General features: G+C 68.5%; 73 protein-coding genes, 2 tRNA genes and 1 riboswitch (1 of these 76 only partly in view). Of the genes, 32 read left to right on the forward strand and 43 right to left on the reverse strand.

The genetic code is table 11. The features are described from left to right. Positions 1–243, forward strand: partial view of a pseudouridine-5'-phosphate glycosidase gene (locus tag PARJ55_RS0101675; protein WP_028711406.1) — the end only. Its footprint begins 672 nt before the window's first position; 243 of the gene's 915 nt are visible here — the last part of the coding sequence; its start codon lies off the left edge, out of view; its stop codon occupies positions 241–243. On the opposite strand, the gene PARJ55_RS0101680 is transcribed toward PARJ55_RS0101675, so the two are convergent. The 5 genes from PARJ55_RS0101680 to PARJ55_RS0101700 form a co-directional block, all read right to left on the reverse strand. Continuing rightward, the gene (locus PARJ55_RS0101680; RefSeq protein WP_028711407.1) at positions 240–1,295 is read right to left on the reverse strand and encodes a patatin-like phospholipase family protein; all 1,056 of its coding nucleotides are present in this window, start codon (positions 1,293–1,295) and stop codon (positions 240–242) included. The two genes, PARJ55_RS0101675 and PARJ55_RS0101680, sit on opposite strands and share 4 nt — an antisense overlap. Positions 1,296–1,472: 177 nt before the next feature. Further along, positions 1,473–2,600, reverse strand: coding sequence for a peptide chain release factor 2 (prfB, locus tag PARJ55_RS0101685; protein ID WP_028711408.1), 1,128 nt, complete (start codon positions 2,598–2,600; stop codon positions 1,473–1,475). A 77-nt stretch (positions 2,601–2,677) separates the two neighbouring features. After that, the gene (locus PARJ55_RS0101690; protein WP_028711409.1) at positions 2,678–5,215 is read right to left on the reverse strand and encodes a penicillin-binding protein 1A; all 2,538 of its coding nucleotides are present in this window, start codon (positions 5,213–5,215) and stop codon (positions 2,678–2,680) included. Between the two features lie 70 nt (positions 5,216–5,285). Continuing rightward, on the reverse strand, positions 5,286–6,521 hold the full coding sequence (locus PARJ55_RS0101695) for an N-acetylmuramoyl-L-alanine amidase (protein ID WP_028711410.1): 1,236 nt from the start codon (positions 6,519–6,521) through the stop codon (positions 5,286–5,288). After that, positions 6,518–7,654 (reverse strand): pyridoxal phosphate-dependent aminotransferase, encoded by a 1,137-nt coding sequence (locus tag PARJ55_RS0101700; protein ID WP_028711411.1) that lies wholly within the window; start codon positions 7,652–7,654, stop codon positions 6,518–6,520. The genes PARJ55_RS0101695 and PARJ55_RS0101700 overlap by 4 nt, the downstream gene beginning before the upstream one ends. A 135-nt stretch (positions 7,655–7,789) precedes the next feature. Between PARJ55_RS0101700 and PARJ55_RS0101705 the strand changes: the two genes are divergently transcribed. After that, entirely contained in the window at positions 7,790–8,542 is a 753-nt protein-coding gene (locus PARJ55_RS0101705; protein WP_028711412.1) for a DsbA family protein, read from the forward strand. An 89-nt stretch (positions 8,543–8,631) separates the two neighbouring features. Here PARJ55_RS0101705 and ispG read toward each other — a convergent pair whose 3' ends face one another. The 3 genes from ispG to hemA form a co-directional block, all read right to left on the reverse strand. After that, entirely contained in the window at positions 8,632–9,756 is a 1,125-nt protein-coding gene (gene ispG, locus PARJ55_RS0101710) for a flavodoxin-dependent (E)-4-hydroxy-3-methylbut-2-enyl-diphosphate synthase (RefSeq protein ID WP_028711413.1), read from the reverse strand. A gap of 130 nt (positions 9,757–9,886) precedes the next feature. Continuing rightward, positions 9,887–11,107, reverse strand: a complete 1,221-nt coding sequence (locus PARJ55_RS0101715) for a helix-turn-helix domain-containing protein (RefSeq protein WP_028711414.1) — start codon at positions 11,105–11,107, stop codon at positions 9,887–9,889. Positions 11,108–11,216: 109 nt separating this feature from the next. After that, on the reverse strand, positions 11,217–12,446 hold the full coding sequence (gene hemA / locus PARJ55_RS0101720) for a 5-aminolevulinate synthase (protein WP_028711415.1): 1,230 nt from the start codon (positions 12,444–12,446) through the stop codon (positions 11,217–11,219). A 170-nt stretch (positions 12,447–12,616) separates the two neighbouring features. On the opposite strand from hemA, the gene PARJ55_RS0101725 reads away from it, so the two are divergent. Beyond that, on the forward strand, positions 12,617–14,002 hold the full coding sequence (locus tag PARJ55_RS0101725) for a M20/M25/M40 family metallo-hydrolase (protein WP_028711416.1): 1,386 nt from the start codon (positions 12,617–12,619) through the stop codon (positions 14,000–14,002). Between the two features lie 339 nt (positions 14,003–14,341). Here the strand turns inward: PARJ55_RS0101725 and PARJ55_RS0101730 are convergent, their stop codons facing one another. From PARJ55_RS0101730 to PARJ55_RS0101750, 5 genes are all read right to left on the reverse strand, one after another. After that, positions 14,342–14,851: a CarD family transcriptional regulator gene (locus PARJ55_RS0101730; protein WP_028711417.1), complete on the reverse strand. Its 510-nt coding sequence runs from the start codon at positions 14,849–14,851 to the stop codon at positions 14,342–14,344. A gap of 457 nt (positions 14,852–15,308) precedes the next feature. Continuing rightward, a complete protein-coding gene (fdxA, locus tag PARJ55_RS0101735; RefSeq protein ID WP_028711418.1) occupies positions 15,309–15,647 on the reverse strand; it encodes a ferredoxin FdxA in 339 nt (112 codons plus the stop codon). 162 nt (positions 15,648–15,809) lie between these two features. Next, a complete protein-coding gene (locus PARJ55_RS0101740) occupies positions 15,810–16,079 on the reverse strand; it encodes an RNA-binding S4 domain-containing protein (protein ID WP_028711419.1) in 270 nt (89 codons plus the stop codon). After that, a complete protein-coding gene (locus PARJ55_RS0101745) occupies positions 16,076–18,994 on the reverse strand; it encodes a helicase-related protein (RefSeq protein WP_028711420.1) in 2,919 nt (972 codons plus the stop codon). The genes PARJ55_RS0101740 and PARJ55_RS0101745 overlap by 4 nt, the downstream gene beginning before the upstream one ends. Then, positions 18,994–19,725 carry a tetratricopeptide repeat protein gene (locus PARJ55_RS0101750; protein WP_028711421.1) on the reverse strand — a complete coding sequence of 244 codons (732 nt, stop codon included), beginning with the start codon at positions 19,723–19,725 and terminating at the stop codon, positions 18,994–18,996. The genes PARJ55_RS0101745 and PARJ55_RS0101750 overlap by 1 nt, the downstream gene beginning before the upstream one ends. Before the next feature lie 49 nt (positions 19,726–19,774). On the opposite strand from PARJ55_RS0101750, the gene PARJ55_RS0101755 reads away from it, so the two are divergent. The 5 genes from PARJ55_RS0101755 (at position 19,775) to PARJ55_RS0101775 (ending at position 25,063) form a co-directional block, all read left to right on the forward strand. Beyond that, positions 19,775–20,059 carry an SCP2 sterol-binding domain-containing protein gene (locus PARJ55_RS0101755; RefSeq protein ID WP_028711422.1) on the forward strand — a complete coding sequence of 95 codons (285 nt, stop codon included), beginning with the start codon at positions 19,775–19,777 and terminating at the stop codon, positions 20,057–20,059. 3 nt (positions 20,060–20,062) lie between these two features. Next, the gene (locus tag PARJ55_RS0101760) at positions 20,063–21,007 is read left to right on the forward strand and encodes an alpha/beta hydrolase (RefSeq protein WP_028711423.1); all 945 of its coding nucleotides are present in this window, start codon (positions 20,063–20,065) and stop codon (positions 21,005–21,007) included. A gap of 89 nt (positions 21,008–21,096) precedes the next feature. Continuing rightward, positions 21,097–22,947 (forward strand): M3 family oligoendopeptidase, encoded by a 1,851-nt coding sequence (locus PARJ55_RS0101765; RefSeq protein WP_232215649.1) that lies wholly within the window; start codon positions 21,097–21,099, stop codon positions 22,945–22,947. A gap of 237 nt (positions 22,948–23,184) precedes the next feature. Next, the gene (locus tag PARJ55_RS0101770) at positions 23,185–24,366 is read left to right on the forward strand and encodes a dipeptidase (protein ID WP_028711425.1); all 1,182 of its coding nucleotides are present in this window, start codon (positions 23,185–23,187) and stop codon (positions 24,364–24,366) included. 37 nt (positions 24,367–24,403) lie between these two features. Continuing rightward, entirely contained in the window at positions 24,404–25,063 is a 660-nt protein-coding gene (locus PARJ55_RS0101775; RefSeq protein ID WP_028711426.1) for a glutathione S-transferase family protein, read from the forward strand. A 30-nt stretch (positions 25,064–25,093) separates the two neighbouring features. Here PARJ55_RS0101775 and ppk2 read toward each other — a convergent pair whose 3' ends face one another. Next, positions 25,094–26,113, reverse strand: a complete 1,020-nt coding sequence (ppk2, locus tag PARJ55_RS0101780) for a polyphosphate kinase 2 (protein WP_028711427.1) — start codon at positions 26,111–26,113, stop codon at positions 25,094–25,096. Between the two features lie 217 nt (positions 26,114–26,330). Here ppk2 and parE point away from each other — a divergent pair, with 217 nt between their 5' ends. Both parE and PARJ55_RS0101790 read left to right on the forward strand, forming a co-directional pair. Beyond that, a complete protein-coding gene (gene parE / locus PARJ55_RS0101785) occupies positions 26,331–28,301 on the forward strand; it encodes a DNA topoisomerase IV subunit B (RefSeq protein ID WP_028711428.1) in 1,971 nt (656 codons plus the stop codon). After that, positions 28,298–28,633 (forward strand): YnfA family protein, encoded by a 336-nt coding sequence (locus PARJ55_RS0101790; RefSeq protein WP_028711429.1) that lies wholly within the window; start codon positions 28,298–28,300, stop codon positions 28,631–28,633. The genes parE and PARJ55_RS0101790 overlap by 4 nt, the downstream gene beginning before the upstream one ends. 62 nt (positions 28,634–28,695) lie before the next feature. Here PARJ55_RS0101790 and PARJ55_RS0101795 read toward each other — a convergent pair whose 3' ends face one another. The 12 genes from PARJ55_RS0101795 to ccoN all read right to left on the reverse strand — a co-directional run bounded on the left by PARJ55_RS0101795 (position 28,696) and on the right by ccoN (position 40,304). Next, the gene (locus tag PARJ55_RS0101795) at positions 28,696–29,478 is read right to left on the reverse strand and encodes an inositol monophosphatase family protein (protein WP_028711430.1); all 783 of its coding nucleotides are present in this window, start codon (positions 29,476–29,478) and stop codon (positions 28,696–28,698) included. 66 nt (positions 29,479–29,544) lie between these two features. Then, positions 29,545–30,042 carry a phosphatase PAP2 family protein gene (locus tag PARJ55_RS0101800; protein WP_028711431.1) on the reverse strand — a complete coding sequence of 166 codons (498 nt, stop codon included), beginning with the start codon at positions 30,040–30,042 and terminating at the stop codon, positions 29,545–29,547. A gap of 41 nt (positions 30,043–30,083) precedes the next feature. Then, positions 30,084–30,746 (reverse strand): ABC transporter ATP-binding protein, encoded by a 663-nt coding sequence (locus tag PARJ55_RS0101805; RefSeq protein ID WP_028711432.1) that lies wholly within the window; start codon positions 30,744–30,746, stop codon positions 30,084–30,086. Next, a complete protein-coding gene (locus PARJ55_RS0101810; protein WP_028711433.1) occupies positions 30,739–32,040 on the reverse strand; it encodes an ABC transporter permease in 1,302 nt (433 codons plus the stop codon). Before PARJ55_RS0101810 ends, PARJ55_RS0101805 begins: the two co-directional genes overlap by 8 nt. 97 nt (positions 32,041–32,137) lie before the next feature. Beyond that, positions 32,138–32,296 carry a cbb3-type cytochrome oxidase assembly protein CcoS gene (ccoS, locus tag PARJ55_RS0101815; protein ID WP_028711434.1) on the reverse strand — a complete coding sequence of 53 codons (159 nt, stop codon included), beginning with the start codon at positions 32,294–32,296 and terminating at the stop codon, positions 32,138–32,140. A gap of 10 nt (positions 32,297–32,306) precedes the next feature. Next, the gene (locus PARJ55_RS0101820) at positions 32,307–34,505 is read right to left on the reverse strand and encodes a heavy metal translocating P-type ATPase (protein ID WP_036697419.1); all 2,199 of its coding nucleotides are present in this window, start codon (positions 34,503–34,505) and stop codon (positions 32,307–32,309) included. Position 34,506: 1 nt separating this feature from the next. Then, the gene (locus PARJ55_RS0101825) at positions 34,507–34,971 is read right to left on the reverse strand and encodes a FixH family protein (protein ID WP_028711436.1); all 465 of its coding nucleotides are present in this window, start codon (positions 34,969–34,971) and stop codon (positions 34,507–34,509) included. Beyond that, complete coding sequence (gene ccoG, locus PARJ55_RS0101830; protein WP_028711437.1) at positions 34,971–36,428, reverse strand: cytochrome c oxidase accessory protein CcoG; 1,458 nt, start codon at positions 36,426–36,428, stop codon at positions 34,971–34,973. Before ccoG ends, PARJ55_RS0101825 begins: the two co-directional genes overlap by 1 nt. Positions 36,429–36,703: 275 nt before the next feature. Next, on the reverse strand, positions 36,704–37,753 hold the full coding sequence (gene ccoP, locus PARJ55_RS0101835) for a cytochrome-c oxidase, cbb3-type subunit III (RefSeq protein WP_198019301.1): 1,050 nt from the start codon (positions 37,751–37,753) through the stop codon (positions 36,704–36,706). Next, positions 37,753–37,941, reverse strand: coding sequence for a CcoQ/FixQ family Cbb3-type cytochrome c oxidase assembly chaperone (locus PARJ55_RS0101840; RefSeq protein ID WP_028711439.1), 189 nt, complete (start codon positions 37,939–37,941; stop codon positions 37,753–37,755). The genes ccoP and PARJ55_RS0101840 overlap by 1 nt, the downstream gene beginning before the upstream one ends. A gap of 8 nt (positions 37,942–37,949) precedes the next feature. After that, positions 37,950–38,675 carry a cytochrome-c oxidase, cbb3-type subunit II gene (ccoO, locus tag PARJ55_RS0101845; RefSeq protein ID WP_028711440.1) on the reverse strand — a complete coding sequence of 242 codons (726 nt, stop codon included), beginning with the start codon at positions 38,673–38,675 and terminating at the stop codon, positions 37,950–37,952. A 9-nt stretch (positions 38,676–38,684) separates the two neighbouring features. After that, complete coding sequence (ccoN, locus tag PARJ55_RS0101850) at positions 38,685–40,304, reverse strand: cytochrome-c oxidase, cbb3-type subunit I (protein ID WP_028711441.1); 1,620 nt, start codon at positions 40,302–40,304, stop codon at positions 38,685–38,687. Positions 40,305–40,554: 250 nt separating this feature from the next. Here ccoN and PARJ55_RS0101855 point away from each other — a divergent pair, with 250 nt between their 5' ends. Continuing rightward, positions 40,555–41,388, forward strand: a complete 834-nt coding sequence (locus PARJ55_RS0101855; protein ID WP_028711442.1) for a universal stress protein — start codon at positions 40,555–40,557, stop codon at positions 41,386–41,388. A 64-nt stretch (positions 41,389–41,452) separates the two neighbouring features. On the opposite strand, the gene fnrL is transcribed toward PARJ55_RS0101855, so the two are convergent. Further along, positions 41,453–42,202 carry a transcriptional regulator FnrL gene (fnrL, locus tag PARJ55_RS0101860; RefSeq protein ID WP_028711443.1) on the reverse strand — a complete coding sequence of 250 codons (750 nt, stop codon included), beginning with the start codon at positions 42,200–42,202 and terminating at the stop codon, positions 41,453–41,455. Between the two features lie 48 nt (positions 42,203–42,250). Here fnrL and hemN point away from each other — a divergent pair, with 48 nt between their 5' ends. After that, entirely contained in the window at positions 42,251–43,606 is a 1,356-nt protein-coding gene (hemN, locus tag PARJ55_RS0101865; protein WP_028711444.1) for an oxygen-independent coproporphyrinogen III oxidase, read from the forward strand. 2 nt (positions 43,607–43,608) lie between these two features. On the opposite strand, the gene PARJ55_RS0101870 is transcribed toward hemN, so the two are convergent. The 3 genes from PARJ55_RS0101870 to PARJ55_RS0101880 form a co-directional block, all read right to left on the reverse strand. Then, a complete protein-coding gene (locus tag PARJ55_RS0101870) occupies positions 43,609–44,541 on the reverse strand; it encodes a cation diffusion facilitator family transporter (protein WP_028711445.1) in 933 nt (310 codons plus the stop codon). 71 nt (positions 44,542–44,612) lie between these two features. After that, entirely contained in the window at positions 44,613–47,435 is a 2,823-nt protein-coding gene (gene polA / locus PARJ55_RS0101875; protein WP_028711446.1) for a DNA polymerase I, read from the reverse strand. 151 nt (positions 47,436–47,586) lie between these two features. Further along, a complete protein-coding gene (locus PARJ55_RS0101880; RefSeq protein WP_028711447.1) occupies positions 47,587–47,775 on the reverse strand; it encodes a zinc-finger domain-containing protein in 189 nt (62 codons plus the stop codon). Positions 47,776–47,844: 69 nt separating this feature from the next. On the opposite strand from PARJ55_RS0101880, the gene PARJ55_RS0101885 reads away from it, so the two are divergent. After that, the gene (locus PARJ55_RS0101885; protein ID WP_028711448.1) at positions 47,845–48,804 is read left to right on the forward strand and encodes an ABC transporter ATP-binding protein; all 960 of its coding nucleotides are present in this window, start codon (positions 47,845–47,847) and stop codon (positions 48,802–48,804) included. Here PARJ55_RS0101885 and PARJ55_RS0101890 read toward each other — a convergent pair. Together PARJ55_RS0101890 and PARJ55_RS0101895 are read right to left on the reverse strand one after the other, a co-directional pair. Next, positions 48,792–49,166: a histidine triad nucleotide-binding protein gene (locus tag PARJ55_RS0101890; RefSeq protein ID WP_028711449.1), complete on the reverse strand. Its 375-nt coding sequence runs from the start codon at positions 49,164–49,166 to the stop codon at positions 48,792–48,794. The two genes, PARJ55_RS0101885 and PARJ55_RS0101890, sit on opposite strands and share 13 nt — an antisense overlap. 13 nt (positions 49,167–49,179) lie before the next feature. Then, on the reverse strand, positions 49,180–50,757 hold the full coding sequence (locus PARJ55_RS0101895; RefSeq protein WP_028711450.1) for a DUF5928 domain-containing protein: 1,578 nt from the start codon (positions 50,755–50,757) through the stop codon (positions 49,180–49,182). Between the two features lie 158 nt (positions 50,758–50,915). Between PARJ55_RS0101895 and PARJ55_RS0101900 the strand changes: the two genes are divergently transcribed. The 4 genes from PARJ55_RS0101900 to PARJ55_RS0101915 all read left to right on the forward strand — a co-directional run bounded on the left by PARJ55_RS0101900 (position 50,916) and on the right by PARJ55_RS0101915 (position 54,333). Then, complete coding sequence (locus PARJ55_RS0101900) at positions 50,916–51,734, forward strand: sulfotransferase family protein (protein ID WP_028711451.1); 819 nt, start codon at positions 50,916–50,918, stop codon at positions 51,732–51,734. Positions 51,735–52,025: 291 nt separating this feature from the next. After that, positions 52,026–52,232, forward strand: coding sequence for a 50S ribosomal protein L32 (rpmF, locus tag PARJ55_RS0101905; protein ID WP_011748153.1), 207 nt, complete (start codon positions 52,026–52,028; stop codon positions 52,230–52,232). 17 nt (positions 52,233–52,249) lie between these two features. Next, the gene (plsX, locus tag PARJ55_RS0101910) at positions 52,250–53,362 is read left to right on the forward strand and encodes a phosphate acyltransferase PlsX (RefSeq protein ID WP_028711452.1); all 1,113 of its coding nucleotides are present in this window, start codon (positions 52,250–52,252) and stop codon (positions 53,360–53,362) included. Then, positions 53,362–54,333, forward strand: coding sequence for a beta-ketoacyl-ACP synthase III (locus PARJ55_RS0101915; protein WP_036697414.1), 972 nt, complete (start codon positions 53,362–53,364; stop codon positions 54,331–54,333). The genes plsX and PARJ55_RS0101915 overlap by 1 nt, the downstream gene beginning before the upstream one ends. Positions 54,334–54,337: 4 nt before the next feature. Here PARJ55_RS0101915 and PARJ55_RS0101920 read toward each other — a convergent pair whose 3' ends face one another. Then, positions 54,338–54,613, reverse strand: coding sequence for a DksA/TraR family C4-type zinc finger protein (locus PARJ55_RS0101920; protein WP_028711454.1), 276 nt, complete (start codon positions 54,611–54,613; stop codon positions 54,338–54,340). Between the two features lie 211 nt (positions 54,614–54,824). On the opposite strand from PARJ55_RS0101920, the gene ihfA reads away from it, so the two are divergent. The 4 genes from ihfA (at position 54,825) to PARJ55_RS0101940 (ending at position 57,059) form a co-directional block, all read left to right on the forward strand. Further along, positions 54,825–55,133 carry an integration host factor subunit alpha gene (ihfA, locus tag PARJ55_RS0101925; protein WP_028711455.1) on the forward strand — a complete coding sequence of 103 codons (309 nt, stop codon included), beginning with the start codon at positions 54,825–54,827 and terminating at the stop codon, positions 55,131–55,133. Then, complete coding sequence (locus PARJ55_RS0101930) at positions 55,133–55,729, forward strand: MerR family transcriptional regulator (protein WP_028711456.1); 597 nt, start codon at positions 55,133–55,135, stop codon at positions 55,727–55,729. Before ihfA ends, PARJ55_RS0101930 begins: the two co-directional genes overlap by 1 nt. Positions 55,730–55,853: 124 nt before the next feature. Next, positions 55,854–55,931, forward strand: a tRNA-Pro gene (locus tag PARJ55_RS0101935). Positions 55,932–55,991: 60 nt separating this feature from the next. Beyond that, complete coding sequence (locus tag PARJ55_RS0101940) at positions 55,992–57,059, forward strand: 2'-deoxycytidine 5'-triphosphate deaminase (RefSeq protein WP_028711457.1); 1,068 nt, start codon at positions 55,992–55,994, stop codon at positions 57,057–57,059. 83 nt (positions 57,060–57,142) lie between these two features. On the opposite strand, the gene PARJ55_RS0101945 is transcribed toward PARJ55_RS0101940, so the two are convergent. The 6 genes from PARJ55_RS0101945 to argS form a co-directional block, all read right to left on the reverse strand. Beyond that, positions 57,143–57,331 (reverse strand): hypothetical protein, encoded by a 189-nt coding sequence (locus PARJ55_RS0101945; protein WP_230376184.1) that lies wholly within the window; start codon positions 57,329–57,331, stop codon positions 57,143–57,145. A 24-nt stretch (positions 57,332–57,355) separates the two neighbouring features. Continuing rightward, complete coding sequence (scpB, locus tag PARJ55_RS0101950) at positions 57,356–58,018, reverse strand: SMC-Scp complex subunit ScpB (protein ID WP_028711459.1); 663 nt, start codon at positions 58,016–58,018, stop codon at positions 57,356–57,358. Further along, positions 58,015–58,854, reverse strand: a complete 840-nt coding sequence (locus PARJ55_RS0101955) for a ScpA family protein (protein WP_084637755.1) — start codon at positions 58,852–58,854, stop codon at positions 58,015–58,017. Before PARJ55_RS0101955 ends, scpB begins: the two co-directional genes overlap by 4 nt. A gap of 60 nt (positions 58,855–58,914) precedes the next feature. Then, positions 58,915–59,901 (reverse strand): beta-N-acetylhexosaminidase, encoded by a 987-nt coding sequence (gene nagZ, locus PARJ55_RS0101960; RefSeq protein WP_028711461.1) that lies wholly within the window; start codon positions 59,899–59,901, stop codon positions 58,915–58,917. Between the two features lie 9 nt (positions 59,902–59,910). After that, positions 59,911–61,059 (reverse strand): SPOR domain-containing protein, encoded by a 1,149-nt coding sequence (locus PARJ55_RS0101965; RefSeq protein ID WP_028711462.1) that lies wholly within the window; start codon positions 61,057–61,059, stop codon positions 59,911–59,913. A 69-nt stretch (positions 61,060–61,128) separates the two neighbouring features. Further along, positions 61,129–62,874: an arginine--tRNA ligase gene (gene argS, locus PARJ55_RS0101970; protein WP_028711463.1), complete on the reverse strand. Its 1,746-nt coding sequence runs from the start codon at positions 62,872–62,874 to the stop codon at positions 61,129–61,131. 280 nt (positions 62,875–63,154) lie between these two features. On the opposite strand from argS, the gene PARJ55_RS0101975 reads away from it, so the two are divergent. From PARJ55_RS0101975 to metK, 3 genes are all read left to right on the forward strand, one after another. Beyond that, entirely contained in the window at positions 63,155–65,260 is a 2,106-nt protein-coding gene (locus PARJ55_RS0101975) for a DEAD/DEAH box helicase (RefSeq protein WP_028711464.1), read from the forward strand. A gap of 9 nt (positions 65,261–65,269) precedes the next feature. Further along, positions 65,270–66,835, forward strand: coding sequence for an apolipoprotein N-acyltransferase (lnt, locus tag PARJ55_RS21365; protein ID WP_051416120.1), 1,566 nt, complete (start codon positions 65,270–65,272; stop codon positions 66,833–66,835). 32 nt (positions 66,836–66,867) lie between these two features. Then, a riboswitch (SAM-SAH riboswitch) is annotated at positions 66,868–66,915 on the forward strand. Between the two features lie 5 nt (positions 66,916–66,920). Then, on the forward strand, positions 66,921–68,087 hold the full coding sequence (metK, locus tag PARJ55_RS0101985; protein ID WP_028711465.1) for a methionine adenosyltransferase: 1,167 nt from the start codon (positions 66,921–66,923) through the stop codon (positions 68,085–68,087). A gap of 166 nt (positions 68,088–68,253) precedes the next feature. On the opposite strand, the gene PARJ55_RS0101990 is transcribed toward metK, so the two are convergent. Beyond that, positions 68,254–68,880, reverse strand: a complete 627-nt coding sequence (locus PARJ55_RS0101990) for a J domain-containing protein (protein WP_028711466.1) — start codon at positions 68,878–68,880, stop codon at positions 68,254–68,256. A 69-nt stretch (positions 68,881–68,949) separates the two neighbouring features. Here PARJ55_RS0101990 and PARJ55_RS0101995 point away from each other — a divergent pair, with 69 nt between their 5' ends. The 7 genes from PARJ55_RS0101995 (at position 68,950) to PARJ55_RS0102025 (ending at position 77,946) form a co-directional block, all read left to right on the forward strand. Further along, positions 68,950–69,201, forward strand: coding sequence for a BolA family transcriptional regulator (locus PARJ55_RS0101995; protein ID WP_028711467.1), 252 nt, complete (start codon positions 68,950–68,952; stop codon positions 69,199–69,201). 81 nt (positions 69,202–69,282) lie between these two features. Continuing rightward, on the forward strand, positions 69,283–70,248 hold the full coding sequence (gene glpX, locus PARJ55_RS0102000; RefSeq protein WP_028711468.1) for a class II fructose-bisphosphatase: 966 nt from the start codon (positions 69,283–69,285) through the stop codon (positions 70,246–70,248). Between the two features lie 49 nt (positions 70,249–70,297). Next, the gene (gene recJ, locus PARJ55_RS0102005; RefSeq protein ID WP_028711469.1) at positions 70,298–72,052 is read left to right on the forward strand and encodes a single-stranded-DNA-specific exonuclease RecJ; all 1,755 of its coding nucleotides are present in this window, start codon (positions 70,298–70,300) and stop codon (positions 72,050–72,052) included. 122 nt (positions 72,053–72,174) lie between these two features. Further along, a tRNA-Glu gene (locus PARJ55_RS0102010) sits at positions 72,175–72,249 on the forward strand. Positions 72,250–72,609: 360 nt separating this feature from the next. Beyond that, positions 72,610–73,287 carry a hypothetical protein gene (locus PARJ55_RS0102015; RefSeq protein WP_028711470.1) on the forward strand — a complete coding sequence of 226 codons (678 nt, stop codon included), beginning with the start codon at positions 72,610–72,612 and terminating at the stop codon, positions 73,285–73,287. Next, positions 73,193–74,713 (forward strand): DNA polymerase Y family protein, encoded by a 1,521-nt coding sequence (locus tag PARJ55_RS0102020; RefSeq protein ID WP_028711471.1) that lies wholly within the window; start codon positions 73,193–73,195, stop codon positions 74,711–74,713. The genes PARJ55_RS0102015 and PARJ55_RS0102020 overlap by 95 nt, the downstream gene beginning before the upstream one ends. Next, positions 74,713–77,946 (forward strand): error-prone DNA polymerase, encoded by a 3,234-nt coding sequence (locus PARJ55_RS0102025; protein WP_028711472.1) that lies wholly within the window; start codon positions 74,713–74,715, stop codon positions 77,944–77,946. The genes PARJ55_RS0102020 and PARJ55_RS0102025 overlap by 1 nt, the downstream gene beginning before the upstream one ends. 346 nt (positions 77,947–78,292) lie before the next feature. Here PARJ55_RS0102025 and rpmG read toward each other — a convergent pair whose 3' ends face one another. The 3 genes from rpmG to PARJ55_RS0102040 form a co-directional block, all read right to left on the reverse strand. Further along, the gene (gene rpmG, locus PARJ55_RS0102030) at positions 78,293–78,460 is read right to left on the reverse strand and encodes a 50S ribosomal protein L33 (RefSeq protein ID WP_011750518.1); all 168 of its coding nucleotides are present in this window, start codon (positions 78,458–78,460) and stop codon (positions 78,293–78,295) included. Positions 78,461–78,892: 432 nt separating this feature from the next. After that, a complete protein-coding gene (locus tag PARJ55_RS0102035; RefSeq protein ID WP_028711473.1) occupies positions 78,893–80,488 on the reverse strand; it encodes a peptide chain release factor 3 in 1,596 nt (531 codons plus the stop codon). A 65-nt stretch (positions 80,489–80,553) separates the two neighbouring features. Then, positions 80,554–81,303, reverse strand: a complete 750-nt coding sequence (locus tag PARJ55_RS0102040; RefSeq protein WP_028711474.1) for an NAD kinase — start codon at positions 81,301–81,303, stop codon at positions 80,554–80,556. 143 nt (positions 81,304–81,446) lie between these two features. Between PARJ55_RS0102040 and glyA the strand changes: the two genes are divergently transcribed. Continuing rightward, positions 81,447–82,730: a serine hydroxymethyltransferase gene (gene glyA, locus PARJ55_RS0102045; protein ID WP_028711475.1), complete on the forward strand. Its 1,284-nt coding sequence runs from the start codon at positions 81,447–81,449 to the stop codon at positions 82,728–82,730. Positions 82,731–82,847 lie beyond the last annotated feature (117 nt).

Here is an 82,847-nt window from a genome sequence, read left to right on the forward strand (position 1 = left end):
GGCCAGCTGGTGGTGAACCCGATCCCGCCAGAGGCCGAGATCCCGCGCGCCGAGATGATCCCCATCGTCGAGCAGGCGCTGTCCGAGGCCGAGGCGCAGCGCATCGCCGCCAAGGCGGTCACGCCCTTCCTGCTGCAGCGCATCTTCGACCTGACCCGGGGCCGCTCGCTCGACGCCAATATCGCGCTGGTGCTGAACAACGCCCGGCTGGCCGCGCGCATCGCCGCGGCCATCACCCGCTAGCGGCGGCCGAACAGCTGCGCCAGGTCGTAGGAATCGCGCTCGCCGATATTGCCGGCATCGCGTTCCAGGAACCGGTCGGCCGCCTCGACCCCGGCATCGTGCATGCGCTGCAACAGGCCGGGATTCGGGATCAGCTTAGTGCTGGCGCTCAGCGAGTTCATCAACTCCTCGTCCATGATCGCATGCAGCAGCACGTTCTTCATCGGCCGGCCGGTCAGCCGGTCCTCGGCATGCAGCCGCTTGACGAAATTGATCGCCCGCAGCTCGGCCAGAAGTGCGGCGTTGAAGCTGATCTCGTTCACCCGGTCCTGGATCGCGGCCGGGGTCTTGGGGATCGCGTCGCGCAGCATCGGGTTGATGTTCACGATGACGATGTCGCGCGGCAGGTCGCCGCGATACAGCGGGAACAGCGCCGGATTGCCGGAATAGCCGCCGTCCCAATAGGCCTCGCGCCGGCCGGTCAGCGGATCGTCGATCTCGACGGCGCGGAACAGCTCGGGCAGGCAGGCCGAGGCCAGGATGGTGTCCACCGTCACCTCGGCGCCGCCGAAGACCCGCACCAGCCCGGTGCGCACATTGGTCGCGGTGACGAAAAAGGCCGGCCCTTCCTCGCGGCCCAGCCGGGGATGCGGCATCTCGCGCAGGATGGCGGCCAGCGGGTTGGTGTAGAACGGCCCCGAATCATAGGGGCTGAACACCCGCGTCAGCGAACCAAGCCAGGCCACGGGCGAGAAAAGCTCGGTCAGCCGCTGCCAGGCGCGCGGCGCAGGAAACATGGAATGCAGCCAGCGCACCACGGAATTGTCGCTGACCTGCCCGACCTGCGACCAGATATAGGCCAGGTTCTGCCGCGCCGCCTCGCGCCCGCGCCGGCCCGGCCCGCAGGACAGGCCGGCCGCCAGAGCCGCGCCGTTCAGCGCCCCGGCCGAGGTGCCGCTGATGCCGCGGATCTCGATCGCGGGCTCGTCCAGCAGCCGGTCCAGCACGCCCCAGGCGAACGCGCCATGCGCGCCGCCGCCCTGAAGCGCCAGGTTGATCCGCTTCACGTCCATGCCCACCCCGCATTTCGCACTCGCAGCATACAATGCCGCGACGCAGCATCCAACCGCAGCGTTCCCGCGCCGGCGAAAAGGTGCATGGGCGCCACAGTCGCGGCCCGCCCCGCGATGCGCAAGCCTGGGCTCACCGTTTCCCAAATACTCGTGCGGCCGCGCAACAGGCGCGGCGGATCAGTCCTCGGCCTGCGCCTCGGCCCGCGACTTGCCCGCGACATCCAGCGCCAGCGTCGCGGCCATGAAGGCATCCAGATCGCCGTCCAGCACCCCTTGCGTGTCCGAGGTCTCGTGCCCGGTCCGCAGGTCCTTCACCATCTGATAAGGATGCAGCACGTATGAGCGGATCTGGTTGCCCCAGCCCGCCTCGCCCTTGGCCTCGTGCTGGGCGTTGATCGCGGCATTGCGCTTGTCCAGCTCCAGCTGATACAGCCGCGCCTTCAGCGCCGCCATGGCGTTCGCGCGGTTCTGGTGCTGCGACTTCTCGGAGCTCGTCACCACGATCCCGGTCGGCAGGTGGGTGATGCGCACCGCCGAATCGGTGGTGTTGACATGCTGCCCGCCGGCGCCCGAGGAGCGGTAGGTGTCGATCCGGATCTCGTTGTCGGGGATGGTGATCTCGATATTGTCGTCCACCACCGGATAGACCCAGACCGAGGAAAACGAGGTGTGCCGCCGCGCCGCCGAATCATAGGGCGAGATGCGCACCAGCCGATGCACGCCCGATTCCGACTTCAGCCAGCCATAGGCGTTGGGGCCGGAGATCTTGTAGGCGGCGGAACGGATGCCCGCCTCCTCGCCCGGCGTCTCGGAAAGCAGCTCGACATCATAGCCCTTCTTCTCGGCCCAGCGGACATACATGCGCGCCAGCATGCTGGCCCAGTCGGCGCTTTCCGTGCCGCCGGCGCCGGCATTGATCTCCAGGAAGGTGTCGTTGCCGTCGGCCTCGCCGTTCAGCAGCGCCTCCAGCTCCTTCTGCGCGGCCAGTTCGGCCAGCGATTTCAGCGAGGTCTCGGCCTCGGCGACGATCTCGGCATCGTCCTCGGCCTCGCCCAGCTCGATCAGTTCGGCATTGTCCTTCAGCTCGGTCTCGATCCGGCGATAGGTCTCGACCGCATCCGACAGCATCTGCCGGTCGCGCATCAGCTTCTGGGCCCGGGCCGGGTCGGACCAGATGTCGCCCGCCTCGATCATGGCGTTCAGCTCTTCCAGCCGGTGCGGCGCGGTCTCCCAGTCCATGCGCTGGCCGAGCAGTTTCAGCGATTTGCGGATCGCCTCGATGGTGGCTTGGGTTTCGGCGCGCATGGGCACTCTCTGGGTTCGGATTTCGGATCAGGGCAAGACAGATAACGCGGGCGGCGGGCGGCGGCAAGCGCCGGCCCTCAATACAGCCCGCCCGAGGACAGGGTGCCGAAATCGGCCTTCTTCGGGATCACTCTCTTCTTGCCGGTCGAGGTGGTCACCGCCTGCCCGCCGTCGCGGCCCTGGGTGAACAGCGGCAGCGTGCCCGGATCGGCCCGGCCGAAGCCGCCGTCGACCAGCGCGATGCCGGTCAGCGACTGGCCGTCGCGGAAATATTCGGCGATGACATTGTCGCCCTTGGCGTCGGGGCCGAGGATCGCGCCGGTGAAGCGGTCGATGTTGACGAAATGCCCGCCCGGCGGAACCTTGAACTCGGTGCCGCCGAATTCCTTCACCGCCTCCTGCATGAACTCGTTGAAGACCGGCACGCAAAGCGTGCCGCCATAGGCGTTGGACCCCAGCGTGCGCGGCTGGTCATAGCCCAGATAGCAGCCGGCGACGAGGTTCGAGGTGAAGCCGATGAACCAGACATCCTTGGCGTCGTTGGTGGTGCCGGTCTTGCCGGCCACCGGCACCGGCAGGTTCACCCCGCGCCCCGAGCCGCGCTTGACCACGCCCTCGAGCATCGAGGTCAGCTGATAGGCGGTGATCGCATCCATCACCCGCTCGCGGTTGGAACGGATCTCGGGCGCGGCGCCGGCGGGCAGGGTCGGCTGGCCGCAGGTCACGCAGTCGCGGCGGTCGTGGCGATAGATGGTGCGGCCGCGGCGGTCCTGCACGCGGTCGACCAGCGTGGGTTCCACCCGCTCGCCGCCATTGGCGAACATGGCATAGGCGGCGACCATCTTGAACAGCGTCGTCTCCTGCGCACCCAGGGAATTGGCCAGGAAATGGCCGAGATTGTCGTAGACCCCGAATTTCTCGGCATAGGACGCGACGGTATCCATGCCGATATCGCGGGCGATGCGGATGGTCATCAGGTTGCGCGACTGCTCGATCCCGGTGCGCATCGGCGTGGGGCCGTAGAATTTGCCGCTGGCGTTCTTGGGGGTCCACAGGCCCTGCGGCGTGTTCACGGTGATCGGCTCGTCCACCACGATGGTGGCCGGGTTGAAGCCGGAATCCAGCGCCGCCGCATAGACGAAGGGCTTGAAGCTGGAGCCGGGCTGGCGCTGCGCCTGGGTCGCGCGGTTGAAGACCGAGCTTTGATAGGAAAATCCGCCCTGCATGGCGATGACCCGGCCGGTATTCACGTCCATGGCCATGAAGCCGCCCTGCACCTCGGGCACCTGGCGCAGGGTCCAGCGGATGAAGCTGCCGTCGCTGTCGCTGGTCATGCGGCGCACCAGCACCACCTCGCCGACCTCCAGCAGGTCCGAGGCCACCTTGGCCTTGGGCGCCAGCGTGCCGTCGGCGCGGCGCTTCCTGGCCCATTGCACGTCCTTGGCGGGAATGGTCGCGGTGCCCTCCTGATCCTCGATGCCGATGATGGCGTCGCTGCCTTCCAGGGACAGCACCACGGCCGGGAACCAGCCCTCGATGTCGCGCGGCACGCGGGTCTCGGCCAGCGCGGCGCGCCAGTCCTGCTCGCTGCCGAGCCGCTCGGCCGGGATCGAGACGCGGGTGCCGCGCCAGACGCCGCGGCCGCGGTCGTATTTCTCCAGCGCCTGCTGCAGGGCGCGCGCGGCGACCTTCTGCAGCCTGGGGTCGACGGTGGCGCGGATCGCCAGGCCGCCGCCGAAGAATTCCTCCTCGCCGAACTGCGCCGAAAGCTGGCGGCGGATCTCGTCGGTGAAATAGTCGCGCGCCGGCAGCTGCTGCTGGAAGGCGGGGAAATCGCCGTTCTGCACCGAGCGCAGCGGCAATTGCGATTCCGCCTCGTAGGTCGCCTGGTCGATATAGCCGTTCTGCCACATCTCGCGCAGGACGTAGTTGCGCCGCTCGGTCACCCGCTCCTTGGCGCGGACGGGGTGATAGCGGCCCGGCGCCTGCGGCATCGCGGCCAGCGTCGCGGCCTCATGCGGGGCAAGCTCGGTCAGGGGCTTGTTGAAATAGGTCTGCGCGGCGGCGGCGACGCCGAAACTGTTCTGCCCCAGAAAGATCTCGTTCAGGTAAAGTTCGAGGATCTGGTCCTTGGACAGGGTCGATTCCAGCCGGGTGGCCAGGATCAGCTCCTTGATCTTGCGCTCGACGCTGCGGTCGCTGGAGAGCAGGAAGTTCTTCATCACCTGCTGGGTGATGGTCGAGGCGCCGCGCACGTTCTCGCCCCGGGTGCGGACCGCCTGCACCAGCGCGCCCATCATGCCGCGCGGATCGAAACCGTGGTGATGGTAGAAATTCTTGTCCTCGGCGCTGATGAAAGCCTCCTTGACCAGCGGCGGGATGTCGTCGATCGGCACGAAGATGCGGCGCTCCTCGGCGAATTCGTCGATCAGCCGCCCCTCGCCGGAATAGACCCGGCTGATGGTCTTGGGCGCATATTGCGCCAGCTGCTCATGGCTCGGCAGGTCGCGCGAATACATCCAGAACACCGCCCCGACGGTCAGGGCGATGAAGAAGACGGCGGTCACGAACCAGGAAAAGATCGCACCGATGAAGGACAGAAGGAAGCGCAGCAATGGGCAAGCCTCTGGGGATAACCTGCGTCTCTATAGACAGCGGGGCCGGTCCCGTCAAAGCAACCTTGCGCTACTTTCGCGACAGCGCGGCGCGGGCGGCGTCATCCTGCGCCCAGAGGCCGATCGCCTGGGCCAAGGCCTGCGCGGTGCGCGCGCGCCAGTCCGGGTCGAAGAGGTTCGCCCTGTCGCCCGCATCAGTCAGGAAGCCCAGCTCGATCAGCACCGAGGGGATGTCGGGCGATTTCAGCACCGAGAAGGCCGCGCCGCGCACCGGGGTGCGATGCATGCCGACGCCCGCGCGATTGAGCTCGGAAACCGCAAACTTGGCGAAGGCTTCCGAGCGCGGATGCGTCTCGGTCCGCGCCAGGTCCATCAGCACGTCGGCCAGCTGGTCGTCGGTGCCCGCCAGGTCCAGCCCGGCCAGCAGGTCGGCGCGGTCGTGGCGCATCGCCAGCTCGCGCGTGGCGCGGTCGTCGGCCTGCGGGTTCCAGACATAGATCGACAGCCCCGCCGCCTCGCCCGCCGGCAGCGCATCGGCATGCAGCGAGATGAACAGGTCGGCCTGCGCCGCGCGGGCGATGGTCATGCGCCGCTCCAGCGGGACGAAGCTGTCATCCTCGCGGGTGGGGACGACCTCGAAACCGGCGCGGGTCAGGATCTCGGCCAGTTCGCGGGCAAAGCCCAGCATCAGCGCCGCCTCGTAGATGGCGCCGACCTGGGCGCCGGGATCGTGGCCGCCATGGCCGGGGTCGAGGGCGACGCGCAACGGCCGCTTGGCGGTGCGGCGCGGCGGCAGCGGCGTCACCTCGGCCGGGCTGGGCAGGTCCCAGAGCGCCGAAAGCGCATTGCCGCGGGTGACGAAGGCCTGGGGCTTCACCGGCTCGATGCGCAGCTTGACCAGCGCGCCCCGGGCGCCGCCCTCGGCCGGGCTTTGCACGGCGGTGCGCAGCGCATAGGGGCCGGGCAGTTCCATCACCAGCCGCGACCAGCCGGGCCGGAACCGGCCCCAGCGCAGCGCCGGCACCAGCTCGCGGCCGGGCAGGTCCTCGGCGCTGGTGCCGGAAAAGTCGATCTCGCGGAAATCGACCACCAGGCGCGGCGGGCCGTCGAGGAAATAGACCCGGTAGGGCACCGGCTGGCTGATGGTCAGCCGCAGTTCCATCGGCCGCGGCTTGCCGCGGTCGCGGCCCTCGGCCACCAGCGAGGAGCCCGCCAGATCGACCGTCGCCAGGGCCGAGCGCGTGCCGTCATCGGCCAGCGCCGGCAGCGCCAGCCAGACCAGCAGCAGGGCCCAGAGCCATCTCATCGCGCCGCCATGAAGGCTGCCAGCCGCTCCAGCCCCTCGGCGATCTCGGCCGTCCCCGCAGCATAGCTGAAGCGCAGGGTGCGGGCGCCGCGATGCGGGTCGAAGTCCAGGCCCGGCGTGACGGCGACACCCGCCTTTTCAAGGATTTCCGCGGCGAAGCTCAGGCTGTCCCCGGTCAGGTCGGACACATCGGCATAGATGTAGAAGGCGCCTTCCGGCGGAGCGATGCGCGAGAAGCCGATCTGCGGCAGGCGCTCCAGCATCAGCCGGCGATTTTGCGCGTAGACGGCCAGGTTCGCCTCGGCCTCCTCCACGCAATCCAGCGCGGCCAGCGCCGCGACCTGGCTGGCATGGGGCGGGCAGATGAACATGTTCTGCGCGATGCGCTCGACGGTGCGGATCATGCTGTCCGGCACCACCATCCAGCCGACGCGCCAGCCGGTCATGCTGAAATATTTCGAGAAGCTGTTGATGACGAAAACCTCATCCGTCACCTCCAGCGCCGAATGGAAGCCGGCGCCATAGTCGAGCCCGTGATAGATCTCGTCCGAGATCACGCTCATGCCCAGTTCCGCCGCCCGCGCGGTCAGCCCCGCCAGTTCCTCGCGCCGCAGCACGGTGCCCGAGGGGTTGCCGGGCGAGGCGAGGATCAGCCCCTGCGCATCCGCCGGCAGGTCCTGCGGCCGCGGCTGGTAGCGGTCCTCGGCCCGGGTCGGGATGCCGACGGGTTCCAGCGACATGGCGCGCAGGATCTGGCGATAGCTGGGATAGCCCGGCTCGCCCAAGGCCACCCGCTCGCCCGCGTCGAACAGCGCCGAGAAGGCCAGGATGAAGGCGCCCGAGGAGCCCGGCGTCACCACCACGCGGCTCGGGTCGAGGTCGAGCCCATACCAGCGCCGGTAAAGCCCGGCGATGCCGGCGCGCAGCTCGGGCAGGCCAAGCGCGACCGTATAGCCCAGCGGCCGGTCCAGCGCGGCGGCCAGCGCCCGGCGCGCGCCCTCGGGGGCCGGGGTCGAGGGCTGGCCGACCTCCATATGGATGATGCGGCGGCCCCCGGCCTCGGCCTTGCGGGCGGCCTCCATGACATCCATGACGATGAAGGGATCGACCTGCCCGCGGCGGGATTGTCTCATGTCTGCCTGCCTCATGGTTTTGGCCGGGTATCGGACCTGCGGGCGGCCCGGTCAAGCCCGCGTGAGACCGGGGCGGATCGCTTGCAACACCGTCCCGGACAGGCCAAGTTGCCGGCAACTGGAAAGGATCCTCGGATGAAAGCCCTTTTGACCGCCGCGCTGCTGACGGCGACCGCCCTGCCCTCTTTCGCCTTTGATCCGGCGAACATGACCGAGGCCGAAAAGGCCGCCTTCGGCGAAGCGGTGCGCGATTACCTGATGGCCAATCCCGACGTGCTGATCGAGTCGATCAACGTGCTGGAAGAGCGCCGCGCCGCCGACGAGGCGAAGAACGACCAGCTGCTGGTCGAGAACAACAGGGAGGCGATCTTCGACGACGGCCACAGCTGGATCGGCGGCAACCCCGAGGGCGACGTGACCGTGGTCGAGTTCATCGACTACCGCTGCGGGGTGTGCAAGCGGGTGAATCCGGAGCTGGAAAAGCTGATCTCGGCCGATGGCAACATCCGCTGGATCCTGAAGGAATTCCCGATCCTGACCCAGGAAAGCGACATGGCCGCGCGTTTCGCCATCGCGGTGCAGCAGGAAGCCGGGCCCGAGGCCTACAAGAAGGCGCATGACGCGCTGATGGAATCGCGCGGACCGGTCAATCTGGAAAGCCTGACCGCGCTGGCCGGCGATCTGGGCGTGGACGGCAAGGCGGTGCTGAACCGGATGAACACCGAGGAGGTCTCGGCCGTGTTGCGCAAGAACCACCAGCTGGCCGAGCAGATGCGGATCATGGGCACGCCGACCTTCATCATCGGCGGCGAGATGCTGCGCGGCGTGCCGGCCGAGGGGCTGGAAGGCGCCATCGCCCGGGCGCGTGCGGCCGAGGCCGAGGGCTGAACCGGCGCCGCCGACGCGGGCTGCGCGGGCGGCAGGAGTATTTGGAAAACGGTGAATGGCAGAGGGCGGCGCCTCGACCGCCCTTTCGCCTATTCGGCGGCGGCGGCTTGCGCGGCCTCGAGTTCGGCGGCGCGTTTCTCGACCAGCTCGACGATGTGATCGACCATCTGGTCGTTGGTCATCTTGTGGTCCTGCCTGCCGGCCAGATAGACCATGCCGGAGCCCGCACCGCCGCCGGTGAAGCCGATATCGGTCATCAGCGCCTCGCCCGGGCCGTTCACCACGCAGCCGATGATCGACAGGCTCATCGGGGTCTTGATGTGTTCGAGGCGCTTTTCCAGGATCTCGACCGTCCGGATCACGTCGAAGCCCTGCCGCGCGCAGCTGGGGCAAGAGATGATCTGCACGCCGCGGGTGCGCAGGCCCAGCGATTTCAGGATTTCGAAGCCGACCTTGACCTCCTCGACCGGATCGGCGGACAGGCTGACGCGGATCGTGTCGCCGATGCCCATCCACAAGAGGTTGCCGAGGCCGATGGCGGATTTCACCGTGCCGGACATCAGCCCGCCCGCCTCGGTGATGCCCAGGTGGATCGGCGCGTCGGTCGCCTCGGCCAGTTGCTGATAGGCGGCGGCGGCGAGGAAGACGTCGCTGGCCTTCACGCTGATCTTGAATTCGTGGAAGTCGTTGTCCTGCAGGATCCTGATGTGGTCGAGGCCGGATTCCACCATCGCATCCGGGCAGGGCTCGCCGTATTTCTCCAGCAGGTGCCGTTCCAGGCTGCCGGCATTCACGCCGATGCGGATCGAGCAGCCATGGTCGCGGGCGGCCTTGATGACCTCGCGCACCCGGGCGGCATCGCCGATATTGCCGGGGTTGATGCGCAGGCAGGCGGCGCCGGCCTCGGCGGCCTCGATGGCGCGCTTGTAGTGGAAATGGATGTCGGCCACGATCGGCACCGGGCTTTCGCGGCAGATCTCGCGCAGCGCCCGGGTCGAGGCCTGATCGGGGGTCGAGACGCGCACGATATCGGCGCCCACGTCGGCGGCACGCAGGATCTGGTCCAGCGTCGCCTTGACGTCGCTGGTATCCGTATTGGTCATGGTCTGCACGCTGATCGGCGCATCGCCCCCCACCGGCACCGCGCCGACCATGATCTGGCGCGACTTGCGCCGGTCGATATTGCGCCAGGGGCGGATCGGATTATGCGACATGGCTGGAGCCTTTTCCTGCGCCAGAGGCGGATTCACCCGTGAGAAATAGGCCGATGCGGGCCTGCGGGCAAGCCGTGCGGTCCCGGCGGGGCGCCTGCTATCGCATCCGTGACCGGCGCGCGGGCGCAGATCACTCCTGCACGGGGGACTGTTCCGGCTGGCCGGCAGAGGCCAGCGCGACCATCTCGGCCAGCTGCGGGTCCTTGGCGAGGTCGGCAAAGGCGAATTTCGCCGTCAGCGCATTGGGCGAAAGCTCGACATTCTTGACCACCTTGGCGCCCGGCGCGGCCGGGCCGTAGGTGCGGCCGTTCACCGCGAAATAGATCGCGCCGGAATTGCCCGCACGCAGCACCGGCGGCGCCTCGAGCTTGGGCAGGGCGAAACGCTCGCCCGCATCCATGGTCTTTTCCAGCAGCACCGTGCCATCGGCCGAGGTCACCCGCACCCAGGCCGGCCGGGCGGCGAGGATCTCGACTTCCGGCGCGTCGGGGGCCACGGTGCGCACCGCGGCCTGCTCGGCCGGCATCTGCGGCCCGTAGACCCGGTCCTGGGCCAAGGCGGTCCGGTTCGCGGGCTCGGTGCTTTCGGGCTGCATGGCCGGCGCGTTCAGCCCGGGATCGATGGCGGCGATGGGACCGTCGCGGGCGATCAGCACCGGCACCTCCAGCGCCTGCGGGCGATAGGTGCGGTCCAGCCCCTCGGGACGCGGCAGGTTGACCTGGGCCGATTCGACCGTCTCGGGTTCGGCCGCCTCCTGCACCGGGTCGAGTGCTGCGATCACGCCGGGGGCCTGGTCGCCGGGGGTCAGGTTGACCTTCTGCACCTCTTGCAGCACGGCCCAGCCGCCATAGCCCAGACCGCAGGCCAGCGCGACCATGACCAGAAGCGAGCCGATGGCGCGCGGCTCGATGGAGCTCCAGAGGCTTTCCTGCCTGGGCAGGAAGATCGGATGCGGGTTGGCCAGCGCCTCGGCCGGGTCGGCGGGCCGGCGCTGCGGCTTGGGCCCGGCGGCGGCAGGCGCCATGCCATGCGTGGGCTGAAAGCCCGATTCCTGGCAGAAGCGGCGGAAGGTCCAGTCGGCATCCATGCCCAGATAGCGCGCATAGGAGCGCACATAGCCGGCGATGAAACTGGGCGTGTCGAAGGCCGAGATGTCGCAATTCTCAATGGCGGCGACATAGGAGGCGCGAATGCGCAACTCGCGCTGGACATCCAGCAGCGACTTGCCCAGCGTGGCCCGTTCGCCCCGCATCAGGTCGCCGAGACGAATATCAGGATCGTCGAAACCGGGCGGCAATGCCGCCGGTTCCTCATGGCCATGCGACGGGGGATTCCCCCTTAGCCCGATCATCGCGCCTGCCCCATTCTCTGCTGCTCGTCCTCCCCGAATCGGAAGACTCTCACAACTTGATTAAAGCAAGGTTATCACGGGCGCGAGAGGTCTTCACCCCGAAACCGCGTCAGGCGGCCGAAGTTGAACGGTTCAGTTTGCACTGCGACCACAGATTGTCCATAGCCCGCACCAGATGGTCGATCTGCTTGGGGTCATGCACCGGCGAGGGCGTGAAGCGCAGCCGCTCGGTGCCGCGCGGCACGGTGGGGAAGTTGATCGGCTGCACGTAGATGCCGAAATCGGCCAGCAGCATGTCGGACAGCGCCTTGCAATGCACCGGGTGGCCGACATGCACCGGCACGATATGGCTGCCATGGTCCATGATCGGCATGCCGAGGCCGCGCAGGCGCATCTTGAGGATGCGGGCGTTCAGCTGCTGGCGGTCGCGCAGCAGCTGCCCCTCGGCCGTCTTCAGGAAGGCGATCGAGGCCGCCGCGCCCGCCGCCACCGCCGGCGGCAGCGAGGTGGTGAAGATGAAGCCCGGCGCATAGGAGCGGATCGCGTCCACCATCTTGGCCGAGGCGGCGATATAGCCGCCGAACACGCCGAAGGCCTTGCCCAGCGTGCCGTTGAAGATGTCGATGCGGTGGCTCAGCCCGTCGCGCTCGGCCACGCCGCCGCCGCGCGGGCCATACATGCCGACGGCATGGACCTCGTCCAGATAGGTGAGGGCGTTGAACTCGTCCGCGAGGTCGCAGATCGCGGCGATGGGACCGAAATCGCCATCCATGGAATAGATCGACTCGAAGGCGATCAGTTTCGGCGCCTCGGGATCGTCTGCCTCCAGCAGCTCGCGCAGATGCGCCACGTCATTGTGGCGGAAGATGCGCTTGGCGCCGTCGAAACGCTTGATGCCCTCGATCATCGAGGCGTGGTTCAGCGCGTCGGAATAGATGATCAGCCCGGGAAACAGCTTGCGCAGGGTCGAGAGCGTCGCGTCATTGGCGATATAGGCGCTGGAAAAGACCAGCGAGGCCTCTTTCTGGTGCAGGTCGGCCAGTTCCGCCTCGAGCCGCTTGTGATAGACCGTCGTGCCCGAGATGTTGCGCGTGCCGCCGGAACCCGCCCCGGTGGCATCCAGCGCCTCGTGCATCGCCGCCAGCACCACCGGATGCTGGCCCATGCCCAGGTAATCGTTGCCGCACCAGACGGTGATCTCGGTCTCGGTGCCGTCCGGCCGCGTCCAGACCGCCTGCGGATAGGCCCCCTTGCGGCGTTCGATGTCGATGAAGGTCCGGTAGCGGCCCTCCTCGTGCAACTTGCCGATGGCCTGGTCGAGGGCGGCTGAGTAGTCCATGACAGATCCCTTGCCTTGCTTGAACTTGCTTGCTTGGGGGATCATGCTCCGATCCCGCGGGTCGTGACTTGATACGTGTCAATTCAAGGAAAATATAGCGCAAAAATGTCGCACTGGGACCAAGATCGCAGACAATTTTCTCCGAGAAAACCAATCAGGAAAGGCAGAGAATGAAGGACAATTCCAGAATCGACGAAGTGCTTTCAACGCTGGATGAGGAATTGCCCCGGGCGCTTGACCGGCTGGCCGAGTTCCTCCGCATCCCCTCGATCTCGACCGATCCGGCCTATGCGGGCGAGGTGCGGCGGGCGGCGGAATGGCTTTGCGCCGAGCTGGCCGCGCTGGGTTTCGACGCCTCGGTCCGCGACACGCCCGGCCATCCGATGGTCGTCGCCCATTCGCCCCGGGGCGACCGGCGGCCGCTGCTGTTCTACGGCCATTATGACGTGCAGCCGGTCGATCCGCTGGAGCTGTGGGAGCGCCCGCCCTTCGAGCCGCAGATCGAGGACACGCCGCAGGGCAAGGTGATCCGCGGCCGCGGCGCCTCGGACGACAAGGGCCAGCTGATGACCTTCGTCGAGGCGTTCCGGGCCTGGAAGGCGGTGCATGGCAGCCTGCCCTCGGACCTGGTGCTGCTGTTCGAGGGCGAGGAGGAATCCGGTTCGCCCAGCCTGCGCCCCTTCCTGCGCGAAAACGCCGAAGAGCTGCGCGCCGGCATCGCCATGATCTGCGACACCGGGCTTTACGCCGACGGCCGCCCCGCCATCACCACCCAGCTGCGCGGCCTCTATGGCGACGAGATCGTGGTGCGGGCGGCCGACCGCGACCTGCATTCGGGCAGTTTCGGCGGGCTGGCGGCGAACCCGATCCAGGTGCTGGTCAATGCGCTGGCGACGGTCAAGGATGCCAGCGGCCGCGTCACCCTGCCCGGCTTCTACGACGGCGTCGAGGAGCTTTCGGACGAGCTGCGCGCCGATTGGGCGGCGCTCGGCTTCGATGCGGGCGAGTTCCTGTCGCGGGTCGGGCTGAAGCATCCGGTCGGCGAAGCGGGCCGCACCGGGCTTGAGATGATCTGGAACCGCCCCACTTTCGAGATCAACGGCATCAGCGGCGGCTATACCGGCGAGGGCTTCAAGACCGTCCTGCCCGCCGAGGCCCGCGCCAAGGTCAGCTTCCGCCTGACCGGCGCGCAGGACCCCGAACGCATTCGCGAGAGTTTTCGCGCCCATGTCCGCGCCGCCTTGCCCGCCGATTGCACGGTGGCCTTCCACGGCCATGGCGCCAGCCCGGCCAGCCGCATGGACATCTCGGACCCGGCCTTCGCGGCGGCCAAGGCGGCGCTGACGCAGGAATGGGGCCGCGAGGCGGCCTATATCGGCGCCGGCGGCTCGATCCCCATCGCCGGCGATTTCAAGGAGATCCTGGGCATGGATTCCATGCTGATCGGCTTTGCCCGCGACGACGACCGCATCCATTCGCCGAACGAGAAATACGACCTGCAGAGCTTTGCCAAGGGCGCGCGCAGCTGGGCGCGCATCCTCGCGGCCTTGGCCTGAACCCGGCGGCGCAGGCATCCCGGCCCCAAGGGCCGCAGGATGCTTTGCGGGGTGCGCCCCAGCGCATCCTGCCCGCCCCGATGCGGCCGCGTTGTTCATGTCGGCAGCACCGGCAAAGGCGCGCATCCTCGCTGCGCGCTGCTGCGGCCCCAGGCCGCCCGAACCGGACGCGCCGAACGGCCTCCGATCCGGCCCGCGCCCCCTCGGACCGAGGCTGGCCAGCCCGGCGCGGCGGCTTGGTCGGGCTTATCAGGCAAGGCAGGCATATCGCGGCCTGCAAGTCTCCGGGCCAAGAAAAAGGGCGCCCGAAGGCGCCCCGTGCCGGCTTGGGCAAGGCGGTCAGGCCGCGCGGGCGGTCAGCACGGTCTCGACCCTTTTCTGGGCGCCGGCCTCGTCCATGCCGCTGACCGCGGCGACCTCGCGGGTCAGGCGGTCCAGCGCCGCCTCGTAGAGCTGGCGCTCGGAATAGGACTGCTCGCGCTGGTCGTCGTTGCGATGCAGGTCGCGCACCACCTCGGCGATCGACATCAGGTCGCCCGAATTGATCTTTTGCTCATATTCCTGGGCGCGGCGCGACCACATGGCGCGCTTGACCCGGGCCTTGCCCTTCAGCGTGTCCAGGGCGCGTTCGACCAGGTCGGGGGTCGAAAGGCCGCGCATGCCGATCTCGGCGGCGCGGGCGGTCGGCACGCGCAGGGTCATCTTGTCCTTTTCAAAGGAAATCACGAACATTTCGAGCCGCAGCCCGGCGACCTCCTGCTCTTCGATCGAAACGATGCGACCCACGCCATGGGTCGGATACACCACGAAATCATCGGGGCGGAATTCGGTCTTCTTGGCTTTCGACATTGGGCTTCCTTCGCAGCGGCGCCGCTACACGGCACAAAAACCCCCAAGGCGGGGCGAATCCCCCCTTACGGGTCAATATTGTTGTTCTTGCACTTCTGACCGGGCAGGCGATCAGGACAGGCAGCAACGCCGGACGGGCCACAGGAAGCAGCCCGACCGGCGCGAGATGGCTGCACCATAGCATAAAAATCGCGCCGGTTCAAAGGTTCGCTGCAAAGCGGCACCGGTCCTGCCTGAAGAGAAATAATCGTTGAAAAACAGCCACTCGGCAACCCGTTCCCCGGCAGAACCGGTGCGTGACCCTAGGCGAATCACCTGCGCCCCGTCACAGTTCCGGCTTACCGGCTCCGGCCTTTTCTCGCCAGCGCAGCACCAGACAAAAGCAGCTTATGATGCGCGATCAGCACAGTCGTTAGCTTTTCGAACGAACGGCCGCAAACCAACGGGACCGCCGGTCTCAATCGCCCTCGCCCGGGGCTTCCGAGAAGTATTTCTCAAGCTTGCCGGGCTGGCCGTCCATCTCCTGATAGCCGGGCATCGGGTCCTTCTTGCGGGTGATCACCGGCCAGGACTCGGCATATTTGCGGTTGAACTCGACCCATTTCTCCATGTCGGGTTCGGTATCGGGGCGAATCGCATCGGCCGGGCATTCCGGTTCGCAGACGCCGCAATCGATGCATTCATCGGGATGGATGACCAGCGTGTTCTCGCCTTCATAGAAACAGTCCACGGGACACACCTCGACGCAGTCGGTGTATTTGCACATGATGCAGTTTTCGGTGACGACATAGGTCATGGCGCGATATTCCTGTTTCCTGATCGGCTAGTTACGCCCGCCGCCGCCATCATTCAAGGCCGCCGCGGGCGAAAAGACGGCGATGCGTCCCGCGCCGGGCCGGCCCGGGACGGCGTTCCGCCGCCGGGGCGCGGCGCGGAACCGGGTTCCCCCGCGACGGGGCTAGAGCTCCTCGTAAAGCGTGGCCGCCTCGCTGGCGGGGCCGCGCCGCTCGCCCAGCAGCAGCACGCGCAGCACCCGCACCCGGCCATAGGCCGAGACGGTGACGGTATCGCCGCCCCGCAGCGCCTGCGCCGGCTTGCTGCAGGGCTGGCCGTTCACCCGGATTCCCCCGGCGCCGATGGCATCGGCGGCCAGGGTGCGGGTCTTGAACAGCCGCGCGTGATGCAGCCAGCGGTCGAGCCGGATGGCGCCGGCGCCTTCGACGCTCACGTCTTGTTCTTGAGCGCGGCGAGAATGGCGAAGGGGCTGTCCGGATCGGCCTGTTTCTCGGCACGCGGCGGGCGGGCCTCGAAGCTCTTGGGACCGTCATGGCGCGGCTTGCCCTTGGGCTTGCCCTTCGGGCCACGCTCGGGCCGGTCGCCCCGTTCGCCGCGCGGCTTGCCCTCGAAGGGCTTGCCCTCGCGGCGGTTCTCCTGACCCGCCTCGCGCTCGCGGCGCGGGCCGCGCTCGCCCTGCGGACGCGGCTGGCCCTGGCCCTGGCCCTGACGATCGCCCCGTTCGGGACGGCGCTGGCCGCCGCGCGGACGCGGCGCCCAGGTGAAGGTGTAGAACACCTCCATCTCGGGCGCGGGCGCTTCCTCGGCCTGCTCCCCGGCCTCGGCCGCCGCCTCGGCCTCGGCGGCCTTGCGGGCGGCCTGCTCGGCCTCCCATTTGGCGCGGGTCTCGGCGGCGAGCACGCTTTCCTCCTCGGTCAGCGGATGCTCGTGATCGGCCTCTTCCGGCGCCGGCTCGGCGGCGGGCGCGGCCTCGGCGCGGGCCTTGGGCCGCTCGCCCCGCTCGGCGCGATAGCCCAGCCCCTGCATCAGGCCCGAGAACTGCTCCAGCGTCATGCCGGTGATCGACAGCATGTCCGCCGTCGCCTCGAAGCCGCCGCGGCTGTCCTGGGTGCGCAGCATGTCGGCCAGCCGCTCCAGCATGTCGATGCGGATCGCCCGCTCGCCCGCCGGGTGATAGCCCGAGAGCGTGTAATAGCCCTTGGGCACATCCGGCAGGTTCGGGATCGTCACCAGACCGGGAGGCGGGCTTTCGGGGAACTCCGACAGGCCCTGGTCCAGGCCCCAGAGCACCAGCCGCAGCCGGGTCGGCGCCGGCTTCAGCAGCGCCGGCTGGAAGATGGTGAACTGGCCGAAGCGCACGCCATGCTTGCGCAACAGGCCGCGCGCCTCCTGGTCCAGCTCCTTGACCTCGGCGGCAACGCCCTCGCGGGGCAGGACGCCCAGCGACTCGACCAGGCGGAAGGCGAAGCCGCGCGCCAGGCCACCCAGCGTCTCGTCGTTCTTCAGCGCCAGCAGCGGCTCGAACAGGGTGGCGACCTTGCGGTCGATGAAATGCTGCAGCCGCCGGCGCACCTTTTCGGCGATCTCGGGACCGGCCTCCTCGTCGACGAAGGGCTCGACGCCGGGCTTCAGCGCCTCGGCGCCCTTGACCAGCTTGCCCACCGCCGAGCTGCCCCACATCAGGCCGCCCTGTTCGGTGAAGTCCAGCTCGGTATCCGGCGCGTTGTAGAAGCGGTCGGCGCGCAGATGGAACTCGGGGCGCAGCGCCTCATAGGCAGCGCGGCTCAGCATGCGCGCCTCGTCCCCGGTTGCGCTCGGATCGGCGTGGAAGCGGAAGCCCTCCAGACGGCCGGCGAACTCGCCCTCGACCGTCACTTCGCCCTTGTCATTCACCTCGGCCAAAAGGCTCTCCTTCTGCTTGAGCCGGCGCAGCAGCACGGATGTGCGCCGGTCCACGAATCTTTGCGTCAGAGCCGCGTGCAACGCGTCCGACAACCGATCTTCTACCGCGCGCGTCTCGGCACGCCAATGACTTTCGTCCGAAACCCAGCCGGAACGCTGGGCAACATAGGTCCATGTCCGTATATATGCCAATCGTTTCGACAATGTGTCGATGTCGCCCTGAATCCGGTCGATGCGCCGGATCTGCCCTTCCAGCCAGTCGCCGGGCACGCCGCCCTCGCGCAGGAAGCCGAAGATCCGTGCCAGCAGCGTCGCATGCTCGACCGGAGAGATGGCGCGGAAATCCGGGATGCGGCAGACGTCCCAGAGCAGCCGCACGTCGCGGGGGTGCGACACCCTGTCGCGGATCTCGGGCATGGCGGACAGCGCCTTGAGCGCGCGAATATCGTCCGCCTCGCGCCCGCGCGCCAGCCATTCCGATTGCGGCTGCGTCTCGAGGCTTTGCAGCAGGCGCTCGACCGTGCCGAATTCCAGCGCCGCATTGCGCCACATCAGCCGGCTGATGGGCTGGAAGCGGTGGGTCTCGATGGCCTCGATCAGCCCCTCCTCCAGCGGGCCGGCATCGCCGGTGACCCCGAAGGTGCCCGGTTCGGTATGCCGTCCGGCGCGGCCGGCGATCTGGCCCAGCTCGTGCGGGAACAGCGGGCGATAGCGACGGCCGTCGAATTTCTCGGTGGCGGAAAAGGCGACGTGGCGGATGTCGAGGTTCAGCCCCATGCCGATGGCGTCGGTGGCGACCAGGTAATCCACCTCGCCCTGCTGATACATGGCGACCTGGGCGTTGCGGGTCCGGGGCGACAGCGCCCCCATCACCACGGCGCAGCCGCCCTTCTGGCGGCGGATCAACTCGGCCGTGGCATAGACCTCCTCGACCGAGAAGCAGACGATGGCCGAGCGCGGCGGCATCCGGCTGATCTTCTTCGAGCCGGCCCAGCCGAGCGCCGAGAACCGCTCGCGCCGCATGAACTGCGCCTGCGGCACCAGGGCGGCGATGGCCGGGCGCATGGTGTCGCTGCCCAGCAGCAGCGTTTCGTGCAGGCCCCGCATGTTCAGCAGCCGGTCGGTGAAGACGTGGCCGCGCTCGGGATCGGCGCAAAGCTGGATCTCGTCGATGGCGACGAAATCGGCGCCGACCTCGGGCATGGCCTCGGTGGTGGCGACCCAGTATTGCACGCGTTCGGGGACGATGCGCTCCTCGCCCGTCACCAGCGCCACCACCGAGGGGCCGCGCGCCTTGACGATGCGGTCATAGACCTCGCGCGCCAGCAGGCGCAGCGGCAGGCCGATGACCCCCGTGCGATGCGCCAGCATCCGGTCGATGGCGTAATGCGTCTTGCCGGTATTGGTCGGGCCGAGGACGGCCGTGACCCGCGATCTGTCGTTCATCAGGCGTCCATGCCCTGCAGTTTCTGTTCAAGGCGCAGCACGGCGTCCTGCGCATCCTGTTGATGGGGATGGATCTCCAGGCTCCGGCGAAAGGCCTCCAGCGCGTCGCGGTCGTCGCCCAGCTCTTCCAGAATCGTGCCAAGCTGGGTCAGCGCGCCGAAATGGCGCGGCTCCAGCCGCAGCACCTCGCCCAGATCGGCCAGGGCCGGGCCGAAATCGCCATCCAGGTAAAAGGCGATCGAGCGCAGATACCAGCCGGCCGCGAAATCCGGCGCGTGATCGGTCAGCGCCGTCAGGTGGCCGATGGCGGTGGCGGTGTCGCCCGCATCCAGCGCCGCCTCGCCGCGCTTGTAAAGCAGGTCCATCGCCGCCGATCCCGAGCGCGACCAGATGCGCAGGATGTCGGTCTCGGCCCGGGCCCAGGTCTCGCCGCCCGGCTGGGCCAGCTCGGCAAACAGCAGGTCCAGATCCTCGCGCTCGCGCAGCCGCGCCTCGGCCGTGGGCTCCGAAGGGGCGGCGGGTTCGGACAGCGGGCTTTCCGGTGCCGGATCGCCCTCATTTTCAGGAGAATTTTCTTGCGGCCCCTCGTCCTGAACAGGTATCGCTTGGGGGACCTGCGCCAGGGGCGCGGCCTGCCCCGGCTGCGCGCCGGCGAAGCCGGTCAGCCCCAGCAGAAGCGCTGCCGCAACGGCACGATGGAAATGGGGGACTGGCAAAAGCATATTCACCATGTAACTTTCCCCATCGTCTAATTCCAGACACGAGAACAGGAGATCGAGAATGAGCAAAGTGGTCGAGGCCGCCGTGGCCGCGCTGGACGAAAAGGCCAAGGGCTTCGACGGCACCGCCAAATTCGTCATCGAGGGCGAGGGCTCGGTCTATATCGACGCCGAGGGCGCCCGCGCCGGCGATGACGAGGCCGAGGTGACCCTGACCGCCAGCCGCGAAACCTTCGAGGGCCTGCTTTCGGGCGACGTGAACCCCACCACCGCCTTCATGACCGGCAAGCTGCGGGTGGACGGCTCGATGGGCACGGCGATGAAGCTCGGGGCGCTGCTCTCGTAAGCGATGAAGCCCGCACCCTTCAACACGCTGCCCGGCGACCCCATCCCCACGGCCCGCGCCTTCTGGCTGCGGGCCGAGGACGGGGTGCGGCTGCGCGCGGCGCATTGGGCGGCGGGGGGCGCCTCGGGGACGGTGCTGCTGTTCCCAGGCCGCACCGAATACCTGGAAAAATACGGCGAGGTCGCGGCGGACCTGAACGCCGTCGGGCTGGACGTGCTGGCGCTGGACTGGCGCGGGCAGGGCATGTCCGACCGGCTGCAGGCCAATGTCCGGCCCGGCCATATCGGCAGCTTCGCCGATTACCAGCGCGACGTGGTCGAGCTGGTGGTCGCGGCGCAGGAACTGGACCTGCCCCGGCCCTGGCATCTGCTGGCGCATTCCATGGGCGGCACCATCGGCCTTGCCGCGCTCGAAGCCGGGCTGCCGGTGCAAAGCGCGGTCTTCTCGGCCCCGATGTGGGGCATCAACCTGCGCCGCGTGCCCGAGGCGGCGGCAATGGCCCTTGCCGCCACCCTGTGCCGCCTTGGCCGGGGCGGGCATCCCGCCCCCGGTTCGGGGGGCGAGGAAAGCTTCGTGCTGCTGGACCCGTTCCACGACAACCTGCTGACCCATGACGGCCGGCGCTGGGGCCGGCTGGTGGCCGAGGCCGCGACCTGGCCCGACATCTCGGTCGGGGGCGCCAGCAACGACTGGCTGCGCGCCGCCTTGCTGGAATGCCGCCGCCTCGCCGCCCTGCCCGCCGCGGCCCTGCCGGCGCTGATCGCGCTCGGCGACTGCGAAAGGATCGTCTCGCCCCGGGCCATCCGCAGCCGCGCCGCAGCCTGGCCCGGCGCCAGGCTGCTGGAACTGTCCGATTGCCGGCACGAGCCGATGATGGAGCGCGACCCCGTCCGCAGCCGCTTCATCGAGGCCGCGATCGCCCATTTCGCCGCTTCCGCCGCGGCCTGAAGCGGGGCGGCGCGGGCAATTCCGCCTATCGAACGGGTTGCAGCCCGGCCGTTCAGAGGTCACATCTTGACCATATGAAAGGACCGACCATGACGATTTCCGCCCGCCGCCCCCTGGACCGCATCCTGCCGCGCGACGAGAACGCCCTGCCCGTCGCAGCCGAAACCCCCGATCTGGGCGCGCTGCCGGAATGGGACCTGAGCGATCTTTACCCCACCCCCGATTCGCCCGCGCTGACCCGCGATCTCGAAGCGGTGGAGCAGGCCTGCTGCAGCTTCGCCCGCGATTACGAAGGCAAGCTGGCCTCGCTGGACCCCGGCAAGATGCTGGACTGCATCGAACGCTACCAGCAGATCGACATCCTGGCCGGGCGGATCATGTCCTATGCCGGGCTGCGCTACTACCAGAACACCACCGACGCGGCGCGCGCAAAGCAGATGGGCGACCTGCAGGACCGCATCACGGTCGCCACCACCAAGCTCGTGTTCTTCAGCCTGGAATTCAACCGCATCCCGGACGCGCGCTATGACGAGGTCTTCGCCGCCCCGAACGGCCCGGCGCGCTACAAGCCGGTCTTCGACCGCATGCGCGCCATGCGCCCCTACCAGCTCTCGAACGAGCTGGAACGATTCCTGCACGACAATTCCGTGGTCGGCGCCGCTGCCTGGAACCGGCTCTTCGACGAGACCACGGCGGGCCTGACCTTCGACGTGGCGGGCGAGGAACTGGGGCTGGAGGCCACGCTGAACCTGCTGACCGACCACGACCGCGGCCGGCGCGAGGCCGGCGCCCGCGCCCTGGCCGAGGTCTTCGGCCGGAACGTCAAGCTCTTCTCCCGCATCCACAACACGCTGGCCAAGGAAAAGGCCATCGAGGACAAGTGGCGCAAGATGCCGACGCCGCAGACCGCGCGCCACCTGTCGAACCATGTCGAGCCCGAAGTGGTCGAGGCGCTGCGCGACGCCGTCACCGCCGCCTATCCGCGCCTGTCGCATCGCTACTACCGGCTCAAGGCCCGCTGGCTCGGCCTCGACAAGCTGCAGATCTGGGATCGCAACGCGCCGCTGCCCAGTGAAAGCCCCCGCCTGATCCCCTGGACCGAGGCGCAGGCGACCGTGCTGGACGCCTATGCCGGCTTCTCGCCGAAACTGGCGGAACTGGCGCAGCCCTTCTTCGACAAGGGCTGGATCGACGCGGCGGTGAAGCCCGGAAAGGCGCCGGGCGCCTTCGCCCATCCGACCGTGACGACGGTGCATCCCTATGTGCTGCTGAACTACCTGGGCAAGCCGCGCGACGTGATGACGCTGGCGCATGAACTGGGCCATGGCGTGCACCAGCGGCTGGCAGCGGCGCAGGGCGAATTGCTGGCCGCGACGCCGCTGACCCTGGCCGAGACTGCCTCGGTCTTCGGCGAGATGCTGACCTTCCGCGCCCTGCTGGCGAGGACCGCCGACAAGGCGCTGCGCAAGGCGCTGCTTGCCGGCAAGGTCGAGGACATGATCAACACGGTGGTGCGCCAGATCGCCTTCTACGACTTCGAATGCAAGCTGCACGCCGCCCGCGCCAGGGGCGAGCTGACGCCGGACGACATCAATGCGCTCTGGATGTCGGTGCAGGCGGAATCGCTGGGCGACGCCTTCGAGTTCATGCCGGGCTACGAGACCTTCTGGACCTATGTGCCGCATTTCGTGCATTCGCCCTTCTACGTCTATGCCTATGCCTTCGGCGACGGGCTGGTGAACGCGCTCTATGCCGCCTACGAGGACGGGCTGCACGACTTCCAGGCGAAATATTTCGACCTGCTGGCGGCGGGCGGCTCGCGCCATCACAAGGAGCTGCTGGCACCCTTCGGCCTCGATGCTTCCGATCCGGCCTTCTGGGACAAGGGCCTGTCCATGATCGAAGGCTTCATCGACGAGCTCGAGGCCATGGAGGGCTGATCCGTCGCGGCCGGGGGCGCTTCGCCCCCCGGACCCCCCGAGGATATTTATGCAAGGAAGAAGCCGGGAAGCCGGGTTTTGCTTCTTTCTTGTCCAAATATCCCGGGGAATCCCGAAGGGATGGGGCGGAGCCCCTCTTCCTCCGAGAGCATCGAGGAATTGCGTTTGCGACAGTTTTCCGTCGCCTGAAACGCGCGACCGGCCTATCCTGCCGGCAAACAGGGAAAAGGGAACGGCATGATCCGCATGATCCGTCGCATCATCCTGGGCCTTCTGGGACTGGCGGTGCTGGCCGCCATCGCGGTGGCGATCTGGGGACCGGGTTTCGTCGAGCGCCGCCTGAATCCGGTGACTATGCCGGCCGGGGGCTGGCCCGTCTCGACCCAGGCGGAGGCGCTGCACCAGCGGCTGGTGATCGGCGACTGGCATTCCGACGCGCTGCTGTGGGATCGCGACCTGCTCAAGCGCGCCGACCGCGGTCATACCGACATCCCGCGGCTGGTCCAGGGCAATGTCGCGCTGCAGGTCTTCACCACCGTGACCAAAAGCCCGCGCGGCCAGAATTACAGCAGGAACTCCGCCGAAGCGCCGGACAACATCACGCCGCTCTTCATCGGCCAACTGCGCCCGCTGCCCAGCTGGTTCAGCCTGAAGGAGCGTGCGCTGGTCCAGGCCGCCGCCTTGCGCCGGGCCGCCGAACGAGCGCCGGAACAGCTGATGCTGATCCGCTCGGCCGAGGATCTGCAGACCCTGCTCGAGGCGCGGCAGAACGGCGCCAAGACCCTGGGCGCCCTGCTGGGGACCGAGGGCGGCCACCCGCTCGAGGGCAATATCGCCAATTTGCAGGTGCTTTACGGCGCCGGCTTCCGCCTGCTGGGACTGACGCATTTCTTCGACAACGAGCTCGGGGGCAGCCTGCATGGCGAAGGCGGCAGCGGCTCGGGGCTGACGCCCTTCGGCCGGCAGGTGGTCGAAGAGATGATGGCCAAGCGCATGATCATCGACCTGGCCCATGCCAGCCCGGAAGTGGTGCGCGACGTGCTGGCCATTCCGGGCACGCAGCCCATCCTGTCGCATACCGGCGTCCATGGCCATTGCCCCAGCCCGCGCAACCTGGAGGACGCGCTGCTGAAGGCCATCGCCGAAAAGGGCGGGCTGATCGGCATCGGCTATTGGGCCGACGTGGTCTGCGGCAAGACCCCGGCCGACATTGCCGGCGCCATCCAGGCCGCCATCGCGCTGGTGGGCGAGGATCACGTCTCGCTGGGCTCGGATTACGACGGCTCGGTCGATGCGCCCTTCGACGCCGCGCATCTGACCGCGCTGACCCAGGCGCTGCTGGATGCGGGGCTGAGCGACCAGCAGATCGCCAAGGTCATGGGCGGCAATATGATGCGCTATCTTGCCCAGGTGCTCTGAACGCGCCTAAGCTCGCGCCGGAACCAGGAGAGAGCCCATGCTGACCGTCTATGGCGTCACCCGCTCGCGCGCCTCGCGCATCATCTGGCTGTGCCACGAGCTCGGCATTCCCTTCAAGCAGGTCCCGGTGATCCAGGCCTATCGCCTGGCCGAACCCGATGCGCCGGACGCGCCCCTGAACACCCGTTCCGAGAGCTTCCTGAAGCTTTCGCCCGCCGGCGCCGTCCCGGTAATCCAGGACGGCGACCTGGTGCTGTCGGAATCGCTGGCCTGCACGCTGCATCTGGCGCGGAAATACGGCCAGCCCTTCGGCCCGGCCGATGCCGTCGAGGACGCGCTGATGCTGCAATGGAGCTTCTACGCCTGCACCACCGTCGAGCCGGATGCGCTGGCCATCCTGTTCAACCACGGCAAGGGTCAGGCGCAATCCGGCACGGCCCAGGCGACGGTCGCCAATGCGGCCGAACGGCTGGTCCGGCCGCTGAGCGTGCTCGAGGACCACCTTGCCCGCCACGGCCATATGGTCGGCGGCCGCTTCACCGTGGCCGACCTCAACCTGGCCGAGATCCTGCGCTATGCCCAGGGTCATGGCGCGCTGATGGAGCAATTCCCCGCCGTCTCCGCATGGCTGACCGATTGCCAGGCCCGCCCGGCCTTTCGCAAGATGTGGCAGGAGCGGCTGGCCGAGCCCGAGTGACCCGGCTTCCGGTCCCGGGCCCGCCGTTCCCTAGCCCAAGGGCGGCGCGGATCGCCGCCGGTCGGGATGCAGGGACGTGCCGAGGATATGCTCGGCCGAGTGGATCACATGGCTGGCATGGCCGACGATCAGCGGATCGGGCGCCGCCGCGATGGCCGGATCCTTGTCGGGATAATCCAGCGTCGACAGGAAATGCCGCATGCAGTTCAGCCGCGCGCGTTTCTTGTCGTTCGACTTGACGATGGTCCAGGGCGCGTCGGCGGTGTCGGTATAGAAGAACATCGCCTCCTTCGCCTCGGTGTAGTCGTCCCATTTGTCCAGCGAGGCCAGGTCGATGGGCGACAGCTTCCAGCGCTTCAGCGGGTCGGTCTCGCGCGCCTTGAAACGGGCGCGCTGCTCGTCGCGGGTGACCGAGAACCAGTATTTGTAAAGCCGGATGCCCGAGCGGACCAGCATGCGCTCGAACTCCGGCGCCTGACGCATGAATTCCAGGTAATCGACCGGCGAGCAGAAGCCCATCACCCGCTCGACCCCGGCGCGGTTGTACCAGCTGCGGTCGTAGAACACCATTTCGCCGGCTGTCGGCAGGTGCTGGATGTAGCGCTGGAAGAACCATTGCCCGCGCTCGACCTCCGAGGGCTTGTTCAGCGCCACCACCCGGGCGAAACGCGGGTTCAGATGCTCCATGAAGCGCTTGATCGTGCCGCCCTTGCCGGCGGCGTCACGCCCCTCGAAGAGGATGACGAATTTCTGCCCCGTCTCCTGCGCCCAGATCTGCACCTTCAGCAGTTCCGCCTGCAGCCGGGCCTTTTCCCGCTCATAGGCGACGCGCCCCATGCGGCGCGGATAGGGATAGCGTCCGGTCTCGAAAGCCAGCCGGATCGCGTCCGGGTCAAGGCTGGGAAAGCTTTTCGGCCCGCCGCTGCCGGGCCCGTCCGGCAAGACAAAAGGCGGGGCGGCGGATTGCTCTGCCTTCCCCGCCTCAGCCACAGAAGACTCGCTACCCGCCGATGTGACCAGGGTTCCGCTCAAGATCGGGTCACGGTCCATATCCCTCGCTCCCTGTGCCATTTCCAGACATTGAAAGCTTGCCACAGGATTCGGGTCTCGGCCTTGATCCGCATCAAGATCGTCAGGAATTTTGCACAAATTGTTCATATTCTCACGCCACCCCTTGCGGTGCACCGCCGCCGATCCACTTTCCCTTGCCCCCGCCCCGTCGGGCATGAGATAACCGCGCCCCAGAAGAACAAGACGAGCAGGTGTCATGGCCGACGATCTCTTCCCCGCCGCGGATAAGGCTTCCGAAAGCTATTCGGCCTCCTCGATCGAGGTGCTCGAAGGGCTGGAGCCGGTCCGCAAGCGTCCGGGCATGTATATCGGCGGCACCGACGAACGCGCGCTGCATCACCTGGTGGCCGAAATCCTCGACAACTCGATGGACGAGGCGGTGGCCGGCCACGCCACCCGCATCGAGGTCGAGCTGCTGGCCGATTACTCGGTCATCATCCGCGACAACGGCCGCGGCATCCCCATCGACCCGCATCCGAAATTCCCCGGCAAATCGGCGCTGGAGGTGATCCTGTGCACGCTGCATGCCGGCGGCAAGTTCTCGGGCGACGCCTATCAGACCTCGGGCGGCTTGCACGGCGTCGGCGCCTCGGTGGTCAATGCGCTGTCGGACAGCATGGTGGTGCAGGTCGCCCGCAACCGCGAGCTTTACGAGCAGCGTTTCTCGCGCGGGCTGCCGCTTGGCCCGGTCGAGAAGGTCGGCGCCGCCCCGAACCGGCGCGGCACCACCGTCACCTTCCATGCCGACGAGCAGATCTTCGGCCATCACCGCTTCAAGCCGGCGCGGCTGCTGCGCATGGTCAAGTCCAAGGCCTATCTGTTCTCGGGCGTCGAGATCCGCTGGAAATCCGAGATCGACGACGGCGAGACGCCGCTGGAGGCCAGCTTCCACTTTCCCGGCGGCCTGGCAGACTACCTGACCGAGGTTCTGGGCAATGCCTCGACCTATGCCGACCGGCCCTTTGCCGGCAGCGTCGATTTCAAGGAAAAGTTCAACACGCCCGGCAAGGTGGACTGGGCGATCAACTGGACGCCGTCGCGCGACGGCTTCATCCAGTCCTATTGCAACACCGTGCCCACGCCCGAGGGCGGCACGCATGAGGCCGGCTTCTGGTCGGCGATCCTGCGCGGCATCCGCGCCTATGGCGAGCGGGTCAGCAACAAGAAGGCGGCGCAGATCACCCGCGACGACCTGCTGGCGGGCGGCTGCGCGCTGGTCTCCTGCTTCATCCGCGAGCCGGAGTTCGTCGGCCAGACCAAGGACCGGCTGGCCACCACCGAGGCGGCCCGGCTGGTCGAGGGCGCGGTGCGCGACCATTTCGACAACTGGCTGGCGGCGGATACGAAATCGGCCGGCGCCATCCTGGATTTCCTGGTGCTGCGGGCCGAGGAACGGCTGCGCCGCCGGCAGGAAAAGGAAACCGCCCGCAAGTCGGCGACCAAAAAGCTGCGCCTGCCCGGCAAGCTGGTCGATTGCTCGGCCACCAATCGCGAGGGCACCGAGCTTTTCATCGTCGAGGGCGATTCGGCGGGCGGCAGCGCCAAGATGGCGCGCGAGCGCACCACCCAGGCGCTGCTGCCCCTGCGCGGCAAGATCCTGAACGTGCTGGGCGCGGCCTCCTCCAAGCTCGGGTCCAATCAGGAAATCTCGGATCTCTGCCAGGCGCTTGGCGTCGGCATGGGCTCGAAATTCAACATCGACGATCTGCGCTATGACAAGATCATCATCATGACCGATGCGGATGTCGACGGCGCCCATATCGCCAGCCTGCTGATGACCTTCTTCTTCACCCAGATGCGGCCGCTGATCGACAAGGGGCATCTGTATCTGGCCTGCCCGCCGCTCTACCGGCTGACGCAAGGCGCCCATCGCGTCTATGTCGCCGACGATGCCGAGAAGGAGGCGATGCTTGCCAAGGGCCTGGGCGGCAAGGGCAAGATCGACGTGCAGCGTTTCAAGGGCCTAGGCGAGATGGATGCCAAGGACCTGAAGGACACGACGATGAACCCCAGGACGCGGAAGCTGATCCGCGTCTCGATCGACGAGGAGGAAGGCGGCGAGACCGGCGATCTGGTCGAGCGGCTGATGGGCAAGAAGCCCGAGCTGCGCTTCCAGTTCATCCAGGAGAATGCCCAGTTCGCCGATACCGAGGAACTGGACGTGTGATCCTGGCCGCCCCGATTGCGGTCTATGTCCTGGCGGCGCTGGCCGAGATCGCCGGCTGCTTCGCCTTCTGGGCCTGGCTGCGGCTGGGGAAATCGCCGCTCTGGCTGGTGCCGGGAATGCTGTCGCTGGCCGCCTTCGCCTTTCTGCTGACGCGGGTCGATACCGATTTCGCCGGCCGCGCCTATGCGGCCTATGGCGGCATCTACGTCGTCGCCTCGCTTGGCTGGCTCTGGCTGACCGAGGGCCAGGTGCCGACGCGCTGGGATCTGCTTGGCGGCGCGCTCTGCGTGCTGGGGGCGATGGTGATCCTGGCAGGCCCCCGCGCGGCGTAGGGGATCGTTCGAGCAGGAAGGTCGGGATCGCCTTGTCGGGCTATGCGGGACGAAGCGGACGGTCAGCCATTCGGCAAGAGCCGATCCAAAACCTTTGCATGGAGTTCGGGGGAGGCACTGGCGACGATGGCTCCACTCGAAGCGAATGACAGTGACCGTCCCTTCCAGTCGGTAATCTTGCCTCCGGCTTCCTGCACCACGGGGCACAGGGCGCAAATGTCGTAGGCGTCCAGATCATCGCCGTTGAGGCAAATGTCGATGAGTCCTCTGGCAAGCGCACCATATGCGGGAGCGCCGCCGTCAAAGACCCTCACCCGCCCCGCCGAGCGGAAATTCTGGTATCCTGCGGCGCTCTCGCCCCGGAAGCTGTCAGGGTTGGCAAGGCTGACCACGGCCTCCGCCATGTTGCGGCGCATGCTGCTGCGGACAGTCCGGCCGGCGAATGTGGTGCCTTTCCCCTCCGCCGCCACGTAACGCGCGTCCGGCATCGGCAAGTCGATGATACCCAGAACCGGCAGACCGTCCCGGCACAGGCTTATCAGCGATGCGAAGTTCAACAGCCCCGTCCCGAACTGGCGTGTTCCGTCGATCGGATCGAGCACCCAGGTGAAGGCGCTGCTTCCTGTGTCGGAACCGTATTCCTCGCCCAGAATGCCGTGCGAAGGGAATTGCCGTTTGATCCGCTCTCGCCATAGAGCCTCGATGGACAGGTCGGCCTGCGTCAGTGACGAGCCATCGGCTTTGTAGGTCACGGCAAGGTCACCGCCCCATGCTTTGGCAGAAATCTGCGCCCCGAGCTCTGCGAGGTTCAGCGCCGCTTGCATAAGATGTTCGAGGTCAGACATCGCGCCTCCCTGGATCAAGGGACGACATAGCTGTCGGATGGTAACGGCCGAATGACGGCTAAGGCCTCAAAACCGCATCCCGACCGAGAAGCTCGCTCCGTCGGTTCCGATCCCGAAGCTCGCCGCGCCGAATCTGATCCCGATCAGCGCCCCGGTCCAGACCTGCGCGGGCGTATGCTCGCCCGCATGGACGCGGCTCCAGCCGGTCATCCCCGCCGCGCCATAGGCCAGCGCCCCGGCCCCGGGCCGGTCGTCGAAGCATTTCCCGGCCAGGTCCGCGGCGCCGAAGAAGGCCGCCGCCGTATGGCCCGAGGGGAAACCCTTGCCCCCGCCCGAGGGCCGGCGCGAGACCGGCGCACCGTCGAAGAATTCCTTCATCCCCCAGACCAGCGCCGCCTGCAGCACACCGCGGACGGCGAAATCCTCAAGCCGGCCCTGATCCGCCGCGCAGACTGCAGCCGCCAGCGGCAGGCCGTATTTCATCGCCGTGCCGAATTGCTCGAACGGGTCCGCCGAGGCCGGAGCCGCCAGCGAACAGGCGCAGATCGCCGCCATCACCCGCATCGGCGCCCCCTTTGCCAAGCACATCCGGCGTCCCGCATGGCTCAGCTGCCCAGCCGGATCACCCGGTCCATGCGCCCGGCCAGTTCCATGTTATGCGTGGCGATCAGCGCCGCAAGACCGGTTTCGCGCACCAGCGCCATCAGCACGTCGAAGACCTTGTCCGAGGTCGCGGGGTCCAGGTTCCCCGTCGGCTCGTCCGCCAGAAGCAGCGAGGGCTGGTTCGCCAACGCCCGGCAGAAGGCCACCCGCTGCTGCTCGCCCCCGGACAGCTGCGCCGGCCGGTGATCCCCGCGATGCGACAGCCCGACCCGGCCCAGCAGGTCCAGCGCCCGCGCCCGCGCCGCGCCCCGGGCGATGCCGTTGGCCAGTTGCGGCAGGACGATATTCTCCGCGGCCGAGAATTCCGGCAGCAGGTGGTGGAACTGATAGACGAAACCCAGCTGTTCGCGCCGCGCCTCGGTCCGCGCCCGGTCGCTTTGCCCGGCCATGTCGCGGCCATTGATCGCCACCCGCCCCGCATCGGGCATGTCCAGCAGGCCGGCAATATGCAGCAGCGTGGACTTGCCGGCGCCCGAGGGGGCGACCAGCGCCACCACCTCGCCCCGGCCGACGCGCAGCGACAGCCGGTCCAGAACCGGCACCGGCGCGGGACCCCCGATGCCGTAAGTCTTGGAAATCCCTTCCAGAACCAGGACGTCATTCATAGCGCAGCGCCTCGACCGGATTCATGCGCGCGGCGCGGCGCGCGGGAAAGATGGTGACGATGAAGGACAGGGCCAGCGACAGGGCCGCCGCGCGGAAGATGTCCCAGGCCCGCAGATCGGCGGTGAGCTGGTAGATGCCGCGCACCTCGGGCTGCCAGGCATTGCCGCCGGTCAGGGCGTTCAGCGCCGCCATGATATGGTCGACGTTCAGCGACAGCGCCACGCCCAGCACCACGCCGGCGAGGGTGCCGATCACCCCGGTAAAGGCGCCGCAAAGGAAGAAGACCCGCAGCACCGCGCCCTCGGTCAGGCCCATGGTGCGCAGGATGCCGATGTCGCGGCCCTTGTTCTTGACCAGCATGATCAGCCCCGAGGTGATGTTCATCGAGGCGATCAGCACCAGGATCGACAGGATGACGAACATCACGTCATCCTCCATGTCGAGCGCCGCCAGGAACGAGCCCGAGGCGTCGCGCCAGGTCCAGACCTGCCCGCGCTCGCCCGCCGCCTGCAAAAGCGGCAGGGTCCAGTCGTCGACCCGCTCGGGATCGGCGACGAAGACCCCGATCTCGTCGGCGACGCCCTCGCGGTTGAAGAAGGTCTGCGCCTCGGCCATGGGCATGTAGATGCGCGCCTTGTCCACGTCGTAGCGCCCGGCCGAGAAGATATAGACCACCTCATAGGCCTCGATGCGCGGGGTGGTGCCGAAGGCGGTCCTGGCACCCTCGGGCGCGACCAGTTGCAGCCGGTCGCCAACCCCGATGCCCAGATCGCGCGCCATGCCGACGCCGATGGCGATGCCCTTGTCGAAATCCTCGGGATCGCCGGCAGCGCGTTCCGGGTCGGCGATGCCCGGCATGGATTTCAGCGCCTCCAGCGTGATGCCGTAGACGTCGCCCACCCCCATGGCATCGCCCTGCCGCGCCATGACCTGCGCGCGAACCGCCGGAACCGCGCGGGTCACGCCGGGGATCTGCGCGATCTTCGCGGCCAGCGCCTCGTAATCCTCGATCCGGCCGGGGGTGACATAGGTCTCTTCGGTCAGTTCGTTATAGATCTGCGTGGGCGCGTAATAGACCGTGCTATGGGCGTTGGCGCCCAGGATGGTATCGACGAAATCGGCGCGAAAGCCGGCGCGCACGGCCAGGGTGGTGATCAGCGCCATGACGCCCAGGGTGATGCCGATCAGGCTGATCCAGGTCATCACGCTGACCCCGCCCTCGGCGCGGCGGGCGCGCAGATAGCGCCAGGCGATCAGGAATTCGTAACGCGAAAACGGGGCGGGACTGGCCATCGCTCACCTGTCTGTTGGCTCGCGCCTGATTGGCCTTTCGGCGGTGACAATGCAAGCCAACAAGGCCGTGACCGCGGACCCAGGCCGCAGCCCGGCATCACGGTTTCGGATGATCGTCCCATTCCGGGCTGAGGATCCGTTCGGCATCGCCCTTGGGATCGTCGTATTGCCGGCCGCGCAGCGACCAGATGAAGGCCAGGAGGCCAAGCCCGCCAAGCCCCAGCGAGACCGGAATGAGAAGGCCGAGGATTTCCATCTTCCCCCCTTTACCGCAGCCGCAGCGCGTTCAGCGTCACGCTGATCGAGCTCAGCGACATGGCCAGCGCCGCCATCAGGGGCGTGGCGAAGCCCGCGATGGCGATGGGCACCGCGACGATGTTGTAGATCAGCGAGATGGCGAAATTCTCCTTGATGCGGGCACGGGCGCTTCGCGCCAGTTCCAGCGCCTCGGCAACCGGGGCCAGGTCGCTGCCCATCAGCACCATATCCGAGGCCGTCCGCGCCGCATCCAGTGCCGAGGCGGGCGAGATCGAGACATGCGCCTCGGTCAGCGCGGCGGTGTCGTTGAGCCCGTCGCCGACCATCAGCGGATGCAGCCCCTCCTGCCGCAGCCGGCGCAGGGTCTCGGCCTTTTCGACCGGGGTGACGCCGGCCCGCCATTCCGCGATGCCGAGCCGCCGCGCCAGATCCTCGACCACCGGCGCGGCATCGCCCGACAGCAGCATCACCCGGCGGCCTGAGCCCAGCAGCCGCGCCACGCAGGTCTCGGCCCCTGGCCGCAGCCGGTCCGAGAACTCCAGCCGGATCGGCGCCCCCTGCCCGAGCGACAGCCAGCTTGCCGAAAGCGTCGCGTCGCCATGCTCGGCCCCCAGCCAGTCGGCACGGCCCAGCCGCACCTCGCGCCCCTGCCACAGGCCGGAAATGCCATAGCCCGGCACCTCGCGCAGGTCGGCCAGCGCGGCGGGCTCGGTGCCGGCATCGACCAGCGCCTGCGCCAGAGCCTGCGACAAGGGATGCCCCGAACCCTGCGCCAGGGCCAGCGCCACGGGCCGGGCCTCCGCCGGGATCGGGTCCAGCAAGACCAACTGCGGCACGCCCAGCGTCAGGGTGCCGGTCTTGTCGAAGACCACGGCATCGACCTCGGCCAGACGCTCCAGCGCGGTGCCGTCCTTGATCAGCATGCCGCGCCGGAACAGTCGGCCCGAGGCCGCGGTGATCACCGCCGGCACCGCCAGACCCAGCGCGCAGGGACAGGTGATGATCAGCACCGCCGCCGCCACGTTCACCGCCAGCCGCAGGTCATGCGTGGTCAGATACCAGCCAAGGAAGCTGCAGAAGGCCAGAAGATGCACCAGCGGCGAATAAAGCCGCGAGGCGCGGTCGGCCAGCCCGGTGTAATGCCCGCGCGCCGATTCCGCCGCCGCCACCAGCGCCGTCAGCCGCGCCAGCGAACTGTCGCGCCCGGCCGCCGTCACCCGCATGACCAGCGGTCCGGTCAGGTTCGCCTCGCCCGCCGAAAGCGCGAAGCCGGGGCCGGCGGGAACCGGAATGCTCTCGCCGGTCAGGAGCGAGCGGTCGATCTCGCTGCTGCCTTCGGCGATCTCGCCATCGGCGGGGATGCGGGCGCCGGGGCGGATGCGGATCAGATCGCCGGGGCGCAGCTCGGCCACCGGCACCGGCTCGTCGCCGGCCGGGGTGATGCGGAAGGCGCGCGGCACCTCCAGCGCGGTCAGCTCCTCGGCGGCGGAACGGGCGACGGCGCGGGTGCGATAGTCGAGATAGCGCCCGATCAGCAGGAAGAAGCACAGCATCACCGCCGCGTCGAAATAGGCGTGATGGCCGGAATGCAGCGTCTCGTAGACCGAGATGGCGCTGGCCAGGATCAGCGCCAGCGAGATCGGCACGTCCATCCCCAGCCGGCCATGCCGCAGCGCCCGCCAGGCGCTGGAAAAGAAGGGCTGGCCAGCAAAGGCCACGGTCGGCAGGGCGATGGCACCGGAAATCCAGTGGAACATGTCGCGCGTCGCGTCCTCGGCCCCCGACCAGACGGCAACCGACAGGATCATGATGTTCATCATCGCAAAGCCCGACACGCCGATGCGCATCAGGATGTCGCGGCCCTGGCGGTCGGCGGCGCTGGCCGACAGCGCCGCGGGGTCGAGCTCATGCGCCTCGTAGCCGATGCTCTCGACCACGGGGATCAGCTCCTCGGCGGTCAGGCCGGGCGCATCCACGGTCACGCGGCGCAGCGTCAGGTTGACCCGCGCATCCCTGACGCCGGGATGGCGGTTCAGCACCCGCTCGACATCGGTGATGCAGGTCGCGCAATGAATGGTGGGCAGTGACAGGATGACCTCGTCCTGCCCGCCCCGGGCTCCGGCGATGCGCTGCGCGAGCGGTGCGGCATCGCAGGCCGGGCAGGCCGAGAGCCGGGCGTCGTGGTCGTGCAGCGCGGCGTCCGACATCTCAGTTCACCCGGCTGCCGTGGTAATGGTCGATGCGCTGGCGGAAGACCGTGCCGTCCGGCGCGGTGGCGGTCAGGTGGATGTTCCACAGCCCCGGCGCCAGTTCCAGCGGCGCGTGGAACAGCCCGCCCTGATAGGTGAATTGCGGGCGCTGGTCGTCGCGCAGATGGGTCGGGCGGCCGACCGTCACCTCGAGCGTGCTGACCGGGGCCGGGTTGCCCTGTCCGTCGCGGATCGCCAGCACCAGTTCGCGCCCGTCGTAATCCGGCGTCACCGTCCAGTTCAGCGCCGCCTGCGCATTGCGTTCCCGGTCGAAATTCTGCGAGGCGACATAGCTGTTCTTGACCTCGAGTCCCGGGAAGGTGCCGACCGCCTTGAACGCCATGAACAGGTTCACCGCGATGATGGTGCCGAAGGCGGCAAGGGTGATCATCAGCACATGGCGGCCGGTCAGTTCGCGGGGCATCATTCGCTCCTTCCATGGAAGACGGTGCCGATCCGGGATCGCACCCCATCGGTGGCATCCTCGACCCAAAGCGTCAACTCGCTCTGTCCACTCTCGGCCAGCGCCGAGCCCTTTTCGGCGGTCACATAGAGGCGCTGGGTATGTGTGCTGTCGGCGGGGACGCTGACCCCGGCGCCCGGCAGGCCCTCCAGCACCAGACCGACGCCCTGCGGCACCGCGCCGTCGGGGCCGGTGACCGAGACGGTGAAGTCGCGCGCATCCCCCTGCTTGTTGCGCAGCCGCAGCGCATAGGTGTTGCGGATCGCGCCGTCGGCCATGGTGACGTAAAGCGGGTTGCGGACCGGCGTCACGTTCAGGTCGAAGGGCGAGCGCAGGAACAGCGCCACCAGCAGCGCCACGCCGATCCCGGCCCAGAGGGTGAAATACAGCACCGTGCGCGGCCGCAGGATGTGCTTGATCAGCGGCTTGGGCGCGGCGCCGGCGCGCTCGGCCGTCTCGTCCTTCAGCGCCATGTAGTCGATCAGCCCGCGCGGCTTGCCGATCTTGTCCATCACGTCGTCGCAGGCATCGATGCAAAGCGCGCAGGTGATGCATTCCATCTGCTGGCCGTCGCGGATGTCGATGCCCATCGGGCAGACGTTGACGCAGGCCATGCAGTCGATGCAGTCGCCCTTGGCGCCGCCGTCGGATTTCGTCGCCTCGCCCTTGTGCAGCTTGCCGCGCGGCTCGCCCCGCCAGTCGCGATAGGCAACGGTCAGCGTGTCCTCGTCCATCATCGCGGCCTGGATGCGCGGCCAGGGACAGGCATAGATGCAGATCTGCTCGCGCGCGAAGCCGCCGAAGACGAAGGTGGTCGCGGTCAGGATGGCCATGGTGGTATAGGCGACCGGATGGGCCTGGCCGGTGAGCAGGTTGCCCAGCAGCGTCGGCGCATCGGTGAAATAGAAGATCCAGGCGCCGCCGGTCGCCAGCGCGATCACCAGCCAGATCGCCCATTTCGCCAGCCGCAGCCGCAGCTTCCTGGCATCCCAGGGTGCGTTCCACAGCCGCAACCGGGCGTTGCGGTCGCCCTCGACCCAGCGCTCGGTCAGGATGAACAGGTCGGTCCAGACCGTCTGCGGGCAGGCATAGCCGCACCAGACCCGCCCCAGGGCCGAGGTGAACAGGAACAGCCCCAGCCCCGCCATGACCAGCAGGCCGGCGACGAAATAGAATTCGTGCGGCCAGATCTCGATCCAGAAGAAATAGAAGCGGCGATTGGCCAGATCGACCAGAACCGCCTGATCGGGCATGCCGGGGCCGCGGTCCCAGCGAAACCAGGGCGTGACGTAATAGATCGCCAGGGTCACCGCCATGATGACCCATTTCAGGTTGCGAAACCAACCCTGGACGCGCCGCGGAAAGATCGGCTCGCGGGCGGCATAGAGATGTGGCGGGTCGATGTCGGAATTCGACATGATTGGCTCCTGTTCGCGTGGCTCGGGTATAGAGCCTCGCCGCGACGGCGCATTGATCTGCGTCAAGCACGGGCAGGCTGGCTTATAGCCGGGGCGAAAAAGCCGGGGCATGGGCCGCATTGTCGCATCCCGCCGGAAAAAAGCGGGCGCGCCGCTTGCAGGGGACGCAGGGCCTGGCGTTTCATATGAACACCGGCCCCCCTTGGAAACGCGCGAACAGGACGGGGGGCCGGTGCCTCCGGGGCCGGTTGCCCGGCCGCGGATCTCGGGATCTGTTATTCGCCACCGCCAAGGCTGTGGACGTAGGAGGCGACGGCGCGGATATCCGCCTCGGACAGGCGGTCCGACCAGGCCGGCATCACGCCGAAGGGGCCGGAATGCACGATCCGGGTGATTGTCTCCGGGTCCGAGCCGTAGAGCCAGACCGCATCGGTCAGGTCGGGCGCACCCTGGCTGCGGTCGCCGGTGCCGTCCTCGGCATGGCAGGCCGAGCAGTTGTCGGCATAGACCGCCGCCCCCTCGGCCGCGAGCCGCGCGTCATGCGGCAGGCCGCCCAGTTCCAGCACATGGTTCACGACCTGGCGGATCTGGATATTGTCCAGAAGCTGGTCGGCGCCGAAGCGCGGCATCTCCGAATAGCGGGTATCCTCGTCCTTGGGATCGCGGATGCCGTGCAGGACCGTGGTATGGATCTCGTCCAGCGAGCCGCCCCAGAGCCAGTCGTTGTCCAGCAGCGAGGGATAGCCCGCGGCCCCGCCCGCGCCCGAGCCGTGACATTGCGCGCACCAGGTGCGGAAGATCGCGGCGCCGGCATTGGCGGTATAGTTCGCCAGCTCCGGATCGGCGGCGATCTCGTCCAGCGGCGTCTCGACCAGCCGGGCCTGGATCGGGGCGTTGGCCTCGTTGAAGCGCTGGATCTCGGCCGCGACGTCGGAACGGTAGCTCTGGCCCAGGATGCCCTGCGTCGCGCCGTTCACCAGCGGAATGGCCGGATAGGCGATGATATAGGCCAGCCCCCAGACGATGGTGGCGTAGAAGGTCCAGAGCCACCAGCGCGGCAGCGGGTTGTCGTATTCCTCGATCCCGTCCCAGCTGTGGCCGGTCGAGGGCACCTCGACCACCCGCCGCCCGCCCTTGCGGTCGCGCACCACGCGGGTGCTGCCGGGCCGGGGCGTGACCGGCGGATGCAGCGGCTGGCCGCCCGGCCCCTCGGGCGGATCGGCCAGGATCCTGGCCTTGTGGGCCTCGTCCGCGGCCTGGCGTTCCAGCTCGATCCGGTTGTCGGGGTTCTGCGGGCTGGTGTGCTCGTCGTCGGTATCGGCCATCACTCGACCTCCTTCTCGCCCGCCGGGGCGGGATTCGTCTCGTTGCGGAAGATGCTTTCCGCCGCGTCTCGGTGCAGCGGGCGCGAGCCTGGCCTGAAGGCGAAGACGATCGTCCCCAGGAAGAACAGCACCAGCAGCAGCAGCACCCAGCTGTCGGCCAGTTCGCGCAGGAAGGAATAGCTGTCCATGGCTGGCCTCAGCGGTTCGGGTCCGGCTCGAAGGTCGAGAAATCGACCATCGTGCCCAGCACCTGCAGATAGGCGATCAGGGCGTCCATTTCGGACACGCCGGGGCGGCGGTCGAAATTGCGCTGCTGCGCGCCCGGATAGCGTTCCTCAAGCCCCGAGGCGTCCGCATCCGGGTCGGCCTGGGCGCGGAAGTCGCTGGCGGCGGCGGCGATCATCTCGTCGCTATAGGGCACGCCGACCCGGGCATCGGTCCGCAACCGCTGGCCCATGTTCGAGGGGTTGATCTGCCGGTCCAGCAGGAAGCCGTATTTCGGCATGATCGATTCCGGCACCACCGCCTGCGGATTCACCAGATGGTCGAGATGCCATTCGTCCGAATAGCGGCCGCCGACCCGGGCCAGGTCCGGCCCCGTGCGCTTCGATCCCCATTGGAACGGATGGTCGTACATCGACTCGGCCGCCAGGCTGTAATGGCCATAGCGTTCCACCTCGTCGCGCATCGGCCGGATCATCTGGCTGTGGCAGACATAGCAGCCCTCGCGCACATAGATGTCGCGACCCTTCAGCTCCAAGGGCGTATAGGGCCGCATGCCCTCGACCTTCTCGATGGTGTTCTGCAGGTAGAACAGGGGCGCGATCTCGACGATGCCGCCGATGGTCACGACGAGGAAGGAAAAGACCAGCAGCAGCGTGGCGTTCTTTTCCAGGACCTTGTGCTTTTCAAGAATGGCCATGATCCGCCCTCACTCTGCCGGGACCGCAACGGTGAGCGGTTGGGCCTTGGGTTGCCGGGCAACGGTGGCCCAGAGGTTGTAGCACATGATCAGCGCACCGCCGAGATAGAGCACGCCGCCCAGCGCCCGCACCACGTTCATCGGGAATTTCGCGGCCACCGTGTCGGCGAAGGCGTTGACCAGGAAACCCTGAGCATCGACCTCGCGCCACATCAGCCCCTCCATGATGCCCGAGACCCACATCGAGGCCGCGTAGAGCACCAGGCCGATGGTGGCGAGCCAGAAGTGCCAGCTGACCAGCCCCGTCGAATAAAGCCGCTCACGCCCCCAAAGACGCGGCACCAGGTAGTAGAGCGCGCCGAAGGTGATCATGCCGTTCCAGCCCAGCGCGCCGGAATGCACGTGGCCGATGGTCCAGTCGGTGTAATGGCTCAGCGAGTTCACCGCCTTGATCGACATCATCGGCCCCTCGAAGGTCGCCATGCCGTAGAAGCCGACGGCCACCACCATCATGCGGATGATCGGATCGGTGCGCAGCTTGTCCCAGGCGCCCGACAGAGTCATCAGCCCGTTGATCATGCCGCCCCAGCTGGGCATCCATAGGATGATCGAGAACACCATGCCCAGCGTCGAGGCCCAGTCGGGCAGCGCGGTATAGTGCAGGTGGTGCGGGCCGGCCCAGATATAGAGGAAGATCAGCGCCCAGAAATGGATGATGGACAGCTTGTAGCTGTAGACCGGACGCTCGGCCTGCTTGGGAATGAAGTAATACATCATGCCCAGGAAACCGGCGGTCAGGAAGAAGCCCACGGCGTTGTGGCCATACCACCATTGCGTCATGGCGTCCTGCACGCCCGAGAAGAGCTGCACCGATTTCGAGCCGAAGGGGCTGACCGGGATCGCCAGGTTGTTGACGACATGCAGCATGGCGATGGTGACGATGAAGGACAGGTAGAACCAGTTCGCCACATAGATATGCGGCTCTTTCCGCTTCAGGATGGTGCCCAGGAACACGGCCAGATAGACGACCCAGACCACGGTCAGCCACCAGTCCACATACCATTCGGGTTCCGCGTATTCCTTGGACTGGGTGGCGCCCAGAATGTAGCCGGTCGCCGCGAGCACGATGAAGAGCTGGTAGCCCCAGAACACGAACCAGGCCGCATTGCCGCCCCAGAGCCGCGCCGCCGAGGTGCGCTGCACCACATAGAACGAGGTCGCGATCAGCGCGTTGCCGCCGAAGGCGAAGATCACCGCCGAGGTATGCAGCGGCCGGAGCTTGCCGAAATTGGTGTAGCCCATGGTCAGGTCGCTGAGGTTCAGCGCCGGAAAGGCCAGCTGGAAGGCGATGACCACGCCGACCAGGAAACCCACCACGCCCCAGAAGGCGGTGGCGACGACCCCGGCCCGGACCACGCCGTCCATGTATTCGGTCTCGGGATGCGGGTCGAGCGCGGGCTGCCCGTTCCCCATCTGGCGCAGCACCCGCATGAACATGAACCCCGCCGCCAGCATGACGATCAGGGCGTTCACCAGATAGGCGGGATCATCGGGCCGCGCATAATTGGCGCCGATTGCGGCCAGAACCGCGATCGTGCCAAGCGCGATCAGCTTGATGGTGTCCAACATGAATTTCTGTCCTTCATCCTGCGCCGAAAGGCGGCCGAATCGCAGCGGAATGCGATGCGGGACACGGCTTCGACAGGTCCCTCTATAGCCGCACGGTTTCGTGAGACTTTGATCTGCGTCAATCAGCTTGCACGGAACAGGTGTAAAATTCCCAAATATCCGGACAGGATGTCGCGGCCGGCGCCGGCGGGCGATTGCGATTCTGCCGGATGCCGAGCAAACTCGTGCCACACCCCGAAAGGAGAGGCCCATGGGCTACAAGACGATCCTGACCGTTCTGACCGATCCCGGCCAGCAGAAGCAGCTTGACTCGGCCATCGCCATGACCCGGCGCGAGGATGCGCATCTGGACGTGTTCTGCATGGGCGTCGACCATACCCAAAGCGGCTATTACTACGCGGGCGCCTCGGCCTATGTGTTCCAGGAATCAATCGACAAGGCCATGGCCGCGGCCAGCGAGCTCGAGGAGGGCATCCGCGCCCGGCTTTCCGCCGAGGATGTCCGCTGGTCGGTCGATTCCGCCGTGGCGCAGGTCGGCGGGCTTTCGACGCTGGTCGGCATGAGGGCGCGCTATTCCGATCTGGTGGTGCTGAACCGGCCCTATGGCGAGAACGCGCCCGCCGATGCCGAGGCCGTGACCGAGGCGGCGCTGTTCGAGGGTTCGGCCCCGGTGCTGATCGTGCCGGACGCGCTGAAAGAGCCTTTCGGCAAAAAGATCATGATCGCCTGGAACCAATCGAACGAGGCCCTGGCGGCGGTGCGCCGCGCCCTGCCGCTGCTGATCGCCGCCGAAAGCGTCGAGATCACCGTGATCGACCCCTCGCCCAGCGGTCCCGAACGCTCTGACCCGGGCGGCGCCCTGTGCCAGATGCTGACCCGCCACGGGGTCAAGGCCGAGATCTCGGTTCTGGCCCGCACCCTGCCGCTGATCAGCGACATCCTGAACCGCCGCGCCACCGAGATCGGCGCCGACATGCTGGTGATGGGCGCCTATGGCCATTCCCGCTTCCGCGAGGCGATCCTGGGCGGCGCGACCCGCAGCATGCTGGAAAAGGCGCAGGTGCCGGTGCTGATGGCGCGCTGACCGCCGCCGCAACAAGAAGGCCCCCGGGGATCGCGCCCGGGGGTTCCGCATTCGGCGCCGCCGCCTAGCTCAGCGGCCCGCCATCCGAATCGTCGCCGCTTTCCGTGACCAGCCGTCCGAAGGCGGGCACGATCACCCGTCGCTTGCCATCAAGCTCGATCACCCCTTCGCGCTTCAGCGCGCTCACCTGGCGGCTGACGGTCTCCAGCGTCAGGCCCAGGTAATCGGCCATCGCCTCGCGGGTCAGCGGCAGTTCCACGGTGATGCGCCCCGCGGGACGGCGCTTGATCAGCGCGGCCTCGCGCCGGGCCAGGATCACCAGCAGCGAGGCGATCTTCTCGCGCGCCGATTTCCGGCCCAGCAGCAGCAGCCAGTCGCGGGCGGCGTCAAGCTCGTCCAGCGTCATCTCCAGCAGGCGGCTGGCGATGCGGGGATTGTCGATCAGCAGCTTCTCGAAGGGTTTGCGCCGGAAACAGCACAGCACCAGATCGCTGGTCGCGGTGACCGTATAGGCCGCGATCTCGCGCCCGGGGCGGCCCAGAAAGTCGCTGGGCAGCAGCAGGCCGACCATCTGCGTGCGCCCGTCTTCGAGCTGCTGGGTCAGCCCGGCCATGCCGGCGACGACCGAGCCCACGAAATCCATCCGGTCGCCGGCCCAGACCACGACCTGTCCCGCCTCGTAGCGGCGATAGAATTTCATGCTTTCCAGTTCGGTCAGCTCATCGCCTTCGCAATGCGCACAGACCGCCCGATAGCGAATCGGACAAATTTCGCAGGGCTGCTGCGTCGCACAGATGGCGGCGTCTTGTGGCATTTGATTTGGGTCAAGGTCCTGGCGCGGGTTCCGGGCATATATAGCAGCATGGAACAGCAATCGCAACTTGAGCGGCTGGGACTGTTTGACGCGCGCGTGCCGCGCTATACCAGCTATCCCACCGCCCCGCATTTCACCACCGCCGTGGGCGAGCCGGTCTTTCGCGACTGGATCGCCGCGATTCCGGCCGGCGCCTCGATCTCCCTGTATATGCACGTGCCCTTCTGCCGGCGGCTGTGCTGGTTCTGCGCCTGCCGCACCCAGGGCACGCAGTCGGACGAGCCGGTGCGCGCCTATGCCCAGGCCCTGCTGGCCGAGCTTGACATGCTGAAATCGGCGCTGGCGCCCGGCGTCAGATTGTCGCGGCTGCATTGGGGCGGCGGCACGCCGACGCTGATGCCGGCCGAGATGATGCGGCGGGTCGCCGGTGCCGTACTGGACAGCTTCCCGCTGGCCGAGGGCGCGGAATTCTCGGTCGAGATCGACCCGAACGAGATCGACGAGGCGCGCATGGACGCCTTGGCCGAGGCCGGGCTGACCCGCGCCTCGATCGGCGTGCAGGATTTCGACCCCGAGATCCAGAAGGTCATCGGCCGCGAGCAAAGCTTCGAGGTGACGAAACGCGCCGTGGACATGATCCGCGACCGCGGCATCGCCAGCCTGAACGCCGACATCCTCTACGGCCTGCCGCATCAGGACCCGCGCCGCATCGCCGAATCGGTGCAAAAGCTCCTGGCGCTGTCGCCCGACCGCGTGGCGCTTTACGGCTATGCGCATGTGCCCTGGATGGCCAAGCGGCAGGTGATGATCCCCTCGGAAACCCTGCCGGACCCGCATGGCCGGCTGCGCCTGTTCGAGACCGCGCGCGAGCTGTTCCTGGCCGACGGCTATGACGAGATCGGCATCGATCATTTCGCCCGCCCCGGCGACGGGCTTGCCCGCGCGCAAAAGGCCGGGCTGCTGCGCCGCAACTTCCAGGGCTATACCGACGACCGGGCCGAGGTGCTGGTGGGGCTGGGCGCCTCGTCGATCTCGCGCTTCCCGCAGGGCTATGCGCAGAACGCCCCGGCCACCGGCGCGCATCTGGGCAAGATCCGCGACGGCCGCTTCTCGACCACGCGCGGCCATGCCTTCACCGCCGAGGACCGCTGGCGCTCGCGGATGATCGAGGCGCTGATGTGCGATTTCGAGATCCGGGCCGAGGAATTCATCCGCGACCACGGCTTCGATGCCGAGAGCCTCGACCGGGTCCTCGCCCCGGTCGCCGCGCATTTCGGCGAAATGGTCGAAGCCGATGCCGCCGGCCTGCGCATCACGCCCAAGGGCCGGCCGCTGACCCGGATGATCGCGCGGATGTTCGACGGCTACGACATGGCGGCCTCGGGCCATTCCGCCGCGATCTGACGCTAGTGGCGATGGCCTGCATGGTCGTCGCCGCAGGCCTCGCCTGCGCGCTCGGTCTCGATGGTGGCATGGTCGATGCCGAAATCCCGCCGCAGCAGGGCCTTGACCCGGCGCACCGCCAGGACCGGATCGGCGCCCTCGCGCATGACCAGATGCGCCGACAGCGCCGTGCGCCGCTCGTCGATCTGCCACAGGTGCAGGTGATGCGCGCCGGCCACGCCCTCGACGCCGGCCATGGCGCCGGCCAGCGCCGCGTGATCCACCCCGGCGGGGGCCGCCAGCATCAGCATGCGCATCACCGGCCCGATCTCCCGGCCGATATGCCACAGGATCACCGCCGAGATCAGCAGCGTCAGCACCGGATCGGCGAGATTCCATCCGAAGGCCCAGATCAGCGCCCCGCCCAGGATCACCGCGACCGAAACCGCGGCATCGGCGAGGTTGTGCAGGAAGGCGGCGCGGATGTTCACGCTTTCCTTCGAGGCGCGCCAGACCAGCGCCGCGGTCGCCATGTCCACCAGCAGCGCAAAGCCCGCCAGCGCCATGACCAGCCCGCCCGCGACCTGCGGCGGCTCGATCAGCCGGCCCAGCGCCTCGATCCCCAGCCAGACCGAGACCGCGATCAGCGCGATGTAGTTGACGAAGGCCGCGACGATCTCGGCCCGGCCCCAGCCATAGCTCATGTCGGGGCTAGCGGGCCGCCGCGCCAGCCGCCGGGCGCCGAAAGCCAGCACCAAGGCCAGCGCATCCGAGAGATTATGCACCCCGTCCGCGATCAGCGCCGTGGAATCCGCGACATAGCCGCCGATGATCTGCGCCCCGGTCAGCGCCAGGTTGACCACCACCGCGACCAGGATGGTGCCGTCACCCGCCCCGCCCGGCAGATGCGCATGGCCGTGCCCGCCGTCATGCGAATGCGAATGCGAATGGCCCATCCCGTTCCCTCGCCGGCTTCTTCGTTCCCCAAATACCCATGCGGCCGCGCAACTCGCGCGACCGCCAGCCCTCAATGCGCCTCGGCCCAGTTCAGCCCCTGCCCGGCATCGACGATCAGCGGCACGTCCAGCCGGATCGCGGGATCGGCCGCGCCCTGCATGACGCCGCGCGCCACCTCGATCAGCTCGGGCACCGCGCCCTCCTCGACCTCGAAGACCAGCTCGTCATGCACCTGCAGCAGCATCCTGGCCGGCAGATGCGCGATCGCCTCCGGCATGCGGATCATTGCCCGGCGGATGATGTCGGCCGCCGCGCCCTGAATCGGAGCGTTGATTGCGGCGCGCCGCGCGCCCCCGGCCGCCGGTCCCGACTGGTTGATGCCCGGCGTCATGATGCGCCGCCCGAACAGCGTGCGCACGAAACCGTCCTGCTTCGCGCCGGCGACGGTGCGGTCCATATAGGCGCGGATCTCGGGGAAACGCTCGAAATAGGTGTCGATGAAGCTCTGCGCCTCGGCGCGCGGAATGCGCAGGTTGCGCGCCAGGCCAAAGCCCGAGATGCCGTAGATCACCCCGAAATTGATCGCCTTGGCGCGGCGGCGGATCATCGGGTCCATGCCCTCGACCGGCACGCCGAACATCTGGCTCGCCGTCATGGCATGGATGTCGATGCCGTCGCGGAAGGCCTGCTTCAACGCCGGGATCTGCGCCACATGCGCCAGGATCCGCAGCTCGATCTGGCTGTAATCGAGGCTCACCAGCCGCATCCCCGGCGCGGCGACGAAGGCCTCGCGGATGCGCCGGCCTTCGTCGGTCCTGACCGGGATGTTCTGCAGGTTCGGATCGGTCGAGGCCAGCCGCCCGGTCTGTGCGCCCGCGATGGAATAGCAGGTGTGCACGCGCCCGGTCTCGGGGTTCACATGCAGGGGCAGCGCATCGGTATAGGTCGATTTCAGCTTCGAGATCGCCCGCCAGTCCAGCACCCGGGCGGGCAGTTCGTGGCCCTCGGCGGCCAGGTCCTCCAGCACCTCGGCGCCGGTGGAAAAGGCGCCGGTCTTGCCCTGCTTGCCGCCGGCCAGGCCCATGCGCTGGAACAGGATCTCGCCCAGCTGCTTGGGGCTGCCGACGTTGAAGGGACCGCCGGCCAGTTCGTGGATCTCGGCCTCCAGCCCAGCCATCTTCTGCGCAAAGGCGTTGGACATGCGCTTGAGATGCTCGGAATCGATGCGGATGCCGGCCATCTCCATATCGGCCAGCACGCCGATCATCGGCCGCTCCAGCCGCTCATAGGCGGTGGTCACATGGTTCGGCGCCAGCCTCGGGCGCAGGTAATGCCAGAGCCGCCAGGTCACCTCGGCATCCTCGGCGGCATATTCGCTGGCCTTGTCGATCGCAACCTGCGAGAAGTTGATCTGCGCCTTGCCCGAGCCGATCAGGTCCTTGATCGGCAGGCAGCGATGGCCCAGATACAGGTCCGCCAGCTCGTCCATGCCGTGGTTATGCGCCCCGGCATTCAGCGCATAGGACAGCAGCATGGTGTCGTCCAAGGGCGCCATGCGGATGCCGTGGCGGGCCAGCACCTTCCAGTCATACTTGATGTTCTGGCCGATCTTCAGCACCGAGGGATCCTCCAGCACCGGCTTGAGCATCGCCAGCGCGCGCTCCAGATCCATCTGCCCCTCGGCCCGCGCACCCGAGCCGAAGAGGTCGGCGGCGCCGTCGACATGGCCCAGCGGCAGATAGGCCGCCCGCCCCGGCCCGGTGCACAGCGAGACACCCACCAACTCGGCCTGCATCTCGTCCAGCCCGGTGGTCTCGGTGTCGATGGCGACCACGCCGGTCTCGGCGATCTCGGCCAGCCACGCGGCCAGCACTGCCTCGTCGCGGATGGTGACGTAAAGGCCGCGGTCGATGGCCGGCAGCGCGGCGGCGGGCACGGCCGGCTCGGCATCGGCCGCGGCGGCCGCGGGCGCCGCCACCTCGGCCAGGGTCGGCGCCTCGGTCCCGAACCGTTCGGCCACGCGCTTGGTCAGGGTGCGCAGCTCCATCCGGGTCAGGAATTCCAGCAGCGCCTCGGGATCGGGCTCGCGGATCTCCAGGCTCTCCAGGCTGAAATCCAGCGCCATGCGGCAATCCAGCTCGACCAGCCGCTTCGAGATGCGGATCTGCTCGGCATGGTCGATCAGGGTCTGGCGGCGCTTGGGCTGCCGGATCTCCTCCGCCCGCGCCAGCAGGCTTTCCAGATCGCCATATTCCTGGATCAGCTGCGCGGCGGTCTTGATGCCGATCCCCGGCGCGCCCGGCACGTTGTCGATGGAATCGCCGGCCAGGGCCTGCACGTCCACCACCCGCTCGGGCCCGACGCCGAATTTCTCGCGCACCTCGTCCGGGCCGATGGGCTTGCCCTTGATCGGGTCCATCATCTCGACCCCGCCGCCGACCAGCTGCATCAGGTCCTTGTCGCTGCTAATGATCGTCACCCGCCCGCCGGCATCCCGCGCCTGGCAGGCGAGGCTTGCGATGATGTCGTCGGCCTCGAAGCCCTCGGTCTCGATGCAGGCGATGTTGAAGGCGCGCGTCGCCTCGCGGGTCAGGGGGAATTGCGGCCGCAGATCCTCGGGCGGCTCGGGCCGGTTGGCCTTGTAGAGCGGATAGATATCGTTGCGGAACGTCCGCGCCGAATGGTCGAAGATCACCGCCGCATGGGTCGGCTGGTCCGAACCCTTGCCGTCCTGCAGATACTTCCAGACCATGTTGCAAAACCCGGCCACCGCGCCGATGGGCAGCCCGTCCGAGCGCCGGGTCAAGGGCGGCAACGCATGATAGGCGCGAAAGATGAAGGCCGAGCCGTCGATCAGATGCAGGTGATGGCCCTTGCCGAATCCGTCCGTCATCTGCGCCTCATCCTTCTGCCAGCGTCCAAGGCCCCTTACTGCCACGAAGCGCCGACCGGGCCAAGACCGCCCCCGCCTTCACTGTTTCACAAATACCCCCGCCGGAGGCGCGGCAACCGCACCACCCCAACCAGGCCGCCATGGCGCGCGATCAGTGATCGTCGTGCGCGTGTTCGCGGTCGATGACGAAGCGCTTGTCGCAATAGCCGCATTCGACCCAGCCGGTATCCTGCGGAATGGCCAGCCAGACGCGCGGATGGCCCAGTCCCCGCGCCTCGTCGCCGTCGCAGGCGACCTTCCACGAGGTGACGGTCTGGATCTCGGGGGCCGGGATGGTCATGGCGGTTCCTTGAGCTTTGACGACAAACGCGGTTAAACCGGCGGCGATCATAATGAACGCGAAGAGCCGATGCCAGCCCCCGCAAGCAGTCCGAACGCCATCGAAATCAGAGGTCTGACCAAGACCTATGCCGCCGCCGGCAAGGCGCCGGCGAAACATGCGCTGAAGGGGCTGGACCTGGCGATTCCCGCCGGCTCGATCTTCGGCCTGCTGGGCCCGAACGGCGCCGGCAAGTCCACCACGATCAACATCCTGGCCGGGCTGGTGCGCAAGACCGCGGGCCGGGTGACGATCTGGGGCTTCGACCAGGACGTGAACCCGCGCCAGTCCCGCGCCGCCATCGGCGTCATGCCGCAGGAGCTGAACATCGACCCGTTCCTGACCCCGCGCGCCAGCCTCGAGGTGCAGGCCGGCCTCTACGGCGTGCCGAAGCGCGAGCGCTGGACCGACGGGCTGCTGGAGCTGGTCGGGCTGACGGATCAGGCGGAAAGCTATTCGCGCCACCTCTCGGGCGGCATGAAGCGGCGGCTCTTGCTGGCCAAGGCGCTGGTGCACCGGCCGCAGATCCTCGTGCTGGACGAACCGACGGCGGGCGTCGACATCCAGCTGCGCGAGATGCTGTGGCGCAACGTGCGGCGGCTGAACGACCAGGGCATGACCATCATCCTGACCACGCATTACCTGGAAGAGGCCGAAGAGATGTGCGACCGCATCGCCATCATCGACCACGGCGCGCTGATCCTGTGCGAGAATACCGCCGCCCTGCTCGGCCGGGCCGATTCCAAGACGCTGGTGGTCGATACCGGCGAAGGCCGCGCCCTGCCCGCCCTGCCCGAAGGCGTGCGGGCCGAGCGGCGCGGCGACGGCCGGCTCGCCCTCAGCTACGCGCCCTCGCGCATCCCGGCGGACCGGCTGATCGACGCGCTGCGCGAAGCCGGGCTGGCGATCCGCGACGTCGCGGTCGAGGCGCCGGACCTCGAGGATGTCTTCGTCCAGCTGACCTCGCGCCCCGCGCCTCAGCCCGGCTGAACCATGCGGCCCATCGGGCGGCCGCCCAGGATGTGCATGTGGAAATGCGGCACCTCCTGCACGCCGTCCGGCCCGGCATTGGTGATGGCGCGGAAGCCCCGGCCGCCGTCCAGCGCCACGCCCAGCTCGCGGGTCACTTTCGCCACGGCGCGGTGGAAATCCACGATCTCGGCTTCCGAGGCGTTCGCGGCGAAATCGTCATAGCTGACATAGGCGCCCTTGGGGATCGCCAGCACATGCACCGGCGCCTGCGGCCGGATGTCGCGAAAGACCAGCGTATGCTCGGTCTCCAGCACGGTATCATTGGGGATCTCGCCGCGCAGGATGCGGGCGAAGATGTTGCTGTCGTCATAGGCGGGCATGGCGGTTCTCTCCTCAATCGTCGAACAGGTATTCGGTCCGGGCCAGCGCCAGCGCGGCCGTGGCCGGCACGTCCAGGAAACGCGCCAGCTGCGCGGCGTTCTCCTCGGGCGGGCGCCAGGGGGCGATGGCGTGGAAACCGGCGAAATCCATGTCGCGCAGCCGCTCGGCCTCGTGCTCCAGGTCGGCGCGCACCGTCGGCAGCAGCCGCTCGATCACCTCGGGCGCGGTCTCGGCCCCGGCCAGGCCCACCCGGGCGATATGGCCGCGCAGATAATCGTCGTCGAAACGCGAATCGATCAGCAGCAGCCGGGTGTCGGCCTTGTCCGAGGTCAGGTCCTGGATCAGATGCAGCGCCGAAGGGTCCAGGCACAGCACCAGCCGGTTCGATTCGAAATGCTCGAACAGCAGCCGGATCAGCGCCCGCCGATGCCGGTCGCGCTTCTCGATGGTGGTCTCGACCCCACCCAGATCGGGCAGATGCGCCCGATGCTCGTTGAAGACGAAATCCACCGCCGGGATCGGGGTCTGCGTCCGGATCGCCGCGGTCAGGCGCTTGGCGACATGCCATTTCTTGGCCACCACCAGCAGCAGCGTATTGGCCCGGCCCAGGCTGCCCTCGGCCTCCCAGAACCGCTGGCCGAAGCGCCGCCCGACCCGGCCCCGGGCGGTCAGGAAGCGAAAGAGCCCGGTCGCCTCGTTCGAGATCGGGAAATGCACCCCGCGCGCCGCCCAAAGCGCGCCCAGCCGCTCGCGCAGCCGGATCGCCTCGGGGCTGATCTTGCGCGCGAACAGATAGTCCTGCCCGACCAGAAGGTCGTAATGGTCGTTATAGAAGGTGACCGGCATCCCGTAATCGGTGAAGATCAGATAGGTCAGCGTGCGGGCCCGGATTTCCTTCCGCGGCACGACATGCGGCACGATGGTCTGGAAGAAGGTCTCGTCGGGGATCCAGGTGGTCGAGAAAAACCGCAGCACGTCCGGGCGGGTGGCGCAGAAATCCAGCACCTTCTCGACCGTCTGGCGGCGCAGGCACCACCATTGCGACCCGATCATCACCTGGATGTCGGCGGGCACCGGCCGGGTCAGGCCCAGGCGCTTCTGCAGGTCGTAGCTGGCATAGAACAGCCATTTCCGCGTCCGCTCGTTGAACCAGTGCCGGTAGATCAGCCGCTCTTCCTTGAAGCCGGTCTTGATCCAGTCCGATTCGAAGAAGTCGAAATTCTCGATATAGTCGCAATCCTCGGCGTCCAGGAAGGCATGGGCATATTCCGCCGACTTGATCGGCATGCAGTCGCCCGACAGCATGTAGAAATGCGTGGCCTGCGGAAAGGCGACGACGGCGGCGCGCACCGCCTCCAGCGTGGCGCCGACCAGCGACCATTCGCCCCAGCCGCATTTCCAGCGCCGCTGCGCGAAGGCGACCGAGGGGTTGTCGGCCAGGGCCGCGCGGATCAGCTCGAAATCCCGGGGCTTGGCGCGGCCGTCGAAATGGATCGACACGTAATCGCCCGAGGCCGTCAGCCGGCGTGCCTGCGCCACCACGCCCTTGGGATCCTTGTGGCAGAGCAGAATGAAGGCAATCCGTGCCATCGATACAGCCATCCCCTCCGGTTCGCGCCGGCGCATGCTCCACAGCAGGTTGAATCTCTGCCGCTGATTTGCTTTGTGTCCTTACCGATTTTGGCCGCAGGGGCAACCCGGCCGAGCCCGCCCCGGCCGGCGCAGTTTTTTTGAAGGGAATGAGAGTTATGGGTTTTCCAGGAACCTGGATGACGGAAAGCGAAAGCATGGTCTATCGCGTCGTCCCGAAATGCGCCTGTTCCTCGATCGGGCAGATCATGTTCTATTCCGACCATGGCCGCTATTTCGACGGCGACATCCACGATTCCACCAGCGGGCTGCACAAATGGAACCAGCCCGAAAGCCAGCAGCTCATCGAAAGCAACGTCAAGGCACACAAGGCGCTGACCTTCACCTGCGTCAGGAATCCCTATGCGCGCATCCTGTCCTCGTTCTTCGACAAGATCGCCGGCATCCAGAGGAACGGCAAGCGTTACCGCGGCAATCTCGTGCCGCAGCTGATGCAGCGCTACGGCGTCGACGTGGGCAGCCCGGAGAACGGCTTCGAATTCGACCAGGTCGCCAGCTTCCGCCGCTTCCTGCTGTTTGCGCGCGACACCATCCGCTGGCGCCGGCCGATGGAGCCGGACATCCACTGGTCGGCCATGTCCGGCCATATCTCGACCTTCATCGTGAACGGCGGCCGCTACGACCAGATCTTCTTCACCGAGAAGTTCAACGAGGGCATGCAGAAGGTGCTGGATGCCGCGCCGACCCCGGTCAGGCTCGACGTCAACGACGTGCCCAAGTTCAACGAATCCGAAGGCCACGGCCCCAAGCGCGCCCACAAGGTCAGCGATTATTTCGACGACCTGTCGCGGCATCTGGTCTGGGAAATCTACAAGAAGGATTTCCAGCTCTTCAAATACGACTTCGACGACCCCGACAACAAGCTGCCGAAGAACGAGATCGACCTCGACGAGGTCCATGCCAAGCTCGGCCGCTGAACCCGCCGCGCCCCCCGGCGCCCGGCTTCTTTCTTGCCCAAATATCCCCGCCGGAGGCAGCGGCGCGCATGCGCCGCTTCTCTTGCAGATTCCCCTTGCGAAATGCAGAAATCCCGCTATTTTGCCGCCTTCATTCGACCGGCGGGGGAATCCCGGACCGCGGCCCCCGCTCTGCGACCCGTTTTCGCGTCTTGCGGCCAACGCTCCAGTGGCCTATGCCCGCCCCAGACACGAACACCGAATCCGGGGCCGCCCAGCCGGGTTGCCCCCCGAACCACTTGAGGTTGAGACATGGCCGTCCCTCAGAACCGAGTTACCCGCTCCCGCCGCAACATGCGCCGTTCGCATGATGCGCTCGTCGCCGGCAACCCGAACGAATGCTCGAACTGCGGCGAGCTGAAGCGCCCGCATCACGTCTGCCCCTCCTGCGGCCATTATGCCGACCGCGAGGTCGTGGCGCAGGCCAATGAGGTCGATCTGGACGAAGACGCGGCCTGAGCGGACCGACCGCGGATATGGCTTCGGCAGATTCCAGCACTCTGCCTCGCGCCCCTGGCGACGGGGGCGGCGTGGTGATCTCGGTCGACGCGATGGGCGGCGACCGGGGTCCGGCGACGGTGGTCGCCGGCATGGCCGAAAGCGCCGGGAAGAATCCCGATATCCGTTTCATCGTCCACGGCCCGCAGGCCGAGCTGCAGCGGCTGATCGGCCGCCGCGGCGATCTGCTGCAGCGTTGCGACATCCGCGACGCGGCCGGCGTCGTGACCATGGACGACAAGCCCAGCCAGGTGCTGCGCAAGGGCGAGGGCACCTCGATGTGGTCAGCCCTCGAATCGGTGCGCCAGGGCGAGGCGACCGCCGCCGTGTCCTGCGGCAATACCGGCGCGCTGATGGCGCTCTCGATGCTGCGGCTGCGCAAGCTGCCCGGCGTGAACCGCCCCGCCATCGCCTGCCTCTGGCCGTCGCGCAATCCGCAGGGCTTCAACGTCATGCTGGATGTGGGCGCCGATATCCGCGCCGATGCGCAGGACCTGCTGACCTATGCGCTGATGGGCGCCTCCTATGCCCGCAACGGCTTCGGGCTGGAGCGGCCGCGCGTCGGCCTGCTGAACGTCGGCACCGAGGAACACAAGGGCCGGCCCGAGCTCAAGCAGGCCCATGAACTCATCCCCACCACGGCGCAGGCGGCGAATTTCGACTATGTCGGCTTCGTCGAGGGCGGCGACCTGCCCTCGGCCCGCGTCGATGTGATCGTAACCGACGGCTTCACCGGCAATGTCGCGCTGAAGACCGGCGAGGGCACGGCGAAGCTGGTGGGCGAACTGCTGAAGGAAGCCTTCGGCAAGTCGGTGATGTCGAAATTCGCGGCGCTTCTGGCCATGGGCTCGCTCAAGCGGCTGCAAAAGCGCATCGACCCGCGCCGCGTCAATGGCGGCGTCTTCCTGGGACTGAACGGGACGGTGGTGAAATCGCACGGCTCGGCCGATGCGACCGGTGTCTCGGCGGCGATCAAGCTGGCCTTCCGGCTGGCGCAATCCGGCTTCCAGGACCGGCTGGCGGCGCGCGTGGCGCAATCCGTCGCGGCGGCCAGCCAAATCAACGGCAGCAAGGAAAGCGAGGCGTCCTGATGCGGCGTGCGATCGTCCGGGGAACCGGCCATTACCTGCCCGAACGCGTGGTCGAGAACAGCTGGTTCGAGGACAAGCTGGACACCAGCGACGAATGGATCCGCGCCCGCACCGGCATCGAGCGGCGCCATTTCGCCGCCGAGGACCAGGGCACCAGTGACCTGGCCATCCGGGCGGCGCAGGCGGCGCTGGCCGATGCGGGCATCGAGGCCGGGCAGGTCGATGCGGTGATCGTGGCGACCTCGACCCCCGACCTGACCTTCCCCTCGGTCGCGACCATGGTGCAGGCGGGCCTGGGCATGCGCGGCGGCTTCGCCTATGACCTGCAGGCGGTCTGCGCCGGCTTCGTCTATGCGCTGGCCAATGCCGATGCGATGATCCGTTCGGGCTTGGCCGAGCGCGTGCTGGTCATCGGCGCCGAGACCTTCAGCCGCATCATGGACTGGAGCGACCGCGGCACCTGCGTGCTTTTCGGCGACGGCGCCGGCGCCGTGCTGCTGGAAGCGGCCGAGGGCGCCGGCACCTCGCAGGACCGCGGCATTCTCGCCACCGACCTGAACAGCGACGGGCAGTATCGCGACCTGCTCTATGTCGATGGCGGCGTCGCCTCGACCGGCACGGCCGGGCATCTGCGCATGCAGGGCAACCTGGTGTTCCGCCACGCGGTCGAGAAGCTGGCCGACACCGCGCATCGCGCGCTGGACAAGGCCGGGCTGACCGCCGAGCAGGTGGGCTGGCTGGTGCCGCACCAGGCCAATCTGCGCATCATCGAGGCCACGGCCAAGCGCATGCATCTGCCGATGGAAAAGGTGGTGCTGACGGTCGCCGACCATGGCAACACCTCGGCGGCCTCGATCCCGCTGGCGCTTTCCGTGGCCAATGCCGAAGGCCGCTTCCAGCCCGGCGACGTGCTGGTGGCCGAGGCGATCGGCGGCGGCCTCGCCTGGGGTTCCGTCGTCCTGCGCTGGTAAGCCGTTATTTCAGCTGCGAATCCTTCGACCCGCGCCGATTGATCCCTCCGGCCGGCCGCCAGGCCCTGTCGCGGCCGGACTGGCAGTCGACGCAAAGCCGCACGCCCGGAATCGCCTGCCGCCGGGCCTCGGGAATCGGCTCGTCGCATTCCTCGCAGAAGTCTGCGCTTTCCCGCGCGCCGGCCTGCGCATTGCGCAGCCGCATGCGCTCGATGGCCTCCTGCGTCGAGACCTCGATCTGTTCGTTCACCGCGTCGTCGCGCGCCCAGCCGCCAGCCATATCCTTCCGGTCCCGCCTGTCCTTCGTCCTCAAGATAGGCGCGCATTGCCGCATTTCCAAGCGGGCTGCGGGGCTGCTTGCGCGGGGTCTTGCCGGTAAGGCGCGAATAATGCGGGACAAAATCGGCCGTTGAGGGAACGGAATCGGGTCGGGGTTGTTGACTCGGCGCCGTAAAGAAATCATCCTTCGCAGCATTCGAGAGGTTTCCGAGATGAGCGACTCTACCCTGACCCGCATGGACCTGGCCGAGGCCGTGTTCCGTGAGGTGGGTCTGTCCCGCCACGAATCGGCCCAGCTTGTCGAAAGCGTGCTTGGCCATATCTCGGACGCGCTGGTGCGCGGCGAGCAGGTCAAGATATCGTCTTTCGGCACGTTTTCGATCCGCGACAAGAACGAGCGCATCGGCCGCAATCCCAAGACCGGGGAAGAGGTACCGATCACGCCCCGCCGGGTGCTGTCCTTCCGGCCGTCGCATCTGATGAAGGATCGCGTGGCGGCAGGGAACAGGCGCAAGGGCTGATGAGCAAGTCCCCCGACGCCTTCAGATCCATCGGAGAGGTCTCGCGCCTCGTGGGCGTCGCGCCGCATGTGCTGCGCTATTGGGAATCGCAATTCACGCAGCTCGCGCCGGTGAAACGCGCCGACGGGCGCCGCTATTACCGGCCTGACGATGTCCGGCTGGCGGCGGGTCTGTGCCAGGTCCTGCGCGAGGAAGGGCTCAGCATCCGCGGCGCAAAGCGGCTGATCGCCGCCGACCGGGGCACCGCCCTGCGCGAGATCGGCGCCGCCCGCCTGGGCGAGACCCTGGGCGATGCCGCCCCGTCCCAGCGCCCGGCCCCGGCCGTGCGCCTGGCCCCGCCCCGCGCGGCCGAACCCCCTGCCCCGGCTTCGCCCCCTGCGCCGCAGCGGCCCGCCAGACAGCCTTCCCCCCCGCCATCCGCACCGGAATCGCTGCCGCTTTTCGCCGCCCTCGTCCCGGCGGCCGGTCCCGCGCCCGACGACTGGCTGGGCCGGCTCGCCTCCACCGCGCTGGCGCTGCGCCTGCATGAGCTGCAAGGCAAGTCTCTGCCCGAAGGGGCGAAAACCCTGCGCGACGCGCTGTCGGCCCCCCGCTGACCCGCATGACCGGCCGCCCAGCAGCCGCAAGCGGCGGCCCGACCACCGCAATCGAAATTCCTGCCGAAATTTCCGTGCTTCGCCCCTTGTGCTGGCGGCCCGCTTCGCTCTATATGCCCCTCGTCGGGCCGTGGCGCAGCCTGGTTAGCGCGTCCGTCTGGGGGGCGGAAGGCCGCGAGTTCGAATCTCGCCGGCCCGACCATTCCGAAAACGCCCATCCCCGTCCAGGGGTGGGCGTTTCCTTTTGCCGAAAGGGTTTCGCGTGAACGGTGTGCTTCCCGATTCGTCCCTGCGCCAGCTGATCGCCAGCGGCGCGATCTCGGCGGACCAGCCGATCCTGCCCGAACAGGTCCAGCCCGCCAGCCTCGACCTGCGGCTGGGGGCGACCGCCTGGCGGTTGCGCGCCTCGTTCCTGGCCGGGCGCGGCCGCAAGGTCAGCGACCGGCTCAAGGATTTCGAGATGCACCGCATGGACCTCACCGAGGGCGCGGTGCTGGAAAAGGGCTGCGTCTATCTGGTCCCGCTGATGGAGCGGCTGTCGCTGCCCGCCAGCCTCGACGCGGTCGCCAACGCCAAAAGCTCGACCGGGCGGCTCGACCTGCTGACGCGGCTGGTCACCGACGAGGGCACCGAATTCGACCGCCTGCCCGAGGGCTATGACGGCCCGATCTATGCCGAGATCTGCCCGCGCAGCTTCTCGGTTCTGGTGCGGCCCGGCATGCGGCTGAACCAGCTGCGGCTGCGGCAAGGCCAGGCGGTGCTGACGGATGCCGAGCTGCGCGACCTGCATGCCGCCGAGCCCCTGGTCACCGGCGAGGCGCTGATCGACGACGGCCTGGGCTTCTCGGTCGATCTGCGCCCCGCGGCGGGGGATCTGGTCGGCTACCGCGCCCGGCCGCATAGCGGCGTCATCGACCTCGACCGCATCGGCGCCTATCAGGCCCGCGACTTCTGGGACGCGCTGCGCACCACGGACGGGCAACTGATCCTCGACCCCGGCGCCTTCTATATCCTGGTCAGCCGCGAATCGGTGGCGATCCCGCCCGATTACGCCGCCGAGATGGCGCCCTACCTGGCCATGGTGGGCGAATTCCGGGTGCATTACGCCGGCTTCTTCGACCCCGGCTTCGGCCATGGCGCGGCGGGACAAGGCGCGCGCGGCGTGCTCGAGGTGCGCTGCCACGAGGCGCCCTTCGCGCTGGAACATGGCCAGGTCGTCGGCCGGCTGGTCTATGAGCGCATGGCCGCCCGCCCCGACCGGCTCTATGGCAGCGGCATCGCCTCGAACTACCAGGGCCAGGGTCTGAAGCTCGCCAAGCAATTCGCCTAGCGCCGCGCCCCCGGACCGGCCTTCTTTCTTGCCCAAATATCCCGGGGGAGTCGCGCGCCAGCGCGACGGGGGCAGAGCCCCCTTTACCGCATCCGCCGGGTGATGCGCGCCGCCTGGCGGGCACGCTTCGCCGCCTCGCGCGCAGCCTTGTCGCGGCTTTTCTGCTGCGGGTTCCGCGGCGCGCCGGGCTTTGGCGCAGTCGCCCGCCGGATGCCCCAGTTCAGCAGCCGCCGGGCGACCATGCGGGTCAGCATATTGATGAACTGGTTCATGTTCATTGCGTTACGTCCCGATCTTCATTCGTCTTCGAACAGATCCTCGGCCATGGCTGCGCTCTCCTCGCCGTCCTCGTCGCGGAACAGGCCCGGCGCCATCTCCTCGCCGGTCGGACGCGATTCCAGCAGGCCCGCCGCCCGCAGCTCCGCCAGGCCCGGCAGGTCGCGGGCGCTTTCCAGGCCGAAATGGTCCAGGAAGGTCTCGGTCACCACGAAGGTCACCGGCCGGCCGGGGGTCTGGCGGCGACGGCCCACACGGACCCAGTCCAGCTCGATCAGCTGGTCCAGCGTGCCGCGGCTGACGGCGACGCCGCGGATCTCCTCGATCTCGGCGCGGGTGACGGGCTGGTGATAGGCGATGATCGCCAGCGTCTCGGTCGCGGCGCGCGACAGGCGGCGGCTTTCCACCACGCTTTCCTGCATCAGGAAGCCCAGATCGGCGGCGGTGCGAAACGCCCAGGCATCGCCGACCCGCGCCAGCTGCACCCCCCGCCCTTCGTAGCGGGCGCGCAGGGCCTGCAGCGCCTCGGCCACGTCGCAGCCAGCCGGCAGGCGCGCGGCGATCTCGCGCTGGCTCATCGGCGCGGCCGAGGCGAACAGGACGGCCTCGATCATGCGCTCCTGCTCGGCCAGCGGCGGCGGCGGGAAACGCTGCGGGTCGGCGGCGGTCTTGTCCTGGCTCATTGCGGGCGCCTGCGGATGGTGATCGGGGCGAAGGTGCCGGCCTGGGCGATCTCGACCGCGCCCTGCCGCGCCAGTTCCAGCGTGGCGGCGAAGGTCGCAGCGGTGGCCGAGCGGCGACGCTGCGGATCGGTCTCCCAGCCGTCGGGCAGGAAGGTGGAAAGCGCGGTCCAGTCGCCGGCGAAGCCGATCAGCCCGCGCACCCGGTCCAGCGCCTGTTCCATGGTAAAGACGTCGCGGCGGTCGAAGGCATAGGGCCGGAACTCGTCGCGGGTGCGCAGCCGGGCATAGGCGCGCATCAGGTCGATCAGCCCGGCCTGCCAGGCGACCTGGCGCTGGCGGGCCACGGTTTCCGGCGCGCCGCGCGCAAAGCGGTCCTGCCCCAGCCGGTTGCGGGCCATCAGCCGCGCCGCCGCCTCGCGCATGGCGTTCAGCCGTTCCAGCTGGAAGGCCAGATGCGCCGCCAGCTCTTCGGCGGAGGGCCCTTCAGCCTCGGGATCCGGCGGCAGCAGCAGGCGTGATTTCAGATAGGCGAGCCAGGCCGCCATGACCAGGTAATCCGCCGCCAGCTCGATGCGCAGCGCCCGCGCCTCCTCGACGAAGGCCAGATACTGGTCGGCAAGCTCCAGCACCGAGATCTGCATCAGGTCGACCTTCTGCGTGCGCGACAGCGTCAAGAGCAGGTCCAGCGGCCCCTCGAAGCCCGAGACGTCGACGACCAGCACCTCCTCGGCGCGGCGCTCGGCCGCCGGCTGCGGCGCCAGCCCCGGCAGATGCGGCGCCGGCCCGGTATCGGGAAGCGGGTCGGGCACGGGGGTCAGATAGGGCACCTTGGTCATGACGCTTCCGGGCAGATGGGTCTGCGCAGAATCCGCCAATGCCCGGGCTTAGTCAACCGATCAGGCCGCCAGCCCGCCAAGCGCCGCCAGTTCGGCCCGCAGCGCGGCGGTGTCCCCGGCCAGGGGCGCGCGGCGCAGGGCCAGCGCCGCCTCGGCCCGCAGGGCGGCGCGGGGGGACATGCTCCCGGCCGCGGCGACGATCTCCTCCATCTGCGCCGGCGTTTCGTTGCAGGACAGCACCAGGTCGCAGCCGGCGGCGATGGTGGCGGCGGCGCGTTCGGCCGGGCTGCCCGACAGCGCCTGCATGCCGATATCGTCCGACATCAGCAGCCCGTCAAAGCCGATCTCGCGCCGGATCAGGTCGATCACCGCGGCCGAGGCGGTCGCGGGCGCATCGTCGATGGCGGTAAAGCGGATATGCGCGGTCATCGCCATCGGCAGGTCGGCCAGCGCCCGGAACGGGGCGAAATCCGTGGCGCGCAGCTCGTCCAGCCCAGCCTCGACCACCGGCAGGTCCTTGTGGCTGTCCACCCGCGCCCGGCCATGGCCCGGCATGTGCTTGACCACCGGCAGCACCCCGGCGGCCAGCATCGCCTGGGCGGCGGCGCGGCCCAGGCGGATCACCGTATCGGCATCCGGGCCGAGGCAGCGGTTCCGCAGGAAGGGATGGGTGTCGTCGCGGGCGATGTCGAGCACGGGGGCGCAATCCGCGTCGATGCCCACGGCGCGCAATTCCTGCGCCAGCAGGTGATGGTGCAGCCAGATCGCCCGCTCGCCGCGCCCAGCCTGATCCAGCGGCGCCGGCCAGTCGGTCCAGTGCGGCGCGCGCATGCGCTGCACGCGCCCCCCCTCCTGATCGATCAGCACCGGGGCGTCGCGGCCCACCGTCTCGCGCAGCGCGTCGGTCAGCCGGCGCAGGCGGTCCGGCGTGTCGACATTGCGCGCGAACAGGATGAAGCCCCAGGGATCGGCGGCGCGGAAAAAATCGCGCTCGGCCCGGCTCAGGTCCGGGCCGGCGATGCCGCCGAGGATGGTGGCGCCGGTCATCTCAGCGGCTCATTTCGCCGCGGCGGGAATGCAGTCCACGCCCTCGGCGATCAGCGCCGCGCAGAAGCGCCGCGCCTCGTCGCGCGAGGCGAAGCCCGAGGCGCGCAGCCGCCAGAAGGTGCGGCCATTGGCCTTGTGCTCCTGCACCACCATGCCCTTGCCGGCGAAAAGCGCGCCGAACTTGCCCGAGACGCGGTTCCATTCGCCCTTGGCCAGCGCATCGCTGTCAAAGGCGCCGATCTGCACCAGCGGCGCGCCCGAGGCGACCTGGGCCGGGGCCTGGGGGGCGGCGGGCGCCGGGGCATCGGGCGCCGCGGCCGGGCGGCTTTCGGCGGCAGCCGGGGTCGGCGCCGGCGCCGGGGCGGCGGCATTGCTGGCGGCCACGCGGCGCGGACGCGGCGCGGGGCGCGGCGATTTCGCGATGGCGCCGGGGGCCGGGGCGGCGCCCGCCTCGGCCAGCGCCGTGGTGATGGCGATGTCGCGGGTCTCGTTGCCTGCCAGATCGGTCACCATCTCGTTCACCGGCGCATCGACCGCCGGGGCATCCGAGATCACCGCATTCTCGACCGCGTCGGGTTCGACGAGAGTCTCGCCGTCGGGTCGGGCGATGACGCGCGCGGTTTCCTCGATCAACGGCAGCTCGACCGGGTGCGAGGGCTCCTGCGCGGTGGCGCCCAGCTCGCCCATGGGCACGTCCTGCCCGTCCAGGGGCGTCGCCGGCGGCGCGATGGCCACGCGGTCCACCCGGGCGGGCTCGGCGCCGGCGGCGACCGAGTTCACCGCAAGGCCGGTCCGCTCGGTCAGCTCGCCGCCCGGATTGTCGGGCGCGGTGCGGGCCTCGCCCTCGATGGCGCGAATCACCGGCACGCCCGAGACGTCGCGCACCACCAGCTTGAAGCCCCAGACCGCCAGGATCACGATCAGCCCGACCGAGATCAGCGCGCCCAGGTAATGCGTCAGCCGCGACAGCCGCCCCAGAAGCGAGGGCGATTCGGCCAGGGGCCCGGCATGGGCGTCATAGGCGTGACCGTCCCAGCCGTCCTCTTGCCAATCGTCCTGATAGCCCTGATGGCCCTGGCCATGGGGATAGTCATGCGACAGCCTGCCCGGCTGCGACCCGTCAAACCCGCCCGAAGAGCGGAAATCCACTACCGTCATTCCTGCCTGCCTGCCGGTTGTCCCGACGCTGCTCGTTTATCTGCTCGTCCCCCGGCAGGGCGCCGTTTTTCAGCGCATTTCTTTGGCCGGAGTCACCCCCAAGATACCAAGACCGGCCGAAATGACAACGCCGACGGACCGCGCCAGCGCGATTTTCGCCGCCGTGGCCGCAGCATCGCCCTCTTGCAGGAAGCGCAGGGCGGCTTCGTCATTGCCGCGGTTCCACAGCGAATGCAGCTCGGAGGCGATGTCATACAGGAAAAACGCGATCCGGTGCGGCTCATGCGCGCGGGCGGCGATTTCGACGGTGCGTGGCCATTCTGCAACTTTCCGGGCCAGCTCCAGCTGGGCGGGATGCGAAAGCCGGGCCAGATCCGCCCCGGCCAGCGCCGCATCCGAGATATCGACGCCCATCCCGGCGGCCTTGTTCAGCACCGAGTTCACCCGGGCGCTTGCGTATTGCACATACCAGACCGGATTGTCCTTGGACTGCTCCAGAACCTTGTCGAAATCGAAATCCAGCGCCGCGTCGTTCTTGCGCGTCAGCATGTGGAAGCGGGTGACGTCGGCCCCCGCCTGCTCGACCACGTCGCGCAGGGTGACGAAGGTGCCGGCGCGCTTGGACATCTTGAAGGGCTCGCCGTTCTTGAACAGCTTGACCAGCTGGATCAGCTTGACGTCCAGCGGCACGCGGCCGTTCGACAGCGCCTTCACCGCCGCGGTCATGCGCTTGACATAGCCGCCATGGTCGGCGCCGAACACGTCGATCAGCGCGTCGAAGCCGCGCTCGATCTTGTCCCAGTGATAGGCGATGTCCGGCGCGAAATAGGTCCAGGACCCGTCCGATTTCTTCACCGGCCGGTCCACGTCGTCGCCATGCGCGGTGGACCGGAACAGCGTCTGCTCGCGCGGCTCCCAATCCTCGGGGGTCTTGCCCTTGGGCGGCTCCAGCACGCCTTCATAGATCAGGTCCTGCTGCCGCAGCCGCTCGATCGCCGCCTCGATCCGGCCGGTGCCGTAAAGCGCCTTCTCGCTGGAAAACACGTCCATGTGGACGTTGAGCAGCGCCAGATCCGCGCGGATCATGTCCATCATCGCCTCGGTGGCGAAGGCGCGCACCTCGGCAAGCCATTCCTCCTCGGGCTTGTCCAGCAGGCTGGTGCCGTATTTCGCCTTCAGCGCCTCGCCCACCGGGATCAGGTAGTCGCCGGGATAAAGCCCCTCGCGGATCTCGGGCTCCAGCCCGTTGGCCTCGCGATAGCGTTCATAGGCGGACCGGGCCAGCACATCGACCTGCGCGCCGCCGTCGTTGATATAGTATTCGCGCGTGACCTCGTGGCCCGAGAAATCCAGCAGCGCCGCCAGCGCATCGCCGAAGACCGCGCCGCGGGTGTGGCCGACATGCATCGGCCCGGTCGGATTGGCGCTGACGAATTCGACGTTGATCCGCTGGCCCTTGCCCATCTCCGAGCGGCCGTAATCCGCGCCCTCGGTCAGCGCGGCGCGCAGCACGCCCTGCCATTCGCCGGGGGCCAGGCGCAGGTTCAGGAAGCCCGGCCCCGCCACCTCGGCCGAGACGATGCGCGGATCGGCGGCAAGGCGGGCGGCCAGCACCTCGGCGATGTCGCGCGGCTTTTTCCCGGCAGGCTTGGCCAGCACCATGGCGGCGTTGGTGGCCATGTCGCCATGCGCGGCGTCTCGCGGCGGCTCGACCGTCACGTTCGCGGTGTCGAGGCCGGGGGGCAGCTCGCCGGCCTGCTCCATCTGCGCCAGCGCATCGAGGACCAGCGCGCGGATATCCGAAAAGAGGTTCATGGCTTCCATCCGTAAGATCGCGCCGGGATAGCGCCTGCCCAAGGGGGCCGTCAACCGCGCCGCGACCGCCGGCAAGCCGCCCCCGCGGCACGAAAACTCTGCATCAGATTGACGCAGACCGGGTTTTCGGCTAGGCCCGCGCTGTCTGCATCCGGCAGACAAGGCGAGGGGCGTGCGGAAATTGCGTCCCGACCCGCCGCGAAGCCCCGGTTTCCGGGACGGGCGGCGATGGACGCAAGCACGGCGCGGGTTGGTCCGCGCATTGATACGAAAGCCCTGAATGACCAAGTTTTCCGATCTGAAGCTGGACCCCAAGGTTCTGAAAGCCATCGCCGAGGCGGGGTATGAAACCCCGACCCCGATCCAGGCCGGGGCGATTCCCCCGGCGCTGGAAGGGCGCGACGTGCTGGGCATCGCCCAGACCGGCACCGGCAAGACCGCCAGCTTCACCCTGCCGATGATCACGCTCTTGGGCCGCGGCCGCGCCCGCGCCCGGATGCCGCGTTCGCTGGTCCTTTGCCCGACCCGCGAACTGGCCGCCCAGGTGGCCGAGAACTTCGACATCTACGCCAAGCACACCCGCCTGACCAAGGCGCTGCTGATCGGCGGCGTCAGCTTCGGCGAACAGGACAAGCTGATCGACCGCGGCGTGGACGTGCTGATCGCGACGCCCGGCCGGCTTCTGGACCATTTCGAGCGCGGCAAGCTCCTGCTGACCGGCGTGCAGATCATGGTGGTGGACGAGGCCGACCGGATGCTCGACATGGGCTTCATCCCCGATATCGAGCGCATCTTCCAGCTGACCCCCTTCACCCGGCAGACGCTGTTCTTCAGCGCCACCATGGCGCCCGAGATCGAGCGCATCACCGACACCTTCCTGCATGCGCCCGAGCGCATCGAGGTCGCCCGCCAGGCCACCGCCAGCGAGACCATCACCCAGAAGCTGGTCGAGATCACCCCGACCCGCCGCGACCAGACCGCCAAGCAGAAGCGCGAATTGCTGCGCGCCCTGATTCGGGCCGAGGGCGAGGGGCTGAAGAACGCCATCATCTTCTGCAACCGCAAGACCGAGGTGGACATCGTCGCCAAGTCGCTCAAGGCGCATGGCTTCGACGCCGCGCCGATCCATGGCGACCTGGACCAGCGCCACCGCATGGCGACGCTGGACGGCTTCCGCGAAGGCACGCTGCGCTTCCTCATCGCCTCGGACGTGGCGGCGCGCGGGCTCGACATCCCGGCGGTCAGCCATGTCATCAACTTCGACCTGCCCAGCCATGCCGAGGATTACGTCCACCGCATCGGCCGCACCGGCCGCGCCGGACGCCAGGGCACCGCGATCTCGATCGCCACGCCCGCGGACGAGAAATATCTCGGCGCCATCGAAGCACTGGTCAAGCAAAGCCTGCCGCGCGCGGCGCTGCCCGAGGGATTCGCGCTTTCCTCGGCCGCCCAGGACGCGCCCCGCCCGGCGCGCGAGGGCGGCCGCCGCGAACGCGGCCGCGACCGGGATCGCCGCGGCCGCCGCGACGACAGCGAGCAGCGCGGCCATGCCCCGGAACCCCGCGCCGAGGCAAAGCCGGTGGAAGCCGCCGAGCGCCGGCAGGAACGCCCGGCGCGCGAAGAACGCCGCGAGGATCGGCGCGAACGCCATGGCGAGCGCGGCCATGACCGTCACGACCGGCGCGAGGAGCGCCGCGGCGAGCGCCATCCGGTGATGGGCATGGGCGACCATGTGCCGGAATTCCTGACCCGCACCTTCCGCCCCGGCTTCACCGAGCCCGCCGAGGGGAACGCTGAACCGGCCGATCTGCGGCCCGCACCCGAACCGGCTGCCGAAGCCCCGGCCGCGGCAGCGCCCGTGGGGGAAAGCCCGGTTTCGGAAACGCCCGCCACGGCAAGCCCGGTTCCGGAAACCCCTGTCGCCGAAAGCCCGGCGGCGGAAACGCCCGCCGCGGTGGAAAAGCCCAAGCGCTCGCGCAGCCGCAAGGCCAAGCCGGCCCCCGAAGCCGTGACCGAAGCCCCGGCCCCGGCCGAGCCGCAGGCGCCGGCCGAACCGGAGGCAAGCACCGCAGCCGAGGCACCGGCCGAAACGCCCGAGCCCGCCGCCGCGGCCAAGCCCGCCCGCAAGCGCAAGCCGCGTGCCCCCAAGGCAGAGACGGCCGAAGCCGTGCCCGCCGAGCCCGTGGAACCCGCAGCAGCCGAAGCACCGGCCGACACCGAGCCGGCCGCGAAACCGGCCCGCAAGCCGGCGAAGAAACCGGCCAAGCCCCGCGCGCCGCGCAAGCCCAAGGCCGCCGACCAAGCCGAAGCCGCGCCGGCCGAGTCCGGCGATGCGACCCAGCCCGAGGCTGCCGGCAGCCCGGACGACGGCACCGCCGAGGCCTGAGCCGGCCGCATGGTCTCGCCGGTCTTTCCAGGACCAACGCGAAAACTATCGCGGGCGTCATCGCAGCGGCGGCGCCCATCCTGGGCCGCCCTCGCGCTCGATCTCGCGCTGGGGACCCTGGCGGCCCTGGGACAGGCGCCCTGGAACCTGTGGTTCCTGACGGTTCTGGCGCTCGCCGCGCTTTGCTGGCAGATCGGCCGCGCCGGACATGCGCGCGCCGCCGCCTGGCATGGTTTCGCGGCGGGGCTGGGCCATTTCGCCCTGGCCATGTGCTGGATCGTCGAACCGTTCTTCGTCGAGCCCGAGATCTATGGCTGGATGGCCCCCTTCGCGCTGTTCTTCATGGCGGCAGGGGGCGCGCTGTTCTGGACGGTTCCCGCCTGGCTCGCCGCGCGCCTCGCCCCGGGTTTTCCCCGGCAAGGGCTGGTCTTTGCCGCGTTGATGGTGTTTTCCGACTGGCTGCGCGGCTGGATCTTCACCGGCCTGCCCTGGGCGCTGACCGGCCATGTCTGGATCGACACACCGGCCGGCCAACTCGCCGCGACGCTTGGCTCGATCGGCCTCTCGGGGCTGACCATGCTGGCAGCGGCGCTGCCGCTGGCCTTCTGGCGGGGTGGACCCGACCACCTGCGCGCCGCGCTGCCCGGGGCACTGCTGGCCGCCCTGGCCATCGCCGCGACCTGGAGCGGCGGCATGGCGCGCCTGGCCCGGCCGCTGCCCGCCGACAGCGCCCTGCATCTGCGCCTGATCCAGCCCAATGCCGTCCAGGCGCTGAAATGGGATCCCTACTGGTCCGAGGTGTTCTTCCGCAGGCTGCTCGACCTTTCCGCCATCCGCGATTCCGGCCGGCCCGCCCCCGATGCGGTGATCTGGCCGGAAACCGCGGTGAACTTCCTGCTCGAGCAATCCGGCACCGCCCCGCAGGACATCGCCGGCTTCGTCGGCGCGCCGGTCATCCTCGGCATCCAGCGCGTCGAGGGCGAGCGTTATTTCAACAGCCTGACCACGTTCTCGGACCGGGGCATCGGGCCGGTCTATGACAAGTTCCACCTCGTCCCCTTCGGCGAATACACGCCCTGGGGCGATGTCATGGCCCGCTTCGGCATCCGCGCCTTTGCCGCCCAGCACGGTTTCGGCTATTCCGCCGGGCCGGGGCCTCAGGTCATCACCCTACCCGGCCTGCCGCCCCTGCAGCCGCTGATCTGCTACGAGGCGGTGTTCCCGCAGCATCTGGTCACCGGCGCCGACCGCCCGGCCTGGCTGCTGCAGGTCACCAACGACGCCTGGTTCGGCCAGCTTTCCGGTCCCTGGCAGCACCTGGCGCAGGCGCGGCTGCGCGCCATCGAATCGGGCCTGCCGCTGCTGCGGGCCGCGAATACCGGCGTCTCGGCGGTGATCGACGCGCGCGGGCAGCTGCGCGCCACGCTGGGCCTGAACCTGGCCGGCCGCATCGACGCCGCCCTGCCCGGCGCCCTGCCGCCCACCCCCTGGTCGCGCTGGCGCGACTGGCCGGCGCTCGGCCTTGCCGCGATCGGGCTGCTGCTTGCGGCACGGCGCCGCAATCTCCGAGGTTGACGGCAACCGGCGCCTCCACTAACGCTTCGGCCTGACCGTCACAACGGCTTCCTGGCGTGGCGGCGTCATTCAACGGAGCATCTTCATGGCCAGACAGGACTATGTGTTCACCTCGGAATCCGTCTCCGAGGGTCACCCCGACAAATTGTGCGACCAGATCTCGGACGCGGTGCTGGACGCGCTTCTGGCCGAGGACCCGGCCGCCCGCGTCGCCTGCGAGGCCTTCGCGACCACCGGCACGGTCGTCATCGGCGGCGAGATCGGGCTGAGCGACAAGAAGAAGCTCGGCGAATACATGGGCCGCATCGCCGAGATCGCCCGCAACACCATCCGGGACATCGGCTACGAGCAGGAAAAGTTCCACTGGAACACCTGCCACGTCCACAACTACCTGCACGAGCAATCCGCCCATATCAGCCAGGGCGTCGACCGCGACGGCGCCGGCGACCAGGGCATCATGTTCGGCTATGCCGTGGACGAGACGCCGGAGCTGATGCCGGCGCCGATCCAATATGCCCATGCCATCCTGCGCCGCCTGGCCGAGGTCCGGAAATCCGGCGCCGAGCCGATGCTCGGGCCCGATGCGAAATCCCAGCTGAGCCTGCGCTACGAGAACGGCAGGCCGGTCGAGATCACCAGCCTGGTGCTGTCGCACCAGCACAAGGACGAGACGCAGAGTTCGGACGACATCCGCGCCATCGTCGAGCCCTATATCCGCGAGGTGCTGCCCGCGGAATGGCTGACCGGGAACACCGAATGGTGGGTGAACCCCACCGGCACCTTCGTGATCGGCGGACCCGACGGCGACGCCGGGCTGACCGGGCGCAAGATCATCGTCGACACCTATGGCGGCGCAGCGCCGCATGGCGGCGGCGCGTTTTCCGGCAAGGACCCGACCAAGGTCGACCGCTCGGCCGCCTATGCGGCACGCTACCTGGCCAAGAACGTCGTCGCGGCCGGGCTGGCGAAGCGCTGCGTGATCCAGCTTTCCTACGCCATCGGCGTGGCGAAGCCCCTGTCCATCTATGCCGACACCTTCGGCACCAGCGAAATCCCCGAGACCGAGATCGAGCGCGCGATCTCCCGCGCCATGGACCTGACGCCGCGCGGCATCCGCGAACATCTGGACCTGTGCCGGCCGATCTATCGCCGCACCGCCGCCTATGGCCATTTCGGCCGCGCCCCGGAAGCGGATGGCGGTTTCTCCTGGGAAAGGACCGATCTCGCCGAAGCGATCAAGCGCGAGCTTTGAGGGAGTGAGGGGGCTTTGCCCCCGCGCGTTCCGCGCTCCCCCAGGATATTTGGACAAGAAAGAACCACAAGGGGACCGGGGACGGCCCTTCTTTCTTGGAAAAATATCCTGCGGGGGAAGCCCGTCGGGCTTGCACGACGGGCGCGGGGCGCAAAGCCCCCGTTCTTCAGTCCTTGAAGCTGCGGCTGTCCTTGATCTGGTCCCAGGCCCAGACCACCTCCTGCAGGCGCTCTTCGTCCGAGCGGTCGCCGCCGTTCATGTCGGGATGCAGGTCCTTGACCAGCGACTTGTACTGCTTGCGGATCTCGGCCCGCGTCCAGGTCTCCTTGGCCTCGAGGATCTCCAGCGCCCGGCGTTCGGTCGGCGGCAGCTTCCGGGCGGTGCGGTTGCGCAGCTCGGGATTGGTGCCGTTCGCGCCCAGGATCTCCAGCGGGTCGTCGATGCCGTGGCGCGCCCATTTCTGTTCCTGCGCCGCCCGGCCAAAGGGCTTGGTCGGCCGTTCCCAGACCGTGGCATTGTCCAGGAATTCCTGGAACTCGGCCTCGGACTGGCCCTGGAAATAGTTCCAGTTCAGGTTGTATTCGCGCACGTGCTCCTTGCAGAACCAGTAGTATTCGTCCAGCGCCCGCGGCGATTTCGGCGCGCGATACTGGCCGGGCTGGTTGCAGCCCTCCTTGTCGCACCGCCGCGTCGAGGTTTCGAAGGCGCCGGACATGCCGCGCCGGCCCTTGGCGCGGCGCTTCTTGTCCGCGGCAGCGGAAATGTCGAATCCGAACGGGTCGCTGTTGCTCATCTGCCTGCCTTGTCCTGAACGGGACAGGCAGTTTAGGCTATTTCGCGGGACATGAAAGGGGGCAAGCGCATGATTGCCGACGAGATGCGTGAAAGACTGGCCGAACTGCAGCCCTCGCGGCTGGAGATCATCGACGAAAGCGAAAGCCATCGCGGCCATGGCGGCTGGCGCGAGGGCGGCGAGACGCATTTCCGCATCCGCATGGCCAGCGCCCGCTTTGCGGGGCTGGGCCATGTCGCGCGGCATCGGCTGGTGCATGCCGCCTTGGGCGACATCGTGCCGCGCATCCATGCGCTGGCGCTGGAACTGGCGGAAAACTGACTCGTTAGCGCACGCAGGCTTGCCCGTTTCCGGCGCCGGGCGTAGAAGCCCGGAAAGGCAGAAAGCACAAGGAATTTCCGCATGACCTCGCCCAAGGATTTCAACGATCGCATGCTGTCGCTCGGCCTGGCCCGCGTCAGCGAGGCCGCCGCCCATGCCTCGGCGCGGCTGATCGGCCGCGGCGACGAGAAGGCGGCCGACCAGGCCGCCGTCAACGCGATGCGCGAGCAGCTGAACCTGCTGGACATCAAGGGCGTCGTCGTCATCGGCGAGGGCGAGCGGGACGAGGCGCCGATGCTCTATATCGGCGAGGAGGTGGGCACCGGCGCAGGGCCCGAGGTGGATATCGCGCTGGACCCGCTGGAGGGCACCACGCTGACCGCCAAGGACATGCCGAACGCGCTGACCGTGATCGCCATGGCGCCGCGCGGCACGCTGCTGCACGCGCCCGACGTCTACATGGAAAAGCTCGCCATCGGGCCGGGCTATCCCAAGGACGTGGTCAGCCTGGACATGACGCCCTCGGAACGGGTGCGGGCACTGGCCAAGGCCGGCGGCGTCAAGGACAGCGACATCACCGTCTGCATCCTCGAGCGCCCGCGCCATGAGGATCTGATCGCCGAGGTCCGCTCGACCGGCGCGGCCATCCGCCTGATCACCGACGGCGACGTGGCCGGGGTGATCCATTGCGCCGAGGCCGAGCTGACCGGCATCGACATGTATATGGGCTCGGGCGGCGCGCCCGAGGGGGTTCTGGCCGCCTCGGCGCTGAAATGCATGGGCGGGCAGATGTGGGGCAAGCTGCTGTTCCGCAACGACGACGAGAAGGGCCGCGCCGCCAAGGCCGGCATCACCGACCTGGACCGGGTCTATTCGCGCGACGAACTGGTCACCGCCGACGTGATCTTTGCCGCGACCGGGGTGACCAACGGCTCGATCGTGGCCGGCGTCNAGNGCGAGCCGCATTATCTGCAGACCGAGACCATCCTGATGCGTTCCAAGACCGGCTCGGTGCGGCGCATGATCTATCGCAACCCGGTCAAGTAAGCGGGCCGACAGGCTTGAACAGCGGGCGGTCATGGGGGATGAAGCCCGCATGACCGCCTTTCTTTCCGTCACCGCCTCGCTGACCGGCCGCCTGTGGCGCGGTCCCGACGCCGCCCTGGAACGCGCCGCCGAGGCGCTGGCCCAGGACAGCCGCCTGCCGCTGCCCGTCAGCCGGGTGCTGGCCGCCCGCGGCGTGCCCGCGCATGAAACGCCGCTTTATCTCGATCCCAAGCTGCGCGACCTGCTGCCCGATCCCTCGCGCCTGCGCGACATGGACAAGGCCGCCGAGCGGCTGGTCGCCGCGGTGCTGGCCGGCCAGCGCATCGCCATCTTTGCCGATTACGACGTGGATGGCGGCGCCTCGGCCGCGCTGCTGCTGGACTGGCTGCGCCGGCAGGGCCGCGACGCGACGCTTTATATCCCCGACCGCATCGACGAAGGTTACGGCCCGAACGCCCCGGCCATCGCGGCGCTGTCGCAGGATCACGACCTGATCGTCTGCGTCGATTGCGGCACGCTCAGCCATGAGGCGCTGGCGGCCGCGACCTGCGACGTGATCGTGCTGGACCACCACCAAGGGGCCGAGACCCTGCCCCCGGTGCTGGCGGTGGTGAACCCGAATCGCGCCGACGAGGATGGCAGCCTCGGCCATCTCTGCGCCGCCGGCGTGGTCTTCCTGACGTTGGTGCGCTGCAACAGCCTGCTGCGCCAGGGCGGCCATGCGCAGCCCGACCTGATCCCGCTGCTCGACCTGGTGGCGCTGGCGACGATCGCGGATGTGGCGCCGCTGGTGGGGGTGAACCGCGCCTTCGTGCGCCAGGGGCTGCTGATCATGGCGCGGCGCGAGCGCCCCGGGCTGGTGGCGCTGTCGGACGTGGCGCGGCTCGATTCGGCGCCGAATGCCTTTCACCTGGGCTTCCTTTTGGGGCCGCGCATCAATGCCGGCGGCCGCGTGGGCAAGGCGGATCTGGGGGCGCTGTGCCTGTCCTGCACCGACGGCCGGCAGGCCGAGCGGCTGGCGGCCGAACTGGACGCGCTGAACCGCGACCGCCGCGCCATCGAGGCCGCCGTGCGCGACGAGGCGCTGGCCCAGGTCGAGGCGCGCGCCCAAGCTGCGGGCGATGCCGGCTGCGTGGCCTGGGCGGCCGGCGAGGGCTGGCATCCCGGCGTCGTGGGCATCGTCGCCGCGCGGATGAAGGAGGCGACCGGCCTGCCCTCGGTGGTGATCGGGGTCGAGGGCGGCATCGGCAAGGGCTCGGCCCGCTCGGTGCCCGGCGTCGATCTGGGCCGCGCCATCCAGCGCCTGGCCGCCGAGGGGCTGCTGCTGAAGGGCGGCGGGCACGCCATGGCGGCCGGCCTCTCCGTCGCAGAGGCGAAGATCCCCGAGGCCATGGCGCGGCTGTCGCAATTGCTCTCGCGCGAGATGGCCGAGCGCCCGGGCATGGGCGAGCTGCGCATATCCGGCCTCTTGGACCCCGCCGGCGCCACGGTCGAGCTGATGCAGATGCTGGAACGCGCCGGCCCCTTCGGCCAGGCCGCGCCGGCGCCGCGATTCGCCTTTGCCGAGCAGCTGATCGACAGCGCCGGGACGATGGGCGACAGCCATCTGCGCCTGCGCTTCCGCAGCCCCGGCAGCCCGGTGCTGGAGGCGGTGGCCTGGAGCGCGATGAACGGCCCGCTGGGCCCGGCGCTGCTGGGCGCCAAGGGGCGGCGCTTCCATCTGGCGGGCAAGCTGGAGCTTACGCAATGGGGCGGACGAGAGCGCGTGCGGCTGCGTCTGGACGATGCCGCGCCGGTCGGCTGAAGCGGCGGGCACTGCCGGAAAAAACTTTGTGCCGGGATGATTTTTCCGCTTGCAGCCCTGCAGCAGAGAACCTAAATACCGCCCCACGCCGCAGGGCACCGCGCCTTGCGGATGCAGAAAGTGGCCCGTTCGTCTATCGGTTAGGACGTCAGGTTTTCAACCTGAAAAGAGGGGTTCGACTCCCCTACGGGCTGCCACTTCCCTTCTGCCCCGCTGCTCCCCCTCGATCAGGATCGGCCCCCGCATCGCCCGCCTCGTAGGAAGCGGCGCAGCGCATGGGCTTTCGGACCGTCGCCAGCAGGTCTGATCGGCAGCCACCCACATCATCGCTGCGGCCATGATGAAGCCTGTGAAGGTTCTGCGCTCGTCGCTTCGCCGCCATCCGGAACTCCGCGGCCCAGGACGGCGCCCCATGCGGTTCATCCCGGCCCGTCCGCCTCCTCTTCGGCGCGCTCCTGCGGCGCAATCGTCCCGGGCCATTCGTGCCGCGAAGCCGCCGCGATTGACGAATCCCTGGCGGCGGAATAAGAACAAACAAGGAACAAAACGACTGAACCATGTCCGCTCGCCCTTTCCCTTTCGGGGTGGCGCCTTTCGGACGGGCGCCAGTCCCCGCGGCGCCGCAACCGACCGCGCCGACCCTGTCCGAAGCTTTCGACACCCGGCCCCTGACGGGTGCCGCGGCCGGATTCGTGCTGGCCGCCCTGCCGCCGGGGCTGGTGCTCTGGGCGCAGGACCGGCTGAGCCGGGCCGAGTTCGGCGCCCCCTTCCTGCCCGGCATGGGGCGGGATCTGCTGCGGCTGGACCTGACGCGTCCCGCCGATGTGCTGGCGGCGCTGGAGGACGGGCTGCAAGGCCGCGCCCTGGCCGCCGTGGTGGGCGAGATCCATGGCACCGCTGCGGCGCTGAGCTTCACCGCCAGCCGCCGCCTGGCGCTGCGGGCCGAGGCGGCGGGCCTGCCCTGCTGGCTGATCCGCCATGCCGCGCCGCCCGAACCCAGCGCGGCGCGGATGCGCTGGCGGCTGACGCCGCTGCTCTCGCTTCCCCATCCCGACGATCCGCAGGCGCCGGGCGATCCGCGCTGGCTGGCCGAGCTGTTCCGGGCGCGCGGCCGGCCGCCCTCGACCTGGGTGGCGCGCCATGACCGGGCGGCGGATCGTCTCGATTTCTCTGCCCCGCCTGGCGATCGAGAGCTGGCTGAGCCGCGCCGCGCACCGGGGCGACGGCTGGCCTGAGGAGATCCCGCTGGCGCTGGCCGCGCCCGGTCCGCACGGGCCCGTCATCCATGCCGCGAACCGTGCCGCCGAACGGGCCGGGGCCCGCATCGGCGCCCGCGCCGTGGACAGCCGCGCCATCTGTCCCGCCCTGCGCATCGAACCGGCCGAGCCCGACCGCGACGCCGCCCGGCTGGCGCGGCTGGCCTTCTGGGCGCGGCGCTGGGGTCCCTTCAGCACGCCCGACGGCGAAGACGGCATCATCCTCGACACCACCGGCACCGCGCATCTGTTCGGCGGCGAGGCGGCGCTGCTGGCCGAGATCCAGGCCGGATTCGCCCGGGCCGGGCTGACCGCGCGGCTGGCGCTGGCGCCGACGCGCGGCGCGGCCTGGGCGCTGGCCCGTTTCGGACCCGAGCGCGCGATCTGCGCCGATCCGCTGCCCGCGCTGGCGCCGCTGCCGGTGGCCGGGCTGCGGCTGTCGGGGGAAACCCTGCTGCTCTTGCGCCGGCTGGGGCTCAAGACCATCGGCGACCTCGCAGGGCTGCCGCGCCTGTCGCTGATGCGCCGCTTTGCCCGGGCCGAACCGCAGGACAATCCGCTGATCCGCCTCGACCAGGCGCTGGGGCGCGCGGCCGAGCCGCTGGATGCGCCCGAGCCCGCACCCGAATACGCCGCCGAGGTCCGGCTGGCCGACCCGGTGATGGACCCCTCGGACTGGCTGCCCGGATTGCTGGCCGATCTTTGCGCGCAGATGGCGGCGGCGGATCGCGGCTGCCGGCGGCTGTGCCTGTCGGTGTTTCGCGTCGATGGCGAGCGGCGCGACATCCGCGTCGCCATGGCCGCGCCCACGCGCGACCCCGGCCACCTGCTGCGCCTGTTCGACGGCCGGCTCGGGCGGCTGGACCCCGGCTATGGCTTCGACCTGATCCGCCTCGCGGCCGAGGCGGTCGAGCCCTTGGCCCAGGCCCAGCCCGGCCTGGACGGCGCCGCGCCCGCAGGGCTGGCACTGGCGCGGCTGGTGGACCGGCTGGCAGCGCGCTTCGGCGCGGCGGCAATCAGCCGGCCGCTGCCGCGGGAAAGCCATATCCCCGAACGCGCCGAGACACCCGGCCCGCCGCTGGCCACCACCCCCGCCCCGGTCGCGCGCCCCGACCGGCCGATCCGCCTGCTCAACCCGCCCGAGGAGATCCGCGTGCTCTACGCCATTCCCGAAGGCCCGCCGGCGCAATTCGTCTGGCGCCGCCAGACCCTGCGCGTCGCCCGCCATGCCGGGCCCGAACGCATCGCCCCGGAATGGTGGCACGACCGCCCCGGCACCCGGCTGCGCGACTATTTCCGCATCGAGGACGACAGCGGCCTGCGCCTGTGGATCTATCGCGAGGGGCTGGTCCATGACGGCCGCGGCGGCGCGCCGCGCTGGTTCCTGCACGGGATCTTCGCCTGATGCCCGACCATCATGCCCGCCCCGAGATCCCGCTGCCCCCGGTCGAGCACCCGAACCCGCCCGCGGATTACGTCGAGCTGGCGGTGACCAGCGCCTTCAGCTTCCTGCACGGCGCCTCGCATCCGCGCGAACTGGCGCTGGCGGCGCATCTGATGGGGTATGACGCACTGGGGATCGCCGACCTGAACAGCCTGGCCGGGGTGGTGCGGCTGCATGCCGCGGCCAGGAAACTGCAGCTGCGCCCGGTGATCGGGGCGCGGATCGTGCTGGCGGACGGCACCGCCTTCCTGGCCTATCCGACCGACCGCGCCGCCTATGGCCGGCTCGCCTCGCTCATCACCAAGGGCCGGCGGCACGATCTGGACGGGAACTGGCAGAAGAAGGGGCGCTGCGACCTGAGCCTGGACGATCTGGCCGCCCATGCCGAAGGCATGCGGCTGGTCTGGCTGCCGGGCGACGACCTTGCACCCCTGCCCCGTCTGGCCCGCCGCCTGCCGCAGCTGTCGCATGTCGCGGCAAGCTGGCTTTATCGCGGCGACGACCGGGCGCGGATCAATCGCCTCGACCGGGCGGCGCGGGCGGCAGGGCTGGCCATCGTCGCGGTGAACGACGTGCATTACCATGCCCCCGATCGCCGGCCGCTTCAGGACGTGATGACCTGCATCCGCGCGGGCACCACCGTCGCCCGGGCCGGGCTGCTGCTGGCGCAGAATGCCGAGCGTCACCTGAAGCCGCCGGCCGAGATGGCGCGCCTGTTCGCCGACTGGCCCCATGCCATCCGCGCCACGCGCGAGATCGCCGACAGCTGCCGCTTCTCGCTGGACGAGCTGCAATACGAATATCCGCGCGAAAGCGTGCCGCCCGGGCTGACCCCGCAGCAGCATCTGGAAAACCTGACCTGGCAGGGCGCGGACTGGCGCTATCCCTCGGGCGTGCCCGAGAAGGTCCGCGCCACCCTGGTCAAGGAACTGGCGCTGATCCGCCGGAAGGAGATCGCGCAATATTTCCTGACCATCCACGACATCGTCCGCTATGCCGAAGACCAGGGCATCCTGAACCAGGGCCGCGGCTCGGCGGCGAATTCGGCGGTCTGCTACGTCCTCGGCATCACTCCGGTCGATCCCGCCAAGCATGAACTGCTGTTCGAGCGATTCATCAGCGAAAACCGCAAGGAGCCGCCCGATATCGACGTGGATTTCGAGCATGAGCGGCGCGAGGAGGTCATCCAGCACATCTATGACGCATATGGCCGCGACCGCGCCGGGCTCTGCGCCACGGTGATCCACTACCGCCCGCGCAGCGCCATCCGCGAGGTCGGCAAGGTCATGGGCCTGTCCGAGGACGTGACCTCGGCGCTGGCCGACACGGTCTGGGGCAGCTGGGGCAAGGACATGTCGGCCGCCTCGACCGATCAGGCCGGGCTCGACCTGGGCGACCCGCTGCTGCGGCGCACGGTCAGGCTGGCCGAGGAGATGATCGGCATGCCGCGCCACCTGTCGCAGCATGTCGGCGGCTTCGTGCTGACCGAGGGGCCGCTGTCGGAAACCGTGCCCATCGGCAATGCCGCCATGCCGGAACGCAGCTTCATCGAATGGGACAAGGACGACATCGACGAATTGCGCATCCTCAAGGTCGATGTGCTGGCGCTGGGGATGCTGACCTGCATCCGCAAATGCTTCGAGCTGGTCCGGGTCCATTACGGCAAGGCGCTGACGCTGTCGGATTTCGACCGGGACGACCCGGAAACCTATGAGATGCTGAAAAAAGGCGACAGCATCGGCACCTTCCAGGTCGAAAGCCGGGCGCAGATGGCCATGCTGCCGCGCCTGCAGCCCCAGGAGTTCTACGACCTGGTGATCCAGGTGGCCATCGTCCGCCCCGGCCCGATCCAAGGCAACATGGTCCACCCCTATCTGCGTCGCCGGGCGGGGTTAGAAAAACCCGATTATTCCGGCCCGAAAAATGGAGACCCGGACGAGTTGAGGAATATCCTGAAACGCACCCTGGGCGTGCCGATCTTTCAGGAACAGGCGATGAAGATCGCCATGGTCGCCGCGCAATTCACCCCGGGCGAGGTGGACGATCTGCGCAAGGCCATGGCCACCTTCCGCTCACGCGGGACGATCGGGCAGTTGCAGGACCGGATGGTCGGCCGCATGGTCGAACGCGGCTACGACCGCGACTTCGCCGAGCGGTGCTTCAACCAGATCAAGGGGTTCGGCGATTACGGTTTCCCCGAAAGCCATGCGGCGGCCTTCGCGCATCTGGCCTATGTCTCGGCCTGGCTGAAATGCCATCACCCGGCCGCCTTCGCCGCGGCGCTGCTGAACAGCCAGCCGATGGGCTTCTACGCGCCCGCCCAGATCGTGCGCGACGCGCGCGACCACGACGTCACCGTGCTGCCGGCCGATGTGAACATCAGCGAATGGGACAACACGCTTGAACCCTGCGACGGCGCCTTCGCGCTGCGCCTCGGCCTGCGCCAGATCGACGGGCTGTCCAAGGCGCTGGCCGAACGCATCAAGGCGGCGCGGGATACGCCCTATACCGATCTGGCCGATCTCAAGGCCCGCGCCGCGCTCGATGCCCGGGCGATCCGGCTGATCGCGGCCGCCGATGCGCTGCGCTCGATGGGGCTCGACCGGCGGGCGGGGCTGTGGCAGGCGCGCGCCCTGCGCGACGCGCCGGACCTGCCGCTGTTCGGGCGCCGGGACGAAGGGGCCGAGCCCGCCGTCGCCCTGCCCGCCATGCCGCTTTGCGAGCATGTCACCACCGATTACCAGACCCTGCGGCTGTCGCTGAAGGCCCATCCCATGGCCTTCCTGCGCCGCAGCCTGACGGAACAGGGCTACGTCTCGGCGGGGGACCTCGCCGCCCTGCCGAACCGCGGCCGCCTGCGCATGGCCGGCATCGTGCTGGTGCGCCAGCGCCCCGGCAGCGCCAACGGCACCTGTTTCGTCACGCTGGAGGACGAGACCGGCGTGGCCAATCTGGTGATCTGGGAAAAGACCTTCGCGCAGTTCCGCAAGGTGGTGATGACTGCCCGCTTGCTGGAGGTGCATGGCCAGCTCCAGCGCGCCGATGGCGTGACCCATATCGTCGCGCATTGGCTGGGCGACCGTTCCGACGCATTGCTGCGCCTGGCCGGAGAGGCGCCGGCCGCGCTGCCCCAACCCCGCCCCAGCCATCCGCGCCAGATGCGCATCCTGCCGAAATCGCGGGATTTCCATTAGCGGCCAATCCGTGGAGACGGGGACCGCTGCTGCACGGCCCCCGCGGCCCTTCCCCGCTGCAAGAGCAGCAACGCAAGGATGCCGGGCCGCCCGCAACTGCCGGCATGAACCGGAGTCCAAGCGCCAGGCTCGCCCGCAGCTGGGCGCATCGCAAACGCCATCCCAACGCCCGGCCCCTGCCACAACCTCCCGCCCCAAAGCGGAGAGTTCTTTCTTGTTCAAATATCCCCGCCGGAGGCCACAGCCCCCCGCGCAAATGGCCGCAGCGGAAGCAAGTCCAGGGCATATGCGGAAACCGCGCCCCTTGCGGGACGCGGTTCCAAAGCTCTTCCGTCAGGGGCAGATCTTACTTGATCTTGCCTTCCTTGTATTCGACATGCTTGCGCACCACCGGGTCGTATTTGTTGACCGTCATCTTTTCGGTCATCGTGCGGGCGTTTTTCTTGGTGACATAGAAATGCCCGGTCCCGGCCGTCGAGTTCAGACGGATCTTGATCGTCGTCGGCTTCGCCATCAGTTTCGCTCCTGCTGCGGGGCAAAACGCGTGGCGCGGACCCCGTGGAATTCTCTTGAAGCCCGCCTTTTAGCGGCAGAACGGACGGAGTCAACCGGGAATCGCCCGGAAATCGGCGGCTTCGCGGCGAAAATGCCCCGGCCCGGAGGGGCCACGCGACGAAGGGCCAGGCATCCCGTCACAGGCCGCAGCAGGCATCTGCCCGGACCGCCGCGGGGATCGGGATCGCCGCCGCCCCGGGCCAGTGACTGTCCCGGCAACTGGACCCAATGTCCGGGCGCGACGTCACCCCGCATTCCCGATGCGGGGCAGAGCCACGGCCTTTCCCGGACAGGCCGGGATCGCGCTATGCCGCGTGCCGGGACCGGCCGCGACCGGGTCGGGCTATCGGTTCGCAGATCCTCGCGCCAGCCGTGCCGGGCCAGGAAGCTTTCACACCATCATTTCCTTGGTCGCGGTCAGCTTCAGGTCGGGGTGGTCGCGGCTCACCCGGTCGATGTCCCATTGCAGGCGCGTGAGATAGACCAGATCGCCGTCATGGTCCTGCGCCATGTGGCCCTTGTTGGCATTGGCGAAGGCATCGACCTTGTCCTTGGCCCCCGAGACCCAGCGCGCGCTGGTGAATTGCGAGGATTCGAAGCGCACCGGCAGGCCGTATTCCAGCTCGATGCGGCTGGCCAGCACCTCGAATTGCAGCGCCCCCACCACGCCGACGATGAAGCCCGAGCCGATCATCGGCTTGAACACCTTGGCCGCGCCCTCCTCGGCGAATTGCATCAGCGCCTTTTCCAGGTGCTTGGCCTTCATCGGATCGCCGGCGCGCACGGTCTGCAACAGTTCCGGCGCAAAACTGGGGATGCCGGTGAAGCGCAGCGCCTCGCCCTCGGTCAGGGCGTCGCCGATGCGCAGCTGGCCGTGGTTCGGGATGCCGATGATGTCGCCCGCCCAGGCCTCTTCCGCCAGTTCGCGGTCGGCGGCCAGGAACAGCACCGGGTTCGATACCGCCATCGGTTTCTTGGATCGCACGTGCAGAAGCTTCATCCCGCGCTCGAAATGCCCCGAGGCGAGGCGCACGAAGGCCACCCGGTCGCGATGCTTGGGATCCATGTTGGCCTGCACCTTGAAGACGAAGCCGGTCACCGGCTTTTCCTCGGGGGCGATCTGGCGCTCGGCGGCGTTCTGCGGCTGCGGCTGGGGGCCGAATTCGCCGATGCCGGTCATCAGCTCCTTGACGCCGAAGCTGTTGATGGCCGAGCCGAACCAGATCGGCGTCATGTGCCCTTCCAGGAAGGACTTGCGGTCGAAGGCGGGCAGCAGTTCGCGCGCCATCTCCAGCTCCTCGCGCAGCTTCTCCAGCAGCTCGGCGGGAACGTGATCGGCCAGCTTCGGATCGTCCAGGCCGGAAATCTGGATCGACTCGGCCACCTTGTTGCGATCGGCGCGGTCCATGATCTCCAGCCGGTCGTTGAGCAGGTCATAGGCGCCGATGAAGTCGCGGCCCATGCCGATCGGCCAGCTGACCGGCGACACGTCGATGGCCAGGTTCTCCTGGATCTCGTCGATGATCTCGAAGGTGTCGCGGCTTTCGCGGTCCATCTTGTTGCAGAAGGTCAGGATCGGCAGGTCGCGCAGCCGGCAGACCTCGAACAGCTTGCGGGTCTGGCTCTCGACCCCCTTGGCGCCGTCGATGACCATGATCGCGGCATCCACCGCGGTCAGCGTGCGATAGGTGTCCTCGGAGAAATCGCTGTGGCCGGGCGTGTCCACCAGGTTGAAGCGGTATGGCCCGAAATCGAAGCTCATGGCGGAGGCGGAGACCGAGATGCCGCGGTCCTGCTCCATCTTCATGAAGTCCGAGCGGGTGCGCCGCGCCTCGCCCTTGGCACGGACTTGGCCGGCCATCTGGATCGCGCCGCCGAACAGCAGGAACTTCTCGGTCAGCGTGGTCTTGCCCGCGTCCGGGTGCGAGATGATCGCAAAGGTCCGGCGGCGGGCGATTTCGGGCAGAAGATCGGGACGGTTCATCATGCCCCGCGCTTTAGCGTGCGCCGCGCGCAGTCTCAAATGGAATCGCGGCCCGGATGGAAGCGGGGTCAGACGAACTGTTCACGGATCAGCCGCTCCTCGAGCCCGTGGCCGGGATCGAAAAGCAGCCGGTGCCGGATGGTGTTTTCCGAACGGATCTCGACCCAGAGCACCGAGTCGACGCCGCGCGAATCGGCATCGGCCATCACCGGGCGCTTGTCGGGATCCAGCACGTCGATGCGCACCGTCGCCGACTTGGGCAGGATGGCGCCGCGCCAGCGCCGCGGCCGGAACGGAGCGATGGCGGTCAGCGCCAGCACATCCGAACCGAGCGGCAGGATCGGCCCGTTCGCCGAATAATTGTAGGCGGTCGAGCCGGCGGGGGTGGACAGCAGCGCGCCGTCGCAGATCAGCTCCTCCATGCGCACCCGGCCGTTCACGCTGATGCGCAGCCGCGCCGCCTGCGGGCCGGCGCGCAGCATGCTGACCTCGTTGATGGCCAGCGCGCAATGCTCGTGCCCGTCGGTGGTGCCGGCGGTCATGGCCAGCGGATTGACCACGGTTTCCTCGGCGGCCAGGATGCGGGCGGGCAAGTCCTCCTCGGAATAGGCGTTCATCAGGAAGCCCACGGTGCCGCGGTTCATGCCATAGACCGGCAGGCCGCGATTCTGGTGCATGACCGACAGCATCAGCCCGTCGCCCCCCAGCGCCACGATCACCTCGGCCTCGCGAATCGGCACATGGCCGTAACGCTCGGACAGCGCCTCGGCGGCGGTCACGGCGGTTTCGGTGCTCGAGGCGATGAAATGCAGCTTCATGCGGCCATCATGGCGCGCGGCGGGCCGGGCGCAAGGCCCTTTGGCACATGGGATAATCTACCGCCCGCGCGTCGCATCCGTCCTAGCGGGACGCGCGGAAAGGCGCTAGAACCCCGGCAAGCCGCTTTTTGCATGAGGACCAGATGACCGACACCGGATTCTTCACCGAGACGCTGGATAGCCGCGACCCTGCCATTTTCGGGGCGATCCGCCAGGAGCTTGGCCGCCAGCGCGACGAGATCGAGCTGATCGCGTCCGAGAACATCGTTTCGAAGGCGGTGCTTGAGGCGCAGGGCTCGGTCCTGACCAACAAATATGCCGAAGGCTATCCCGGCAAGCGCTATTACGGCGGCTGCCAATATGTCGACGTGGTCGAGGAGCTGGCCATCGAACGCGCCAAGCAGCTCTTCGATTGCGGCTTCGCCAATGTCCAGCCGAACAGCGGCAGCCAGATGAACCAGGCGGTGTTCCTGGCGCTGCTGCAGCCGGGCGACACCTTCATGGGGCTCGACCTGAATTCGGGCGGCCACCTGACGCATGGCTCGCCGGTCAACATGTCGGGCAAGTGGTTCAACGTCGTCAGCTACGGCGTGCGCCAGCAGGACCAGCTGCTGGACATGGAGGAGATCCGCAAAAAGGCCCATGAGACGAAGCCCAGGCTGATCCTGGCCGGCGGCACCGCCTATTCGCGGATCTGGGACTGGGCCGAATTCCGCAAGATCGCCGACGAGGTGGGCGCCTGGCTGATGGTCGACATGGCCCATATCGCCGGGCTGGTGGCGGGCGGCCAGCATCCCTCGCCGCTGCCGCATGCCCATGTGGTGACCACGACCACGCATAAATCGCTGCGCGGCCCGCGCGGCGGCATGGTGCTGACCAACGATGCCGAGATCGCCAAGAAGATCAACTCGGCCGTGTTCCCCGGCCTGCAGGGCGGCCCGCTGATGCATGTGATCGCCGCCAAGGCGGTGGCCTTCGGCGAGGCGCTGCGCCCCGAGTTCAGGGACTATGCCGCGCAGGTCGTCGCCAATGCCCGCGCCATGGCGGACGAGCTGATGCGCGGCGGCATCGACATCGTCTCGGGCGGCACCGACAACCACCTGTGCCTGGCGGACCTGCGCCCCAAGGGCGTGACCGGCAAGGCGACCGAGGCGGCCCTGGGCCGCGCCCATATCACCTGCAACAAGAACGGCGTGCCCTTCGATCCCGAGAAGCCCTTCGTGACCTCGGGCATCCGTCTGGGCGCCCCGGCCGGCACCACGCGGGGCTTCAAGGAGGAGGAGTTCCGCCAGATCGCCCGCTGGATCGTCGAGGTGGTGGACGGGCTGGCCGCGCATGGCGAGGCGGGCAATGCCGAGGTCGAGGCCCGCGTCAAGGCCGAGGTCGAGGCGCTTTGCGCGCGCTTCCCGCTTTACAGCGGCATGTGAGCCCGCCGCGGCGCAGGCTCAGACCAGCCCGCGCCGCACCATGATCCACAGCGCAACGCAGGCCAAAAGCAGCAGCCCGAAAAGAACGCTGGACGCCAGGGAGAGCGCGCCGCCCTG

This window comes from Paracoccus sp. J55 (genome assembly GCF_000513975.1).
In the GTDB taxonomy this organism is placed as follows: domain Bacteria; phylum Pseudomonadota; class Alphaproteobacteria; order Rhodobacterales; family Rhodobacteraceae; genus Paracoccus.

What these genes read in the sequence shown, in the direction of transcription:
- PARJ55_RS0101915 (WP_036697414.1), top strand. Translation starts at nt 53,362, where the DNA reads ATGCGGCGTGCGATCGTCCGGGGAACCGGCCATTACCTGCCCGAACGC.
- PARJ55_RS0101700 (WP_028711411.1), bottom strand. Translation starts at nt 7,654, where the DNA reads ATGAGACAATCCCGCCGCGGGCAGGTCGATCCCTTCATCGTCATGGAT.
- PARJ55_RS0101800 (WP_028711431.1), bottom strand. Translation starts at nt 30,042, where the DNA reads ATGCGGGTGATGGCGGCGATCTGCGCCTGTTCGCTGGCGGCTCCGGCC.
- PARJ55_RS0102040 (WP_028711474.1), bottom strand. Translation starts at nt 81,303, where the DNA reads ATGAAGCTGCATTTCATCGCCTCGAGCACCGAAACCGCCGTGACCGCC.
- PARJ55_RS0101770 (WP_028711425.1), top strand. Translation starts at nt 23,185, where the DNA reads ATGATCCGCATGATCCGTCGCATCATCCTGGGCCTTCTGGGACTGGCG.
- ccoS (WP_028711434.1), bottom strand. Translation starts at nt 32,296, where the DNA reads ATGGAAATCCTCGGCCTTCTCATTCCGGTCTCGCTGGGGCTTGGCGGG.
- PARJ55_RS0101900 (WP_028711451.1), top strand. Translation starts at nt 50,916, where the DNA reads ATGGGTTTTCCAGGAACCTGGATGACGGAAAGCGAAAGCATGGTCTAT.
- PARJ55_RS0102025 (WP_028711472.1), top strand. Translation starts at nt 74,713, where the DNA reads ATGCCCGACCATCATGCCCGCCCCGAGATCCCGCTGCCCCCGGTCGAG.
- PARJ55_RS0101920 (WP_028711454.1), bottom strand. Translation starts at nt 54,613, where the DNA reads ATGGCTGGCGGCTGGGCGCGCGACGACGCGGTGAACGAACAGATCGAG.
- ispG (WP_028711413.1), bottom strand. Translation starts at nt 9,756, where the DNA reads ATGTCGCATAATCCGATCCGCCCCTGGCGCAATATCGACCGGCGCAAG.
- PARJ55_RS0101930 (WP_028711456.1), top strand. Translation starts at nt 55,133, where the DNA reads ATGAGCAAGTCCCCCGACGCCTTCAGATCCATCGGAGAGGTCTCGCGC.
- hemN (WP_028711444.1), top strand. Translation starts at nt 42,251, where the DNA reads ATGGAACAGCAATCGCAACTTGAGCGGCTGGGACTGTTTGACGCGCGC.
- ppk2 (WP_028711427.1), bottom strand. Translation starts at nt 26,113, where the DNA reads ATGGACCGTGACCCGATCTTGAGCGGAACCCTGGTCACATCGGCGGGT.
- fnrL (WP_028711443.1), bottom strand. Translation starts at nt 42,202, where the DNA reads ATGCCACAAGACGCCGCCATCTGTGCGACGCAGCAGCCCTGCGAAATT.
- PARJ55_RS0101705 (WP_028711412.1), top strand. Translation starts at nt 7,790, where the DNA reads ATGAAAGCCCTTTTGACCGCCGCGCTGCTGACGGCGACCGCCCTGCCC.
- PARJ55_RS0101975 (WP_028711464.1), top strand. Translation starts at nt 63,155, where the DNA reads ATGACCAAGTTTTCCGATCTGAAGCTGGACCCCAAGGTTCTGAAAGCC.
- ihfA (WP_028711455.1), top strand. Translation starts at nt 54,825, where the DNA reads ATGAGCGACTCTACCCTGACCCGCATGGACCTGGCCGAGGCCGTGTTC.
- plsX (WP_028711452.1), top strand. Translation starts at nt 52,250, where the DNA reads ATGGCTTCGGCAGATTCCAGCACTCTGCCTCGCGCCCCTGGCGACGGG.
- lnt (WP_051416120.1), top strand. Translation starts at nt 65,270, where the DNA reads ATGGTCTCGCCGGTCTTTCCAGGACCAACGCGAAAACTATCGCGGGCG.
- rpmF (WP_011748153.1), top strand. Translation starts at nt 52,026, where the DNA reads ATGGCCGTCCCTCAGAACCGAGTTACCCGCTCCCGCCGCAACATGCGC.
- PARJ55_RS0101805 (WP_028711432.1), bottom strand. Translation starts at nt 30,746, where the DNA reads ATGAATGACGTCCTGGTTCTGGAAGGGATTTCCAAGACTTACGGCATC.
- hemA (WP_028711415.1), bottom strand. Translation starts at nt 12,446, where the DNA reads ATGGACTACTCAGCCGCCCTCGACCAGGCCATCGGCAAGTTGCACGAG.
- PARJ55_RS0101945 (WP_230376184.1), bottom strand. Translation starts at nt 57,331, where the DNA reads ATGAACCAGTTCATCAATATGCTGACCCGCATGGTCGCCCGGCGGCTG.
- PARJ55_RS0101725 (WP_028711416.1), top strand. Translation starts at nt 12,617, where the DNA reads ATGAAGGACAATTCCAGAATCGACGAAGTGCTTTCAACGCTGGATGAG.
- PARJ55_RS0102035 (WP_028711473.1), bottom strand. Translation starts at nt 80,488, where the DNA reads ATGATGAACCGTCCCGATCTTCTGCCCGAAATCGCCCGCCGCCGGACC.
- PARJ55_RS0101870 (WP_028711445.1), bottom strand. Translation starts at nt 44,541, where the DNA reads ATGGGCCATTCGCATTCGCATTCGCATGACGGCGGGCACGGCCATGCG.
- rpmG (WP_011750518.1), bottom strand. Translation starts at nt 78,460, where the DNA reads ATGGCGAAGCCGACGACGATCAAGATCCGTCTGAACTCGACGGCCGGG.
- metK (WP_028711465.1), top strand. Translation starts at nt 66,921, where the DNA reads ATGGCCAGACAGGACTATGTGTTCACCTCGGAATCCGTCTCCGAGGGT.
- PARJ55_RS0101810 (WP_028711433.1), bottom strand. Translation starts at nt 32,040, where the DNA reads ATGGCCAGTCCCGCCCCGTTTTCGCGTTACGAATTCCTGATCGCCTGG.
- ccoP (WP_198019301.1), bottom strand. Translation starts at nt 37,753, where the DNA reads ATGGCCGATACCGACGACGAGCACACCAGCCCGCAGAACCCCGACAAC.
- PARJ55_RS0101715 (WP_028711414.1), bottom strand. Translation starts at nt 11,107, where the DNA reads ATGATCGGGCTAAGGGGGAATCCCCCGTCGCATGGCCATGAGGAACCG.
- PARJ55_RS0101990 (WP_028711466.1), bottom strand. Translation starts at nt 68,880, where the DNA reads ATGAGCAACAGCGACCCGTTCGGATTCGACATTTCCGCTGCCGCGGAC.
- parE (WP_028711428.1), top strand. Translation starts at nt 26,331, where the DNA reads ATGGCCGACGATCTCTTCCCCGCCGCGGATAAGGCTTCCGAAAGCTAT.
- ccoG (WP_028711437.1), bottom strand. Translation starts at nt 36,428, where the DNA reads ATGTCGAATTCCGACATCGACCCGCCACATCTCTATGCCGCCCGCGAG.
- PARJ55_RS0102015 (WP_028711470.1), top strand. Translation starts at nt 72,610, where the DNA reads ATGTCCGCTCGCCCTTTCCCTTTCGGGGTGGCGCCTTTCGGACGGGCG.
- PARJ55_RS0101680 (WP_028711407.1), bottom strand. Translation starts at nt 1,295, where the DNA reads ATGGACGTGAAGCGGATCAACCTGGCGCTTCAGGGCGGCGGCGCGCAT.
- PARJ55_RS0101885 (WP_028711448.1), top strand. Translation starts at nt 47,845, where the DNA reads ATGCCAGCCCCCGCAAGCAGTCCGAACGCCATCGAAATCAGAGGTCTG.
- PARJ55_RS0101955 (WP_084637755.1), bottom strand. Translation starts at nt 58,854, where the DNA reads ATGACCAAGGTGCCCTATCTGACCCCCGTGCCCGACCCGCTTCCCGAT.
- ccoN (WP_028711441.1), bottom strand. Translation starts at nt 40,304, where the DNA reads ATGTTGGACACCATCAAGCTGATCGCGCTTGGCACGATCGCGGTTCTG.
- PARJ55_RS0101855 (WP_028711442.1), top strand. Translation starts at nt 40,555, where the DNA reads ATGGGCTACAAGACGATCCTGACCGTTCTGACCGATCCCGGCCAGCAG.
- polA (WP_028711446.1), bottom strand. Translation starts at nt 47,435, where the DNA reads ATGACGGACGGATTCGGCAAGGGCCATCACCTGCATCTGATCGACGGC.
- PARJ55_RS0101840 (WP_028711439.1), bottom strand. Translation starts at nt 37,941, where the DNA reads ATGGACAGCTATTCCTTCCTGCGCGAACTGGCCGACAGCTGGGTGCTG.
- PARJ55_RS0101820 (WP_036697419.1), bottom strand. Translation starts at nt 34,505, where the DNA reads ATGTCGGACGCCGCGCTGCACGACCACGACGCCCGGCTCTCGGCCTGC.
- PARJ55_RS0101795 (WP_028711430.1), bottom strand. Translation starts at nt 29,478, where the DNA reads ATGTCTGACCTCGAACATCTTATGCAAGCGGCGCTGAACCTCGCAGAG.
- PARJ55_RS0101745 (WP_028711420.1), bottom strand. Translation starts at nt 18,994, where the DNA reads ATGAACGACAGATCGCGGGTCACGGCCGTCCTCGGCCCGACCAATACC.
- PARJ55_RS0101995 (WP_028711467.1), top strand. Translation starts at nt 68,950, where the DNA reads ATGATTGCCGACGAGATGCGTGAAAGACTGGCCGAACTGCAGCCCTCG.
- PARJ55_RS0101825 (WP_028711436.1), bottom strand. Translation starts at nt 34,971, where the DNA reads ATGCCCCGCGAACTGACCGGCCGCCATGTGCTGATGATCACCCTTGCC.
- prfB (WP_028711408.1), bottom strand. Translation starts at nt 2,600, where the DNA reads ATGCGCGCCGAAACCCAAGCCACCATCGAGGCGATCCGCAAATCGCTG.
- PARJ55_RS0101760 (WP_028711423.1), top strand. Translation starts at nt 20,063, where the DNA reads ATGAAGCCCGCACCCTTCAACACGCTGCCCGGCGACCCCATCCCCACG.
- scpB (WP_028711459.1), bottom strand. Translation starts at nt 58,018, where the DNA reads ATGAGCCAGGACAAGACCGCCGCCGACCCGCAGCGTTTCCCGCCGCCG.
- PARJ55_RS0101895 (WP_028711450.1), bottom strand. Translation starts at nt 50,757, where the DNA reads ATGGCACGGATTGCCTTCATTCTGCTCTGCCACAAGGATCCCAAGGGC.
- PARJ55_RS0101695 (WP_028711410.1), bottom strand. Translation starts at nt 6,521, where the DNA reads ATGAGATGGCTCTGGGCCCTGCTGCTGGTCTGGCTGGCGCTGCCGGCG.
- PARJ55_RS0101755 (WP_028711422.1), top strand. Translation starts at nt 19,775, where the DNA reads ATGAGCAAAGTGGTCGAGGCCGCCGTGGCCGCGCTGGACGAAAAGGCC.
- recJ (WP_028711469.1), top strand. Translation starts at nt 70,298, where the DNA reads ATGACCGCCTTTCTTTCCGTCACCGCCTCGCTGACCGGCCGCCTGTGG.
- fdxA (WP_028711418.1), bottom strand. Translation starts at nt 15,647, where the DNA reads ATGACCTATGTCGTCACCGAAAACTGCATCATGTGCAAATACACCGAC.
- nagZ (WP_028711461.1), bottom strand. Translation starts at nt 59,901, where the DNA reads ATGACCGGCGCCACCATCCTCGGCGGCATCGCCGGCCCGGACCTGAGC.
- PARJ55_RS0102020 (WP_028711471.1), top strand. Translation starts at nt 73,193, where the DNA reads ATGACCGGGCGGCGGATCGTCTCGATTTCTCTGCCCCGCCTGGCGATC.
- argS (WP_028711463.1), bottom strand. Translation starts at nt 62,874, where the DNA reads ATGAACCTCTTTTCGGATATCCGCGCGCTGGTCCTCGATGCGCTGGCG.
- PARJ55_RS0101880 (WP_028711447.1), bottom strand. Translation starts at nt 47,775, where the DNA reads ATGACCATCCCGGCCCCCGAGATCCAGACCGTCACCTCGTGGAAGGTC.
- PARJ55_RS0101730 (WP_028711417.1), bottom strand. Translation starts at nt 14,851, where the DNA reads ATGTCGAAAGCCAAGAAGACCGAATTCCGCCCCGATGATTTCGTGGTG.
- PARJ55_RS0101965 (WP_028711462.1), bottom strand. Translation starts at nt 61,059, where the DNA reads ATGACGGTAGTGGATTTCCGCTCTTCGGGCGGGTTTGACGGGTCGCAG.
- PARJ55_RS0101765 (WP_232215649.1), top strand. Translation starts at nt 21,097, where the DNA reads ATGACGATTTCCGCCCGCCGCCCCCTGGACCGCATCCTGCCGCGCGAC.
- PARJ55_RS0101775 (WP_028711426.1), top strand. Translation starts at nt 24,404, where the DNA reads ATGCTGACCGTCTATGGCGTCACCCGCTCGCGCGCCTCGCGCATCATC.
- PARJ55_RS0101750 (WP_028711421.1), bottom strand. Translation starts at nt 19,725, where the DNA reads ATGGTGAATATGCTTTTGCCAGTCCCCCATTTCCATCGTGCCGTTGCG.
- glyA (WP_028711475.1), top strand. Translation starts at nt 81,447, where the DNA reads ATGACCGACACCGGATTCTTCACCGAGACGCTGGATAGCCGCGACCCT.
- ccoO (WP_028711440.1), bottom strand. Translation starts at nt 38,675, where the DNA reads ATGGCCATTCTTGAAAAGCACAAGGTCCTGGAAAAGAACGCCACGCTG.
- PARJ55_RS0101890 (WP_028711449.1), bottom strand. Translation starts at nt 49,166, where the DNA reads ATGCCCGCCTATGACGACAGCAACATCTTCGCCCGCATCCTGCGCGGC.